Here is a 90,283-nt window from a genome sequence, read left to right on the forward strand (position 1 = left end):
CGGGCGTGCCGCGCACCAGCATGCCGGAGTAGGCGCCGCCGACCATGAGCACGCCGTAGGCGACGACCATGCGCTCGAAGCCGAGGCCGTCCTCGGTGAGGAAGCGTTCGGCGACGGGCAGCACCCGTTCCTGGACGACGAACGGTCCGCCGACCGCGCCCCTGATGTGTTTCTCCCACTCCTCCTGGGCGACGGACCAGCCCGGTATGACGCCGACCCCGCCGTACAGCAGGGTGGGCTTGAGCGCGAGGGAGTCCTTGTGCGCGAGGACGTACGGAAGCAGGTCGACGGTGTCGCCGGCATGGTGCACGGGCTCGTCACGCAGGAAGCGCGTCCAGGGCAGGATCCGTTCCACCAGGGCGAGTTCGTCGGCGGTGAAGGCGTCGCGGTTGCGCTCGTCGCTGAGCATGGCGAGGCTGCCCTTGTTGCCGTACAGCTCGCAGTCGAGGCCGGCGAACAGGAAGGTGTCCCCGGCGTGGACCGCGTCGAGCAGGGGGTCGACCAGGTCGCGGCTGCGCTGCTCGTCGGCCATCTCGCCGGGCAGGAAGATCCGGTACACCACGTCCACCTTGCGTCCGTGGACGTGGGGGACGCCGTCGCGGTAGTCGAACTCGGCGAGGCTGCACACGACGGCGTCGAAGCCGTGGCGGAGCCAGTCGGGGACGACGAAGTCCAGCCACGGCTTGGTGTAGGTGTATCCGTCGGGCCATTCGGTGAGGGCGAGGACCGGGCGTACGGGCAGTTCGAACCCCGCGTCGGCGGCCTCCGCGCGCAGCACGTCGGCGATCCGCCCGATGGGGTCGGGGTGGGTCAGGCGCTCCTGGTGGGCGAAGTCCTGGAACGCCCTGTTGCGGTCCGCCGGGCGGGAGAACTCGCCCATCTGCCAACCGCCGAGCGAGCTGCCGGTGTTGAGCTCCATCAGCTTGAAGCCGCCGGGCTCGCGGTACATGTCCGCGCGGGACATGGCGGGCATCCGGCGGCCCGCGCCCCGCATCACCAGGTCGACCTGGGTGTCGGTCATGCCGACGGCGCGGGCGAAGGCACGGCGGTCGCCGTCGAAGAGCCGGTCGGGGATGGTGGTCAGCAGCTCGAACAGACCGTTGAGGTCGGCTTCGAGCCGGACGCGGTGCGAGGAGTCCAGGAACACCGGCCGGTTGAGGGCCTTTCCGCCGCCCGCGCCGTAGCTGTTCCAGTCGTTGCGCAGCTCCGGGACGACCATGTGCGCCGTCTCCCGCTCCGTCGCCAGATAGCGCCGGGTGACCGGGTTCTCCAGGAGCGCCCCGAGGCCGTCGAGGGGGGACCCGCCGAGGATGGGCAGGATCTCCGCCTCCGCCCGGTCGAGCGCGGTGGTGAGGGCCGTCTCGTCGTCACCGGTCGCGATGACGGCGGCGGTCCGGGGGGTGAGCGCCTGCGGCGGCAGCAGCAGTGCGTCTCCCGGCGCGGCCAGCGGCACCACGTCGGTCACACCGGGGACCTCGTCCGCCCGTCCGAGGTCCAGGCGCTCCAGGACGCCGTCGTGCGGCGGGTACAGGAACCGCACCTCGGCGTAGCGGTCGTGCCGGGGGGTCAGGTCCGGGGTGCGGCCCGAGGCCAGCGCCGCGCCGGCGAGCGTGAGGTCGATGCCGCGGGCCAGGGTGCCGACGTACGGGATGAGGTCGCCGCCGAGCCGGCCGTTGAGCTCGATGAGGCGGCAGCCGGAGGGGGTCAGGCGGATCTCGGTGTGGGTGAGGCCCCGGTCGACGCCGAGGGCCCGGTGAGCCGCCCTGACGAGGGCGTCGACCTCGTCGGCCCACGGCTCGTGGCGCCAGGGGCCGACCAGGTGGCCGACCTCCTCGAAGGCCGGGTCGTAGCCGAGACGCTTGCGGGCGACGAACACCGGTTCCGCCTCGCCGTCGACGACGCAGCTGTCCACGCTGATCTCCGGCCCGGTCAGGTACTCCTCGACCAGGACGCCCCGCTCCGTGCGGATGCCGGGGAAGGTGGTGCCCGCCACCCGGGCGTAGGCGTCGGCCAGTTCGGACGCGGCACGCACCAGCGTCACCCCCATGCTCCCGGCGAGGGAGCGGGGCTTGAGGACGACCGGGTAGCCGATCTCGGCCGCGGCGGCGGACGCCTCCTCGGCGGTGTCCACGAGACGGTGCCGTACGCCGGGCAGGCCGGCCCGGTCCAGCAGGGTCCTGGTGGTGAACTTGTCCCGGCATGCCTCGGCGGCGGCGGCGGAGAGGTGCGGCAGCCCGAGCTGCTCGGCGACCCGGGCCGTGGCGATCAGCGAGAGTTCGTCCCAGGTGAACAGACCGGCCTTCGGGGAGCCGGCCCCGTCGGTCTGCGCCGCCTCCGCGCGCAGTTCCTCGACCGCCTCGCGCAGGGTCTCCGCCCGGGTGGTGTCGGCGATGCGGAAGGACGCGACGTAGGGCTTCTCCCAGGTGAGTTCCTGGGAGGTCACCAGCGAGATCTCGTACTCACGGGCCAGGGAGGCCATCGCGTACTCGCGGTAGGCCTTCAGTCGGCTGCCCACGACGACGAGTCGGGGTCGGCGCTCTTGCATCCGGGTTTCACACTTTCTGTCGTGGGGGGGGGTCAGCAGGGCCGGGGTCGGCAGCTCATGGCGAAGGACTCCGCGGTCTTGCGGATCGCCGCCTCCACCGAGCGGCTGGACGCTCCGCGGAAGCGGAACCGCGCGGCGACGTGTTCGTAGCCGCCCACGGCGGGCAGCACCTGGCCCGGCTCGGGCACCACCCGCGCGTACGGGCCGTCCTCGCCGTCTCCCGCGGCCCAGCTGACGGCCGTGACCTCGCACGGGGGCGGGACGGGGAGCGGCAACAGCAGCCAGCCGGCGGTCGTGTACCGGTCCGCGCCCGTCGTGTCCGGTACGGACGCCGCTGACGGAACGGACGGAGCGGCCGGCTCCCGGTCGACCGCGGGTACGGTCGGCGGGCGCCCCAGCTGGATGTCCGCGGCCGCGGACATCAGGTCGAGACCGTGCACCTCACGCCACACGAACGGGATCTCCCCTCCCCCGACCCGGGCCCCCGCCTCCAGGAAGACCGGCCGGGGCGAGCCGTCGGAGTCCCTGCCGAGGAACACCTCCAGGTGGAACACCCAGGGGCGTCCGTCGCCGAGCGCCTCGGCCGCCGCGGCGGTGAAGTCGGCCAGCGGTCCGAGGACTTCCGGATCGTCGACCTCGACCGACCCCAGGAAACGGCCCTTGGTGAACTCCTCGCAGTTGTTCACGTAGCGCGAGACGCGCCAGGCGCCGAGCGTGCCGCCGGTCCAGAGTCCGTCGACGTGCAGGACGGGATCGGCCACGAAGGACTGCACGATGCGCGGCTCGTGCCGGTCCGGCAGGAAGATCCCGGCGTGGGCGTCGAGTTCGTCCCCGGCGTGCAGCAGGAGCACGCCCCTGCTGGCCGTGCCGCGCCGTGGCTTGACCACCACCGGCCAGCCGTGGCGACCGGCGAAGGCCCGTACGTCCTCGGCGGTGTCGGCGGCGGCGTACTCCGGGACCCGTACACCCGCGGCGTCGACCAGGCGGACCATGGTCAGCTTGTCGCGGAAGCGCTCCAGCTCCGCCGGGGTCTGCCCCGGCAACCCGAAGGCGACGCGCAGCTCGGCCGCGGTGTCGAGGTCTCCCTCGTTGAGTGCGACCAGGCGGGTCACCGGGCCGAACCGCTCGATCAGCTCGCCGACCGCCGCCCGCGTCTCGACGGGGTCGTCGGTGGCGCGCACGGTCCGCACCGCCGCCGCCTCCTCGGGGACCGAGGACCGGCCGAGGTCCGTCGTGACGTAGGTGACCCGGAGGGCCCGGTGGTCGAGGTAGGCGGCGTACCGGGCGTGCCGGTCCCGCCAGCGGTGCAGGACCACCACGTGCCGCGGTCCCGTCCCGTCGCGTCCGCTCGTCCGCTCGCGTCCGTTCATCCGCGCGGCTCCTCTTCGGGCGCCGTGAGCCGGGCGTGGGCCACCATGATCTGCCCCAGCGCGATGCCCCCGTCGTTGGTGGGCACCTGCTGCTGGCAGTACGCGCGGAATCCGGCGCGCCGCAGCTCCACCAGACAGTTCACGAGCAGGAACTCGTTGAGGAAGACGCCGCCGGAGAGCACCACCTGCTCGAAGGCGTCCGCGCCCTCGGTCTCGTGGACGGCCCGGCAGCGGTCGACGACCATGTCGACGACACCCGAGTGGAAGCGCCTGCTGATCTCCGCGCGGTCCACGCCGTCGGCGAGGTCGCGGGCCAGGGCCCGCACCACGGGCCGGGGGTCGATCTCGACGGTCTCCGTCGTGGTGTCGAGCGCGAAGCGGTAGCGCAGGTCCGGGGCCGTCATGGAGAGGTCCCGGGCGAGGAGGCCCTCCAGCTCGATCGGCCCCTGCGCCTCGTACTCGGCGTGGGTGGTGACGTCGAGCAACGCGGCGACGCCGTCGAACAGCCGGCCCATGCTGGAGGCGAGGGGCGCGTTGATCCCGCGCCGGGCCATGGTGGCGAAGACGTGCAGCTGCTGCTCGTCCCACTGCCCGAGGACCGGGAAGGCGCTCACGGCGGCCTCCGGTTCGCCCAGCGCGTCCAGGGCCAGGGCGAAACCGGTCCTGACGGGTTCCTTCACCGCGCGGTCGCCGCCCAGCAGGGGGACGGTGCGCAGGTGCGCGACCCGGCGGGCCTCCCGGTAGCTCCCGAGGAGGAACTCGCCGCCCCAGGTGGTGCCGTCCGGGCCGTAGCCGGCCCCGTCGAACACGACGCCGAGGGTGGGGCCGGTCAGCCGGTTCTCGGCCATGCAGGAGGCCATGTGCGCGTGGTGGTGCTGCACCTGGACGACCCGGTCGTAGCCCGCGCCCTCCTCCTTCAGAGCCAGCCGGGTCGCCCGGAACTGCGGGTGCAGGTCGACGGCCGCGTTCTGCGGCGTCAGCGCGTGCAGCGCGGCCAGATGGCGTGCCGTCTGCTGGTGGGACTCCCAGGTCTCGTCGTTCTTCAGGTCCCCGATGTGCTGGCTCAGATAGACCCGGGTGCCCCGGGAGAGCGCGACGGTGGTCTTGAGCTCGGCGCCGAAGGCGACCATCGGGGCGAGCTCGACGCCGACCTCGACGGGGTAGGGGGCGTAGCCGCGGGCCCGGCGCAGGAAACTGACCAGGGGACCGTCGAGCTCCGGGTGGGCGGAGCACCGTACGAGCGAGTCGTCGACCCTGGTCTCGATGGCGCGGTCGTTGTACAGGATCAGGTCCGCGATGGCGAAGAGGTGCTCCAGCGCGTCCTCGTCGCGGTACGCGATCGGGTACCCGGAGATGTTTCCGCTGGTCATGACCAGCGTGTCCAGCCCCTCCTCGGCCAGCAGCAGATGGTGCTGGGGCGCCGAGGGCAGCATCACGCCGATGTTCGGGTTGCGGGGTGCGATCGCCTCGGGCAGCCCACCCCGCTTCTTGCGGACGAGCACGATGGGCCGCGAGGACGAGGCGAGCAGCTCCGCCTCGGCCGGTCCGATCTCGGCGAAGCCCGCCGCGGTCTCCAGGTCGCGGGCCATGACGGCGAACGGCTTGGAGTCGCGGCGCTTGCCGGCCCTCAGGCCGCGTACGGCCGCCTCGTCGCGGGCGTCCACCGCCAGGTGGAAGCCGCCGACGCTCTTGACGGCGACGATCCTCCCCTCGCGCAGCGCCGCCACCGCGGCCGCCAGCGCCTCCTCGCCCTTCAGGGTGTGCCCCGCCGCGTCGGCCGACAGGAGCCGGGGGCCGCAGTCCCGGCAGGCGTTGGGCTGGGCGTGGTAGCGCCGGTCGAGCGGGTCGCCGTACTCGGCCGCGCAGGCGGCGCACATGGTGAAGTCCGCCATGGTGGTCTGCGCCCGGTCGTACGGCAGGGCCTGCACGATCGAGTAACGCGGTCCGCAGTTGGTGCAGTTGATGAAGGGGTAGCGGTACCTGCGGTCCGCCGGGTCCCGCAGTTCGGCGAGGCAGTCCGCGCACACGTGACCGTCGGCGGGGACGATGGTGTTCTTGCTGCCCGTGTGGACGCTGGTCCGGATGACGAACCCGGTCGGCGGGTCGGCCGGCACGGGCAGTTCCTCGACGTGGACTCCGGTGACCCGCGCCTGCGGCGGCGCGTGGTCGGTGAGTTCGGCGAGGAAGGCCTCCACGACGGCGAGGGGGCCGGTGACCTCGGTGAGCACGCCCTCGGGGTCGTTGAGGACCCATCCCGTCAGACCGTGCGCGAGTGCCGCCTTGTAGACGAAGGGGCGGTATCCGACGCCCTGGACCACTCCGGTGACGCGGGCGAGGCGGCGTACGGGCTTCGCGCCGGGGTCTCCGGCGGTCCCGCTCGCGGCGGTGGCGGAGTCACCCCGTGGAGGGCCTCCGCGCACCTCCTGTTCGGTGGCGGTCATGGGTCAGCAGAGCCGCGGGAGTTCGGCGCCGAGCAGTTCCTCGACCACGGAGTCGCGGCCTTCGGCGTCCCGCATCAGGACGAGTGCGCCGTCCTGCTCGGTGACCTCGCCGATGGCGACGGCGCCGGTTCCGTAGGTGTGGGCGCGCAGGGCGTCCAGGACCTTCTGCTCCGCGGAGGGGTCGACGAACAGGCAGACGCATCCCTCGTTCGCCGAGTGGATCGGGTCGATGCCCAGCATGTCCGTGGCCATGAGGGTCTCGAACTGGATCGGCAGCGCGTCCTTCTCGATGCGGATGGTGTGGTCGACCGCCTCCGCGTACTCGTGCAGGACCGCGGCGAGGCCTCCGCGGGTGACGTCGCGCACGGAGCGCACGTCGCCCTCGTCGACGGCGGTGAACAGCGCGTCGAGCATGCCGTTGATCGGGGCGCAGTCGCTCAGGACCCGCTGCTCGAATCCCAGTCCCTCACGGATGGAGAGCAGGTGCACGGTGTGGTTGCCGATCGGGCCGCTGAGGATCACCCGGTCGCCCGGCCTGACGTTGCGCATCCTCAGCGGGGTCCGCTCGAACACCCCCACCCCTGCGGTGTTGAGGTAGATCTGGTCCGCTTCGCCCTTGCGGACGACCTTGGTGTCGCCGCAGACGATCTGGACGCCGGCCTCGCGCGCGGTCTCCCGGATCGAGGTCAGGACCTGCACGAGGCGGGCGATCGGCAGGCCCGTCTCCAGGATCATGCCCAGGGTGAGGTAGAGCGGCCTGGAGCCCACCACCGCGAGGTCGTTGACGGTTCCGCAGACCGCGATCTTGCCGATGTCCCCGTTGCCGAAGAAGGGCGGGTCGACGACGAACGAGTCGGTGGTCATGGCTATCTGCCCGGTGGTGATGGGCAGCATCGCGCTGTCCTCCATCTCGCCGATGTAGACATCGCCGAGAGTCTCCACGATCAGTGCGAGCAGTTCGTGGCTGAGCTGGGTGCCACTGCCGTGGTCCAGGACGACTTCACCGAGTTCGGTGGCCGGGGTGGTCATCGGGTTTCCCTTCGGGGCGTAGGGGGTGGGGTGTGTCCGCGCGGTGGAAGGGAGGTGTTACGGGAGGATCTTGACGACCTTGCGGGGCAGTTCGCCCTCGCTGTCCAGCGTGGCGAGGATCTCCTCGGAGTCCGCGACGGTGGCGCAGTAGCCGCTGAGCCACTCGAGGGACCGGTCGCGGGCCTCGGGGTCGCCGGACACCACGCAGTCGGAGGGGACCCAGATGTTGTAGCCGCGGAAGAAGGCGTCGGCGGCGGTCGTCTGGACGCAGATCTGCGTCTGCAGGCCGGTGACGAGGACGGTGTCCACGCCGTCCTTCTGCAGCAGGTCGTGCAGCTCCGTCTCGTAGAAACCGCTGTCCTTGTTCTTCTCGACGACGGCGTCGGAGGGGTCGAGGAAGTCCCGGAGGATGGCCGCGCCCTCGCTGCCGCGCTGCAGCGGCAGGGTTCCGTCGAAGTCCCGCTCCACGTTGGGGTCGTCGGGCAGGTTCACCAGCTGGAGGTGGTAGATGCCGTGGCCCCGACGGCGCATCTCCTCCAGGAAGTTGACGAAGCGGGGCTGCGCCTCGGCCATGGCGGCGGTCCGCTCGGGCGTCTTGTGGACGACGTCGTGCTGCAGGTCGTTGGTGAGTACAGCGATCTTGCCCATGCGATTCCCTCGTGTGGTTCGGAGCACGACTGAGCGCTGCCGGCGCGCCCCCGGGTGACGGAGGGCAGGCTGGCGCAGTCGATGAGTGCTGCTGGAGAATGGGGGGTGACGCTCTTCCAAGAGCGTTCGGGACACTGCTGGTTGAGAGGGGCGGCCCTTCCCGGCGCAAAGTGTGGTCGGTCACGTGCGACCCGAGGCGGAGTGTCGGAGATCCTCAGGCGGGCCGAGATTTGCACACCCTCCATGAACCCGTCAACAACGCCACGCACTTGGGGATTCTGTGAAGCTTTCGCGAGCGCCCCGATGTCGGCGTCACGCCGACGGATGAGGGCCGGATTCCGGGCCGGGCACCCGCGCGCACGGAGGGTCGCGAGGGCATCGCCCGTCGCCACCAAGGGGCTTGACCTGCGGGCCTGTGCCGCGTGATGATCTCGATCGGTTCGGCGTGCGTCGTGTCCGACCCCCGTCCTCGCACCGCTCTTCCGCGCACTCGCCCAGGGGAAGCCCCCACCTACCACCGGAAAGCGTGTCCACGCTTGTCACCTGTTCCGAGCGAGTCGCCGCTCACGATCGCCTCAGCCCCTGACCCGGTGTCGGCGCTCCGTGGCTCCGCCAGGCTTCCGAGAACGATCGAGGGGCCGTTCCGGATCTCTCCGGAACGGCCCCTGATCCGCGACGTCGGCGGGTCTCAACCGGTGTTCGGGTGGAGGGTGGCCTCACCGGTCAGACGGATGCCGACCCTCCGGCCGAGGCCGACGCCGAGCGGGCCGGGGGCGCGGACGTCGACCGTCCGGTCCAGTCCGTCCACGGCGACGGTGACCATGGCGTCGTGACCGAAGAAACGCACGTCGGTGACGACACCTCCGGTCACGGCACCTCCGGTGCCGAGGCCTTCGGTGCCGGCGGTGTCCGGCTCGGCGAGCCGGAGCTGCTCGGGCCGCAGGAGCACGAGACCCTCGCGCAGGCCCTCCGGGGCGGCGGCGAGGCGGACACGTCCGAGCGCGGTGGTGGCCGTGCCCTTGTCGGCCGTTCCGGGTACGAGCACGGCGTCCCCGACGAACGAGGCCAGCCAGGGGTCGACGGGCCGGTGGTAGAGGTCCTCCGGGGTGGCGCACTGGGCGACGCGCCCCTCGCGGAGGACGGCGACGAGGTCGGCCGTGGAGAGCGCCTCCTGCTGGTCGTGGGTGACGAGCAGGCCGGTCGCGCCGCTCTCCCGCAGCACGGCACGGACCTCCGCCCGTACGGCTCCGCGTAGCCCGCTGTCGAGCGCGCTGAACGGCTCGTCGAGCAGCACGAGATGGGGCCGCGGGGCGAGCGCGCGGGCGAGGGCCACGCGCTGCTGCTGGCCGCCGGAGAGCTCGTGCGGCATGCGGTCGCCGTAGCCGGGCAGCCCCACCAGGTCCAGCATCTCCCCCCCCCGGGCGCGCCGGGTCGTCCGGTCGCGGTCCGTGATGCCGAAGGCGATGTTGCGGGCCACGCTCAGGTGCGGGAAGAGCGCGCCCTCCTGGGGCACGATCCCGATGCGCCGCCGCTCGGGCGGCAGGTGGACTCCGGGGCCGCCGAGGAGCCGGCCGGCCACGGTCACGGTGCCGGCGTCGGCCTTGAGGAAGCCGGCGATCACCCGCAGCAGGGTGGTCTTGCCGCAGCCGGAGGGGCCGAGGACGGCGGCGAGGGCGCCTCCGGGAACGGTGAGGTCGAGGCCGTCGAGGACGGGCCCCGCCCCGCCGCCGTACGCCTTGACGACCCCGCTGACCTGAAGGTCGTTCATGTCCTGGTCGCTCATGTGCGGTGCCTTCCGAGGAGGTACGAGGGGACGGCGGCCAGCAGGATCAGCGCGGCGGCGTAGGGCGCGGCCGCCGCGAACGATCCGGTGCCGGTCTCGGTCCACAGCCGGGTCGCGAGCGTGTCCATGCCGGTGGGGCGCAGGAGCAGCGTGGCGGGCAGTTCCTTCATGCAGACCACGAAGGTCAGGGCGGCGCCGGCGGCGACACCGGGTGCGGCCAGCGGCAGCGTCACCTCGCGCAGTACGCCGAGGGGGGTGCGGCCGAGGGAGCGGGCGATGTCGTCCAGGACGGGCGGCGCCTGGAGGACGGCGGCGCGGGTGGCGGCGACCGCGACGGGCAGGAACAGCACCGCGTAGGCGCAGATGAGGAGCGGGGTCTCCTGGTAGAGGGGGCGGGCGTAGCGGACGGCGAAGAAGACCAGGGCGAGTGCGACGGTGATGCCCGGCACGGCGTGGCCCGCGTAGGCGGCCTGTTCGAGGAGGTGGGCGAGCCGGCCGCGGTGGCGGGCGGCGATGACGCCCACCGGCAGCGCGAGCAGGGTGGTCAGGGCGGCGCCTCCGGCGGCGACGCCCAGCGTGGTGAGGGCGGTGGTCGTCAGTGTGGCGGGGTCCCAGGTCGCGGAGGTGCCGACGGCCAGCCAGTACCCGAGGGTGGCGAGGGGGAAGACGACGGCGAGGGCCACGACGGCGCCGCACCAGCTCAGGGCGAGGGTCCGGAGCCGTCCGAGGGCGACGGGGACGGCCCGTCGGGCGGTGCCGGTGCCGGTGCGGGCGTAGTCGGCGCGGCCGCGGGTGCGTGTCTCGGCGGCCACGAGCAGCACCGTCATCAGGACCAGGACGGCGCTCAGCGCGGCGGCCGGGGTGCGGTCGAAGCTGGCCCGGTAGGAGGTGTAGATGCCCCGGGTGAAGGTGTCGTACCGCATGAGGGAGACGGCACCGAAGTCGGAGAGCACGTACAGGGCGACGAGGAGTCCGCCGCCGGCCGCGGCGGGCCGCAGCTGGGGCAGGGTGACCCGCAGGAAGGTACGGAGGGGGCCGTGGCCGAGGGAGCGCGCCACCTCCTCGTGCCCCGGGTCGGTGCCGCGCAGCGCGGCGGCGACCGGCAGGTACACGTACGGGAAGCTCACCAGGGTGAGCGCGAGGGCGGAGCCGGTGAACCCGGCCAGCGAGGGCGCGGCGGACAGCCAGGCGAAGGCGGTGACGTAACTCGGCACGGCCAGCGGCAGGGTGACGAGCACGGACCAGGCGCGGGCGCCGGGGAGCGCGGTGCGGACCGTGAGCCAGGCGAGCGGGACCCCGATCAGCAGGCAGGCGGCGACGACCGTGGCGGTCAGGCCGAGGCTGCGCAGGAGGAGTTCGCCGGTGCGGCCGTCGGCGACGACGTCCCAGGCGTAGGCGGGGCCGCGTTCGAGGGCACGGACGGCGAGGTAGCCGAGCGGCAGGACGGCGAGGGCCGCGGCGAGGGCGGCGGGCACGATCAGTATCCAGGAGGGCCGGGAACCGGCACGCCTCCGCCCGGCGGGTGCGGGGGCACCTGCCGGGCGGAGGACGTCACCGGGCCGGACGGGGGTGTCCGGTGACGTCATGTCAGACGAGCCCGACGTCCTGGAGCATGGCCAGGGTCTGCTTGAGGGAGTCGAGCCTGCCGAGGTCGATCTTCGGCGGCTGCAGGGTCTCCAGCGGCGGCACGCCGTCGGCCGTCCTCACTCCGGCGGCCAGCGGGTACTCCTTGGTCTCCTGCGCGAAGTACTCCTGGGACTCGGCGGAGAGGAGGTAGTCGACGGCCTTCCGCGCGAACGCGGCCTGCTTCTCGTCCGCGCCCTTGAGGACGCCGACGCCGGCGACGTTGACCAGGCCGCCCGGGTCGCCCTTGGGCAGGTAGTGGATCCGGGCCTTGAGCTTGTCCTCGCCCTTCTCGGCCGCCTGCTCGTACCAGTAGTAGTGGTTGAGCAGGCCGAGGGAGACCTCGCCCCGGTCGACGGCCTCGAGCACCTTGAGGTTGTTCTCGTACGCCTTGGGCTCGTTGGCCTTGAGGCCCGTGAGCCAGGTGCGGGCGGCGGCGTCGCCCTCGAGGACGCGCATGCCGGTGACGAACGCCTGGAAGGAGGCGTTGGTCGGGACGAAGCCGATCCTGCCCTTCCACTCCGGCTTCACCAGCTCGTGGACGCTGTTCGGCGGGGTGGGGACCTGGGCCGGGTCGTAGCCGAGGACGCGCACGCGGCCGCTGACGCCGGTCCAGTCGCCGGCCGAACCGCGGTAGGCCCGTGCGACCTTGTCCAGGGTCGCCTGCGGGAGCGGCGCGAGGCGCTGCTCCTTGGAGAGCGCGCCGAGCGCGCCCGCGTCCTGGGAGAGGAAGAGTCCGGCCTCGGTCTTGTCGCCCTCCTCCAGGAGCTGCGCGGACAGCTCGGCGCTGTCGCCGTAGCGGACCTCGACGGTGGTGCCGAGGTGCTTCTCCAGCTTGTTGATGAGCGGCTTCACGAGGTTCTCGTTGCGCCCGGAGTAGATGACGAGCCCCGCGGGGTCGTCGCTTCCGCAGCCGGCGAGCGGCAGGAGCAGGGCGGCCGCGGCGAGCGCGGTCAGGGTGCGGGCCAAGGGGCGGCGCATACGGGTGAGGCCTTCCTGCCGTCAGCTGTCAAAGAAACCTGTGAATACGGCATTAATAAGGTAAAGCTTACCTAAGGGTCAAGTCAGGATTCGGTAACGGCGGGGACGCGAATCGACATCCGGAGCCCCCTCCCCCTCTTCCGATAAGGACAGGCTTACCTACGATTCGCCCGTGACGCTCCTCCCCGCCCCGCCCGTCGGCGGCCACGCCCTCCCGCTCGCCCGCGGCCTCGCGCACCACGGCGACCGCACCGCCCTGGTGACCGCCGAGGGCGAGGTCTCGTACCGCGAGCTGTCCGAGCGGGTCGAGGAGACGGCACGGCGCCTCGGCACCCGTCGCCGACTGGTCCTGCTGCCCGGCGCCAACACCGTCGGCGCGCTCGTCGTCCACCTGGCCGCGCTGTCGGCCGGCCACCCGGTGCTGCTCGTGCCCGGCGACCACCCGGAGGCGGTGGCCGCGCTCACCGCCGCGTACGACCCGGACGTCGTGGTCCACCAGGAGGACGGCGACGCGTGGCGGATCGAGGAGCGGCGCACCGTCTCCGCACACACCCTCCACCCGGACCTGGCGCTCCTGCTCAGCACCTCGGGCTCCACCGGCTCCCCCAAGCTCGTGCGGCTCTCGCACGAGAACCTCCAGGCCAACGCCGAGTCGATCGCCACGTACCTCGGCGTCCGCGACACCGACCGGGCCGCGACCACCCTGCCGATGCACTACTGCTACGGCCTGTCCGTGATCCACAGCCACCTGCTCCGGGGAGCCGGACTCGTCCTGACCGGCCTCTCCGTGGCCGACGCCTGCTTCTGGGACCTCTTCCGCACCGCCGGGGGCACGTCGCTGGCCGGGGTCCCGTACACCTTCGACCTCCTCGACCGCGTCGGCTTCGCCGAGATGGACCTCCCGGACCTGCGGTACCTGACCCAGGCGGGCGGGCGCCTCGCGCCCGAACGGGTCGCGTCGTACGCCGAGCTGGGCGCGCGACGCGGCTGGGACCTCTTCGTCATGTACGGCCAGACCGAGGCGACCGCACGCATGGCGTACCTGCCGCCCGCCCTGGCCACCGAGCACCCCCGCGCGATCGGGGTCCCCGTCCCCGGCGGCTCGTTCCACCTGGAGCCCGTGGAGGAAGCCCCCGGGGCCGGCGAGGTGGGGGAACTCGTCTACACGGGCCCGAACGTCATGCTCGGTTACGCCCACACCCCCGAGGACCTCGCCCTCGGCCGTACCGTCGACGTCCTGCGCACCGGCGACCTGGCCCGCCGCACCGAGCGCGGCCTGTACGAGATCGTCGGCCGGCGCAGCCGCTTCCTGAAGATCCTCGGCCTGCGCATCGACCCCCAGCAGATCGAGGCCATGCTCGAACGACACGGTCTGGACGCCCTGTGCGCGGGCGACGACGAGGGCCTCGCCCTCGCCGTCGCCCGCGCGACCGGGTGGGACGAACGCCGGATCCGTGGACGCGTGGTGGACGAGTGCGGTCTGCCCGCCCGCGCCGTCCGGGTCCACCTGCTGCCCGAACTCCCCCGCCTGGCCACGGGCAAGCCCGACTACCAGGCCGTACGCGCTCTGGACCGCCCGGCCGACGTGCCCCCGCCCGGCGGGGACGGAACCCCGGAGGACCTGTGCGCGCTCTACGCGCGGATCCTGGACCGCCCGGACGTGACGCCCGACAGCTCCTTCGTCTCCCTCGGCGGCGACTCCCTCTCGTACGTCGAGATGTCGCTCCACCTCGAACAGCGCCTGGGCCACCTGCCGCACGGCTGGCACACGACCCCGATCCGCGAGCTGGGCCGGGACGCCAGAGCCGACCGGGGCGGGCGCCCGTGGAGACGGACGGTCGAGACCACGGTCGTCCTGCGCGCGATCGCCATCCTGTGCGTCGTCGGCTCACACATCCGGCTCTTCGAGATCCGCGGCGGAGCCCATCTGCTGCTCGCCGTCGCCGGCTTCAACTTCGCCCGCTTCCTGCTCACCTCGGCAGGGCGCCGGGAGCGGGTGCGCCGCACGGCACGCAGCATCGCGCGCATCGCCGTCCCCACCATGGCGTGGACCGCGTTCGCGCTCCTCATCAGCGACGACTACGACCTGTCCAACCTCCTGCTCCTCCACAACGCGCTGTGGCCCGAGGACATGGGCCCCGGCCTCCACCTCTGGTTCGTCGAAGCACTCGTCTACATCCTGCTCGTCCTCCTGGGCCTCCTCGCCCTCCCTCCGGTCCACCGCCTGGAGCGCCGCTTCCCGTACGGGCTGCCGCTCGCCCTGGCCGCGCTGGGTCTCCTCACCCGCTACGAGCTGGTGGGCCTGCCCGCCCGCGCCCAGATAACCGACGCGGTCACGGTCTTCTGGCTCTTCGCCCTCGGCTGGGCGACCGCGCGGTCCCGCACCCTGCCGCAGCGTCTCCTGGTGACGACCGCCGCCCTTGCCACGATCCCCGGGTTCTTCCCCGGCGAGCCGCGCCGTGAGCTGTTCGTCATGGCGGGCTTCGTCCTCCTGATCTGGTTCCCCACCCTGCCGAGCAGCCGCCGGCTCAACCGGCTCGCCGGTCTGCTCGCCGGCAGCTCGCTCGCCATCTACCTGACGCACTGGCAGGTCTACCCGGTCTTCGACGACCTCTCGAAGCACCTGGCGTTCGTCGTCTCCCTGGCCTTCGGGGTCGGCTACGCGACGGCCGTCACCTGGCTCGTCCAGCGGCTGTCGGTGGTGCGCCCGGTGAAGGGGAGGGAACGCTTCGACGGGCAGGCCCGTCCCGACAGACACGAGGAACCTCGATGAGCGACGACCCCTGGAACACGATCCGCGCCCTCGCCGCGCACTTCGCCCGGCTCGACTCCACCCGCGGCCTGACGCCGGAGGAGCAGTGGACCCTGCAGGTCCTGAAGATCACCGAGGAGGTCGGTGAAGCCGCCCAGGCCGTCATCGGCGCCCGGGCGACGAACCCCCGGAAGGGACTCAGCCACACCTGGGACCACGTGCAGGAGGAAGTCGCCGACTGCGTCATCACCGGGATGGTCACCCTGGCCCGGATGCGCCCCGACGACGCCGCGGACTTCTTCGCCGCCGTCCTCGCGGAGAAGGCCGCGAAGTTCCTGCCGGCGTCCGACTGAGCGCGCGGGGGCGCCGGCCCGGACGCACCTGGCGGGCCGGAGGACCGGACGCCCCGCGGGGAACGCCGTTTCCCGTGGTTCCGTCAGAACGCGAAGACCGCGCCGTCCGCCGTGCGGGCCCGCAGTTCGCACGGGTTGCCGTAGGTCGCCGACCAGGTGACGCGCCGGCCCTGCCAGACGCCGTCACCGGTGATCGTGACCGGGTTCCACTCGCGCGTACAGGGGTTGCCGTCCCCTAAGCCCGTCAGGCTCGTGAAGTCACCGTCCGCAGCCTCCAGTTCCGCGCAGGCCTCTTCCGGCGCGGGGTGGCTGCCGGACGGGGTCGGGGCGCAGGTCAGGGTGACCGCGCGGGTGACGGAGGCGGTCGCCGGGTCTTCGCCCTCGCCGATGGTGAGGACGAGCGCCGACGGAGCGTAGAGGCTCGCGGGCGCCGCCTGGGCGGTGCCGGTGAAGGCGCTTCCGATGAGCGCGAGACCGGTCGCGGTGGCGAACGCGGTGGCACCGAGGGTGTGGAAGTAGCGCACGGGGGTGTCCCTTCGTGGGGTGACGGGGTGATGCGGGCCGATCGGCCGCACCCCGGAGTCTTGTCGAGGCGATGGGTGATCGCACACGCGGTCGCACCTTTCCGGCCGCGACGCCCGACGGGCCCCTACCGACTGGTCGTTCGGCCAGTTGGGAGGCGGTGCTCCGGTACTCCGCAACGCCCTCCGGGGCGGGGACGCGCCGGACCGTCCAAGCTCGAACGATCCGCTGACCTGCGTCGTCGTGGAAAAGGTTCCGGATTGGACCGTCTGCACCCACTCATGGTCGTCCGGAACCCAGGGCCCCGGTTCGGTCCGGCCCGGCCCCGGCCCCGGTTCGGTCGTGCGTGCCGCCCCTGACGCGGGCGCGGCCGCGAGGCCTCGGTTACCTGTGCGTAACGCATAGGCGGAAGGTGACAGCGGTGACTGTCGGGGTCCGTGGGGGTCATGACAACGTCGTCCTTGTCACCGACCGGAGGGAGTGCGTTGTGAACAAGGGGTACGCGGTCTTCTGCGACGCCGACCGGCACTTCTACGACGCCCCCCACCGTCTGGTCTTCGCCGACGGAGCGGGCGACTCCCTCTATCCGGCCGCCACGCTCCCCGTACCCGAGGGCTGGACCCGCAACCGGACCGGCGACTGGCTCGCCCTGCGTCCCCTGGGCAGCGTCCTCCCGGCGCAGGGCTGGAAGATCCACGTCTCGGCCGGTCTCGACAACGCGGAGACGGTCCTCGCCACGGTTCACGACTACTGCCTGGGTCATGACGTGGCGTTCAAGTTCGTGCCGAGCCGCTACCTGCTGCACCAGCGCAACGCCAAGTACGCGGACCGCGCGGGAAGCGGCAAGTTCATCACGGTGTACCCGGCCGACGACGAGCAGTGCGAGCGGGTGGCCACCGACCTGGCGGGCCTGCTCGACGGCGAACCCGGCCCGTACATCCTCAGCGACCTGCGGTGGGGCCGGGGGCCCGTGCACCTGCGGTACGGCAGCTTCGTCCGCCGCCACTGCTACGACGAGCACGGGGAGCTGCGGCCGGCCGTCGAGGACGGCTCGGGCGCCCTCGTACCCGACCGACGCGGTCCCGTCTTCAGCGTGCCCGAGTGGGTGACACCGCCCGCCTTCCTGCGCCCGCACCTCGACGCGAGGGCCGCGGTGACCGTCCAGGACATGCCGTACGAGATCGAGAAGGCCCTGCACTTCTCCAACGGCGGCGGGGTGTACGAGGCTCGGCACCGGCAGACCGGCAGACGGGTCGTGCTGAAGGAGGCGCGTCCGTACGCCGGGCTGGCCGCCGACGGAGCCGACGCGGTCACGCGCCTGCACCGCGAACGCAGCGCGCTGGAGCGGCTCGCGGGGCTGGCGTGCACTCCGGAGGTCCTCGACGGCTTCACCATCGGGGACCATCACTTCCTGGTCCTCGAATTCGTGGAGGGCAAGCCGCTCAACACCTTCTTCGCCCGCAGGCATCCGCTGATGGAGGCCGATCCGCCGGCGGAACGGCTCGCCGAGTACACGGAGTGGGCCCTGCGCGTGCACGGGCTCGTCGAACAGGCCGTGACCGCGGTGCACGCACGCGGGATCGTCTTCAACGACCTGCACCTCTTCAACATCATGCTGTCCGAGGACGAGTCCTCGGTGGTGCTGCTGGACTTCGAGGCCGCGCAGCCGGCCGCGGAGGGCGGCCGCCAGATCGTCGCCAACCCGGCCTTCGTCGCACCCGCCGACCGGCGCGGCGTGGACGTGGACCGCTACGCCCTCGCGTGCCTGCGGATCGCCCTGTTCGTCCCGCTCACCAGCCTGCTCGCCGTGGACCGGGCCAAGGCCGCCCACCTGGCGCAGGTGGCTGCGGCGCAGTTCCCGGTGCCGGCGGAATTCCTGGACGAGGCGGTACGGGAGATCACCCGCGATCCGTCCGGACCCCCGCCACCCGACGGCGCACCCGCGTCCGTCACACCAGTGTCCGGCGCACCCGCGTCCGGCAGGCCCCCGGGCCGCGCCCGGTTCCTGCCCGAGGAACCCGGGAACTGGCCGCACAGCCGCGATTCGATGGTCGCCGCGATCCTGGCGTCGGCGACGCCCGACCGGGAGGATCGTTTCTTCCCCGGCGACATCGCGCAGTTCGCCACCGCCGGCGGCGGCCGGTCCTTCGGCTACGGCACCGCGGGAATCCTCCACGCCCTCCAGGAGAGCGGCGCCGAGCGATGTCCGGCGGCGGAGGCCGGACTCCTCCGGCACGCCAAGGAGCCGGAGTCCGGCACCCCGCTCGGCTTCTACGACGGGCTGACCGGCATCGCCTGGACCCTCCAGCGGCTCGGCCACACGGCCTCCGCCCTCGAACTGGCCGAACTCGTCCTCGCCGAGGACCATGACGCCCTCGCCCCCGACCTGCACGGCGGAACGGCCGGCATCGGCCTGGCCCTGGACGCCCTGGCCACCGCCACCGGCGAGACGGGCCTGCACGACGCGGCCCTGCGGTGCGCGGAGTTGACGGCCCGCCCGCCGGCCGCGCCCTCCCGGGCCACGGGGGCGGCGCCGGGCCGGACACGGACCGGGCTGCTGCACGGCGGGGCCGGCCGCGCGCTGCTGTTCGTACGGCTCTACGAACGCACCCGGGACACCGCCCTTCTCGACCTCGCCGCCGAAGCGCTCCACGACGACCTCTCCCGCTGTGTGCGCGGAATCTCCGGCACCCTCCAGGTGGACGAGGGCTGGCGCACGATGCCGTACCTCGGCGCCGGCAGCGTGGGCATCGGCATGGTGATCGACGACTTCCTCCTCCACCGCCGCGACGATGCCCTCGACCGGGCCCGTCACGAGATCGTGCGGGCGGCGCAGGCCACCTTCTACGCCCAGCCGGGACTCTTCCGCGGCGCCGCCGGGATGGTGCTCCACCTCGCCCGCACGAACGCCGGCGGACCCGGCACGACGCCCGCCGACGTACGCCGCCAGATCGGCTGCCTGACCTGGCACGCGATGTCCTACCGCGGCCATCTCGCCTTCCCCGGCGAACAGATGATGCGGCTCTCCATGGACCTTTCCACCGGCACCGCGGGCGTCCTGCTGGCCCTCGCGGCGGCGCTGGGCGACCGCCCGGCCCACCTGCCGTTCCTCCCGCCGCTTCCGCGGCCCCAGAACCGGCCCCGTACCGGGGTCGTCCATGCACCACCGTCCCCACACGAAAGGAAACGATCATGAACCTGTTCGACCTGCAGTCCCTGGAGACCCCCAAGGACGAGGCCATCGGCGACGTCGAGACCGGCAGCCGCGCGAGCCTTCTGCTCTGCGGCGACAGCAGCCTCAGCGTGACGACCTGTAACTGACCCGGTCCGGCTCCGCGCACGGCCGCCGTTCAGGCCGGCGCGGAGCCCCGGTGCCCCTGGAGCGTGTCTCCCGGGGCACCGGCCGTCGGGGGCCGATCGCGGGCGACCCGGCGGCGAGGCCACACCCGCCAGGAGAAAGGGATCGGATGGCCCCGCCGACCGGTTCCGACCGACTGCTGCGCGGCGCCGTACGGCACACCGCGGGCACCACGGTCGCGCTGTTCGCCTGCTCGGTCGCCGGTGCGGCCTGCTCGCTCGCCGTCCCCGCCACGGCCGGCAGGACCCTCGACCTGCTGTTGCACCAACGCCCCGGCGCCGGAACCTGGTTGCTGTGCGTGGCCGTGCTGCTCACCGCCGAGGTCCTGCTGGAGACCGCTTCGGTCCTCCTGACCCAGCTCACCAACGCCCGCGCCACCGCCTGGATCCGCACCCGCGCGCTGACCGGGCTGCTCCGCACCGCCCCCCACCGCGCCTCGGCCCACTCGGGCGGCGACGTCGCCGCCCGGCTGTGTGTCAACGCCTCGGACAGCGGCACCGCACCGGCGGCCCTCGCGACCTTCGTGTCCTCCGTACTCGCCCCGGCGGGCGCCCTCGTGGCGCTCGCCCTCATCGACCTCCGGCTCGCCCTCGTGTTCGTCGCCGGCCTGCCCCTGCTCCTGCTGCTGCTGCGCGCGTTCGCGCACCAGTCGTCCGACACCGTCGGCCGCTACCAGCAGGCGCAGGGCGCCGTCGCCGCCCGGCTGGCCGAGGCGCTGCGAGGCGCGCGTACCATCGCCGCCGCCGACACGGTGCGCCGCGAGGAGGAGCGCGTCCTCGCACCCCTGGAGGACATGGCACGGCACGGCACGCGCATGTGGCTCGTCCACGGCCGTGCCGTGGCCCGTAGCGGGGTCCTGCTCCCGCTGCTCACCACGGCCGTCGTGGCGGTGGCGGGGACCGGGCTGGCCTCGGGGGAACTCAGCGTCGGCGCACTGCTGGCCGCCTCCCGGTACGCCGCCCTCGCCGCCGGCATCGGGGGCATCGCGGCACCGCTCGGCACACTGGTCCGGGCCCGCAGCGCCGGACGCCGTACCGCCGAACTGGCCGACCTCCCGGCGATGCCGCACGGCTCCGCCGTCCTGCCGGCCGACGGGACCGGCGGCCTGGAGCTGAGGGGAGTCGGGGTGGTGCGCGACGGCGTCCCGCTGCTCACGGACGTGACGCTCACGGTCGACGGCGGATCGACGGTCGCCGTCGTGGGCCGTTCGGGCGCCGGCAAGTCCACCCTGGCCGCCGTCGCCGGCCGGTTGACGGACCCCGACGCGGGACGCGTCCTCCTCGACGGTGTCGACCTGGCCGAACTGCCCCGCGCCGCACTGCGCGGAGCGACCGCCTACGCCTTCGCCCGGCCCGTCCTCGACGGCGGCCCCGCCGCCACGGTCGGCTCCGCCGTCGCCGCCGGGATCGGCCCCGGCCGGGGCCCCGCCACGGCCGCCGAGATCGTGCGGGCGGCGACGGCCGCCGGCGCCGACACCTTCATCCGTCTCCTGCCGCGCGGATACGACACTCCGCTGGACGAAGCGCCGTTCTCCGGCGGCGAGAGCCAACGCCTGGGCCTGGCACGGGCGTTCATCGGGGCGGGGCGCCTGATGATCCTCGACGACGCGATGTCGAGCCTCGACACGGCCACCGAGCGACAGGTGGAGCTCGCCCTCTCCACCTTGCCGCGTCCGTGCACCAAGCTGATCGTGGCCCACCGGGTGTCCACCGCGGCCCGCGCGGACCGGGTCGTCTGGCTGGAGGCGGGCCGGGTACGACGGTACGCACCGCACCACCGGCTGTGGGAGGACCCGGACTACCGCGCCGTGTTCCGGGCCGAGGCGCCGACGCCCGCCGATGGAGCGTTTCCGGGTGCCGCGACGGAGGCCACGGCGGCATCGGCCCCGCATCCGCCGTCGAAGCCCACGGCGGTACCGGCGCCCGCGGCCCGGCCGTCCCGTTCCGCCGGCCACCCCGCCCCCGAAGTCCTCGGCGCGGGCGAATGACGACGGAGGAGAAGACGGGCCCAGCGGCCCGGGACACCCGGACGGCCCTCCGCTCTTCAGGGCCGGCCGCGGGCGAACCCACCACCACCCGGCGTCTCCTGGCACAGGCGAAGGTGTTCCTCGGCCGCCGTAAGGGCGTCCTGCTCAGACTGGCCGCGTGGTCGGCCGCCGAGTCCACGCAGACGTTCCTCGGCGGCTACTGCGTGGCCCGGTCCCTGGACGACGGCTTCCTGCGCGGCGCCCCCGCGGCCGGGTTGCTCTGGCTGGCCGGCGCCGCCGTGGCCATCCTCCTCGGCGCTCCGGTCGTCCGCGGGGTCTTCGCCCAACTGGCGCACCTCACCGAACCCTTGCGCGACCACCTCGTACGGCGGTCGGTGGCGCACGCGCTGCGCCGCGCCACCGCCGAACGCGGCTCCGTGGACACGACCGCGGTGTCCCGGCTGACCAGCCAGACCGAGATCGCCCGGGACAGCTTCGCCGGACTGGTGCTCGCCGCCCGCTCGTTCGTCTTCGTCGCCGCGGGAGCCCTCGTCGGCCTGATGTCCCTCGCGCCGCAGTTCCTCCTCGTCGTCCTCCCGCCGCTCGTGCTGGGCCTCGCCCTGTTCACCGCCTCGCTGCGGCCCATGGCCAAGGCCCAGCACCGCTACCTCGACGCGGACGAGGCCGTCGGACGACGCGCCGAGATCACCTGCTCCGCCCTGCGCGACACCGTCGCCTGCGGCGCCCAGGAACCGACCGCCGCGCACAACCGCCACGCGATCGATGAGGCCGCCGCCGCCCAGCGGGCCATGGCCCGCTGGGCGGCGGTGCGCACGCTCTCCGTGGCGACGGCGGGCCAGTTGCCGGTGCTCCTGCTGCTCGCCGCGACCCCGTGGCTGCGTCGTCAGGGCGTCACGACGGGCGCCCTGGTGGGCGCGCTCACCTATGTCCTCCAGGCGCTGCTCCCCGCCCTGCAGACGCTGATGACGGTCCTGGGCGCCGCCGGAGCACGCCTCTTCGTCATCCTCGACCGGCTCACCCGGCCGCTGCCCGCGCCCGTCCCTCCCGCGGCCCCCCACGGCGCACGCTCCCGTACCGGCCGGGCGACGGCGGCCCTTGAGCTGAGCCGGGTCCGGGCCGCGTACGGGCCCGGCACCCGCGCCGTCCTCGACGATCTGGAACTGACCGTCGAGGACGGGGAGCACCTCGCCGTCGTCGGCCCGAGCGGCATCGGCAAGTCGACCCTGCTGCAGGTCGCGGCGGGACTGCTGGCGCCCGACCAGGGCGACGTACGCCTCTCCGGCCGCCCCGTCGGACAGTGCACCCCGCCGGAACTGGCGGCGCTGCGCGTGCTGATCCCGCAGGAGGCCTACGTCTTCACGGGCACCCTGCGCGACAACCTCCGGTACCTACGGCCCGACGCAGGCCGGTCCGACGTCGACGAGGCCGTCCGCGTCCTGGCCCTCGAACCGCTCGTCGCACGTCTCGGAGGTCTCGACCGGCCGCTCACCCCGGAGGCCCTGTCCCTCGGCGAGCGCCAGCTGATAGCCCTGGGGCGCACCCACCTCTCCCCCGCCCCGCTGCTGCTGCTCGACGAGGCGACCTGCCACCTGGATCCCGTCGCGGAGGCCACGGCCGAGCACGCCCTGCGCGCCCGGCCCGGGACCCTGGTCGTGGTGGCCCACCGGCTGTCGTCCGCCCTGCGCGCGGACCGCGTCCTCGTCCTCGACGGCACCCGGGCCCAGTACGGCACCCACGAGGCCCTCCTCGCGCGCTCGGCGCTCTACCGCGACCTGGTGGGGCACTGGAACGACGTCCCGCGGTGACCGGAGGGCGTCACGCGACGGCGGTCAGGTCCATCCGGCGCCCTGGGCGATCCGGATGGCGTCCACCCGGTTCCGCGCGCCCACCTTGCGGATGACGCTCGCCATGTAGTTGCGGACGGTGCCTCGGGACAGATACAGCGCCGCGGCGATCTCGGCGACCGGTGCCCCCTTGGCCGCCAGCGAGAGAACCGCCAGCTCACGCCGGGTCAGGGGCATCTCCGCGGCCTGGAGGAACCCGAGAGCGAGCGTGTCGTCGATGAAGCGCTCGCCCGCGGCGACACACCGCACCGCCTCCAGTAATCGGCTCTTCGAACCGTTCTTGTCGACGAATCCCGTCGCGCCCGCCGCGTAGGCCCGGCGCAGTACGCCAGGCCGCTGCGCGGGGATCAGCGCCAACAGCGGCGAACCACCCGGCGCGGCCGACGTCGCCGATGCCGACGCGGTCGGGGACGCGGCCTCGGTGGGCGGCAGACATTCGGCATCGGCGACGTACACGTCCGGCGCCGTCGTCTCCTGCGTCCGACCCAACGGCCAGTTCGGCAGCGAGGACACCACCGAGCACCCGCCCGATCGCAGCAGGTCCACGAGCGCAGCACGCAGGAGCTGTGCTTCGTAGACCACCGTCACTCTGAGCATTCCCACCCCTTCGGTCCTCCGTCATGCCATGGGGGCCTGACGTGAGCAGCCACCCCACCCCTCTGCCCCTGCCACGGGAGAGAGAACGCGGCAGCGGGCGCACAGGGGGCGCACGACGGCGCGCTCGGGCCGGATCCATTCCCTCGTTCCGACCGATCCGCAGGTTGCCGGGCTGCGCCACCGAACGGAGCACATAAGGAATGTCCAGATCACATGCTCGCCGTCGACCGCCCCACGCGCGTCGACCCCCGACCGGTGCCTGAGCTCCCGGGTCGGGTCGTCGACCGCGAAGACCGCTCCGGTCCGGCCCACCCGGACTGATTGTCGGGCAACTCACTCCTTCCGGTAGCTCAGACCGCCTCACCGTCACGCCTCTCTCCCCGCGCGGTTACGTACAAGCACTCATGGAGCCAGGCCCGGGATAGACGGGCCTCTGAAGACAGGTGACGGAAATGCGAACTGAGGCCGCCAAGCGGGTCGAGCTGGTCTTCTCCCTCTTCGACGCCAACGGCAACGGAGTCATCGACTCCGACGACTTCGACCTCATGACGGGCCGTGTTCTGGAGGCGGCCGTCGCATCGGACGACGACGCCAAGGCCGCGATCCGGGCCGCGTTCCGTCGCTACTGGACGACGCTGGCCACTGAACTGGACGCCAACGGCGACGGTGTGATCACGGTCGACGAGTTTCGTCCGTTCGTGCTCGACCCCGAGCGCTTCGGTCCCACGATCACCGAGTTCGCCCAGGCGCTCGCCGCACTGGGTGACCCCGACAAGGACGGCCTGATCGAGCGCCCGCTCTTCGCATCGCTGATGACGGCGATCGGCTTCGAGAAGGCGAACATCCACGCGCTCTTCGACGCCTTCGGCCCGGACGCCGAGGACCGCATCACCGTGGCCACGTGGGCCGCCGGCATCGAGGACTACTACGCGCCGGACCTGGCCGGGATCCCGGGCGACCAGCTGGTGGCTGCCCAGCCCGTCTGACACGGCCCGTCAGCGGCAGTCCGGGGAGGCGGGCCCTCGTTCGTCAAGGAGCCCCGCTCACCATTCCTCGGCTGCCGGGCGGTCGTTCCCGCCCCACGCGAAGCCCCCGGCCAGGTACGCGATCCCGGACCCCTGAGCGGGCGTCGTCGTGAGCGCGGCGGACGTCATGGCCGGGGCTTGTGCGCGAACACCCACCGGTTCCCCTCCAACGCGTCGTTCGGCTCGGGGAGGGGGCCGCGTCCGTGTCGACGGGTGAAGTCGAAGGGCGTGCGCGTCGAGGTGGTCCAGCCCTTGGCCGTCAGGTCGCCCGCGGAGTCGGGCCGTGGGCCGGTGTCGAAGAGGTGGAGCAGGTCGATGCCGATCTGTTCGCGCGTCGCCGTGTAGATCGTGCTGTCGCGGTACGCCAGCAGGTCCTTCTCCAGCTTGGCCTCGAAGGCCAGAGCACTGCCTCCGCCGGCCAGCCTGTCCACCGTGTCGATGAGGTTCGTCTCGGCGCTGCTCGGCAGGTAGAAGAGGAGACCCTCGGCCAGCCAGACGCTCGGCACGGCCGGATCGAAGCCGACGGTGGTCAGCGCGGTGGCCCAGTCCGCGCGCAGGTCGACCGGCACGGGTACGCGCTTCACCTTCGGGGCGGCCGACAGGTCCGTGAGCACCTGCTGCTTGAAGGCCAGCACGGCCGCTCTGTCGATCTCGAAGACCACCAGGTCGGACGGCCAGTCCAGCCGGAAGGCGCGGGTGTCCAACCCCGCGCCCAGCAGGACGACCTGACGGACGTCCGTGCGGACCGACCGGAGGAGGAAGTCGTCGAGGACCCTGGTCCGCAGACCGAAGTACCGGGCGAAGCGTCCCCACAACGGGTTGGCGTCCCCGTCCGGGACGTCCTCGATGCGTACCGGCCAGTCCGCGCACGCCGGGGCGGCGCGCACGAAGTGCTCCGCGTAGGCGTCCTGGGCCAGGCTGTCGTGGCGGTGGGTCTCGATCGCCCGTGCCGCGGCGACCAGGAGGGCGGTCAGGCCGACACCTCCGTCCACGCCTTCCACGTCTGTCTGCTGCGGCGCCGCGTCGGTCATGCTTCCTCCGTTGGCGGGAGTGGGGAGTACGGGGTGTCCGCTTGTCGGATGGGACGGTTCCGCGGTGCCGCGTGCCTCGTTCATCGGCTTGTCCTTTCCGGGAGCAGGACGGGTTTGACCACGCGGCCCGCGTCGCAGTCGCGTTCGGCCTCGTTGATGTCGGCCAGCGGGTAGGTGCGGATAAGCTGGTCGAAGGGGAAGCGGCCGGCCTGCCAGAGCCCGGTCAGCCGGGGTATCAGCAGTCCGGGTACGGCGTCCCCTTCGCAGATGTGGCGGATGCCGCGGCCTCGGTCGAGCGTGCCGGGTTCGAGCGGTAGCGCGGTGTGGAGGCGTGCCACCAGACCGAGGCTGCCGGTGGGGCGCAGTGCCTGGAGCGCGTGGTTGATGAGCGGGGCCGAGGCCGTGGTGTCCAGGGCGTACTGTGCGCCGCCGTCGGTGAGCCGTCGGATCCGTTCGGGCAGCCCGGTCGTTCCGGCCGGCAGCGGGATGGCGCCGAACCGTTCGGCCAGGGCGAGTCGTCGGGGATGCCGGTCGACGGCCACGGTCAGGACACCGGCGGCGGTGGCCGCCATCACCGCGGCCAGGCCCACGGCGCCGGCTCCGAGGACCGTCAGGGTGTCGCCGGGGCCCGCTCCGAAGGTGTTCAGCACGGCTCCGGCGCCGGTGAGGAAGCCGCATCCGAGGGGACCGAGCAGTTCGAGCGGCAGCGCGGGGTCGACCCGGACGGCGTTGCGGGCCGGGACGAGCGCGTACTCGGCGAACGAGGACTGGCCGAACCAGCGGGGGGCCAGTGCTTTCCCGGTCGCGTCCGTGAGTCGCGGCGGTTCCTCCTCGCGTCCTCCGAAGAGGTTGAGGGAGGCGAAGGAGTCGCAGTAGGCGGGGGCCGCGCCGCGGCAGTTCCGGCAGTGTCCGCAGGAGTCGAAGCTCAGCACCACGTGGTCACCCACGTCGATCGCGGCGTCGGGGCCGCTGCCCGTCCGCACCACGACCCCGGCACCCTCGTGGCCCAGGACGGCCGGTAGCGGGCTGCGGCCGGCGGAGTGCCGGACCGCGAGATCGGTCCGGCACATGCCGGCGCCCGCGATCTCGACGAGGATCTCGCCGGCGGCGGGTTCCGTCCGCAGGGTCACCTCCTCGACCGTGAACGGGTCCTCGTACGAGCGGAGCACGGCCGCCTGGAACCTCATCGTCACGCCTCCTGCGGGCGGTGGACGACGAACGGTTGGAGGTTGCCGTAGAGCCCCCACGGTCCGCCCGCGACGCCGACTCCGCTGTCCTTGACGCCGGCGAAGGGCTGACCGAGGGACAGTTCGGCATGGTGGTTGATCCAGGCCGTGCCGCATTCGAGCCGGTCGGCCACCGCCTCGGCCCGGTCGAGATCGGTGCCCCATACGGAGCCGCCGAGGCCGAAGCCGGTGCCGTTGGCCGCGTCGACGGCTTCGTCGAGGCTCCGGTACGGCAGGACCGGCAGAACCGGTCCGAACTGTTCCTCGGTCACCACCGGACTGCCGGGCGGGACGTCGGTGAGGATCGTGGGGGCGAAGAAGTAGCCCGGTCCGTCCAGCCGGTGGCCTCCGGTCGCCGCCCGGGCGCCGTCCGCCAGGGCATGCTCCGTGACCCGTTCGACCCGGGAGAGCTGCGGGAGGTTGTTGAGCGGTCCGAGTCGGGTCCCGGGGTCGAGGCCGGGCCCGACGGTGACGGACTTCGCGCGCTCGGCGAGGGCTTCGACGACCTCGGCGTGGAGTCCGGTGGGGACGTAGACGCGTTTGACCGCCATGCAGACCTGTCCGCAGTTGCGGAACGCGGCCCAGAACAGCCGGTCCGCGATCCGGTCCACGTCGACGTCGTCCAGCAGGACGGCGGCGTCGTTGCCGCCCAGCTCCAGGGTGACCCGGGCGAGCGAGGCCGCCGCGGCTCCGGCGACGGCCCGCCCGGTGGGCACCGAACCCGTGAAGGTGACGTGGCGGATGCCCGGGTGGGACGCGAGGCGGGCACCGAGGGGTTCACGGCCTGTGACGACGGTCAGTACGTCCCCGGGCAGGACGGTGGCGAGGACGGAGCCGAGCATCCGGGTGGCGAGCGGAGTGAACGGCGACGGTTTGAGGACCATGGTGTTGCCCGCCGCGAGCGCGGGCGCGAACTTCGCCGCCGCGAGCTGGAGGGGAAAGTTCCACGGCACGATCGCGGCGACGGGTCCGAGGGGGCGCCAGCGGACCTCGCTGTGTACGGGCCGGCCGTCGTCGATCCGGCGGGTCCGGGGGGCCAGGTCGGCGAAGTAGCGCAGCCGTGCCGCGGTACGGGCGACCTCCGCGTACGACTCGGCCAGGGGTTTGCCCTGTTCGCGGGTGAGCAACCGGGCCAGGTCGTCACCGGCCGTCTCCACGGCGTCGGCCGACGCCCGCAACGCGGCGGTACGGACGGCGGGGTCGGCGCGCCAGCCGTGCCAGGCTCGCTCGGCGCGTGCGAGTACGTCGTCCAACTCGCCCGGCTGCTGATCGGGGGCCTCGTCGAAGGCCTCCCCGGTGGCCGGGTCGACGACGGGGAAGCGTACGGCCCGGCCTCCGGGGTCGCGGCCGGCCTCGGGCGTCGGCATGCCGGCGGTCAGTTCGCGGTGGGGACGCCGACGGCGTGCTCCCGGGCCTGCCGGTCCATCTCCGCCCGGAAGGCGGCCACCAGATGCGGCTGGATCCGTCCGGCGTTGCGGTCGCCGCCCTCGCAGACCGCTCCCCGCACGCCCACGATGTCCGTGCCCATGCGGGTCAGCGGACCGAGGTCGGCCCCCGTGACACTGCCCGCCAGGGCCGCGAGCAGACCGGAGGCGTGGGCCAGCCGTACGAACTCGGCGCAGACCTCCGGAGGAACGTGGTCGAACAGCCGCGTCCCGTCCTTGATCGCGGTGTCGAGCATGGCCGCGTCGGCGCCGGAGCGGGCGGCGATGTCGGGCACGGCGAGCGGGTTGACGCAGCCGATGCGGTGGGCGTCGGCGTAGCCGGAGGCGACGACGAGCGCGTCGGGGCGGTGGTCCTTCACCGCTCGGACGACCGCGCGCATGACCTCGATGCCCTGGTCCGGCGTCGTGCATCCGTAGAGGCCGACCTTGATGTACGTGGCGCCGGAGACGACGGCGCCGAGTGCGGCCTGCGCCACCGTGCCGGGCTTGTACGGGACATCACCCACGGTGGCGGACACGGGCTTGTCCGCCGGTACCGCGTCGCGGATCTCCCTGATGACCCAGGGGAAGTTGGCGCCGAGCGAGCCCTCATCGGGCTTCTTGACGTCGACGATGTCGAGGTGCTCCGCCGCCTTGGCACAGTCGAGGGCTTCCTCGACGCTGTCCGGGGAGATGAGAAGCAACACCGTGAACTCCTTCTGTCGCATGTCCACCTGGCCGAGGGACAGGGGGTGCGGATCATCTGGTTCATGTGCGGTGCTCATCATTTCCACCACCTGCGGTCACCGGTAGGGCGCGCAGAGTATTCATGAGGGCGCTCACGCTCACGTGGGATGCGCCGTGCATACCGGGGAGAACCGGGACGCTGCGGGCGCGGCGACCCGGGGGGCCGGTTCCTGGCGCCCCAGGAAGGCCAGGGCTTCCACCGGCGCCGCTCTCTGGTTCCCAGCCGGCGACCACCAGCGTTCCGGGCATGGGAAAAGCCGTCCTCCCATGTGTGAGAGAACGGCTTCCGACCTGCGTAAACGCTGGTCGGGACGACAGGATTTGAACCTGCGACCCCTTGACCCCCAGTCAAGTGCGCTACCAAGCTGCGCCACGTCCCGGTGCGCGTCTCCGCCGGGTTTCCCCCGCGTCGGCGTGCAGGGAAAACACTACCTCACTCCGGAGGGCGGGATGACGCACGGGCTGTCACCGGGTCCGTGGCGGCGGGGTCGGCGCCGCAGGCGGCCGCCAGGGCCTTCGCCTCGGCGAGGGTGGTGGCGGAGCCCGTGGCGCGGGCGAGGTCCAGTCGGGCTCGGGCGTCCTCGTAGCGGGAGGGGGACGCCGCCAGGTGTTCGACGGCCCGGGTCAGGAGGCGGCGGGACTCCTCGGGCTCGGCGAACAGGGCCAGGCAGCGGAGGGCTTCGCCCAGGACGGTCGGGGTGCCGAGGCGTTCGGCGTGGGCGTGGGCCTCGGTGGCGATGCGGGCGGCGCGGTCCGGGTCCGTGGCGGCGAGGGCGCGGGCCAGGTCGAAGGGCCAGGGTGCCCAGAGGCCGTGGTGCCTGCCGCGGCCGGCCAGGGACTCCGCCGCCGCTTCGAGCGTGGCCACCGCCTCCTCGTGCCGGCCCTCGGCGAGCAGCAGCCGGCCGAGGACGCTGGGGCCGTCGGGCAGGACGATCGCGCCCGGCCAGGGCGGGCCGAAGGCGTAGCGGTCGGCGACGCTCCGTGCCTCGGCGGTACGGCCCCGGGCGACCAGGGTGTCGATGAGGAGGCAGGCGGTGTCCCAGTGGACGGGGAGTCCGGTGCCGACCCGGTCGGCGAGCCGGAGCCCTTCCTCCAGGTGGTGCTGCGCCCGGGGCAGGTCGCCGCGCCGTCGGTGGACCAGGCCGAGGAGGGTGTGGGCGAAGGCGAGGTGGGCGCCGCTCCAGCCGGAGATCTCGAAGGCGCGGACGGCTTCGCCGAACAGTGCCTCGGCCCGGTCGGGACGGTCGGAGAAGGCGTACGCGATGCCCGTGAGCGCCGGGATCTCGAAGCCCCAGGTGGTGTCGGTCCAGCCGAGTCCCCGGGCGGGTGCGCCGTCGACGAGGGTGCGGTCGCAGGGCCGTACGATCTCGTCGGCGGGTTCGCCCCGCATCATCCCGTCGAAGGCCCGTACGGCGACGAGGGCACGTTCGGAGTTGTCGGCGCAGGTGAAGTGCTCGGTGAGTTCGGCGAGACGGCGGGAGCGGCCCTGGCCGTCCTCCTCGGCGGCCTGGAAGCCCTCGAACATGAAGTGCGCGGCCTGGAGGCGTCGGCGGCCGGTGCCGGGCGAGGTCCGGGTCGCCGCCGCGCCGGCGGTCCTGGCCGCCTCCTGGAGCTGGTTGTCGTGGGCGAGGGCCTGGGCGAGCCGGTGGGTCGCGTCGATGCGCAGGGCGTCGTCGAGGCCGGGCAGTTCGAGCGCGGACCGCAGGTGGCGGACGGTGGCGCCGGGTGCGGTGAGCAGGGACGCGCAGCCGAGTTCGTAGAGGACCCTGGCGTACGTCTCCGGGCGCGGCGGCTCCGCGAGGGCCCGTCCCAGACAGCGGCGGGCGGCCTCGGGGGCTCCGACGGCGAGGTGCTCGACTGCGGCGGCCCGCAGTTGGCGGACGACGTCCTCGTCGTCGTCCGGGTGGACTTCGAGGAGGTGGCGCGAGACGGCGGCGGGGCCGAGGCCCGCCGCGGTGAGCGCCCAGGCGGCGCGCCCGTGCAGGGCGGTCCGGAAGGCGGGCGGCATGGATCCGTAGACGGCGGTCGCGATGAGCGGGTGCGCGAACTCCAGCCGGTCGGTGGAGGAGGGCGGCACCGCCTGCCTGGTCTGCACGATCCGGGCGTGGCGGAGCCGGTCGGTGTGTGCGGCGACCTCGGTCGGGGGCATGCCCGTGAGTTCCGCGAGGAGCTTCGGTGTGCTGTCGGAGTCGAGGACGGCGATGGCCCAGGCGAGGCGGGTGGGTCCGAGGCCGAGCGCTTCCAGGCGGGAGACGAGGCCTCCGCCGCGCGCGGCCGCGCCGAGGTCGCGGAGGAGCGCGGCCGATCCGGCGACGGGTTCCAGCATCCGGTCGCGGACCTTGGCGAGGAGTTCGACCGTCTCGTACGGGTTGCCGGAGGTCACGGTCCACAGTTCGTGGCAGAACGGTTCGTCCGCGTGCCCGCCGAGCACGTCACGGGCGAGTGCGGCGGTGGCGGCGGGCGTGAGGGCGTGCAGACCCAGGGTCAGGACGGCGCGGTCGCCGATGCCGGCGAGGGTGGCGGGCACCCCGGCGCCGTTCGGTTCCGTCGGCAGGTGGCGGTGGGCGAGGACGACGAGGGCGGGCAGCCGGCCTTCCCTCGGGATCCGTGTGAAGGTGTCGAGCCAGTCGAGGGATTCGGCGTCGGCCCACTGCGCGTCGTCCACGAGCAGCACCAGCGGCCGGTCCCGCAGCCGCTCCGCGAGCCGGTCCAGGAGCCTGGCGAGTCCGTCCCGTACGCCCTGGGGGTCGGCGGGCGCCGCCGAGGGCGGCGGCGCGAGACCGAGCGCGGGCGCGAGGAGGTCGAAGTGGCCCCCGAAGAGGTCGCGGACCTCCTCGGCGCCGAAGCCGTCGAGGGCGGGCTGGAGGAGCTGTCGGGCGAGGTGGAAGGGGACCGAGGTGAGGGTCTCGCCGCCTCGGGCGGTCAGGACGGTGCACCGGTCCTGGGCGGTGCGGCGTATCTCGGCCAGGAGCGCCGTCTTGCCGATTCCCGGCTCGCCGCGGTAGACGAGGATGCCGCCGCGCACGGGTCCGCCCGCCGTGGCCGCGGCGACGAGTTCGTCGACGGCGTGGACGGCGGCGGCGAGCTCGGGGCCGCGTTCGAGCAGCCCTTCGTTCCGTGCGGCGACGGACGCTGCCGCGCGGCCGGGACCTGCGGGGGTCTCGAAGGGCCTGACGGGCGGCGACTGTTCGGGTTCCGACGGCACCGGTGACTCACTCCCCACACGAGCAACTGCCTTGATGTGACCCGCGTGACCCACGCGGACCAGTGACCCACTGGATCGTTGAGCCTAGCGGTCCTGATCGTCGGAAGGGTGACAATGGACGGGTGAAGCGGACAGCGAGTGACCGTGGGAGAGACCGTGATGACGAGGGGCGGGCCCGCAGCGCGCGTCCCCGGGACGGTCTCGGCCGGCCCCTGCCGTACGGGGAGGAGGGTGTGCCCCGGCAGCCGGAGGGTGTGGTGCGCGGGCCGGCCGAGACCCTGCGGGAGGCGCAGCGGCTGTTGGACGCCGGAATGCCCTTCCACGCGCACGAGGTCTTCGAGGACGCCTGGAAGTCCGGCCCGGAGTCGGAGCGGGAGCTGTGGCAGGGCCTCGCGCAGCTCGCGGTGGGTCTGACGCATGCCGCCCGGGGCAACATCGCGGGCGGGGCGCGGCTGCTGCGCCGTGGCGCCGACCGCCTCGCGGGCGGGACGGTCGGGAGCGCGTCGGCCGGGAGCGGGTCGGCCGCCGGGGCGTACGGCATCGATGTCGGCGGGCTGGTGTCCTGGGCGCGGGAGTTGGCCGACCGTGCGGAGGCGGTGTCGGAGGGAACGGATGGTGCGGTGCTCGACGCCGTCGGCGAGGCGCCCCGGTTGTGCCGGGGGGCGTCCTGAGGGCGGTTACGTCCGGGCCGGGTCGAGGGCGCTCCGCAGCACCGCGGTGTGGGCGGCGGCCGGGTCCCTGGCGGCGGTCAGCAGGGTGACGGTCTGCCCGTTCGCGAGGTCCCGCAGCCGGTCGAGGGCGGCGGCGGCCTCGGGCGCGGCGAGTTCGGCCTCGTAACGGCGGCGGAACTCCTCGTACTCGCCGTCAGGCCCGTGGTACCAGTGGCGGAGTTCGGTCGACGGGGTGAGGGCTTTGGGCCACTCGTCGATGCGGGCGTCGGTCTTGCCGAGGCCGCGCGGCCAGAGCCGGTCGACGAGCACCCGCACGCCGTCGTCGGGCGACGGGGCCTCGTAGACCCGGCGGACACGGACGTCATGGCGGTGCGCGGGCATGGTCCCAGCGTGCCGGACGGGGCGGGCGGTGTCGTGGCGGTGGGGGCCGACCGGGGGGACATTGAGTGTCCCTGGTGTCAGGCTCCGGTGCGCAGGGCCGGGAGGAGGACGGCGTCGACGAAGCCGCGCATGGTCGACGCGTCGGTGAAGCGTTCTTCGAAGAGGCGCTCGACGCGGAGCATGCCCAGGAAGCAGGGCGCGACGAATCCGATCGCGGGGTTGTCGGCGTCGACCTCGCCCCGCTCGACCGCCCGCGCCACCACGGCGTCGATGGCCGCGACCTCCGGGGCGATGACGGTCTCGCGGAGCGCGGCGCGCAGGTCGGGGTGCTGGATGAAGGCCTGGGCGACGGCCTCCATGAGTTCGGCGTCGCGTTCGCGGTGGGACGCGGCGATACGGGCCGCCTCCCGCAGGTCCCCGGCCAGGGTGCCGGTGTCGATGCCGGCGAAGACGGTGCACCGGCGCTGGGCGAGCGCGGCGGTGACGAGCTGCGGTTTGGTGCCCCACTGACGGTAGAGCGTGGCCTTGCCGCACTTGGTGCGGGCCGCGACGCCCTCCATGGTGACGGAGTCGTAGCCGCCTTCGCGCAGGAGGCAGAGCACGGCGTCGTACAGCTCCGTCTCGCGCTCCGGCGTGATCTTGCTGCGGCGGGCTGCGGCGGTCGCGGCCTCTGTGGACATCGGTCCCTCCCGGACACCTGGTCGTGCACATACGAGAGTAGGGGGTGCACAATCGAGACGCAAACGTATCGAGACGCTTGCGTCTCGATGAAATCGGATCTAGGCTCACTCCGTTTGTTGCCGATGGGACGGATTTGAGGGCCGCGCGATGGCTGCCGGGATACGCGGGATACGAGGACCACGTCCTGCCGGAACGGGGCTGACGCCTACCCCGGGCCCCTCCGGGCACGGCGGCGGACGCGGCGACGGCAGCCCCGCACCGGCGGCGGAAGCGGGCGGAGAGCGCTCCGGCGAGTCCGCCAGACCGCCCCTGCTGCGCGAGCTCGCCCTCGTGACCGCGCTCTTCCTCGTCTACAAGTTCGGCCGCCTCTTCGCCAACGGCCACGAGACCCGCGCCTTCCGGAACGCCGACCGCGTCTGGGACGCCGAGCGCGCGCTCCACCTCCCCGGCGAGGGAACGATCCAGCAGTTGCTCCTGCACGGCGAACCACTGATCCGGGCGGCCAACACGTACTACGCGGCCGTCCACTTCCCCGCCACCCTCGCCTTCCTCGTCTGGCTCTACGTGCGCCGCCCCGCCCACTACGTGTGGTCGCGCCGCGTCCTCGCGCTCGTCACCGCCGCCGCCCTCGCGCTGCACCTGCTGATGCCGCTCGCCCCGCCCCGGATGCTCGCGGTCGGCGGACTCGTCGACACCGCCCGGATCTACGGACCCTCGGTGTACGGCGCGACGCCGGAGACGGACTCGATGGCGAACCAGTTCGCGGCCATGCCGTCGCTGCACTTCGGCTGGGCGCTCATGGTCGCGATCGGGCTCATCGCCGCCACCCGGTCCCGCCTCCGGTTCCTGTGGCTGCTCCACCCGCTGGTCACCCTGCTCGTCATCGTCGGCACCGCCAACCACTACTGGGCCGACGCGCTCGCCGCCGCCGCGCTCCTCGGCGCGGCGCTGCTGGTCGTACGCGCCCCCGGCCGCCGGACGGCGTCCCCGCCGGCACCCGTGCCGCACGCGCCCGGGGCGGCTTCTCTCCCGGCAGGAGCCTTCCGTTGAACGCCGCCGTCGGCACCGTCATCGCGGTTCTGCTCTCCCTCGTCTCCGCCGCCGGATACGCGCTCGCCGCCGTCGCCCAGTCCCGGCTCGCCGCCGCCTCCCCCGCCCAGGACGGGCCGGGGGCGCTGCGCTCGCTGCTCGCCCACGGACCGTGGTGGTCCGCGGTCGGCCTCAACGCCGCCGGAGCCCTCGCCCACGTCGCCGCCCTGCACTACGGGCCGCTGACCCTGGTCCAGCCGCTCGGGGCGCTGACGCTGGTGGCGGCGCTACCGCTGGGCGCGTACCACGCACGGCGCCGGGTGACCCGTACCGAATGGCGGGGAGCGCTGTGGACCCTGGCCGGGCTCGTCGGTCTGGTCGCCATGACCGGTCCTGCGGCTCCCGGCGAGGCACTCAGCCTGCGCGAGTCCCTGGCCGTCGCCGGGGCGACCGTGCTCCTGATCGCCGCGCTCGCCTCCGGCCGGTCGCACGGTCGCGAGGGCCGGTCGGATACCCGGGGCCGCAGCGGGCTCGGGCACGCCACCGCCTCCGGCATCGCCTCCGGGGTCGCGTCCGCGCTCACCCAGACCCTGACGGCCGCGTTCGCACACCGACTGCCGGGGGGCGCCCCCGCGTGGTGGCAGACCGCCCTCCTCGCGCTCCTCGTATCGGGCTTCGCCACGGGGGGACTCCTGCTCTCGCAGGCCGCCTACCGGGGTGGACTCGCCGCCCCGCTCGCCGTGGTCAACCTCTCCAATCCGGCGGCCGCCGCCGTGATCGGGGTGGCCCTGCTCGGCGAGACGTTCCGGGCGGGCGCCTGGGGCTGGCTCGTGGCGGCCGCCGCCTCCCTGGTCGCGGCCCGGGGCGTGGTCCTCCTGACGAAGGACGGCCCGGAGGGTGGACGGATCGCTGGACCGGAGCGAGGACAGGCGGACGACCCCACAGCCGAGCCCGCCCCGGAGCCCGGCGCCACGCGCGCGCGTGAGGGTCGGCGGACCCGAACGGTACCGCCGCGCTCCCTCGGGGGGCCCGACGCGGAAGCGGCCGTGGCCGCGGCCGTGGCCGTGGCCCGGGCGCATCCGGCGCTCTCCCCCGGTTCGGCCCGCGCCGAGCCGTCCCCCCGCCCGGCGCCGCCCCGGACCGAGCCGCTGCCCGTGACGGTCGGAGGCTGAGAGCGCTCGTTCCCGGCGGGGCGAGCACCCCCCCCAATTCGTCACCTTGACGACAAGCGAGATCACCCCCTATCGTCAGTTTGACGACAAGGGGGTTCCTCTCATGGCAGACATCACCCGCCGCGCCGGCTGGCGCCACCTGCGCTCCGCGCCCACCGCGCACATCCGCCACCAGCACCGCGGCCGGCTCGTGCACGACGGCGAGGGGCTGAGCTTCTGGTTCCGGCCGCTCACCGCCGCCCTCTCCGAGGTGCCGGTGAACGACCGCGAACTGGCGATGGCCTTCCACGCCCGTACCGCCGACTTCCAGGACGTGAGCGTCCAGTCCACCGTCACCTACCGGATCGGCGACCCGGCGGCCGCGGCCACCCGGCTCGACTTCTCCATCGACCCCGACACCGGCGCGTGGCGCGGCGCCCCGCTGGAGCAGATCGCCACCCTCCTCACCGAGACCGCCCAGCAGCACGCCCTCGACGTCCTGGCCCGTACCGCCCTCGCCGAGGCGCTCATGGACGGGGTGGCGGCGGTGCGGGACCGCGTGACGGCCGGACTGGCGGCCGAGCCCCGTCTCCCGTCCACCGGCATCGAGGTCGTCGCCGTCCGGGTGGTGGCCATCCGCCCCGAGCCCGAGGTCGAGCGCGCCCTGCGGACGCCCGCCCGGGAGCAGATCCAGCAGGAGGCCGACCGGGCCACGTACGAGCGACGAGCCGTCGCCGTGGAGCGCGAGCGCGCCATCGCGGAGAACGAGCTCGCCAGCAAGATCGAGCTGGCCCGGCAGGAGGAGCGGCTCGTCGAGCAGCGCGGCACCAACGCACGTCGCGAGGCCGAGGAGAACGCCGCCGCCGACGCGGTACGCGCCGAGGCCGAAGCCGTACGGAAGGTCCGTCTCGCCCGCGCCGAGGCCGAGGCGGCACGCGAGGTCGGGGTGGCGCGCGCCGGTGCGCAGTCCGCGTGGCTGCGGGCGCACACCGAGGTCGACGCCGCCACTCTGCACGCGCTCGCCGTGACGCACGCGGCCGAGAACCTGCCCCGGATCGAGCACCTGACGCTCTCGCCCGACGTCCTGACGGGACTGCTCGCCAAGCTGGGCGAGGGCGGGGCGCGGCCGTGAGCCTGGCGCCGCGCGCGGTGCTCGTGCACCGGACCACGGAGTACGAGGAGCTGCTCGCCCGGCACGGTACGCACGGCCAGGCCGCGTTCTTCCTCGCCGCGCGCGGCCGTTCGGTCGACCCGGTGCGCGAGCGGCACGAGCGCAGCCACCGGGCGCTCGCCGAGGTGGCGGGCGCGGTGCCGCTGACGTGGCGGCAGACCCGGGTGGAGCGGGCCGACCTGGACCGGTTCCTGTTCGGTCCGGAGGACGTGGTCGTGGTGGTCGGACAGGACGGCCTGGTGGCCAACGCGGCGAAGTACCTGGACGGGCAGCCGGTCATCGGGATCGACGCCGACCCCGGGCGCAACGCCGGCGTCCTGGTCCGCCACCGCGCGGACCGGGCGCGGCGGCTGCTGCCGTACGCGGTGGGTGCCGGGGCGACGGTCGACGAGCTGACGATGGTGGAGGCCGTCACCGACGACGCCCAGCGACTGCTCGCCCTGAACGAGATCTACGTCGGCCCCCGCGGCCACCAGACGGCGCGCTACACCCTCGACCTGGACGCGACGGCGGTGCCGCCCGAACCGCAGGCCTCGTCGGGGGTGCTGGTCGGTACCGGCACGGGGGCCACGGGGTGGCTGCGGTCGCTGTGGGAGCAGCGCTCCAGCGCGCTCGCGCTGCCGTCGCCGGTGGACGCCCGGCTCGCCTGGTTCGTCCGCGAGGCCTGGCCGTCGCCGACGACCGGGACGAGCCGGGTGGAGGGGCTCCTCGATCCGGGTCAGGGTCTGCGCCTCACGGTCGAGTCGGACCGCCTCGTCGCGTTCGGCGACGGGGTCGAGTCGGACGCCCTCGATCTGACGTGGGGCCAGACCGTCCGTCTCTCGGTGGCCGGTCCGCGGCTGCGTCTCGTCCACTGAGGAATGCCGGGAATGCCCCTTCCGGGCCCGAGGCCGGAATCGATCGCCCGTCAACCGGTCCGGCCCCGCGCGACGCTAAGCTCACCGCGCTTCCGCCCGGTGCTCCGGGTCGACCGTGCGCCGCGGCCGGTCCGCGTGATCACCGCGGCGGGACACCCGCCCCTGCCTGCCCCCGCCCGCCCCGGCCGTCGAAGGAATCCCCATGGTCTCCGTCTCCTCCGGCTCGCTGTCCGTCTCCCCGGCCTCGGCCCGGGACTGGGAGCTCGTGCGCTCCTGGGCAGCCGAGGAGGGGTGGAATCCCGGTCTCTCCGACGTGCGGGCGTTCTTCGCGCAGGACCCCGGGGGCTTCTTCCTCGGGCGGATCGACGGGGAGCCGGTATCCGCCATTTCCGTCGTCACCTACGACGACGCGTACGCGTTCCTCGGCTTCTATCTGGTCCGTCCCGGACTCCGTGGTCTCGGCCACGGTCTCGCCACCTGGCGGGCGGCCCTCGCCCACGCGGGCGACCGGTCCGTCGGGCTCGACGGGGTGCCGGCGCAGCAGGACAACTACCGCCGCTCGGGCTTCTCCACGGCGTACCGCACGGCGCGGTACGTGGGCGAGGTCCCCGCCCCCGACGGCCCCGTGCCCGGCGTGGTGGCCGCGTGGCGGGTCGATCCGGCCGTCCTCGGCGCGTACGACGGCGGCTGCCACCACGCCGACCGGCCGCGTTTCCTCGCGGCCTGGCTGACCACACCCGGCCACCGCGCGCTGGTGCGGGTCGTCGACGGGCGGGTGACGGGATACGGGGTGGTCCGGCCCGCGCAGGACGAGGCGCGCGTGGGGCCGCTGTTCGCCGACACGCCCGCCGACGCGGCCGCCCTGCTCGACGGGTTGGCCGCCGAGGCGCGGGACTTCGGCGCGGTCCGGATCGCGGTCGACATGCCGGAGTCCAACCCGGCGGCGGCGCGGCTCGCCGAGGAGCGGGGGCTGGAGCCGACGTTCGAGACGGCCAGGATGTACACGGGCCCGGTGCGGCCGGTGGCGCGCGAGCGTGTCTACGGTGTCACGACGCTCGAACTCGGCTAGGGCCCTTCGTTCGCATCAGACCCTGCTCCCTGATCCGGCCTGATCCGAACGAGCGGCATCAGGGACACGGCCCGGCCGACGGAGCCGACCCCACACCGCGAGGGTCGTCGGGGGCGGCCCGGCGTCGGAGAACCGGGGTGTCGGAGGAGAGGGACGCGCGCGGGGCGGTGCCCGTCGCCCCTCCCCCTCACCGACCCCCCGCAGGCCCCTGAGGGGTGACAAGGGTTTTCCCCGTATCGGGTTCACCCTCCCGTTCCCTACTGTCCTCCGCACCGGCAGATATCATCCTCCGAACGCACCCTGACAGGTGCATGAGGAGGGTGGCATCCGCCGGGGACGGCCTTGACCCGGGCCGTCGCGCCGGTGGCGGCGCACGGGCTCCCCAAGCCCAGGGACCGACGGACAGCGACCCCACTTCGCCCCGTGTGTCCCGCGCCGCCGCCACTGCTCCGCAGTTACGTCGTACTCGAAAGGGCCACACCTTGAACGGTTCCAGGCGGAGAGTCATATCCGTGGTCGCGAGCGCCGCCATCCTCGGCGCCGCTGCCACCACCTCCGGGGCGTTCGCCGCCGCCCCGGGCGCTGCCACCCCGAAGCCCGCGCCGGCTTCGCAGACGATGCGGGCGATCCCCAGCGCCCCGGTCGAGAAGGTCATCGTCACCTACAAGAGCCAGGCCGCCGAGGCCGGCTCCAACACCGCCGCGAAGAGCGACACGGCCGAGAAGGCCGCGAAGACGGGTGAGAAGCTCTCCTTCGAGCGTCGCCTCGCCGGCGGCGGCGCCCTGGTCGACCTGGGTGACAGCGCCACCAAGCAGGACCTGACGGAGGTCATGGACGCGTTCCGCGCCGACCCCGCCGTCGCCTCCGTGGAGCCCGACATCCGCGCCTACGCGATGGCGGCCACGCCGAACGACACCGACTACGCCAAGCAATGGGACCTCTTCGAGCCCACCGGCGGCATGAACGTTCCTGCAGCCTGGGACAAGACGACCGGCTCCGGCGTCACCGTCGCCGTCATCGACACCGGCTACGCCGCCCACTCGGACCTGGCGGCCAACGTCGTCTCCGGTTACGACTTCATCTCGGCCTCCGCCGACGCCCGCGACGGCAACGGCCGCGACGCGGACGCCAAGGACGAGGGCGACTGGAACGCCACCGACAACGAGTGCGGCACCGGCTCCAAGGCCTCCAACTCCTCCTGGCACGGCACCCACGTGGCCGGCACCATCGGCGCCGTCACCAACAACACCAAGGGCATCGCGGGCATCGCGTACAACGCGAAGATCCAGCCCGTGCGGGTGCTCGGCAAGTGCGGCGGCTCGTCCTCCGACATCGCCGACGCCATCACCTGGGCCTCCGGCGGCACCGTGCCCGGCGTCCCGGCCAACGCGAACCCGGCGAAGGTCATCAACCTGAGCCTGGGCGGCGCCAGCGCCACCTGCCCGAGCGTCTACCAGACCGCGATCAACGGCGCCGTCTCGCGCGGCACCACCGTCGTCGTCGCCGCGGGCAACAGCAACGCCAACACCTCCGGGTTCACGCCCGCGAACTGCTCGAACGTCATCACCGTGGCGTCGACCAGCCGTGAGGGCAACCGGTCGTTCTACTCCAACTACGGCACCCTCGTGGACGTGGCCGCTCCCGGCGGCGAGACCCGTCGCGCCACCGACACGCCCGGTACCGTCACCACCCCCGAGAACGGCATCCACTCCACGCTGAACTCGGGTTCGACGACCCAGTCGGGCGAGAACTACAAGCCCTACCAGGGCACCTCGATGGCGGCGCCGCACATCGCCGGCCTCGCCGCCCTTCTGAAGTCGGCCAAGAGCACCCTCACCCCGGCCCAGATCGAATCCGCGATCAAGACCAACGCCCGCCCGCTGCCCGGCACCTGCACCGGCGGCTGCGGCACCGGTATCGCCGACACGGCGAAGACCGTCGACGCCGTCACCGGCACCACCCCGCCGCCGGCCGGCAACGTCTTCACCAACGACGCCGACGTCACGATCGCCGACAACACCACCGTGTCGTCCTCGATCGCCGTCACCGGCCGCACCGGCAACGCCCCCGCCGCCCTCAAGGTCGGTGTGGACATCAAGCACACCTGGCGCGGGGACCTGGTCATCGACCTGGTCGCCCCCGACGGCACGGTGCGCAACCTCAAGGCCTCCTCTTCCTCGGACAGCGCCGACAACGTCCTGACCACGTACACGGTCGACGCGTCGAGCGAGGTCGCCAACGGCACCTGGAAGCTCCAGGTCCGCGATGTGGCCTCGGGTGACACCGGCTACATCAACTCGTGGAGCCTCACCTTCTAAGGCACCACCGCTCCCTCACAGACCCACCCCCCACAACAGCATCACTGCTGGTCAGCGGCGCGCTCGTGGTCTACACCACGGGCGCGTCCTGGCGTTCGGCCGCACCGCTCCGCCGGGGTGCCCTGTCCGTATGCCGGACAAGGGGCCTGGACTCCGCCCGATGGCTCCGTATTCTCTGCCCACGGGGCTCTTGGGCCGGGGGGCCCGGAGCGGCGGAGGTGGTGGACAGTGACGACAGCCCCGTATGCCGCCGTGCGCCCTGCGGGCGCGGGGGCACCCCTGGCGCCGGTGGGCCGCGAGGAACTCCTCTGCCGGCTGGAACGCGCCCTGCACACCCGGGGCCGCGCCCTGCTCACCGGACCCGTCGGCGTCGGCAAGACCGAACTGGCGCTCGCCGAGGCCGGCCGCGCCGAGGCGCGCGGCGAGACCGTGCTGTGGCTGGCGACCCTGCCGTCCGACCGCGAGATACCGGGCGCCTCCGCCGCCGCGCTCGTGGCCTCGGTGGCGGCCACGGTGGCCTGGCCGGACCTCGGCATCAGCCGGCCCGAGGCGGCCTGCTGGGTCTTCGACGAACTGCCCGGCCCCCAGCGCACCGCCGTCGCCATGCTCTGCCGCGAGGCACCGCTCGACGCGGGCGGCTGGGACCCGATCGCGCTCCGCCTCGGCATCGCCCAGATCCTGCGCACGCTCACCGGCCGCGGCCCCGTCCTCCTCGTCGTCGACGGCGTGCAGCACGTCGACGCGGACAGCGCGGACCTGCTGCGGTTCGCCTTCCACCTGGCACCGCCCGCGCTGCGCGTGGTAGCCGTCGAGACCCCGGAACCGTACGGCGAGGCCAAGGAGCCCCACCGCCCCGAGGACCCCCACGCCACCCACCTCTGGGTGCCGTCCGAGGCGGACGTGCTGCTCGTCCCCCCGCTCCAGGCCGACGAGATCGCCGAGCTCCTCATCCACCACCGGCTCCCCTCCCGGATGGCCGGCCGCATCCACCGCGCCAGCGGCGGCAACCCCCGGCTCGCCCTCGCCGTGGGCCGCTCGCTCGCCGACGCGCGGACCCCCGTGCACCACGCGGAGGCGCTGACGCTCTCCGGGCGGGCCCGCGACCTCGCCCGCCAGCTCCTGGGCGCCGCACCCCTCGCCGTACGCGAGACGCTGCTGCTCGCCGCCCTGGCGCTGCGCCCCTCGTCCACGCTGGTACGGCGGGCCGGGCGGCCCAACGCCGAGGCGGACCTCGCGGCGGCCGAACGGGCCGGACTCGTGTCGCTCGCCGAGGACGGCTCGGTCACCTTCACCGCCGGTCTGCTGCCCTCCACCCTGGTGCACGACGCCTGCTGGGCCGAGCGCAGCGCCGGGCACGCGGCGCTCGCCGAGGTCGTGGACGACACCGTCGAGGCGGTACGCCACCGGGCGCTCGCCACCGACAGTCCCGACGAGGACCTCGCCGCCGAGGTCGCGGCCGCCGCCGACCTGGCCCGGAGGCGCGGGAACAGCGCCCTCGCCGCCGAACTCGCCCTGCTCGCCGCCGAGTCGACGCCCGGCCGGCACGGCACACGGCGGATCGCGCGGCTCGTCGACGCCGCCGAGGAGGCCGCCCGCGCCGCCCGCGCCGACCTCGCGATGCGGGCCGCCACCGATCTGCTCGCCCGCGACGCGGCTCCCTCCGACCGGGTCAGGGCGCGGCTCGCCGTACTCGACACGGCGGGCCAGGGTCTGACCGGTCTCGACGAGATGTACGTCCACGCCATGGAGGACTCCGAGGGGGACACCGCGCTGCGGGCGGCCGTCCAGCTCAGGTTGGCCGTCAAGTACGTCCTGGCGGACGGCGATCCGCAGCGCTCCCGTGCGGCCGCCGTCGAATCGGCCGCGCTCGCCGCCTCCATGGGCGATCCGCGTACGGCCGCGCAGGCCCTGACCGTACAGGCCCGGATGGAACGGGCCCTGGGGTCCCCGGACGCGGAGGCGGTGCTCGCGCAGGCCCGTGGCCTGGAGCTGGCCGAGCGCCCGCTCGGGATCCGCAACGCGGCCCAGATCCTGACGATTCGTCACGCCCTCTTCGACGACCGGCTCACGGACGCCCGCGACGAGCTGAACGCGCTCCTCCCCCTGGTGCAGCGGCGCGGCTCGGTGGAGGACGCCATCGAGCTGTTCGCCACGCTCGCCGCGATCGAGTCCCGCAGGGGCGCGTGCCCCGCGGCCCTCGCGCACGCGGGGCAGGCCCTCGCGCTGACCCTGGAGGCGGGCCTCTCCCCCGGACCCGCCTGGTACACCCTCGCGCTCGCCGAGACGGCCGGCGGCAGCTTCGCCCGGGCGGCGAGCTACGCCCGGCGCAGCATCCAGGCCTCGGAGGAGGAGGGCGACCGGGTCTTCCTCTCCCGCAGCCGGTACGCGCTCGGCCGGGTCCAGCTGATCAACGGGGACGTCGCCGCCGCCCTGGAGACACTGCGGCGCGTCCAGGCCGACGAGCGCGCCCAGTCGACCGTGGACCCCTCCATGCTGCGCTGGCACGAGGAGCTCGCCGAGGCGCTGCTCGCCCAGGACTCCGGCGACGAGGCGCTCGCGGTGCTCGACGAGGTACGGCCGGTGGCCGCCCGGCTCGGACGCTCCACGGTCCTCCTGGGCTGCGACCGGGCGTACGCCCTGTGGCTCGCGGCCGAGGGCCGGACGGACGAGGCGGTCGAACTGCTCACCCGCACGGCCGAGGCCTTCGGGCGGGCCGGGCTGCCCCTGGAGCGGGGCCGGGCCCTGATCGCGCTCGCCCGGGTGGAGCGCCGAAGACGCCGGAGGTCGGCGGCGCAGAGCGCGCTGCACACGGCGGCGTCGGTGTTCGAACGGGCCGGGGCGGCTCCCTGGCTGGCCCTGGCGAGCGAGACCCCGGCGGGCACGGCGGGCGAGACCTCCGGCGGCGGCTCCGGGGGCGAAGAGGCGCCGGCGGCGCTCTCGACGCTGACGGAGGCGGAACTGCGCCTCGCCCGCCTGGTGAGCCAGGGAGCAAGCAACCAGGAGGCGGCCGCGAAGCTGTACCTGAGCGTGAAGACGGTCGAGGCGCGGCTCACCCGGATCTACCAGAAGCTCGACGTCCGCTCCCGAGCCCAACTGGCGACCGCGCTCCGACCGTGAACGACGCCCCGCACGGGGCGGGGGGCCGACGGGCGGAGGTCCGCCCCGCCGCCCCGTACGGGACCGGCTTCGGCGGACGTGCTGCCGCCGCTACGTACGGGACCGGCCCGGGCAAGAGCGCCCCCGCCGCCACGTACGGGACCGGGTACGCCGGGACCGGCCCCGCCCGTACCCCGCGGCCCGCCCCGTACGGACCCCTCGGCCGCGCTCAGCCCTTCGCCGCGCCGAACCACTCGGTCAGTCGGCCGCGCAATTCCTCCTGGTCCTCACCGACCCACGCCACATGACCGTCGGGCCGCAGCAGCACGGCCGGCACGTCCAGTTCCTCGCCCGTGTCGACGACGTGGTCGACCCGGTCCGCCCAGCCCTCGACGGAGAGCCGCCCGGTCCGGTCGAGGAGGAGCCCCCGGCCGCCGCGCATCAGCTCGTAGAGCCTCCCCTCCTTCAGTTCGACGTCCCGCATCCGCAGGCCGAGCAGTTCGTGCCCCTCGCCCAGGTCGTAGCGGACGTCGACGGCGGTGATCATCCCCGTCACGTAGCGGTTGACCTCCTCGAAGTCCATCAGCTTCGAGAACAGCTCCCGCAGCGCCGTGGCACCCGCGTCGGCGCCGAGCAGCATCATCTGCGCGCGGGTGTTCTCCACCACGCGGGCGCCCGCCGGGTGGCGTTCGGCCTCGTAGGTGTCGAGCAGCCCCTCGGGGGCCCAGCCGTCGACCGCGGCGGCCAGCTTCCAGCCGAGGTTGAACGCGTCCTGGATGCCGAGGTTCATGCCCTGCCCGCCGGTCGGCGGATGGATGTGCGCCGCGTCGCCGGCGAGGAACACCCGGCCCACCCGGTAGCGCTCGGCCTGGCGGGTGGCGTCGCCGAACCGGGAGAGCCAGCGCGGTGAGTGCACGCCGAAGTCGGTGCCGGCGAAGGCCCGCAGCTGCTGCCTGAACTCGTCGAGGGTCGGGGCGGCCCGGTCCTCCGACACCCCGTCGGCGGGCACGACGATGCGGAAGACGCCGTTCTCCCCGGGGACGACGCCGAACCGCATCTGGGTCTTGCGGACCTCCTCGACGACGGCGGTGATCGTCGCCTGGTCCGCGGTCACCTCCATGTCACCGAGGAGTGTCTCCACCGTGGCGGGCTCGCCGGGGAAGTCGACGCCGATCAGCTTGCGTACGGTGCTTCGGCCGCCGTCGCACCCGACGAGGTGGCGCGAGCGCAGCCGCGTGCCGTCCGCCAGCTCGACGCTCACCCCGTCCTCGTCCTGGCTCAGTCCGACGACTTCGCAGCCGCGCCGGATCTCGGTGCCGAGTTCCCGCGCGCGCTCGTCGAGCAGCCGCTCGGTGACCGGCTGCGGAGTGGCGAGGCCGTACGGGTGGGCCGTGTCCAGGCTCTCGGGCCACGGCTTCATGATGCCGCCGAAGAGGCCGCCGACCTGGAACTTCTCGCTGACCGCGAGGAACCGGTCGAGCATCCCGCGCTGGTCCATCATCTCCACGCTGCGCGCGTGCAGGCCCTGGCCCCGGGACTCGCCGCTCGGCTCGTCCCGCTTCTCCAGCACGACCACGTCCACGTCGTGCAGCCGCAGTTCGGCCGCCAGCATGAGACCGGTCGGTCCGCCGCCGACCACGATCACGTCATACATTCAAGAGCCCCGTTCGATGAACTGCCAGAGTCACTGGCTTCGAGCGGAGATTCTGCAACACGACGGGGGCCTTGCGGCAAGGCCCCCTGTGCGCTATACGTTGAGAGTGGCAAGGAGTGGTCGACCCTCCTTGCCTTTCTCTTTGCCCTCCGACGTCATGCCCTCGGACGCCGTGCCCTCAGGTGCCCGTGCCCCGGCGTGCCGGGCCCGGACGCCGTGCCTCAGATCGTGAAGGGGCGCTGGCTCAGGAAGTCCGGCGCCGGCGTGCCGGTCAGGTAGAGGTTCGGGCTCTGGGTCGGGGGCAGCCTGCGCTGGATCGCCCGGTGGAAGTCCCGGTAGCCGCCCCGGAAGGCGCCGTCGTCCCACACCTTGAGCAGAGCCGCGGTGAAGGCTCCGTTGGCGTCGCCGTCGAGGGCGACCTGGTTGTCCTGGCAGGCCGACACGAGGAGCGCGTCGGGTCCCGCTCCGTCGGCCGGCGCGTCCTTCGCCAGCGAACGCCGGAGCTCCTCGAAGAAGCCGCGGTCCCGGTCGTCGAGCTGCCTCCGCCGGAATTCGGGCAGATGGCGGGGCGTGCCCTCGGCCGCGGCGGCGCCAGGGATCTCGATGCTGCTGCCGCTGTGGCAGCAGTCGAAGAGGGCGACGATCCGAACGTCGTCGGCGAAGGCGCGGAAGGCCCGGTGGACCTCGTCGTCGAGGAACTGGCGGTCGTAGAGCACCAGGGTCTCGTCGAGCGCGTCCGGCTCGTCGTCGGAACCCGTCGCGCCCACCTGCCCGCCGTGCCCCGAGTAGGTGAAGAGCAGGATGTCTCCGGGGCCGAGCCGTGCGGCGGCGTCGCCGAGCGCGGCGGTCACGTTGTCGACGGTGCCGTCGGGGGTGAGCAGGACGGTGGTCTCGAATCCGGCGGTGCGGGCGAGTCGCTCCATGTCGTGGGCGTCGTTCTCGCAGGCGTTCAGGGTGCCGTCCCAGCCGTCGTAGCGGGCGGGGTCGACCTGGTTGAGTCCGATGTGCAGGGCGAGTCCGGTGGCCATGGGTTGCCTCCTGGCGGGAAGCGGAGGGGAGACCGCCCGGGGCGTCTGATCGAGTGGCGTGTGGTCCGGCGCCGAGCGCGACCCTCTCCACGCGGTACTTACATCGTATGAACCCTTCGGATCTCCCGCCCCCTCCGGGCGAGGGCGGCGTCCCCCGTGATCTGCTCACCGACCGCACCGGCTACGACGAGAGCTTCCTCGGCCCGGTCGTCCCGCTGCCGCTTCCGGCGCGCGAGGCGGTCGAGACGGTGATCCTGCCGTACACCCACTTCACCGTGGTCTTCCGGCCCGACCGCCGCCTGGCGGCGTCGACGGCGGTGTGCATCGAAGGGCGCGAACTCCAGGAGGACGTGCCCCGCGACGACGTCTGGCTCTTCGATCCCCGACTGCCCGAGGAGCACCAGGCGGGCAACGACGTCTACCGGAACAACAGCCTCGACCGCGGCCATCTGGTGCGCCGGCTCGACCCGGTCTGGGGGCCCATGGCCACGGCGCTCCGCGCCAACGCGGACACCTTCCACTACACCAACGCCGCGCCCCAGGCGGACGTCTTCAACCAGGGCAAACAACTCTGGCAGGGCCTGGAGAACCACCTCCTCGACCACGCCGCCGCGTTCGACCGGAAGCTGACGGTGCTCACGGGCCCGGTGCTTCAGGACTCCGACCCGCCGTACCGGGGCATCCAGGTGCCGATGCGCTTCTGGAAGGTGGCGGCGTTCCTCCAGGACGGGGCGCTCGCCGCCGCCGGGTACGTCCTCGACCAGAGCCCCGACCTGAGCCGGGACGCGGAACGGGCCCTCGCCGGAGCGAAGGCCGGGGCGCCGCCGCCGCTCGGCCCGTTCCGGACGTACCAGGTCCCCGTATCGGACATCGCGGAGATCACCGAGCTGGAGTTCGGGCCGCTGCCGGACGTGGACGTGATGCCTCCGACGCGGGCCCCCGAGGAACGCTGGCGGCGCCTCGAGTCGTACGAGGACATGGTCCTGCACCCCTGACCCGCGAGCTCCCTCCTCCGCGTCCGGCCGCGATTGCGACCCTTCCGGGCCGGTGGAACGATGGGAGGGATCGGTCGCCACGTCCGATCCGTCACGTCCCGGCGCCGGAACGACCGGCGCTGAGCGAAGCTCGCCGGACAGGTGCGTATGCCGCTCACCGAGACCGAGTGGGGGCTCGTCGCCAGCTGGGTGCGGGACCACCTCGTCGACACCCCGGAGCCACGCGACCGGTTGCTGCGCGCGGGCCTCCCCGCCGACTTCGTCGAGGATCTGCCCCTCACCCCGGACCCCGACCGCAACGCCGTGCTCGTGGTCGCCGCCGCCCGCCGGGACATCGCCCATCAGCGCCGGCTGCTCTCCGTCCTCGCCGGTCTCGACGCGCTGTCCGCCATCGACGAACCGCACGCCTTCGAGCAGGGCGCGGAGGCCGGGAACCTGCTGACCCGGCTGCGGGAGGACGAACACCTCGGGCGCTCCGGGCGGGACCCGCTGGACAGCCGTCTGTTGAAGCACGGCACCGCCGTGTTCCTCGACCGGTCCGAACTGCGCGAGAAGCTCCGGGGGTTCCTCGCCGATCCGGAGCAGACGGTGCTGATCGTCGACGGCCCCCCGGACAGCGGCCGTTCCTACACGTACGAGCTGATCCGCCACCTCGGGCAGCACCACGGCTTCCGTCCGGTACGGGTGACGCTGTCCCGCACCTCCACGGCGGCGCGGCTGATGGAGCGGCTCTCGGCCTTCCTCGTGGGGCCGGAGGCCGACGGGTTTCCGTTGAATCCCACACGGTTGAACGATCCACTGCCGTCCTTCGAGGACGCCGCCCACCGTATCGTCGCCCGCGCGACCGCCGCCGAGGAGCGCTTCTGGCTGGTACTCGACGACTGCGACCGGCTCGACCCGCACGCGGACGTGTGGGACGCCATCGGGGTCCTGGCGCGGGCGATCTACGAGCACACCCCGGTACGGGCCGAGACCGTGCCGCGGCTCGTCCTGCTCGGCTACGCCACGACGATGCGGCAACTCCCGTACGAGATACGCAAGAACGAGTGCCGGGACACCACCCGGCTCGCGGACGAGGGGGATGTCCGGGACTTCTTCCAGGGGTTCTTCACCGACACGGTCGCCCCCGGGCAGGAGGGGACGGTCCGCGAGCTGACGGAGACGGCCGTGACCGAGGTCCTCCGTGCCGTCGACTCACCCTCGGGCGGCGAGAGTTACATGCGGCGGTTGTGCACGGCCGTGGAGGATGTCGTACGGATCCACCGGACGCTCCCTCCCTCGCCTCCGCCGGGCGAGGCGGGCCGACTGCTGCGGGACGCCCTGCACGCGACCGGCTCCGCCGCCGCCGTCGCCCTGCCCGACCCGCGCCGCTCCTACCGCGAGGCGGCCTGCCTGCTCCAGGAGTTCGATCCGGCGCTGCTCCGCCTGCCCGGCGAGGAACGGTCCACCGGGCGGGCGGTCCTGGAGCTCGTCGACGACTGCACGGCCCTGCCCTCGTCCGGGGCGTCGGTCTGGACGCTCAAGCCCGAGATCCGCGACGCGGCGCTCGCGGGGCTCACGGGTCCCGCGGCCGCGTGGGACGCCCTGCGGGCCAACATCGGGCTGCGCCCCGAGGGACCCGGTCCGGAACGCGCCGCCCTGGCCCTGCTCGCCGGCACCGACGCCCTGCTCGCCGACGCACCGCCCACCCCCGTCGGCTCCCCGCCTCCCTCGTCGCCCTCGTCGCCCTCGGAGAGCCCGAAGCCCCCGGAGACCTCGCCGCCCCTGGCGGACGACGACGACGTCGAGGCGCTGTCCGACACCCTCCAGGCCGTGCTCTGGCTGAGCCGTGTGCCGGGCTTGACCGGGCTGCCCTCCGTCGACGAGGTCCAGCACCGCCTCGAGGAGGCCCGGCTGCTCCAGCCGATGCGCCGGCTGATCCGGGGGACCTTCCACGGCCGCACCGCCGAACTCGACTCCCTGCACGCCTACCTGGCACTGCCCGAGGAGCCCGCGGAGCCCCCGGTGCTCCTCCACGGCCTCGGCGGCATCGGCAAGAGCACCCTGCTGGCCAAGTTCCTGGTCGACGCCCTCGCCGCGTCCGTGACCGGCTTCCCCTTCGCCTACATCGACTTCGCGCGTCCCACCCTCTCCGTCCACGAACCCGCCACCGTGATCGCGGAGACGGCGCGGCAGATCGGCGTCCACCACCCAGGCCTCCGCGCCTCCTTCGAGGCGCTCGCGGACGAGTGCGAGCGGACGGCCGCGGGCCAGCGCGGTGAACGCAACGAACTCGACGAACTCCGCGGCCTGGCCGGTACCCGGGCCACGCTCGCCCGCGACTACTCGTCCGACTTCCACGCCCGGGCCAGCGCCCGCGAACAGGAACTCGCCCACCGGCTCGCGTCCCTCGTCGCCCAGGCGGTCCGCCCGGCGCCCGGTGACAACGCGCCGCCGTTCGTCATCGTGATCGACTCCTTCGAGGAGGCCATGTACCGCGGCTCCCCCGTCATCACCCGGATGTGGGCCATCTGGACCGCGCTCCGCGCGGCCTACTCACGCCTGCGCTTCATCGTCTCGGGCCGCGCGCCGATCGACCACCCGGCCCGGGTCCTCACCCCGCGCACCATGGAGCTGACCGAGCTCGACCACGAGGCGTCCGTGGACCTCCTGATGTCGTCCGGGGTCCTCGACGAGGCGCTCGCGGAGGACCTCGCGGACCGCATCGGCGGCCATCCGCTGAGCCTCAAGCTGGCGGCCCGGACGGCGGTCGCCCTGGGCACCGGCTCCCCCGCGCTCGGCGGTCTCCTGCGCCAACTCCCTTCCCGACGCCGCTACTTCGACCGTCAGGTCGACCAGATGCTGATCCAGGGCACGCTGTACGACCGCATCCTCAAGCACATCGCGGAGGACGACGTCCGGGCCCTCGTCCAGGCGGGCCTCGCGCTCCGCTTCATCACCCCCGACCTGGTCCGGGAGGTGCTGGCCGGTCCGGCGGGGCTCCGTGTCACGACCGCGGGAGAGGCCCGGCGGCTGTACGGGCTGCTCACCTCGCGGGTCGACCTCATGGAGTCGGCGGGACCCGACGCCATCAGGCACCGGGCCGATCTGCGCGCCATCATGCTGCGCCTCTCGGACAGCGCGCGGACCGATCTGATGCGGGCCGTGGACCGCAGCGCCGTCGCCTACTACGCGGTCCGCGAGGGGGCCGGGAACCGCGCCGAGGAGATCTACCACCGGCTCCGGCTCGGCGAGAACCCCCGTACGGTGGAGGAACGCTGGGAACCGGGAGTCGCCGGGTACCTCGGCGGGGAGACCCACCGGGAGATGGCACCCCTCTCGGCCGCGTTCCTGCTCGGCAGGATCGGCGGCCACGTACCCGACCAGATCATGGTCGAGGCCGCCCAGGAGGACTGGGAGCGGATCGCCGCGCGCGAGGTCGAGGACCTGCTCACCCAGGGGTACGTGGAGGCCGCGGCCCAGCGGCTCGCGGAGCGGCGCCCGTGGACGCCGTGCAGCCGGCTGCACGCGCTGCTGGCGGAGACCCTGGCCCGGTCCGGACGCACGGCGGAGGCGCTCGCGGGCGCCGAGCGGGCCGTGGACGGGGCGACGGAGGCGGGCTGCGCGGAGACCCAGCTCGAACTGCTCCAGCTGTCCGCGCGGCTGGCGCAGGACACGGGTGACTTCGCGGTCGCGGACCGGAACCTCCAGGAGGCGGAGGAGATCGCGGCGGGCCTCGGGCTGCGGTACGAGTCCCTGGGCGTACTGGTCGCCCGCTCCCGGCTCGCGGCCCTCGCGGACGTCGACGCGGCCCCGGCGCGGGAGCGGCTCGCCCGCACACTGCGCGGGATGCCGGACGCCGACCTGGCGAGGCAGCCTTCCCTGGCCCGTACGGCGGCGGCCGCTGCCTGCCGTTCGGATCCGCAACTCCTGGAACACACGCTGAGGTTGGTGGGTCTCCCGGCGGACGAGGAGACGGTGGTGACCGAACTCGCCCGCTGGATCGACACCACCCTCACCGACGAACCCGCACTCCGCGAGCCGCTGACCCGCATCCTGGAGTCGGCGGCGGGCGAGGCGTACCCCGCCCCGGCGGCGGGTGCCCGGCTGGACCTCGCACGGATCGAGCGGGACCTGCGGGCGGCGCGGCGGCGCGGCACCCTGGACGGTGTCGCCCGGCAGGTGCTGACGCTCCGGGACGACAGCGGGGACCTGCTGCTGGGGGTCGCCGCGGCGATGGACTCCGGTCCGCTGCCGCGCGGCGCGGCGCGGCGGGCCGTCGCCGCCTCCGGCGCGTCCTCCCGCGGTCTCGCGCCGTCCGGCGGGGAGCCGGGCCCCTGGGCGGCCTCCCGCCCCGGCCACGGCGGAGCGGGGCTGTGGACCCGGCCGCCCCCGAACGCCGCCGGAGCAGCGGTCCGCGCGGAACCGTTCCTGCCGCAGCGGGAACTCGTCCGCCTCCGCAACTCCGCCATGGAGGCGGGGCTCGGGGACCGGTCCCTGCGCGCCGCCCTGCTCAAGGGCGTCCCCCGCTACTTCACGGCCACGCTCGAACCGCTGGACGACCCGCGGGAGCAGGTCCACGCCGACCTGAACGCGATGAACCAGGTCGAGCGTCTGATCGACGGCCTCGTCCCCCTGGAGATCTGGCTGCACAACGCCATCGAGAACACCCGTGAGCCCGGCCCGCGCGCCGTCCTCCAGGGCGCCCTCGACACCGTGGCCCGCGCGATCACCGGCGAGGCGGAGCTCCCGGCGGAGATGATGCCCGGGGAGATGAAGGAGGAGATCGTCCTCCAGGACGACACCGTGCCGTACGAGTTCCTCCACGGCGGCATCCGGGCCGGCGCCTGTGTCGCCCTGCTGCGGATCCCCCCGTACGAGGCGGGCGCCCCGCTCCTCCCCTCGTATCCGCACGGCGGTACGGGCTGGATGATCGCTCCCGGTCTGCTGATCACCAACCACCATGTGGTGATGGCCCGTTCGCACGAGCCGGGGGTCCGGCCGTACGTGAGCGACGAGGATCTACGACTCCAGGCGCTCATGTCCCGCTCGCGCTTCGACTTCGTCGAGAACGCGGCGGCGGCACCGGAGGCGACGGCCGGTGAACTCGCCGCGTGGGACGCGACTCTCGACTACGCGATCGTGCGGCTCGCGCCCGACCAGGAGCAGCGCCCCATGCTCAGGGTGTCCACCCGGCCGCTGCTCGTCCGGGAGCGGCAGCGCGTCCCGGTCAACATCATCCAGCACCCGGGCGGCATGCCGAAGCGGGTCGCGCTGCGCAACAACCTGGTCTACCGGGCGGACGAGCACGACATCCTCTACTTCACCGACACCCGGGGCGGCTCCTCCGGCTCACCGGTCTGCCTCGACGACTGGACGGTGGTGGGGCTGCACCGAGGGACGCGGAAGGTCGACGACGTCGAGTTCCAGGGAGCGCGGACGCGGTTCGTGAACGTCGGGACCCAGATGAGCAGCATCCTCGCCCATCTCCGTCAGTTCCGGACGGAGTTGTACGAGGAGATCATGGCCGCCCAGTCGGGGCGGCCCGGCCGCGCGGACGCGACGAACGGAAGGCCGAGGTGAGGGACCATGCCGAACGGACCACGGAGGGTGTCGCCGGTCGCGACCGCCACCGAGCAGATCTTCGGTGATCTGCGGGAGGTCGCCGCGCGGGTGCGCGGGGACCTGGAGGCGGAGATCGCGGAGTCCACGTTCGAACTCCCCGCCGACGCGGCTCCGGCGGCCGAGTTCTCCCGCTTCGCCCGTGAGGAGCGGGCCCGTGTCCTCGAGGCCGGGGTCAGCGGCCTGGAGAAGCTGGCCGCGCACCGGGAGGACGAGCTCGACGGCGACGAGGCCTTCGGGGTGGAGGCGATCGTCCTCCTGGAGGGCCGTCCCGCGATCCTGGTCCAGCGCCAGGACTTCGCCCCGCAGCGCGACGAGTGGGCGGTCCTCGACGGTCAACGACCCTCCATCCGCGAGTCCCTGGCACGGGTCGGCCGGGTCGAGGTGACCGGGCACCCACGACTCGACTGGGTCGGCACGGCCTTCCTCGTCGGTCCCCGCACGGTGATGACGAACCGTCATGTGGCGGTGGAGTTCAGCCGGTCCCAGGACGACGGCGGCGCCCCGTGGGCCTTCGGGTACGGCATGTCGGCGCGGGTCGACCCGGCGGAGGAGCAGCCGGTCGACGGCGTGACGCCGGGGGCCTCCGCCCCGTACGAGATCACGGGGATCATCGGCATCCACGAGGACGTCGACATGGCGGTGTTGCGGGTCGAGCCCTCCGCCGACGGCGGGCTGCCCACCCCGCTCGCGGTCGCGGCGGACGCCCCGGCGAGCGTCCCCGGCCGCCCGGTGTACGTGGTCGGGTATCCGGCCTGGGACGGCCGGCGCAACGAACCGGAGTCGATGCGCCGGATCTTCATGGACGTCTACAACGTGAAGCGGCTGCAGCCGGGCATGGCGACCGAGTTCACCCCGGGCGGCCTGGTGATGAAGCACGACTGCTCGACGCTCGGCGGAAACAGCGGCTCCCCGGTCTTCGACCTCGGCGACCACCGCGTCCTCGGCCTCCACTTCGGCGGCCGCTACCGGACGGGAAACCTCGCCGTCCCGCTCTGGGAGCTGGTGGACGATCCGCTGCTCGCCGCGGCGGAGGTCAACTGGGTCTGAGTCACCCCGCCCGTACGGTCATCCCTGCCCGGCGCCGGTGAGGACGGCGGCGAACTCGCCCCGGACGGTGGTGCCGTCGGACAGCCGCCACTCGGCGGTGACCCGGCCGACGCCCTCCGTGGCGGAGTCCGCACCGGCGCGGAGGACCCGCCGTACCCGAAGGGTCAGCGGCGCGGACGCGCCGGGGACCCGTACCACCATGTCGGTGTGGTCCGTGCCTTCGGTGACCCGTACGAGTTCCACGCCGGCCGCGCCGCCCACCGCCGGGGCGGGCGAGACGGCGACGGTGGGGTCGGGGGCGTCGGTCTCGGACTGGGCCTGGGCCTGCGTCCGGCCGGTGAGGAGCGCGTACAACTGGGTGACGAACACCGGGTCGTGGGTGGCGTCGTGGACCCAGCGCTTTCCGAGGACGCCGTGCTCCATGGTCCCGATCAGGGCGTGCTCTGCGCCCGCGAGGGGTCCGGCGCGGTACGTCATGGGGACGAGGTACGTGACGGCCGTGTCGCCCTCGCCATCGGTCACCGCGACGATCTCGATGCCGACCTCGCCCGCCGGGTCGTCGAGCCGGAAGCCTCTGGCGTTCACCGGCCGCGCCTCCGCGCCGGTGTGCCACTCGCGGGCGGGCAGCCACTCCGTGAGCAGTTCCAGCTTGGTGGGGCGCAGGGTGGTGCGGTGGATGACGGCCATCGTGCGGGTCTCCCTCTCCTCCGTGGTCCGGGCCTGCGCAACGTAACAGACCGTGTCAGGGCCGACGAAGCCGACGCGGTCGGCGGGGGCGGCCGCCACCGTGGCAGAGTCTGAGGGTGGGGCCGAACCGTTGGAGGAGCGAATCATGGGACGAGTGACCGTGCGGCGGCGCGTACTGCGCATCCGGGACGGCGTGACCTCGCACCGCCCGGACACCCTGGCCGCCGAGGAACCGATGGAGATCCGCGTCGGCGGACGCCCGCTGACCGTGACGATGCGGACCCCCGGCGACGACTTCGACCTCGCCGCCGGATTCCTGGTGAGCGAGGGCGTCGTCCACGCCGCGGCGGACGTGACCGGGATCCGCTACTGCGCGGGCGCCACCGCCGACGGAGGCAACACGTACAACGTGGTCGATGTCGGCCTGGCTCCGGACGTCACCGCTCCCGACGCCTCTCTGGAACGCAACTTCTACACCACGTCCTCCTGCGGGCTGTGCGGCAAGGCCAGCCTCGACGCCGTCCGCACCACCGCCGCCTGGACCGTCGGCGAAGACCCGCTGCGCGTCGGGGCCGACGTGCTGGCGGCGCTCCCCGACACGCTGCGGGCGGCCCAACGCGTCTTCGACACCACCGGAGGCCTGCACGCCGCCGGGCTCTTCGCGCCCACCGGCGAACTGCTCTGCCTCCGCGAGGACGTCGGCCGGCACAACGCCGTCGACAAGGTCATCGGCCACGCCCTGCGCGAAGGGCGACTTCCGCTGCGGGGCACCGTGCTGATGGTCAGCGGCCGTGCCTCCTTCGAACTCGTGCAGAAGGCGGTCATGGCCGGCATCCCCCTGCTCGCGGCCGTCTCCGCCCCCTCCTCGCTCGCCGTCGACCTCGCGGCGGAGACCGGGCTCACCCTCGTCGGATTCCTCCGGGGCGCGTCCATGAACGTCTACACCCACGACGAGCGCGTCGACGCCCCCTGCTGACGACCATGGCCCCTCGGGGGGCTACCGCCAGTCGTCCCAGGGCGGCGGCTCCTCCATGCCGTCCATGTCGTAGGGCGGCTCCTCGTCGTACGGCGCCGAGGCCTCCGGAACGGCGGCGGACGCGGACTCGGGCCGGGCTGCCGACGCGGGGACGACGGCGGCGACGGCAGAGGCGGGTGGGGCGGCGGCGGGCCCGGTGGCGGTGGCGCCGCACTCCGCCAAGGCGGCGAGGACACCCTCGGCGTACTTGGTGAGCTTGGCCTCGCCGACGCCTCCGACGGTGCCGAGCTCCTCGACCGTGCCCGGGACCCGCGTCGCGATCTCCCGGAGCGTGGCGTCGTGGAAGACGACGTACGCCGGTACGCCCTGCTCCCGCGCCGTCGCGGCCCGCCAGGCGCGGAGCGCCTCGAAGACCGGCACGGCGGCGTCCGGCAGGTCGACCGGCACCCGGGCGCCCTTGCCCGAGCGGGCGCCGGACTCCTTGCGGGCGGGGGCGGCCGGCGCCTTCTCCTTCCGCACCGTGACGGTGCGACGCCCGCCGAGCACCTCGGCGCTTTCCTCGGTGAGCACGAGCGTGCCGTAGTCGCCCTCCACCGCCAGGAGCCGCAGTGCGAGGAGCTGGCGGACGACCCCGCGCCACTCCGCGGTGCCCAGCTCCGCGCCGACGCCGAACACCGAGAGCGCGTCGTGGTCGAACTGGATGACCTTGGCGGTCTTCTTGCCCTGGAGGATGTCGATGATCTGGCCGGCGCCGAACTTCTGGCGCCGCTCCTTGGCGAGGCGCCACACGGTGGACAGCAGTTTCTGCGCGGCGACCGTGCCGTCCCAGGACTCGGCCGGTGTCAGGCAGGTGTCGCAGTTGCCGCAGGGCTCGCCCGACTGTCCGAAGTACGCGAGCAGGCGCACACGGCGGCAGTCGACGGTCTCGCAGAGCGCGAGCATGGCGTCCAGGTGCATGGCGAGGGCGCGCCGGTGCTGCTCGTCGCCCTCGGAGCCGTCGATGAGCTTGCGCTGCTGGACCACGTCCTGGAGGCCGTACGCCAGCCATGCCGTGGCCGGCTCGCCGTCGCGCCCGGCGCGGCCGGTCTCCTGGTAGTAGCCCTCGACCGACTTCGGCAGGTCGAGGTGGGCCACGAAGCGCACGTCCGGCTTGTCGATGCCCATGCCGAAGGCGATCGTCGCCACGACGACGACCCCGTCCTCCCGCAGGAACCGGGACTGGTTGGCCGCGCGCGTACGGGCGTCCATGCCGGCGTGGTAGGGCACGGCGTCGATGCCGTGCTCCACCAGGAGGGCCGCGGTCTTCTCGACGGAGGCCCGCGAGAGGCAGTAGACGACCCCGGCGTCCCCCTCGTGCTCGGTCCGGATCAGGTCGAGCAGCTGCTTGTGCGGGCTGTTCTTGGGGACGATGCGGTACTGGATGTTCGGCCGGTCGAAGCCCGCGACGAAGTGCCGGGCGTCCTCCAGGGCGAGCCGGGCCGCGATCTCCTTGTGGGTGGCCTCGGTGGCCGTCGCGGTCAGCGCGATGCGCGGCACCTTGGGCCAGCGCTCGTGCAGCATGGACAGGGCGAGGTAGTCGGGGCGGAAGTCGTGGCCCCACTGGGCGACGCAGTGCGCCTCGTCGATCGCGAAGAGCGACACCGTGCCCCGGTCGAGGAGCCGCTGGGTGCCCTCGGTGCGCAGGCGCTCGGGGGCCAGGTAGAGCAGGTCGAGCTCGTCGGCGAGGAAGGCCTGCTCGACGGCCTGGCGCTCGTACGGATCCTGCGTGGAGTTGAGGAATCCGGCCCGCACTCCGAGGGCCCGCAGCGCGTCCACCTGGTCCTGCATCAGGGCGATGAGCGGCGAGATCACGACGCCCGTGCCCTCTCTGACGAGGGCCGGGATCTGGTAGCACAGGGACTTGCCGCCGCCGGTCGGCATGAGCACGAGGGCGTCGCCGCCGCCGACGACCTGCTCGATGATCTCCTGCTGCTCCCCTCGGAAGGAGCTGTAGCCGAAGACGCGGTGGAGGACGCCCGCTGCCTCGGAGATCACGGCGGAATCGTCGGTGAGGACCATTCACCCACCCTATCGGCCGGCACCGACACCCCTGCCGCCTCCGGGCGAACCTGTGGACAACCTCCCTGGCGGCGGGCCACCCTCTGAGGCAACGTGCGGGGCGAACCCCGCGTCCTTCCGCAGGGACGCGTCGGCCGACACGACACCCCCGGCCCCAGGGAACAGGACACCTCATGAGCGACAAGGCCCGCACTCTCTTCGACGCCCTCGACCTCGACCACGACGGGACGCTGACCCGCACCGAGGTGATCAGCGCCCTGCGCGCCAAGGGCCCGACCCTCGCCGCGCAGGGGGTGATCCCCTTCTGGGGCGTGGGCACCGCCGACGACGCATCGGCCCTGTTCGACGAGGCCGACCAGAATGGTGACCGCGTCCTGTCGTTCGAGGAGTTCGCCGCCCTGGTCGACCGCCGCTTCGGGTGGTGACCGTGGCGGGGCGGCGCGAAGGCCGTACGCGCGCCCGCCCGTCCGGCCCGACGGCCACGGCCGCTCACCTCTCCGGGGGTGTGGACGTCTTGACCGGAGCGGCACCCCGGGAGCTACAGTCATGAAAACTTGCGCTGCTAGTTTTGAGGGCCCTCCCCACACCTTGGAGCCGTGACCATGCGCCCCGTCTACTTCGCCACCGCCCGGCGCACGCCGATCGGCCGCCTCCGCGGCGCCCTCTCCGGCGTCAGGCCCGACGACCTCGCCGCGACCGCCGTCCGCGCCGTCCTGGACGCGGTGCCGTCGCTCGACCCGGCCCGGATCGACGACGTCTACTGGGGCGCGGCCAACCAGTCCGGCGAGGACAACCGCAACGTGGCCAGGATGGCGGTGCTCCTCGCCGGGCTCCCGGAGACCGTCCCCGGCGCCACCCTCAACCGGCTCTGCGCCTCCGGCCTGGAGGCGGTCACCACCGCCGCCCGCGCCATCGCCTCCGGCGAGGCCGACATCGTGCTCGCCGGCGGCTCGGAGTCGATGAGCCGCGCCCCCTTCGTCCTCCCCCGCGCGGAACAGGCGCTCCCCCACCACCAGCAGATCCACGACACCAAGCTGGGCTGGCGGATGACCAACCCGCGGATGAAGGAACTCCACGGGGTGCTCTCCATGGGAGAGACGGCCGAGGAGGTCGCCGCCCGGTACGGCGTCAGCCGTGAGGACCAGGACGCCTTCGCTCTGCGCAGCCACCGGCTCGCCGCCGCGGCCCGCAAGGACGGCCTGTTCGACGCCGAGACCGTCCCCGTCACCCTCCCGGACGGCACCGTCGTCGCGCACGACGAGTCGATCAGGCCCGACACCACGCCGGAGAAGCTGGCCGCCCTGAAGCCGGTCTTCCGGCCCGACGGCACCGTGACCGCGGGCAACGCCTCGCCGATGAACGACGGGGCGGCCGCGCTGCTGCTCGTGACCGAGGACGTGCTGCACGAGCTGGGTCTCGAACCGCTCGGCCGCTACGTGGCCGGCGGCAGCGCCGGCGTCCACCCGGACGTCATGGGCATCGGCCCGGTCCCCGCGGTGCGCCGGGTCCTCACCAGGACCGGCCGCGCCCTCACGGACATCGACACCGCCGAGTTCAACGAGGCCTTCGCCGCCCAGGCCCTGGCCTGCGTCCGCGAGCTCGGCATCGACCCCGAGCGGGTCAACCCCCAGGGCGGCGCGATCGCTCTCGGCCACCCCCTGGGCGGCTCGGGCGCCCGGATCCTCACCACCCTGCTCCACCGCATGCACCGCACGGGCGACCGCCACGGCCTCGCCACCATGTGCGTCGGCGTCGGCCAGGGCACCGCCGTCCTGGTCGACCGGGACTGATCCGACCGGGCGCCTCGCGAGACACCTCCGTGTCGTCGTCGGCCCCGTCCCACCTGAGCGGCCTCCGGTCAGGTGTGACGGGGCTCACGCGTTCTCCTCGGGATCCGTGTAGACCGTCGTGGCCCTCCCAGGCGTATGCCCGGTGAAGCAAGAGACCCGGGAGTTGCCGTTGACCGTCGAAGAGTTCGAAGCGTTCTACGTCCAGGCGGTCGGGCGGCTCACCGGGCAGCTCTACGTCATGCTCGGCGATCTGCAGGAGGCTGAAGACGTTGTCCAGGAAGCGTTCATCAAGGGCTGGAACCGGCGACGGCAGCTCGACCGCGACGCCGGACCGGAGGCGTGGGTCCGGAAGGTCGCCTGGCGTCTGGCCGTGAGCCGATGGCGCTTCCGGCGCCGTACGGCCGAGGCCTGGGGCCGGCGCGCGGCTCCGCCCGACATGCCGGGGCCTGGGCCGGAACACGTGGTGCTGGTCGAGGCGCTGCGTACCCTGCCCGCCCAGCAACGGCGCACCATCGCCCTCCACCATCTGTGCGACCTCACCGTCGAACAGATAGCGGACGAGACCGGGCTGTCCGCCAGCACGGTCAAGACCCACCTCGGCCGTGGGCGTGCCGCCCTGGCCGACCGGCTGCGGGACAGCGTGCAGGAGGCCCCCGGTGCGTGACGACATCGACGACCCGTCCTTGAAGATCCTGTTCCGGGCGGCCGCCGATCACGGCCGTCGGCACGCCACGCCGCTGCCCGTCGCCCAGGTCGTCGAGCGGGGCAGGCGCTACCGCCGGCGCCGTACGGCCCTCGTCCTGGTCGCGGCGAGCGCCGTCGCGGCCCTCGGCGTGGTCACGGCGGTCGGGCCCGGACCCGAGGCCCCCGGCCCCGTCATGCCCGCGACCAGTCCTTCCGCCCCGCTGCCGGGCCCGACCACCAGCCCTGCCGGGCCCCTGCCCACGCGGACGGGGGCGGGCAGCACGCCGCCGCCGACCGCCCCCGGCACGACGACCCTGCACGGCTGACGCTCCGCGTCCCGCCTCCGGGACGGCCCGCGCACCAGGGCCGGTCCCGCCCTTTCACGTACCCACGGAGAGACAACACCCATGCCTGTCACGGCACCCGCCTCCCCGAGGCATGCCCCCGAACGGTCGGACACCGCCGTGCCCCGGGCGTCCGCGAACGCCCCGCGGCCTGATCGTCCGGGCCGGGCGGACACCTGGCTCGGGCGCGCCAGGTCCCGTGTGCGACCGGTCGACCGCGAGGTCCTGTGGTTGTACCTGGTGACCCGGGTGGCCGTGTGGACGACCGCGTACTGCACCCGCCGGCTGTTCCCCGCGGACGGGGACAGCCGGGTGCCCGAACCGGTACTGGCGTCCTTCGAGCGCTGGGACTGGGGGCACTTCCTCCACATAGCCAGGGACGGCTACTTCCCCGAGGGCGGAGCCGGCCCCGCCGCGGGGGACAACAGGGAGGCGTTCTTCCCGGGCTTTCCCCTGCTTCTGCGGGCGGTGCACAGGGTGGTCCCCGACTGGACCGTCGCCGGGCTGCTCGTCTCGTTCGTCGCCGGCGCGGTCGCGGTGCTGGCGCTCGCGCGGATCGCCGAGCTCCACCTGCCGGACGCGCCCACGGGCAGACGCGCCGCCCTGTTCCTGCTGCTGTCCCCGTGCGCGGTCTTCCTCGCCGCCGGATACAGCGAGGCCCTCTTCCTGGCCTTCGCCCTGCCCGCGTGGCTGGCCGCCCAGCGGCACCACTGGCCTCTCGCCGCGCTCCTGGCCGCCGGTGCCACCACCGTCCGTGTCAACGGCCTCTTCCTCGCCGCCGCCCTCGCCGTCCACTTCCTCCTCACGGTGCGCGCGCGTAGGCGGCGCGCCGCACTCCTCGCGCTGCCCGCCCTGCCGGCTCTCCTCTACTTCTGGTACCTGTACGAGCGGACCGGCGACCTGATGGCGTGGAAGCACGCCCAGGAACGCGGCTGGTACCGGCATTTCCGCGCCCCCTGGGACGCCTGGTCCCAGACCTGGCACGAGGCCTTCGACCGGACCCAGGCCACCGGCTACGCCGCCCTGTTCCAGGCGGACCTGGTGGCGATGCTCCTCGGCCTCGGCCTGCTGGCCTTCCTCGTGCGCCGGCGGCGCTGGCCGGAAGCCGTGTACATCGCGCTGACCCTGTGGGCGCTCGGCACCTCGTACTGGTACATGTCCATCGCCCGCAGCACCCTGCTGTGGTGGCCCCTCTGGATCGGCCTCGCCGTCCGGAGTCTGCGCGGCAGGAGGGTGACGACGGCGTACGTCTGCGTCGTCGCCCCCCTGAGCACGATCCTCACCGTCACGTTCCTGACGGGCCGCTGGGCGGGCTGACCTCGGTCCCGGAACGATCGAGGGGCCGTTCCAGATCACTCTGGAACGGCCCCTCGATGAACGACTCTTTCGAGTCGGGACGACAGGATTTGAACCTGCGACCCCTTGACCCCCAGTCAAGTGCGCTACCAAGCTGCGCCACGTCCCGCTGCCCGTCTGACCTGGGGTTTCCCCCAGCTGGACGCGCAGGAGAACAATACCGCACTTTCTTCGGTGGTCACGAACCGTTTCCGGGCGCGCGGGGAGGGCCGAGCGCCGGGGTTGGCGCGTTCACTCTCTGTGACGCGCCTTCGCGCCGGGCAGTGCGCCCGCGCGCCTGCTCCGGGGGTTCGAAGGGGGCGTGCGGGAGGTCGGCAGGCCGTTCCACCTGGGCAGGAAGGGAGGGGGCGGGGTTGCCGGAATCCCGATCCCGTGGGGAGGAAGGTGCTCATGGGGTGCCCCGGGCGCTCTCATGACCATATGACGGCGAGTTCGTTGCCGTTGGCATGTGGCAGAAAGATGCCCACGGGGAATGGACTGCGGACCGGGCCGAGCAGGCCAAGACCCTACGAAACACAGTCGAAAACAATCGTCAACCGCTCGGGTTTCGGACAAATCTCGTGGCGATATTGCTCCGTCCCAGAAAGATCAACACCATGAAGTGGTCGGCCTGTTCGGGACGGGACCACTGCCGATGCACCACCTGCTCGGACAACCGATCAGGCGTTTCGCAGGGGAGGGACTCGAATGGACGGCTATTTCAGCAGTCGACTGCATCATCAGCTCAGGGAGACGGTCCGCGATTTCGCAGAGCGTGAGGTTCGGCCACGGATAGCCGAGATGGAGGCGTCCCGCACGGTCCACCACGAACTGTCACGACTGATCGCCGCGCAGGGCTGGCTGGGCGCGACAATCGGCCAGGAGTACGGCGGCATGGGCGCCGGCCATCTGGCCAAGACCATCATCATCGAGGAGCTGTCCCGGGTCAGCGGCGCCATGGGCGCCATGGTCCAGGCCTCGCAGCTGGGCACCGCCAAGATCGTCCACTTCGGGAGCGACGAGCAGCGGAAGACCTGGCTCCCGGTGATCGCCGCCGGCGAGTGCCTGCCCACCATCGCGGTCACCGAGCCCGAGTCCGGGGGCCATGTCCTCGGCATGAGCGCCGACGCGGTGCGCGACGGCGACGACTACATCCTGAACGGGAGCAAGGTCTTCGTCGGCAACAGCCACGTCGGCGACCTGCACGGCGTCGTGGTCAGGACCGGTCCCGGTTCGAAAGGGCTCACGGCCTTCCTGGTCGAATCCGATCGCCCGGGGTTCAGGACCGGTCCCCAGCAGACGGCCATGGGACTCCACGGTTTCAGCTTCGGCGAACTGATCTTCGAGAACTGCCGGGTCCCGGCCGCCAACCGGCTCGGCGACGAGGGCGACGGCCTCTCCGTCGCCTACTCCTCCAGCGTCCTCTACGGCCGGGCCAACCTGACCGCGGTCTCGCTCGGCATCCACCGGGCGATCCTGGAGGAGACCACCCGGTTCGCCTCCGAGCGCATCCGGTACGGCAAGCCGCTCCACGACCTCCCCACGGTCAAGCTGAAGCTCGGCCAGATGCAGTCCCGGCTGATGACCTCCCGGCTTGCGGCGTACCACGCCGTGCACATGCTCGACCAGGGTCTGTCCTGCGACGCCGAGCTGATGAACGCCAAGCTCGTCAACGTCGAGTCGGCGATCGACTCCGGTCGCAACGCCATGGAGATCCACGCCGCCGCCGGCCTCTTCACGGACCGGGCCATCGAGCGCTACCTCCGGGACGCGCACCACATCTTCGCCCCGGCCGGCACGTCCGACATCCAGCTGCTGCGGCTGGCCGAGGTCGCCCTCGGCCAGGACAAGGGCAGCTGGTCGGAGCGGCTGTCCGAGCTGGTCCGCACACCGGAACCGGAACCGGTGCACGCCTGACCCCCGGAACGCCGGGAACCCCGGCACGGCGGCGGCCGCACCGGGGCTCCCGGCGTTCCGGGTGGACCGGTCAGAACATGCCGTCCTCGCGGCGGTGGATCTGCTCCATCAGTTCGGCCGCCATCGCCTTGATCGTCTCCAGCCCGGCGCGCCCCCACGGCCGGACGTCGGTGTCGACGACGCAGATGGTCCCGAGGGCCGCTCCGGTGCGGTCGATCAGCGGCGCCCCCATGTAGGAGCGGATGCCGATCTCGTCCACGACCGGGTTCCCCGCGAAGCGCGGGTAGTCGCAGACGTCCTCGAGGACGAGCGCCTTGCGTCGCACCACGACGTGCGGGCAGTAGCCGTGGTCACGGGCCATGAAGCGGCCGACGCCGCCGGCGCCCGCGGCGGCCGCGCCGAGGTCGCTGCCCGAGTGGGTGCCCTCGGGAGTGTGCAGACCGGCGAAGAACTGCCGGTTCTCGTCGATGAAGTTCACCATCGAGAACGGGGCACCGGTCACGTCCGCGAGGCGGTGGGCGAACTCGTCGAACGCCGGCTCCGGCCGCTCCCCCAGTCCGAGTTCACGCAGCCGCTGCACCCGGGCGGGCGCGTCCTTGTCGACGGGGGTCAGCAGGAGATGACCGGTCGGGTCGTACGTCATGGCGTGGCTCCGTAGCTCGGCACGGTGGCCGGGATGGTGGTGAGCAGATGCTGGACGAGGGTCAGCAGGGTGCGGATGCCGGAGCTGGAGATCCGGGCGTCGCAGAGGACCACCGGCACCTCCGGCTTGAGGTCGAGCGCGGCCCGTACCTCGTCCGGGTCGTAGCGGTAGGAGCCGTCGAACTCGTTGACCGCCACGACGAACTGGATCCCCCGCCGTTCGAAGAAGTCCACGGCGGAGAAGCACTCCTGGAGCCTGCGGGTGTCGGCGAGGACGACCGCCCCGAGCGCGCCCTCGGAGAGCTCGTCCCACATGAACCAGAAGCGTTCCTGGCCCGGGGTGCCGAAGAGGTAGAGCACATGGCGGTCGTCGAGCGTGATGCGGCCGAAGTCCATGGCGACGGTGGTCGTGGTCTTGGACTCCACGCCCTCCAGGCTGTCGGTGGCCGCGCTGACCGAGGTCAGCAGCTCTTCGGTGCTCAGCGGTTCGATCTCGCTGACCGCGCCCACGAGGGTCGTCTTGCCCACGCCGAATCCCCCCGCCACCAGGATCTTGAGCGCGGTGGGGAACGGGTCGGTGGCGAGACTCTCGTGGCGCTCAGAGCCGTTGTCGTAGGCCATCGAGCACTGCCTCCAGCAAGGAACGGTCGGTTGGGTTGGCGTGGAGCCGCGGAGCGCGGGCGGTGAGCGCCCCGCAGTCCATGAGGTCGGAGAGCAGGACCTTGGTGACCACGGCCGGGAGCCGTAAGTGCGCCGCGATCTCCGCCACCGTGGTGGGCCCGTCGCACAGCCGGAGAGCCACGCTGTGTTCGGGGCCCATGTGCGTCTGGGGTGACGATCCGGTCGCCATGACCATGGACAGCAGGTCCAGCGCGGTGGTCGGCTTGGTGCGGCCGCCACTGACGGTGTACGGGCGGATCAGCCGGCCGGCCGCGTCGTCGAGCCAGGGGCCTTCCTGAGGGGACGTCGCGTTCACTGCCCGATGCCACCCACCACTCCGGCTGCCTGCCGGGCGGGAGTGACCAGGTACGGCCGGACGCTCTTGACGAGCATCGCCATCTCGTACCCGAGGACCGCGGCGTCCGCCTCGCGCCCGGCGAGGACCGCCAGGCAGGTGCCGGATCCCGCGGTGGAGACGAAGAGGAGGGTGGAGTCGAGCTCCACGACCACCTGCCGCACCTCGCCGCCGTCGCCGAACCGGGCGCCCGCGCTGCGGCCGAGCGAGTAGAGCCCGGAGGCGAGGGCCGCCATGTGGTCGGCGGCGTCGGGGTCGAGACCGTGGACGGACTTGACGAGGCCGTCGGAGGAGAGCAGAACCGCGTTGCGGGTGTACGGGACCCGCTGGACCAGTCCGCTCAGCAGCCAGTCGAGGTCCGAGGAATGGCCGGTCGGCACATTGCTCGCCATGGTGCATCTACTCCTTGCGCGCGTCGCCGGGACGCAGCGGTTCATGGGGGGCGGGCTGGGATTCGGCGAGACCGATGCCGCGCTGGAACGCGGCCATCAGGCCGGGGTCGTGCAGGGCGTGCTCCTCGGGCTTGCGGGCCGCGGGCTCGTCGCGCAGCTGCGGGACGAGGTGCTCCTGGGCTCGCCGCTTGGGGAGCACGGGCCGGCCGTTGCCTTCGGGCGCCGGGGGGAGCGGCGACAGGAAGGAGGCCGGCGGGCCCATGGGCGCGCCGCCGGCCGCCGGGGCCGGTGCCGCGGGGGTGCGGTCGGAGTCCGCGTAGCGGTTCGACCGCTCGTTCGTACGGGCGTAGGTGAGCGGGTCGGCGGCGGGGCTCTCCTGGTGGCGGGGGGTGACCTGCTCCGGGAAGGGCGCGGAACGCGGTGCGGGTGCGGCGGGGGTCGCGTTCATGGCCACGGGCACGGGCGCCCGGGGGTGGGCCGGTGCCGGGGGCGCCGTGGGAGCCGTCGGGGGGGCCGGGGCCGCCGGGGGGGCGGTGACCGCGGGCCGGGACGGCGGGGGCGCGGGCGACTGGACCGCCGGCTGGGACTGCATCTGCACCTGGTTCGGCGGGACCGCGGTGGAACCGGCCGCCGCGGCGGCCTGGCGCTCGTGCTGGGCGAGCCCTTCGGGGTCGGCGCCGAGGAGGCCCTGGGGCAGTACGAGGACGGCCTGGACCCCGCCGTAGATGTTGGACTGGAGGCGTACGGCGATGCCGTGCCGCCTGGCCAGCGCCGAGACGACGAAGAGGCCGATCCGGCCGTCCTGGAGCAGGTGCGCGACGTTGACCTGGTCGGGGTCGGCGAGCAGGGCGTTCATCTTGTTCTGCTCGGTGACGGCCATGCCGAGACCGCGGTCCTCGACCTCGATGGCGAGGCCTGCCGTGACGTACTGCGCGCGGAGCAGCACGGTGGTGTGCGGCGCGGAGAACAGTGTCGCGTTCTCCACGAGTTCGGCGAGGAGGTGGATGACGTCGGCCACGGCATGGCCCCGGAGCGTACCGTCGATCGGCGGGACGAGCTTCACCCGCGGGTACTGCTCGACCTCGGCGATGGAGGAGCGCAGGACCTCCGTCATGGTGACCGGGTTCGACCACTGGCGACGGGAGATGGCGCCGCCGAGCACGGCGAGGTTCTCCGCGTGCCGGCGGATGCGGGTGGCCAGGTGGTCGACGTGGAACAGGCCCTTGAGCAGCTCCGGGTCCTCGACCTCGTTCTCCAGCTCGTCGAGGAGCTGGATCTCGCGGTGGACGAGGGACTGCAGGCGCCGGGCGAGGTTGACGAAGACCTCGACCTTCTGTTCGTTTCCGACGCTGCTGGAGAGCCGGGACGCCTGCACGACGGCGGCGATCGCGGCTTCGTGAGAGCGCGTCAGCTCATGGGAGAGCAGGTCGAACTCGTCGCCGGAGGCGGTGCCGGTCGGCGGTGCGGGTCGGGGCGGCAGCCCCTCCCCCCTGCGCAGCTGTTCGACGACCGTCCGCAGTTCGCTCTGGCCGCGGGCGCTGGAGCGGCGCAGGGCGTTGCAGCGGTCGAGCACCGACTTGGCGGCCCTGTCCGCGCCGAGTGCGGCGGCCGTCACGGAGGCGACGGTGAGGGCGGCCGCGCCGGTGAGGGCGGCCCAGAGCCCGGGGGTGGGGCTGGCGCCGGTGGAACGGATGGTGAAGAGGACGGCCGCGGCCCCGCCCAGTGCCACCGCGATGGCGGGGAGCACCGAGGTGCGCAGGAGTTGGGGGCGTATCCGCGCTTCCGTCGAGTGCTGCGGCGGGGGCGGCTGCGAGGGGGGGTTGCCGGGGGTACCGGGGGCGGGGCGGGCGCCTGACCGGCCGTGCCGCCCGCCCTCGCGTCGATCTGACCGCGAGGCGGGTGCGCGAAGTTGAGACATGAGTGTCCTTGGTACGTGCCCAGGAATCGGCGTACTGCGGGGGTGGTTCAGGGGGACGTCATGCAGGTCGTTCCGGGGAGCCGTTCCTGGGGCGTTCTGCGGGTGGACGACAAGGGAGCGTCGGGCTTATCGATGATCACCAACCACACACTGTAGTCGTCAACCGTTCATCGGGGGTGCGCAGTTGGCAAACTTACCCGCAGACGGGGCCGGTCTGGTATCGCCCGTCGCACGACAGGCCGAGAACGATCGGCCGAGAGTCGATCGCATGGCGTGAAAACGCCGTCGATGACCGGGAACGGAAGAGGGCGGAGGCGCTCGTACGCCTCCGCCCTCTGCGGAAATCGATCCCTACCGGAATTCCCCCGAGGGGTACGGACCGCATCCGTCCGCCCGCGGCATCAGGGAGCCGCCGCCGCCTCCGGCGCACCAAGACCGCCGTCCGCGCCCGGCCCGCCGGACACCTGCCCGGCGTCCGCACCGGTGTCCAGTCCCACGGCCGCACCGGCGGCGCCGGTCGACGGCGAGTGACCGTCGGCGAGATCCGGGTCTCCCCACCCGCCGGCCGGGACACGGGCGACCGGGCGCCACCAGGGAGCCTCGGGCAGACGCTCGGCCCCGGGTTCGAAGGGTTCGCCGGGAAGGGGCAGGGCGACCCGCTGGGAAGCGCCGGCGGCGGCTTCGACGGTGCCCTCCCCCGGCTCGGCCCACGGGTGCGGGGCGAGGTTGAAGGTGCCCCAGTGGATCGGCAGCATCACCCCGCCCGGCCCGCCGCCCTGGAGGTCCAGGTGGGCCCGCATGCCCTCCGCCGGGGTCATGTGGATGTCGGTCCAGAACTCCGAGTAGGCGCCGATCTGGATCATCGTGGCGTCGAAGGGGCCGTGGGCCGCGCCGATGTCCTTGAAGCCGGAGAAGTAGCCGGTGTCGCCGCTGTGGAAGATCCGGTGGGCGGGTCCCGTCACCACCCACGAGGCCCAGAGGGTCATCTGCCGGTTGCGCAGCCCGCGGCCGCAGAAGTGCCGGGCCGGGGTGGCCGTGAGACGCAGCTCGCCGACCTCGGTGGACTCGTTCCAGTCCAGCTCGCGCAGCCGGGAGGCGGGTACGCCCCAGCGCTCCAGGTGCGCGCCGACGCCGAGGGGCACCGCGAAGAGCGTGTCCGTGGTGGCGAGCGCCTTGATCGTCGGCAGGTCGAGGTGGTCGTAGTGGTCGTGCGAGATCACCACGACGTCGACCGGACCGAGCGCGGCGAGCGGCAGGGGCACCGGGTGGAGACGCTTGGGCCCGGCGAAGGGGAAGGGGGAGCAGCGCTCGCCCCAGACGGGGTCGAAGAGGACCCGGTGGCCGTCGATCTCGGCGAGGACGCCGGAGTGCCCCATCCAGGTCAGGCGCAGGCCCGTGGCCGGGGGCCTGGCCAGGTCGGCGACGGTGGTGGGGTAAACGGGGATCGATCCGGTGGGGGCGCGGCGCGACCGTCCGTCCTTGTCGAAGTAGATCTTGGCGAACTCGAGGCCGGAGCCGGAGGGGCCACGTCGGGCGGGTTCGGGGTTCTGGAAGATCCCGTCCGCGAAGTTCGGCGAGCGGCGGATGCGGGCGAGGCGCTCGCCCGCGGGGTCCGCGCCGAAGGACTCGGGGCGCAGCGCGCGCAGCCGGGCCCGCGGCGAACGGTCGGAGCCGGTACCGGTCACAGGACCTCCTGATCCATGGGGGTCGTTCCATTATGGGCAACCCGAGCCCCGAACGATCGGGACGGTGGTCCATACTGAACGGCTGTTCAGTACGGAGCCCGGCCCCCACGCCCTTTCCGAGGAGACGCCCGATGAGTTCCGCCCCCCTGCTTTCCGTCGGCTGGACCGACCACGTGACCGGCCGCCGGGGCCATCTGGTGGTCGACCGGCTGGTGCGCGGGGTGGCCAGTGGAGGCCTGCGCATGCGGGAGGGGTGCACGGCCGACGAGGTCGCCGGACTCGCACGGGGCATGACCGTGAAGGAGGCCCTGCACTACGACCCGAGCGCCCGGTACGTGCCGCTGGGCGGCGCCAAGGGCGGCATCGACTGCGACCCGCGCTCCCCCGAGGCGTACGGCGTCCTGGTGCGCTATCTGCGGGCGATGCGGCCTTACGTCGAGCGGTTCTGGACCACCGGCGAGGACCTGGGGCTCACCCAGGACCTGGTGGACCGCGCCGTGGCCGAGGTCGGCCTCGTCTCCTCCGTGCAGGCCGTGTACCCGCTCCTGGACGACGAGGCGACGGCCCGGAAGCGTCTCGCCGACGCCTTCGCGATCGAGGTCGACGGCCTCGGACTGGACGAGCTGGTCGGCGGCCTCGGGGTCGCGGAGTCCGTCCTGGTCGCTCTCGACCGGGCCGGTCGGGAGTACGCCGGGACCCGGGTGTCGATGCAGGGCTTCGGCACGATGGGCGCGGCCACCGCCCGCTTCCTCGCGCGGGCCGGACTGCGGGTGGTGGCCGTTGCCGATGTCCGGGGCACGATCGTGAACCCCGGCGGCCTCGACGTCGAGGCGCTGCTCGCGGCCCGCGACGCCCACGGGACCGTCGACCGCTCCGCGCTCCGGCCCGGTGACCGGCAGGCACCGGGGGACGCCTGGCTCGCGGCCGAGGCGGAGGTCCTGGTCCCGGCGGCCGTCTCGTACGCCGTCGACGCCGGGAACCAGGGACGGATCACGGCCCGCTGGATCGCGGAGGCCGCCAACATGCCGGTCCTGCCGGAGGCCGAGGAGGCGCTGTCGGCGCGCGGGGTGACCGTACTGCCCGACGTGGTCGTGAACTCGTGCACCAACGCGTGGTGGTGGTGGACGCTGTTCGGCGACATCGAGGCCGACGCCGACCAGGCCTTCGACCGGGTACGGCGGGCCATGCGGGGGCTCGTCGGCGGGATGCTCGACCGGGCGGCGGCGGACGGCACGAGCCCGCGCGCCGCGGCGCACGCGCTGGCGGAGGAACGGCTGCCGCTCATCGCCGAGCGTTACGGCTGGTACTGACCCCACCACGACGGGCGACCGTTGGCGATCATGCTCGCGTCATGTGCTGTGTAGGCTGCACGGCGTGGCGAGAGTGCGGTTGAGCGTGGCCGAGCGGCGGGAGGAACTGCTGCGGGCCGCCGTCGAGCAGATCGAGGCGCGCGGTGTCGCGGCCGTCCGGATCTCCGACGTGGCCTCCGCGCTCGGGGTGAGCAACGCCCTCGTGCTCTACCACTTCTCGTCCAAGGAACAACTGGTCGCGGCGGCCTTCGCGCACGCCGCCGAGGCCGATCTCGTCCAGCTGCGACGGATCCTCGGGCGGCGCTCCACAGCGGTGCGACGGCTTCGGGCGGCGGTGCGCTGGTACGCGCCGACCGGTCAGGCCAAGGGCTGGCGGCTCTGGATCGAGGGCTGGGCCGCCTCCCTGCGGGACGCGGAGCTGCGCCGGGTCGCCGCCTCCCTCGACCAGGAGTGGAAGGCCGCGCTGACCCGGGTGATCGAGGAGGGAGCAGCGGCGGGCGAGTTCCGCTGCGCGGATCCGGCCGCGGCGGCCTGGCGGCTCACCGCCTTCCTCGACGGCCTCGCCGTCCAGACGACGGCGTACGCCGGTCCCCTCTCCCGCACCGCGATGCTGCGCTGGGCGGACGCCGCCCTCGCCCGGGAGCTGAACCTGCCGGACGAGGACGGGGACGGGGAGTCGGGCGGGGACGGCGACCCTGGCGAGGACGGGAAGCCGGGCGACAGCGGCGGGCCGGGCGTGGGCGGCGAGGACGGGAAGCCGGGCGACACCGGCGGGCCGGGTGAGAGTGGCCGACCGGGCGCGGGTGGGGGCGGCAGACCGGGCGTGGGCGGCAGCGGCGGGCCGGATCGCACCAGCAGGCCGGGCGAAGGGGACGGCGGCGCGCCGGATGGCGCCGGCGGGCCGCGCCCGGGCGGACCGCCGGGGGACGTCTGAGCCCCCCTCGGTCAGCGCAGTTCGAAGACCGCCGAAACCGTGATGTGCTCCTCGATCTCGCCCGGGGCCAGCGGCACGCTCTGCTCGTCCGCGATGACGCCCGGGGCGGCGCCGAGACCGGGGCGCACGGACTCGCCCTCGCTGAGCGAGACGAGGCGGCCGAGACGGTGGCCGCTGAGCCGCGCGTGCTGCGCCGCCTTGTCGTACGCGTCCTGGTAGGCGGCCTCGCGCGCCTTCGCCCGCAGTGACGAGGGGTCGGCGACGTCGAACACGACGCCGTTGATCCGGCCCGCGTCCTTCGTGGCGTCGTTGACGGCACCGATGACCTGCCCGGTCCTGTCGAGGTCCCGGACCTTCACCGAGAAGGACTGCCCGGCCTGGTACCCCGTCACCTTGCTCTCCCCGGCCGCGTTCTGCGTGTGCACCGGGGACAGCGTGAGGCTGTCGGTGCGGATGTCCCGCTCCGCGATGCCCTCCTCGTGCAGTACCCGGAGGAGGGTCTCGGAGGCGGTCTTCTGCGCGGCCATCGCCTCCTTCGCGGTCCCGCGCGCGGCCTCGACCCCGACGGACAGGATCGCCAGATCGGGCGCGGCGGCGGCCCGGCCGCTGCCGGTGACCGTGACCGTCGCGGGCGTCTCCGCACGGGTGGCGAGGCGCGGGGCCGTCCGCTCGGGCGCGGTGGCCAGGGCGGGGGTCGCGGTGGCGACGAGGAGGCCGCCGAGGACGGCGGTGGCGGCGAGCAGTCGGGCGGTGCGGGCGGCGCTGGGTCGGCGGATCGTCACGGGCGGTCCCTTCGATGGCGGGTGCCGGAGCTCCGGCGGGCCCCCTCCATCCCAGCATCCGGCGCCGCCGCCTCCCGTACGCCACTCCTGACCGGCGTCGCCCTTCACCTCTCCGTACCAGCCGGACCGCTCGCGGGCGCGCTCAGGTCTGGACGAGCGGTTCGTACGCGTCGGGACGCAGCCCGAAGGTCCAGGCGACGCCCTCCCGCGCGGTCCTGGTCGTGGGCGGCACCCGGAGCCAGTACGTGCGGTGGGTGCCGTCCGGCTCGGGCGTGGAGTTGACGACCTCGACCATCGCGACGTCCTCGTCGTCGGCCAGCTCGATCCGCCAGAGGACCCCCGTCTCGTCGCGGTGCTCGTGCCGGGCTCCGGAGGCGGCGAGGTAGCGCTCGTAGCCGTAGTGCTCCAGCATCACGCGCCGCAGTTCGGCGTTCTCCTCCTTCCGTATCCGCTCGGGGGTGAGTCCGGCGAGACCGGCGAGGAACGTGGCGGGCACGGGCATGCCCCGCCAGGCGTGCAGGGCGAACCCGTCGGCGAACGCGAGCGCCGGGCCGTCGCCCCGGTCGAGCCGCCCCGCCTCGTCCCGGTGGAGTTCGACCGGGCGCTCGCAGACCACGGCGACGTTCTCGTAGGGCCACCACCAGCCCGCGTGTCGAGCCACGGCGGCGAGGCCCGCGAGGCGCTCGCCCTGCCCTTCGAAGGCGGCGAGCCAGGCGGCGTCGTGCTGACCGAGCACGGCGTCGAGCAGCACGAGCCGCACGGCGGTCGCCTCCCGCTCGGCACCCGCCGAGCCGAGGAGGCCGTCGTCCACCGGGGCCACGAGACCGTCGCCCGCCGTGCCGACGAGACCGTCGTCCACCGAGCCCACGAGCCCGTCGTCCGCCTTGCCGCCCGCGTCTCCGGCCCCGGCCGCCGCAGCCGTGGCCGCGTCCGTCACCCCGGTCCGTATCCGCTCCGCGAGGTTCCGGGTGAGGTCCCACAGGGGGGCGCCGGTCGCCCGCCAGTGGGCCGCCCAGCCGGCGGGGCCGAGCTCGTCGTGAAGGCGGCGGCGCTCCTGGGCCCATGGCCGGGTGCGCACCGCGTCCCGTACCGAACGGCCCTGTTCCGTCAGGCTCCGTACGAGGGTGACGGCCGCGAGAGGCGAGTCGGCCCAGAGCACGCGCGCGGGTTCGGCGAGACCCGCCGTGCGGTAGGCGAGGCGGACGCCGTCCTCCGCGGCGGCGCGGTCGGCGGGCCCGGTGGCGGCGGCGACGGATCGCCATGTGTCCAGTGCGGTGGTGCGGTCCATGACGGCGTAATTCACGTGGGCGTGGTTCATTGCTGTCCCCAGGTCTCTCTCGGTCAGTCCGCGACGATCCGGTACGCGCCGGGCACGTACTCCCGCTGGCGCACCACCCGGTACCAGCCCTTGGGAAGGGGTATCGGGGCGTGTTCCTCGTGCACCACCCGGCCGCCTTCGGGGAGTTCGAGCAGGAACGGGCCGAAGGGCCCGGGCTCCCGCACGAGCCGGCCGGGCCCGGGGATCGCGTGGGCGTGCCCGGTGACCTCGCCGAGGGCGAGGACCAGGCGCCCTCGGGCGTCCCGCGGCTCCCCCGGCGCCGTCCTCGCCCGCTGCGGAACGGCCGTCTCGTCGACGGGTGCGATCAGTACGTCTCCCTGCCGGTACATGGCTCTGCCCTCCCCGTCCGGCGCGGTCGGCCGAACACGGGAACGACGCTAGAGGTCGGGTCTGACAATCGGGCCCCGGACGGGGGGCGGCGCGGCCGGCGACCCCTTCGCGGTGTCCGGGGCCGACCCGGCGAACGGTGTTGTCGGTGCCGCTTGGTAGAACTCAGACATCAGCCGATCCACGCCAGTTCGCCGTACGGGAGCGCAGTCATGACCGTTCACCACCACATGCGGGAATTCCACGACCTGCCCGTGTTCGACTTCCCGGCGGCGGACGCGCCGGTCGAGCTGCCCGACGCCGCCGCCGTCGCCTGGCGGATCTCCTCGCCGACCTACTGCGACCCCGGGGACGAGCAGTGGGGCCCGCTCTTCGAGCGGTTCCTGAAGACGGTCGACACGGGACGGGTGCGCGCGCTGGTCGTCGGAGGTTGGGACGAGGCGTACGAGAACTCGTCGGCCGACATCGTGACGGCGCTGATCGGGGCCGCTGACCGGCTGACCGCCCTGGAGGCCGTGTTCCTCGGAGACATGCTCTCCGAGGACTGCGAGATCTCGTGGATCGTCCAGTCCGATGTGACGCCGCTGCTCGCCGCCTACCCGGGGCTGCGGGAGTTCGGCGTCCGCGGCGGCACCGGCCTGGTGTTCCCGTCCGTCCGGCACGAGAACCTGGAGACCCTCGTCGTGGAGACGGGCGGTCTGGGCGCCGAGGTCGTGCGCGGGATCGCCGGGAGCGACCTGCCCGCCCTGGCGAACCTGGAACTCTGGCTCGGCACCGACGAGTACGGCGGCGACAGCACCCCGGAGGACCTGGGTCCGCTGCTCTCCGGCTCGGCGTTCCCGGCCCTGCGCAGTCTCGGCCTGTGCAACAGCGTGATCCAGGACGCCGTCGCCGCCGCCGTGGCGAGCGCCCCCGTGGTCGCCCGGATCGAGCGCCTCGACCTGTCCATGGGCGTGCTCACCGACGAGGGCGCGGCGGCGCTGCTCGACGGACAGCCGCTGACCCATCTCGCCCACCTCGACCTCTCCCACCACTACCTGTCGGACGCCGTGCGCGAGCGGGTGCTCGCCGCGCTCGTCCCGCACGGCGTGACCGTCGTCCTCGACGACGCCGAAGAGCCCGACGAGTACAACGGCGAGGTCTACCGGTACGTCGCGGTCGCCGAATGACCGCCGCCCCGCGTCTCGTGGTCGTCGGCGGTCCGGCGGGCCGCCGCGTCGCGTTCTTCCAGGACGCGCTGCGGACCGCCGGGCTGCCCGAGGCGCGGGTGGTGTCCTGGCCCGAGGTGCTCCGCGGCGGTGCGCGGTTCGCGGCGGGCGAGACCGTACGCCTGGACTCGCCCGGTGAGGACCCCGAGGCCGACCGGGTGCTGCGCGACGTGGACGATCCCTCCCGGGTCGAGGGCTCCGGCCGCTGGTACGAGCGGTTCGTCGACGCCGTGGCGGGTCTCGCCGGGTCCGTCACCGGGGCGTGCGCCACGCTCGTCGACGACCCCGCCGAACTCGCGGTCCTGTTCGACAAGCGGCTGAGCCACGGCCTGCTGCACGCGGCAGGAGTGCCGGTGCCCGCCTCTCCGACCTCCGGGCCGTCCGCCCCCGTGGTGCGCGGCTGGGAGCACATCCGTTCGCTGACCGCCGAGGCCGGGATGCGGCGGTTCTTCGTGAAGCTCGCGCACGGGTCGTCCGCGTCGGGGGTGTTCGCCGTCCAGACCGGCGGCGCGGGCCGGGTCCAGGCCATCACCTCGGTGGAGCGTGGCCCCGGCGGGCGCCTCCACAACTCCCTGCGGGTACGGCGGTACACGAACGAACGCGAGGTCGCCGCCCTCGTGGACACCCTCGCGCCCGACGGTCTGCACGTCGAGCGCTGGCTGCCCAAGGCCTCCCAGGACGGCCGGGCCGCCGATCTGCGGGTGGTGGTCGTCGACGGCAGGGCCACCCACGCCGTGCTCCGCACCAGCCGCTCCCCGATGACCAATCTGCATCTGGGCGGGACCCGAGGCGACCTGGCCGCGGCCCGCGCCGCGATCGCCTCGGCCGGCGGGCGGTGGTCGGACGCGCTCGCCGTGTGCGAGCGGGCCGCCGCCGTGTTTCCCGGCACCCGGTGCGTCGGCGTCGATCTGCTGCCGGCCACGGGCTGGCGCCGCTTCGCCGTGGCCGAGGTCAACGCCTTCGGTGATCTGCTGCCGGGTCTCACGGGCCTGCCCGGCAGCGGCGCCGAGGGCCTCGACACGTACGCGGCGCAGGTCGCCGCGCAGTTCCCGGAGGCCGCTGAGGCCCTGAAGTCCCCCGAGGCCTCGACACCGTCGCAGCAGGCCCTGCGAACCCCGCAGGTCCGTCCCGCCCCCCGCACCACAGGAACGAGCAGTCCGTGAACCAGCAGCCCGCGAACCAGCGGCCCGACATGAACGCGATCGTCGGCAGCCACGATCTGCTCCTCGTCACCCTCGACACCCTGCGGTACGACGTGGCGGTGGAGCTCGCGGCCGCGGGCCGCATCCCGAACCTGGCCCGTCATCTGCCCGGCGGCGCCTGGGAGCGGCGGCACGCCCCCGGCAGCTTCACCTACGCCTCCCACCAGGCGATCTTCGCGGGTTTCCTGCCGACCCCGGCCGCCCCCGGGCCGCACCCGCGTCTGTTCGCGGCGAGGTTCGCGGGCAGTGAGTCGACCGCCGACGGCACCTTCGTCCACGAGACCCCCGACCTGGTGTCCGCCCTCGCCGGCGAGGGCTACCGCACGGTCTGCGTCGGCGGCGTCGGCTTCTTCAACAAACAGCCGCCGCTCGGCGCCGTGTTGCCCGGCCTGTTCCAGGAGAGCCACTGGGAGCCCGACTTCGGCGTCGCCTCCCCCACCTCCTTCGAGTCCCAGGTGGCACGCGCGGAGGAGGTCGTGGCCGCGCTCCCCCACGGGCGTCGGCTCTTCCTCTTCGTCAACGTGTCCGCGCTGCACCAGCCCAACTGGTTCCATCTGCCGGGGGCGACCCCCGAGGCGGGTGACTCCCGGGCCACCCACGCGGCGGCCCTGGAGTACGTGGACCGGCACATCGGACGGCTCTTCGCCGCGATGAGCAGCCGGCGCCCCTGCTTCGCGATCGTCTGCTCCGACCACGGCACCGCGTACGGGGAGGACGGCCACACCGGGCACCGGCTCGGTCACGAGGTCGTGTGGACCGTCCCGTACGCGCAGTTCGTCCTCGCGGGCCCGGAGCGGGAGGACGTGGCATGAGCGACGCCATCCGCCCGTACCGCAGCTACGTCTACGCGTACCCGCACAAGACGGCGTACCGCGCGCTTCCCGAGCGCCCGGAGCTGACCGCGCTCTGGGCCGGGGAGCCGAAGGACGCGCTCTCCCTCTACGCGCACATACCGTTCTGCGAGGTCCGCTGCGGCTTCTGCAACCTCTTCACCCGGATCGGCGCCCCCGACGAGCTGACCGGCCGCTATCTCGACGCCCTCGACCGCCAGGCCACCGCCGTGCGGGAGGCTCTCGGGGACGGGGCGCCGGTGCGGTTCGCGACGGCCGCGTTCGGCGGGGGCACGCCCACCTTCCTCACCGCCGCCGAACTGGAGCGGCTCTGCGACATCGCGGAGAAGCGGATGGGGGTCGACCTCCGGGCGGTCCCGCTCTCCGTGGAGACCTCGCCCGCGACGGCGACCGCCGACCGGCTCGCGGTCCTCGCCGAGCGGGGCGCGACCCGGCTGAGCATCGGGGTGCAGAGTTTCGTGGACGCCGAGGCGCGGGCGGCCGTCCGGCCACAGCGGCGCGCGGACGTCGAGGCCGCGCTCGGCCGCATCCGGGACACGGGCGTGCCCGTGCTCAACATCGACCTGATCTACGGGATCGACGGCCAGACCGAGGAGTCCTGGCGGTCCTCGCTCGACGCGGCCCTGGTCTGGCGCCCCGAGGAGCTGTACCTCTACCCCCTGTACGTCCGGCCCCTCACCGGCCTCGGCCGGATCTCCCCCGCCGACCGGTTGCGGGCCGACCGGGAGTGGGACGAGCGGCGGTTGCGTCTGTACCGGTACGGCCGGGACCATCTCCTCGCGCACGGCTACGAGCAGGTGTCCATGCGGATGTTCCGGCGGGCGGACGCCGCACCGCTCGGCCCCGACGACCACCCCTGTCAGACGGACGGGATGATCGGCCTGGGCTGCGGGGCCCGGTCGTACACGTCGGCCCTCCACTACTCCTTCGACTACGCCGTCGACATGCGGGAGATCCGCTCGATCATCGACGCCTACACGGAGACCCCGGACTTCTCCCGCGTCGAGGTGGGCCGCTGGGTCGACGCCGGGGAGGCCCGCCGCCGCCACCTTCTCCAGTCACTGCTCCAGGCCGAGGGCATGCCGGTCGCGGGGTACGAGGAGCGGTTCGGGTCCTCGCCGTTCGCCGACTTCGCCGAGGAGCTGGGCCGGTTCGAGCGGCTCGGTTGGCTGGACGGGGACGCCCCGGCGGGACTCCTCCGCCTGTCACCGGACGGGCTCGCGTACTCGGACGGGCTCGGCCCGGAGCTGTTCTCCCCCGACGTGCGGGCCGCGATGGCCGCGTACGAGCCGAAGTAGGGGGCCGGCATGGACCTCACCCTCGGCTCGGGCCGGGATCAGGCCCCTGACCCGGGCATGGACCTGACGTTGCTCTACCGCGGGCCGCTCTCGTCCTGCGACTTCGACTGCCCGTACTGCCCCTTCGCCAAGCGGCGGGACAGCCGTGAGCAGTTGCGGGCGGACCGGGCCGCGCTCGAACGGTTCACCGGGTGGGCAGCCGGGCAGACCGGCGACCGGCTGCGGATCCTCTTCACGCCGTGGGGCGAGGGTCTGGTGCGCTCCTGGTACCGGCGGGCGCTGGTCGACCTGTCGCGGCTGCCGCAGGTCGAGCGGGTGGCGATCCAGACCAATCTGAGCTGCCGGACGGACTGGCTGGCGGAGGCCGATCCGGAGCGCGTGGCGCTCTGGTGCACGTACCACCCCGGGCAGACGCCGTTCGAGCGGTTCCTCGCCAGGTGCGGAGAACTGGCGGAGCGGGGCGTCCGGTTCAGTGTCGGCGTGGTCGGCCTGCCGGAGCACGCGGAGCACGCGAGCCGGCTGCGTGCCGCGCTGCCGCCGCACGTCTACCTCTGGGTGAACGCGGCGGAGGGGCACACGTACACCGACGCGGAGGCGGGGGCGTGGACGGCGATCGATCCGCTGTTCCCGTACAGCCGGCATCCCCACCGCTCGGCGGGGCTGCCGTGCCGGACCGGGGAGTCGGTGATCTCGGTGGACGGCGAGGGGACGGTGCGGCGCTGCCACTTCGTCAAGGCCGAGCTGGGGAACCTGTACGACGGTTCGTACCGTGCCGCGCTGCGTCCCCGGGCCTGCCCCCTCGCCGTCTGCGACTGTCACATCGGCTATGTGCACCTGGAGACACTGCCGCTGTACGACGTGTTCGCCGGCGGGGTCCTGGAGCGGATCCCGGCCGGCGGTCCGTCGCCGCTCAGAGGGGCATGAGGTCCGGTCGCTTGGCCGCGACGTGGTCGCCTGAGCTCTCGCCGCGCAGCCGGCGCCCGATCCACGGCACGAGGTACTCCTTGGCCCAGTAGATGTCGTCGCGGCGCACCTCCAGCGTGCCGCGCGGGGGTACGGGCGGCCAGACCTGGTCGGGGTCCGCGGGCACCGGCAGGCCGAGGACCTGGGCGGCGCGGAGGGCGACCCGGGTGTGCCCCTCGGCCGAGAGGTGCAGCCGGTCGCTGTCCCAGGCGCGCCGGTCCTGCACGGACCGGAGGGACCACAGGTCGAGGACCGGGCAGTCGTAGCGGTCCGCGATGGCCCGGACGTGGGCGGTGTAGGTGGCGATCTTGCCCCGCAGGTGCCTGAGCACGGGCACGTCACGGGTGTCGAAGCCGGTGGTCACCATGACGGTGCCGACGGCGGAGGTCAGTTCGGCGACAGCGCGCTCGAAGCGCTCGGCCACGTCGTCGGGGTCCGTGCCGGGGCGGATGATGTCGTTGCCGCCGGCACAGAAGGTCACCAGGTCGGGGGCGAGTTCCTTCGCCCGCGGGACCTGTTCCGCCACGATCTGGTCGAGGAGGCGCCCGCGTACGGCCAGGTTGGCGTAGCGGAAGGCGTCGCCCTCCGGCAGCCGGTCGGCGAGCAGGACCGCGAGGCGGTCCGCCCAGCCGACGTACGTCCCGTCCGGGCCGGGGTCTCCGACGCCCTCGGTGAAGCTGTCACCGATCGCCGCGTACGACCCGAATACGTTCTTGTCTCTTGATCTCGAATCGTCTGCCACGGGAGCACATCCTTCCCTCTGGGATGTGACCTACGCGACCGTAAGGAGGGGTTGACGCCGGGTGACATATGCCACCGATAAAGAGTTTGCCAAGCCGGAATAGACGGGGAACGCGCCGGTGGCCCGGCACGGGAGTGCCGGGCCACGCGGGTGCCGGTGCGTCAGATGGAGACGCCGTGCTGGCGCAGGTAGCCCAGCGGGTCGATGTCGGAGCCGTAGCTCGGCGAGGTGCGGATCTCGAAGTGCAGGTGCGGGCCGGTGGAGTTGCCGGTGGAGCCGGAGAGGCCGATCTGCTGGCCGCCGCTGACGGACTGGCCGGACGAGACGGAGAGGGAGGAGAGGTGGGCGTACTGGGAGTAGCTGCCGTCGGCGTGCTGGATGACGACCTCGTTGCCGTAGGCGCCGCTCCAGCCGGCCGAGACGACCGTGCCGGCGCCGACGGCGCGAACGGTGGTGCCGGAGGAGGCGATGAAGTCGACACCGGTGTGGTAGCCGGAGGACCACATGGAGCCGGAGGCGCGGTACGGGGTGGAGATGCCGCCGCTGACCGGGGAGACCCAGCCGGACCCGGAGGTCGAGGCGCCGGAGCCCGTGGACCGCTCGGAGGACGAGGAGGAGCCGGAGTCCGAGGAACGGGTGACGGAGGCCGGGGCCTCGGCGCGGTCGTCGCCGCGGGAGGCGCGCGGGGTGTCGCCGTTCTTCGAGGAGGACGTGGCGGCCGGCTCCGTGGACCGCGCGGGGGCGGCCTTGGGCGCGGTGCTCTTCGGGGCGGCGGCCTTGGCGGTGCTCTTGGCCCCGAGCGTGAGCTTCATGCCGGGCAGGATGAGCGAGGGGTCCTCGCCGACGACCTGGCGGTTGTCCGCGTACAGCTTCTGCCAGCCGCCCACGAGGCGGTGGTCGGCGGCGATCTTCGACAGGTAGTCGCCCCGCACGACGGAGTACGTCTTCGGTGCGGCCTTGGCGGCGGGTGCGGCCTTGGCGGAGGCGGGGGCCTTCGCCTGGGCGGCAGCGGTGACGGCCTGGCCGGCGGCGGCCGGGGCGGACTGCTCGGCGGCGTGGGCCCCGGTGGCGCCGAGGAGCGGGAGCGCGACGACGGCGCCTCCCGTACCGGCGGCGGCGATTCCGCGGGTCAGGCGGTTGGTCTTGATGCGGCGGTGCTTACCCTTCGCGGGCATGGCGAATTCCTCTCCGGCGCCTACGAGGTGAGCTGTCGGGTTCGGACTGGAGATGCCCGGCCGCGCTCTCACGCGGCTTCACCCCAAGCCGTCCTGCGTCGCGGGACCGGCGTACTTCCTGGGTCCCCCGCTCCTGCCACACATGGGTGAGTGGGAATTCCGGACGGTGGCAGGATTCGGCGGTCCGACCGGATTGACGGTGACGCTAGACGAGCGGGGTCGGCGCGAACAAGCCACCGTTTTCCACCGGCTTTCCCCGCCCTGTCCCTGCCCCGGAATTCCGGTCACCCTCCGTGGATGACGGTCCTTCGATCCCCCTTTCACGCAGGGCAATTGGTTCCGGCCGTCGGCCACGATCCGTCACCTTTATGACCCTGCTCACGCACCGAAGCTCATCTCCCCCGTAAACGGGGCGCGTTATACGCAAGGCCTCAATTCGGACAGATCACTCATTCCCGTGCAGGGGGGTGACCCGGCACCGTCCCGCCTGGATGATTGCCCCTGGAACCGATCTCGCTTCGGGCACCCGACCGCCGACCACCAGGAGCATCCGTGACGCAGCAGCTGCCGCAGGTCCCGCCCCTCGACATGACCGAACCCGCGCTGACCGAGGTCCGCAACTTCCGGGACGTGGGCGGCCTGCCGACGACCGACGGGCGAGCCGTCCGCCCCGGGCGCCTCTTCCGCAGCGGCCACCTCGCCCACGCGACCGCGGCGGACGCCGCCTTCCTCGACTCGCTGGGCCTGCACACCGTCTTCGACTTCCGGAACCTGGCCGACCGGAAGGTGGAGGGCCCGGACGTCGAACTGCCCGGCGTGCGGAACGTGAACATACCCCTCAACGATCCGGCGGACGGCAAGGAGTTCTGGAAGCTGGTCCGCGGCGGCGACATCCCGCAGCTGCGGGAGATCCTCGGCGACGGCAAGGCGGCCGCCACCATGTCCGACTCGTACCGGAGGATGGTGGTCGAGCGGACCGCCGAGCACAGCCGGATCCTGCACGCCCTGGCGGAGGACAGCCTCCCCGCCCTGATGCACTGCGCGGCCGGCAAGGACCGCGCCGGGCTCTCCATCGCGATCACGCTGCTCGCCGTCGGGGTCGAGCGGGCGGCGATCGAGGCCGACTACGTGAAGTCGAACGAACCGCACCGCCGCTACAAGGTGCGCCGCAGCTCCACCGCCCCGGACGCCATGTCGCCCGAGGTGATGGAGCTGCTGAGCCCGCTCTTCGACGCGCGGGTGGAGTATCTGCGCGGAGCCTTCGAGACGATCGAGACGACCTGGGGCTCCGTGGACGCCTATCTCGCCGAGGGCCTGAAGCTGGCCCCGGAGACCCGCGAGCTGCTGCGGGAGCGCCTGCTCACCGAGGCGTGACCCCCCCCCCCCCCGCCTACTGGTTCTGGCCACCCAGCACGAAGAGCAGGTAGAGGAAACCGGCGAAGAGGTGGCCGGCGATCAGATAGGCGAAGAGCCGGAGGACCAGCCCCTTGGGGAACTTGCCCTCCCCGCGCTCTTCACCGGTGACCGGTCGTGACTTCTCGGACATGTCAGCCCTTTCGGAAGTATCAGCGTCGGTGCGGCGTCCCGTCGCCGAGACACAGCTCGGCCACGGGACTCCGCAGCAGGGTGTGGACGAACAGCAGCTCCGCCCCGCCGGGAGTGGCGGCGCCGATCCGGTGCGGGGTGAGCGAGTCGAAGTGCGCACCGTCCCCGGGGTCGAGGACGTGCACGACGTCACCGAGCGCGAGCCGCACCCGGCCCTCCAGGACGTGGATCCACTCCTCCCCCGGGTGGACGCGCACGATGTCGGCCCGGGTGGCGTGCGGCACGTGGACCCGCAGGCACTGCAGGGCGCGCCCGGCGCCGCCCGCCTGGCGGTAGACCCAGCCGTCGGCCTCGACGGGTTCGGAGCGGGCCGCCCGGACGACGGGGTCGCGCTCGGGCGGCGTCTCGCCGAGGAGCTCGGAGACCGTCGTACCGTAGATCCGGGCGAGGGCGAGCAGCATCGGCAGCGAGGGCTGCCGGTTCCCCGTCTCCAGGCGCGAGAGGTGGGCCGGGGAGAGGCCGGCCCGCTGGGCGGCGGCCTCCAGGGTGAGTCCCCGGCGGCGGCGCAGGGCACGCAGCTGCGGGGCGACGTCCGGCAGGGAGCCGGGTGTGGCGGGGTCCGGGGAGGGGTCCCCGGGGACGTGGTCCATGCGTCCATTCCGCCAGCATCGTGCCTCTGAGGCAAGTTTCTTGCCTCAGAGACAAAGACCCGGCCCGGGGTCAGCGTTGTGCGACGGCCTGCTTCACCAGGGTCCTCCCGAAGTCCCACATCAGCCCGCCGCCGCCGTGGGCGTCGTCCATGACCGCCGTGAAGGCGGTGACGAACCGGTCCACGTCCGCCTCGTCGATGATCAGCGGCGGGATCAGCTTGATCACCTCCAGATGGTCCCCGGAGACCTGGGTGAGGATCCTGTGCCGCTGGAGGAGCGGGACGACGACCATCTGCGCGAAGAGGCCCTTGCGGGCCGCCTGCAGCATCGTCCAGCGGCCGCGCAGCCCCAGCGAGGACGGCCTGCCGAACTCGATCCCGATCATCAGCCCGCGCCCGCGGACCTCGTGCAGCAGTTCGTACCGGGGTACGAGCTCCCGCAGGCGGCCGGACAGCAGGTCGCCGATGCGGCGGGCGTGGGCGACCGTCCCCTCGTCCTCCATGACCGACAGGACCGCGAGCCCGGCCGCCATGGCCTGCGCGTTCGATCCGAAGCTCGCCGAGTGGACGAGGACCCGGTCCATCGACGAGTAGACCCTCTTGAAGATCCAGTCCTTGCCGAGGGTCGCGCCGACCGGCACGTAGCCGCCGGAGAGCGCCTTGGCGACGCAGACCAGGTCGGGCTCGACCCCCTCCTCGTGCTGGTACGCGTAGAAGTCGCCGGTCCTGCCGAGGCCGGTCTGCACCTCGTCCGCGATCAGCAGGGCACCGTGCTCGTGCAGCAGGTCCTGGGCGGCGCGCAGGAAGCCGGGCGGGGCCTCGTGGACGCCCTTGCCCTGGATCGGCTCCACGACGAAGGCGGCCACGTCGCCGCCGCGCAGCTCCCGTTCCAGGGCTTCGAGGTCGCCGAGTTCGATCGCCGTGTCGGGCAGCAGCGGGGCGAAGCCGTCCCGGAAGCCCTTCTCCCCGTTGACGGAGAGGGAGCCGGTGGTCAGGCCGTGGAAGGCGTGGGAACAGTAGAGGACCCTGGGGCGCCCGGTGGCGTACCGGGCGAACTTGAGGGCGGTCTCCACGGCCTCCGTGCCGCTGCTGCCGAAGAACACCCGGTCGAGGTGCGGGCTGTGGCCGAGCAGCCGTTCGGCCAGGAGTCCGGGCAGCGGCGGGCAGTCGAAGCGGGTGAGGTCGGCGAGCTGGGCGTCCAGGACGTCGTGGAGGGCCTTGCGGACGACGGGGTGGTGCCGTCCGAGGCCCATCACGCCGAAGCCGGCGAGCATGTCGAGGTGGTCGACGCCGTCGGCGTCCCAGAAGTGGGCACCCTCGGCCCGCTCGTACACCTTGTCGAAGCCGATGGTGTGGAGCATCCGCGGCAGTTGGGGGTTCAGGTGGCGGGCGTGCAGCTCGTACCGCTCGCCACCGCGTTCGGCGAGCAGCGCCCGCAGGTCGAACTCACCCGTCATCAGGCACTCACCCGTTGTTCCCGGAGACGGTCTCCCTGACCGCGCGCAGGGACTCCTTGAGGGAGCCCATGGTGGCGAGGACGGCGGTGGGCTCGTAGCCGCAGTGCGCCATGCAGTTGGCGCAGCGCGGGTCCTTGCCGCGGCCGTACTTGTCCCAGTCGGTGTCCTCGACGAGTTCGCGGTACGTGGGGACGTAGCCGTCGCTCATCAGGTAGCAGGGGCGCTGCCAGCCGAAGAGGGAGTAGTTCGGGATGGCCCAGGCGGTGCAGGGGAAGTCCGCCTTCCCTTCCAGGAAGTCCAGGAAGAGCGGCGAGTGGTTGAGCCGCCAGCGGCGCCGGTTCCCGCCGGCGAAGGCCTTCTTGAAGAGTTCTCGGGTCTGCTCGACGCCGAGGAAGTGCTCCTGGTCGGGGGCCTTCTCGTACGCGTAGGCGGGCGAGATCATCATCTCGTCGACCTGGAGGTCGTCGTTGAGGAAATTGAGGACCTCGATGATGGTCTGCGGGGTGTCGGTGTTGAAGAAGGTCGAATTGGTGGTGACGCGGAATCCGCGTCGCTTGGCCTCCTTGATGGCCGCCACCGCCTCGTCGAACACGCCTTCCTTGGCGACGGACTCGTCGTGCCGCTCGCGCAGGCCGTCGATGTGCACGGCGAAGGCGAAGTACGGGGAGGGCGTGAAGTCCTCCAGCTTCTTCCGGAGCAGCATGGCGTTGGTGCAGAGGAAGACGTACTTCCTCCTGGCCACCAACTGACGGACGATCTCGTGGATCTGAGGGTGCATCAGGGGCTCGCCGCCCGCGATGGACACCATGGGGGCGCCGGACTCCAGGACCGCGCCGACCGCCTGGGCGACCGGCATGCGCTGCTTGAGGACGCCCGCCGGGTGCTGGATCTTTCCGCAGCCCTCGCACTTGAGGTTGCACGCGAAGAGCGGTTCGAGTTCAACGATCAGCGGGAACTTCTCACGCTTGCGGAGCTTCTGTTCGAAGAGATAGGTCCCGACCCTGATGGACTGGCGCAGTGGCATGGCCATGACTCGCTCACCTCCTGGGGAGCAGCAAAGAACGGTGCCATTCGAAGAATGCGGGAAGGACGGCACGAAGAACACGGAAGGCCGATATTCCCCCGCGCACCGTCCCGATCCGGACCAGTTCATGTTCTGGAGCGTCCACGACCACCCGGACGGCCGCAACCGGGCGGGCGCCGGGCCCTCCCCCGGCGTTTCCGGCGGCCCGTGCGGTACGCAGCGTCGCGGCGGACTCCATGTCGACGGCGATCGCGCCGGTGGCGCGCAGCGCGGCCCGCTCGGGGCCGCGCACCACGTGGTCGGAGCCGGTCAACGGCCCGGTGTGCACGGCCCGGCCCGGCACCGCTTTGGCGAGGGCCTCCACCAGGAGCTCGGTCCCGGTGCAGGAGGTGGTGCCGCCGGGGCCGCGGGTCTCGTCGGCGACGATCAGGTCTCCCGGGTGCATGCCGGGGGCGAGCCCCGCGCAGAAACCGGAGGCGATGACGGCCGCGTCCCGCCACCGCTCCCCGCCGAGTGTCCGGGACACCGCGCGGTGGGCCCGGTCGGGTCCCATGCCCGTACGGAGCACGGTCACGGCCCCGGGAGCGCCGCCGCGGTCCCCGCTGCGCAGGGCGAGCTGCTCGATGCCGAGCGCGCAGGCGACGAGGAGTCGCGGCGGGGCGCCGGGGCCCGGCCCGCACTCCATCAGCGGACCCTGCCGGGCGCCGGCTCCCCGTACACGTAGCGTCCGAGCGCCGTGAGGGGGAACACCTGCCGGTAGAGGTGGTAGTTGATGGAGAAGTCCCAGGGGAAGCCGGTGCCGGTGAAGTACGGCTCGTCCCAGGAGCCGTCCTCGCGCTGGGTCGCGGTGAGCCAGGCGACGCCGCGCCGGACGGGCTCGGAGTCACGCTCCCCCGCCGCGAGGAGGGCCATCAGCGCCCACGCGGTCTGGGAGGCGGTGGAGGCGCCCCGGCCGATCCACTCCGGTTCCGTGTAGGAGCGCAGGTCCTCGCCCCAGCCGCCGTCCTCGTTCTGCGTGGAGCCGAGCCAGGCGACGGCCCGGCGGATCGCGGGATGGGAGACGGGCAGCCCGGCCGCGGTGAGCGCCGGGAGCACCGAGCCGGTGCCGTACACGTGGTTGACGCCCCAGCGCCCGAACCAGCCTCCGTGCGGCTCCTGTGCGGCGAGGAGCCACTCGACGCCCCTGCGGGTACGGGGGTCCTCGGCGAGCCCCTCGTACGCCAGCATCTCCACCACGTGGGCGGTGACGTCGGCGGAGGGCGGGTCGATCACCTCGCCGAAGTCGCAGAAGGGCAGCTTGTTGGGCAGGGCGCTGGTGTTGTCGGCGTCGAACGCGCCCCAGGCACCGTCGCGCGACTGCATGCCGAACGTCCAGCGCGCGCCCCGGGCGACGGCCGCCTCGACCCGGGCCGGCTCGGGGTGGCGGACCCGGCGCAGGGCGAGCACCACCTCCGCGGTGTCGTCGATGTCGGGGTAGTTGTCGTTGTGGAACTCGAACGCCCAGCCGCCCGGGGGCAGTCCCGGCCGCCGTACCGCCCAGTCCCCGGTCCGGGTGACCTCCTCGTCGAGCATCCAGTCGACGGCCTTCAGCAGGGCGGGGTGGTCCGGCGGGAGCCCCGCGTCCGCGAGGGCGATGGTGGCGAGGCAGGTGTCCCAGACGGGCGACTGGCAGGCCTCGACCATCCGCGAACCGTCCTCGCGCCACACGGCGAACCGGTCGAGCGACTCCAGGCCGGCGCGCATGACGGGGTGCTGGAGGTCGTAGCCGAGGAGGTGGAGGGCGATCACCGAGTAGACGGCGGGCGGCTGGATGCCGCCCCAGCAGCCGTCGTTCTCCTGGCGCTCGACGATCCAGCGCGCGGCCAGGTTCATGGCGGTCCTGCGCAGGGCGCGCGGCGCCACCCGGTGGTAGACGTGCAGCGCCTTGTCGAGCCGCTGGAAGATCCCGTCCCAGCCGGTCGCGGGGGCGAGGGGGCGGGGCGGGTTCGGCCGGGCCGGGTCGGTGTGCAGCTCGTCGAGGGGGAAGGGCGCGGGGCGGACCGGGCGCTTCGCGGAGACGACGGTGAGGGGCACGATCGTCTGCCGGGCCCAGCAGCCGAAGTCGTAGATGTTGAGCGGGAACCACTTCGGCAGGAAGAGCAGTTCCGGGGGGAGTTCGGGCAGGTCCTCCCAGCGCCACCAGCCGAAGAGGGCGAGCCAGATCCGGGTGAAGACCCGGGCGGCGGCGATGCCGCCGCCGGCGCGGACCCAGGCGGCGGCGCGGGCCATGTGCGGGGCCTCGGGCGGGTCTCCGGCGAGCCTGAGGGCCACATAGGCCTCGACGGTGGCGGAGACCTCGCCGGGTCCGCCGTAGAAGGTTGCCCAGGCGCCGTCCTCGCGCTGTTCGCGGCGGATGTGGAGGGCCGCGGCGCGGAGGGTGTCGGCGTCGAGGATGCCCAGGAACTGGCGCAGGAGGAGGTCTTCGGCGTCCATGGTGACGTTGGTCTCCAGGTCGCCCTTCCACCAGCCCTCGGGGTCCTGCAGGGCGAGCAGGTGCTCGACGGCCCGTGCCGTGGCTCTGGCGGCGGCCTCGTCGAGGCCGGCCGGCGCGGAGGCGTCGGTGTGGTGGGTGGTGCTGGCCGCGGCCGTCCGGGGGCCCACGGCCCCGGCGTTTCCGTCGGTCGTCGCTGTCATGGCTTCCCCTTTACGCAGTCGGTTTCATCTGCTCTACGGGTCTGCCGTCGGGGCGGGGCGCAGGGCCCCCGCCGGGGCCCGCGCACCCATAAAACGGGGTTTGTGGTGAAAAATAACG

70 protein-coding genes, 2 tRNA genes, 1 pseudogene and 1 riboswitch (1 of these 74 only partly in view) are annotated in these 90,283 nt (G+C 73.3%); of the genes and pseudogenes, 33 read left to right on the top strand and 40 right to left on the bottom strand.

Features of this window, described 5'->3' with window-relative positions; genetic code table 11:
- The 8 genes from ACFWV2_RS07360 to ACFWV2_RS07395 all read right to left on the bottom strand — a co-directional run.
- On the bottom strand, nt 1-2,545 hold the 5' portion of the coding sequence (locus ACFWV2_RS07360) for an ATP-grasp domain-containing protein (RefSeq protein WP_384403025.1). 89 nt of this gene lie to the left of the window's left edge; only the first 2,545 of its 2,634 coding nucleotides appear in the window; the start codon lies at nt 2,543-2,545; its stop codon lies beyond the left edge, outside the window.
- Nucleotides 2,546-2,577: 32 nt separating this feature from the next.
- Complete coding sequence (locus ACFWV2_RS07365) at nt 2,578-3,915, bottom strand: acetyl-CoA carboxylase biotin carboxylase subunit family protein (protein ID WP_384403028.1); 1,338 nt, start codon at nt 3,913-3,915, stop codon at nt 2,578-2,580.
- Nucleotides 3,912-6,356, bottom strand: coding sequence for a carbamoyltransferase HypF (hypF, locus tag ACFWV2_RS07370; protein WP_384403031.1), 2,445 nt, complete (start codon nt 6,354-6,356; stop codon nt 3,912-3,914). Before hypF ends, ACFWV2_RS07365 begins: the two co-directional genes overlap by 4 nt.
- Nucleotides 6,357-6,359: 3 nt before the next feature.
- Entirely contained in the window at nt 6,360-7,385 is a 1,026-nt protein-coding gene (gene hypE, locus ACFWV2_RS07375) for a hydrogenase expression/formation protein HypE (protein ID WP_384403034.1), read from the bottom strand.
- 57 nt (nt 7,386-7,442) lie between these two features.
- The gene (locus ACFWV2_RS07380) at nt 7,443-8,033 is read right to left on the bottom strand and encodes a cysteine hydrolase (protein ID WP_384403037.1); all 591 of its coding nucleotides are present in this window, start codon (nt 8,031-8,033) and stop codon (nt 7,443-7,445) included.
- A 688-nt stretch (nt 8,034-8,721) separates the two neighbouring features.
- Nucleotides 8,722-9,801 (bottom strand): ABC transporter ATP-binding protein, encoded by a 1,080-nt coding sequence (locus ACFWV2_RS07385; RefSeq protein ID WP_384403283.1) that lies wholly within the window; start codon nt 9,799-9,801, stop codon nt 8,722-8,724.
- 11 nt (nt 9,802-9,812) lie between these two features.
- Nucleotides 9,813-11,402: an ABC transporter permease gene (locus tag ACFWV2_RS07390; protein WP_384403040.1), complete on the bottom strand. Its 1,590-nt coding sequence runs from the start codon at nt 11,400-11,402 to the stop codon at nt 9,813-9,815.
- 1 nt (nt 11,403) lies between these two features.
- Nucleotides 11,404-12,420, bottom strand: coding sequence for an iron ABC transporter substrate-binding protein (locus ACFWV2_RS07395; RefSeq protein WP_384403043.1), 1,017 nt, complete (start codon nt 12,418-12,420; stop codon nt 11,404-11,406).
- Nucleotides 12,421-12,592: 172 nt separating this feature from the next.
- Between ACFWV2_RS07395 and ACFWV2_RS07400 the strand changes: the two genes are divergently transcribed.
- Together ACFWV2_RS07400 and ACFWV2_RS07405 are read left to right on the top strand one after the other, a co-directional pair.
- On the top strand, nt 12,593-15,193 hold the full coding sequence (locus tag ACFWV2_RS07400) for an AMP-binding protein (RefSeq protein WP_384403046.1): 2,601 nt from the start codon (nt 12,593-12,595) through the stop codon (nt 15,191-15,193).
- On the top strand, nt 15,190-15,525 hold the full coding sequence (locus tag ACFWV2_RS07405; protein WP_384403049.1) for a MazG-like family protein: 336 nt from the start codon (nt 15,190-15,192) through the stop codon (nt 15,523-15,525). Before ACFWV2_RS07400 ends, ACFWV2_RS07405 begins: the two co-directional genes overlap by 4 nt.
- Nucleotides 15,526-15,608: 83 nt before the next feature.
- Here the strand turns inward: ACFWV2_RS07405 and ACFWV2_RS07410 are convergent, their stop codons facing one another.
- Nucleotides 15,609-16,049, bottom strand: coding sequence for an SSI family serine proteinase inhibitor (locus ACFWV2_RS07410; RefSeq protein ID WP_384403052.1), 441 nt, complete (start codon nt 16,047-16,049; stop codon nt 15,609-15,611).
- Between the two features lie 485 nt (nt 16,050-16,534).
- Here ACFWV2_RS07410 and lanKC point away from each other — a divergent pair, with 485 nt between their 5' ends.
- The 4 genes from lanKC (at nt 16,535) to ACFWV2_RS07430 (ending at nt 23,197) form a co-directional block, all read left to right on the top strand.
- Nucleotides 16,535-19,243, top strand: a complete 2,709-nt coding sequence (lanKC, locus tag ACFWV2_RS07415) for a class III lanthionine synthetase LanKC (protein ID WP_384403055.1) — start codon at nt 16,535-16,537, stop codon at nt 19,241-19,243.
- Complete coding sequence (locus ACFWV2_RS07420) at nt 19,240-19,368, top strand: SapB/AmfS family lanthipeptide (protein WP_015037662.1); 129 nt, start codon at nt 19,240-19,242, stop codon at nt 19,366-19,368. The genes lanKC and ACFWV2_RS07420 overlap by 4 nt, the downstream gene beginning before the upstream one ends.
- Nucleotides 19,369-19,514: 146 nt before the next feature.
- On the top strand, nt 19,515-21,392 hold the full coding sequence (locus ACFWV2_RS07425; RefSeq protein ID WP_384403058.1) for an ABC transporter ATP-binding protein: 1,878 nt from the start codon (nt 19,515-19,517) through the stop codon (nt 21,390-21,392).
- On the top strand, nt 21,389-23,197 hold the full coding sequence (locus tag ACFWV2_RS07430) for an ATP-binding cassette domain-containing protein (RefSeq protein WP_384403061.1): 1,809 nt from the start codon (nt 21,389-21,391) through the stop codon (nt 23,195-23,197). Before ACFWV2_RS07425 ends, ACFWV2_RS07430 begins: the two co-directional genes overlap by 4 nt.
- 24 nt (nt 23,198-23,221) lie before the next feature.
- On the opposite strand, the gene ACFWV2_RS07435 is transcribed toward ACFWV2_RS07430, so the two are convergent.
- A complete protein-coding gene (locus ACFWV2_RS07435) occupies nt 23,222-23,833 on the bottom strand; it encodes a DNA-binding response regulator (RefSeq protein WP_384403064.1) in 612 nt (203 codons plus the stop codon).
- A gap of 452 nt (nt 23,834-24,285) precedes the next feature.
- On the opposite strand from ACFWV2_RS07435, the gene ACFWV2_RS07440 reads away from it, so the two are divergent.
- Nucleotides 24,286-24,819 carry an EF-hand domain-containing protein gene (locus ACFWV2_RS07440; protein WP_384403068.1) on the top strand — a complete coding sequence of 178 codons (534 nt, stop codon included), beginning with the start codon at nt 24,286-24,288 and terminating at the stop codon, nt 24,817-24,819.
- A 164-nt stretch (nt 24,820-24,983) separates the two neighbouring features.
- Here ACFWV2_RS07440 and ACFWV2_RS07445 read toward each other — a convergent pair whose 3' ends face one another.
- From ACFWV2_RS07445 to ACFWV2_RS07470, 6 genes are all read right to left on the bottom strand, one after another.
- Nucleotides 24,984-25,889: a class I SAM-dependent methyltransferase gene (locus ACFWV2_RS07445; protein WP_384403071.1), complete on the bottom strand. Its 906-nt coding sequence runs from the start codon at nt 25,887-25,889 to the stop codon at nt 24,984-24,986.
- Nucleotides 25,890-25,969: 80 nt separating this feature from the next.
- Complete coding sequence (locus tag ACFWV2_RS07450; RefSeq protein WP_384403074.1) at nt 25,970-27,076, bottom strand: NAD(P)-dependent alcohol dehydrogenase; 1,107 nt, start codon at nt 27,074-27,076, stop codon at nt 25,970-25,972.
- Between the two features lie 2 nt (nt 27,077-27,078).
- The gene (locus ACFWV2_RS07455; protein WP_384403077.1) at nt 27,079-28,482 is read right to left on the bottom strand and encodes an aldehyde dehydrogenase family protein; all 1,404 of its coding nucleotides are present in this window, start codon (nt 28,480-28,482) and stop codon (nt 27,079-27,081) included.
- An 8-nt stretch (nt 28,483-28,490) separates the two neighbouring features.
- The gene (locus ACFWV2_RS07460; RefSeq protein WP_384403286.1) at nt 28,491-29,246 is read right to left on the bottom strand and encodes a (5-formylfuran-3-yl)methyl phosphate synthase; all 756 of its coding nucleotides are present in this window, start codon (nt 29,244-29,246) and stop codon (nt 28,491-28,493) included.
- Between the two features lie 343 nt (nt 29,247-29,589).
- Nucleotides 29,590-29,666, bottom strand: a tRNA-Pro gene (locus ACFWV2_RS07465).
- Between the two features lie 53 nt (nt 29,667-29,719).
- A complete protein-coding gene (locus ACFWV2_RS07470) occupies nt 29,720-32,392 on the bottom strand; it encodes an AAA family ATPase (protein ID WP_384403289.1) in 2,673 nt (890 codons plus the stop codon).
- A gap of 221 nt (nt 32,393-32,613) precedes the next feature.
- Between ACFWV2_RS07470 and ACFWV2_RS07475 the strand changes: the two genes are divergently transcribed.
- On the top strand, nt 32,614-33,162 hold the full coding sequence (locus ACFWV2_RS07475) for a DUF309 domain-containing protein (protein ID WP_384403080.1): 549 nt from the start codon (nt 32,614-32,616) through the stop codon (nt 33,160-33,162).
- 6 nt (nt 33,163-33,168) lie between these two features.
- Here ACFWV2_RS07475 and ACFWV2_RS07480 read toward each other — a convergent pair whose 3' ends face one another.
- A complete protein-coding gene (locus ACFWV2_RS07480) occupies nt 33,169-33,543 on the bottom strand; it encodes a DUF488 domain-containing protein (protein WP_384403083.1) in 375 nt (124 codons plus the stop codon).
- A gap of 77 nt (nt 33,544-33,620) precedes the next feature.
- Entirely contained in the window at nt 33,621-34,223 is a 603-nt protein-coding gene (locus ACFWV2_RS07485; protein ID WP_384403086.1) for a TetR/AcrR family transcriptional regulator, read from the bottom strand.
- 199 nt (nt 34,224-34,422) lie between these two features.
- On the opposite strand from ACFWV2_RS07485, the gene ACFWV2_RS07490 reads away from it, so the two are divergent.
- From ACFWV2_RS07490 to ACFWV2_RS07520, 7 genes are all read left to right on the top strand, one after another.
- Complete coding sequence (locus ACFWV2_RS07490) at nt 34,423-35,274, top strand: phosphatase PAP2 family protein (protein ID WP_384403292.1); 852 nt, start codon at nt 34,423-34,425, stop codon at nt 35,272-35,274.
- Nucleotides 35,271-36,425 (top strand): DMT family transporter, encoded by a 1,155-nt coding sequence (locus tag ACFWV2_RS07495; RefSeq protein ID WP_384403088.1) that lies wholly within the window; start codon nt 35,271-35,273, stop codon nt 36,423-36,425. Before ACFWV2_RS07490 ends, ACFWV2_RS07495 begins: the two co-directional genes overlap by 4 nt.
- A 103-nt stretch (nt 36,426-36,528) precedes the next feature.
- On the top strand, nt 36,529-37,536 hold the full coding sequence (locus tag ACFWV2_RS07500) for an SPFH domain-containing protein (protein WP_384403091.1): 1,008 nt from the start codon (nt 36,529-36,531) through the stop codon (nt 37,534-37,536).
- Nucleotides 37,533-38,432 carry a hypothetical protein gene (locus ACFWV2_RS07505; RefSeq protein ID WP_384403094.1) on the top strand — a complete coding sequence of 300 codons (900 nt, stop codon included), beginning with the start codon at nt 37,533-37,535 and terminating at the stop codon, nt 38,430-38,432. The genes ACFWV2_RS07500 and ACFWV2_RS07505 overlap by 4 nt, the downstream gene beginning before the upstream one ends.
- Before the next feature lie 202 nt (nt 38,433-38,634).
- Complete coding sequence (locus ACFWV2_RS07510; RefSeq protein ID WP_384403097.1) at nt 38,635-39,501, top strand: GNAT family N-acetyltransferase; 867 nt, start codon at nt 38,635-38,637, stop codon at nt 39,499-39,501.
- A 512-nt stretch (nt 39,502-40,013) separates the two neighbouring features.
- Complete coding sequence (locus ACFWV2_RS07515; protein WP_384403100.1) at nt 40,014-41,819, top strand: S8 family serine peptidase; 1,806 nt, start codon at nt 40,014-40,016, stop codon at nt 41,817-41,819.
- A 228-nt stretch (nt 41,820-42,047) separates the two neighbouring features.
- Complete coding sequence (locus ACFWV2_RS07520) at nt 42,048-44,936, top strand: LuxR C-terminal-related transcriptional regulator (RefSeq protein ID WP_384403102.1); 2,889 nt, start codon at nt 42,048-42,050, stop codon at nt 44,934-44,936.
- Nucleotides 44,937-45,144: 208 nt separating this feature from the next.
- Here ACFWV2_RS07520 and rox read toward each other — a convergent pair whose 3' ends face one another.
- Nucleotides 45,145-46,569, bottom strand: a complete 1,425-nt coding sequence (rox, locus tag ACFWV2_RS07525) for a rifampin monooxygenase (protein ID WP_384403105.1) — start codon at nt 46,567-46,569, stop codon at nt 45,145-45,147.
- Between the two features lie 221 nt (nt 46,570-46,790).
- Nucleotides 46,791-47,597 carry a caspase domain-containing protein gene (locus ACFWV2_RS07530; protein ID WP_384403108.1) on the bottom strand — a complete coding sequence of 269 codons (807 nt, stop codon included), beginning with the start codon at nt 47,595-47,597 and terminating at the stop codon, nt 46,791-46,793.
- Between the two features lie 107 nt (nt 47,598-47,704).
- Between ACFWV2_RS07530 and ACFWV2_RS07535 the strand changes: the two genes are divergently transcribed.
- The 3 genes from ACFWV2_RS07535 (at nt 47,705) to ACFWV2_RS07545 (ending at nt 55,243) form a co-directional block, all read left to right on the top strand.
- Nucleotides 47,705-48,592 (top strand): DNA/RNA non-specific endonuclease, encoded by an 888-nt coding sequence (locus ACFWV2_RS07535; RefSeq protein WP_384403111.1) that lies wholly within the window; start codon nt 47,705-47,707, stop codon nt 48,590-48,592.
- Nucleotides 48,593-48,739: 147 nt separating this feature from the next.
- On the top strand, nt 48,740-54,154 hold the full coding sequence (locus ACFWV2_RS07540; protein WP_384403114.1) for a trypsin-like peptidase domain-containing protein: 5,415 nt from the start codon (nt 48,740-48,742) through the stop codon (nt 54,152-54,154).
- 6 nt (nt 54,155-54,160) lie between these two features.
- Nucleotides 54,161-55,243 carry a trypsin-like serine peptidase gene (locus ACFWV2_RS07545; protein WP_384403118.1) on the top strand — a complete coding sequence of 361 codons (1,083 nt, stop codon included), beginning with the start codon at nt 54,161-54,163 and terminating at the stop codon, nt 55,241-55,243.
- Nucleotides 55,244-55,261: 18 nt separating this feature from the next.
- On the opposite strand, the gene ACFWV2_RS07550 is transcribed toward ACFWV2_RS07545, so the two are convergent.
- Nucleotides 55,262-55,930: a 1,4-alpha-glucan branching protein gene (locus ACFWV2_RS07550; RefSeq protein WP_384403295.1), complete on the bottom strand. Its 669-nt coding sequence runs from the start codon at nt 55,928-55,930 to the stop codon at nt 55,262-55,264.
- 145 nt (nt 55,931-56,075) lie between these two features.
- Between ACFWV2_RS07550 and fdhD the strand changes: the two genes are divergently transcribed.
- On the top strand, nt 56,076-56,906 hold the full coding sequence (fdhD, locus tag ACFWV2_RS07555; RefSeq protein WP_384403121.1) for a formate dehydrogenase accessory sulfurtransferase FdhD: 831 nt from the start codon (nt 56,076-56,078) through the stop codon (nt 56,904-56,906).
- A 21-nt stretch (nt 56,907-56,927) separates the two neighbouring features.
- Here fdhD and recQ read toward each other — a convergent pair whose 3' ends face one another.
- Nucleotides 56,928-58,964 (bottom strand): DNA helicase RecQ, encoded by a 2,037-nt coding sequence (recQ, locus tag ACFWV2_RS07560; protein WP_384403124.1) that lies wholly within the window; start codon nt 58,962-58,964, stop codon nt 56,928-56,930.
- A gap of 173 nt (nt 58,965-59,137) precedes the next feature.
- Between recQ and ACFWV2_RS07565 the strand changes: the two genes are divergently transcribed.
- From ACFWV2_RS07565 to ACFWV2_RS07585, 5 genes are all read left to right on the top strand, one after another.
- Nucleotides 59,138-59,389 carry an EF-hand domain-containing protein gene (locus tag ACFWV2_RS07565; protein ID WP_384403127.1) on the top strand — a complete coding sequence of 84 codons (252 nt, stop codon included), beginning with the start codon at nt 59,138-59,140 and terminating at the stop codon, nt 59,387-59,389.
- A 177-nt stretch (nt 59,390-59,566) separates the two neighbouring features.
- On the top strand, nt 59,567-60,754 hold the full coding sequence (locus tag ACFWV2_RS07570; protein ID WP_384403298.1) for a thiolase family protein: 1,188 nt from the start codon (nt 59,567-59,569) through the stop codon (nt 60,752-60,754).
- A gap of 142 nt (nt 60,755-60,896) precedes the next feature.
- The gene (locus ACFWV2_RS07575) at nt 60,897-61,418 is read left to right on the top strand and encodes a SigE family RNA polymerase sigma factor (protein ID WP_384403130.1); all 522 of its coding nucleotides are present in this window, start codon (nt 60,897-60,899) and stop codon (nt 61,416-61,418) included.
- Complete coding sequence (locus tag ACFWV2_RS07580; protein ID WP_384403133.1) at nt 61,411-61,764, top strand: hypothetical protein; 354 nt, start codon at nt 61,411-61,413, stop codon at nt 61,762-61,764. The genes ACFWV2_RS07575 and ACFWV2_RS07580 overlap by 8 nt, the downstream gene beginning before the upstream one ends.
- 81 nt (nt 61,765-61,845) lie before the next feature.
- A complete protein-coding gene (locus ACFWV2_RS07585) occupies nt 61,846-63,099 on the top strand; it encodes a mannosyltransferase family protein (RefSeq protein WP_384403136.1) in 1,254 nt (417 codons plus the stop codon).
- 74 nt (nt 63,100-63,173) lie between these two features.
- Here ACFWV2_RS07585 and ACFWV2_RS07590 read toward each other — a convergent pair.
- A tRNA-Pro gene (locus ACFWV2_RS07590) sits at nt 63,174-63,247 on the bottom strand.
- A 578-nt stretch (nt 63,248-63,825) separates the two neighbouring features.
- Between ACFWV2_RS07590 and ACFWV2_RS07595 the strand changes: the two genes are divergently transcribed.
- A complete protein-coding gene (locus ACFWV2_RS07595) occupies nt 63,826-65,034 on the top strand; it encodes an acyl-CoA dehydrogenase family protein (protein WP_384403139.1) in 1,209 nt (402 codons plus the stop codon).
- Between the two features lie 70 nt (nt 65,035-65,104).
- Here the strand turns inward: ACFWV2_RS07595 and ACFWV2_RS07600 are convergent, their stop codons facing one another.
- The 6 genes from ACFWV2_RS07600 to ACFWV2_RS07625 all read right to left on the bottom strand — a co-directional run bounded on the left by ACFWV2_RS07600 (nt 65,105) and on the right by ACFWV2_RS07625 (nt 70,686).
- Nucleotides 65,105-65,677: a GAF domain-containing protein gene (locus ACFWV2_RS07600; RefSeq protein ID WP_384403142.1), complete on the bottom strand. Its 573-nt coding sequence runs from the start codon at nt 65,675-65,677 to the stop codon at nt 65,105-65,107.
- Entirely contained in the window at nt 65,674-66,297 is a 624-nt protein-coding gene (locus ACFWV2_RS07605; protein ID WP_360787189.1) for an ATP/GTP-binding protein, read from the bottom strand. Before ACFWV2_RS07605 ends, ACFWV2_RS07600 begins: the two co-directional genes overlap by 4 nt.
- Nucleotides 66,275-66,652, bottom strand: coding sequence for a DUF742 domain-containing protein (locus ACFWV2_RS07610; protein ID WP_384403146.1), 378 nt, complete (start codon nt 66,650-66,652; stop codon nt 66,275-66,277). The genes ACFWV2_RS07605 and ACFWV2_RS07610 overlap by 23 nt, the downstream gene beginning before the upstream one ends.
- A complete protein-coding gene (locus ACFWV2_RS07615; RefSeq protein WP_351906169.1) occupies nt 66,649-67,083 on the bottom strand; it encodes a roadblock/LC7 domain-containing protein in 435 nt (144 codons plus the stop codon). The genes ACFWV2_RS07610 and ACFWV2_RS07615 overlap by 4 nt, the downstream gene beginning before the upstream one ends.
- A 7-nt stretch (nt 67,084-67,090) precedes the next feature.
- Nucleotides 67,091-69,001, bottom strand: a complete 1,911-nt coding sequence (locus tag ACFWV2_RS07620) for a sensor histidine kinase (protein ID WP_384403149.1) — start codon at nt 68,999-69,001, stop codon at nt 67,091-67,093.
- 401 nt (nt 69,002-69,402) lie between these two features.
- The gene (locus ACFWV2_RS07625; RefSeq protein WP_384403152.1) at nt 69,403-70,686 is read right to left on the bottom strand and encodes an MBL fold metallo-hydrolase; all 1,284 of its coding nucleotides are present in this window, start codon (nt 70,684-70,686) and stop codon (nt 69,403-69,405) included.
- Between the two features lie 131 nt (nt 70,687-70,817).
- On the opposite strand from ACFWV2_RS07625, the gene ACFWV2_RS07630 reads away from it, so the two are divergent.
- Complete coding sequence (locus ACFWV2_RS07630; RefSeq protein WP_384403155.1) at nt 70,818-71,996, top strand: Glu/Leu/Phe/Val dehydrogenase dimerization domain-containing protein; 1,179 nt, start codon at nt 70,818-70,820, stop codon at nt 71,994-71,996.
- A gap of 64 nt (nt 71,997-72,060) precedes the next feature.
- A pseudogene (locus tag ACFWV2_RS07635) lies at nt 72,061-72,648 on the top strand (TetR/AcrR family transcriptional regulator); the annotation flags it as partial.
- A gap of 293 nt (nt 72,649-72,941) precedes the next feature.
- Here the strand turns inward: ACFWV2_RS07635 and ACFWV2_RS07640 are convergent.
- From ACFWV2_RS07640 to ACFWV2_RS07650, 3 genes are all read right to left on the bottom strand, one after another.
- Nucleotides 72,942-73,712 (bottom strand): SIMPL domain-containing protein, encoded by a 771-nt coding sequence (locus ACFWV2_RS07640; protein ID WP_384403158.1) that lies wholly within the window; start codon nt 73,710-73,712, stop codon nt 72,942-72,944.
- 142 nt (nt 73,713-73,854) lie between these two features.
- Nucleotides 73,855-75,000: a DUF6745 domain-containing protein gene (locus tag ACFWV2_RS07645; protein ID WP_384403161.1), complete on the bottom strand. Its 1,146-nt coding sequence runs from the start codon at nt 74,998-75,000 to the stop codon at nt 73,855-73,857.
- A gap of 53 nt (nt 75,001-75,053) precedes the next feature.
- On the bottom strand, nt 75,054-75,380 hold the full coding sequence (locus ACFWV2_RS07650) for a hypothetical protein (protein ID WP_384403164.1): 327 nt from the start codon (nt 75,378-75,380) through the stop codon (nt 75,054-75,056).
- A gap of 210 nt (nt 75,381-75,590) precedes the next feature.
- Here ACFWV2_RS07650 and ACFWV2_RS07655 point away from each other — a divergent pair, with 210 nt between their 5' ends.
- The 5 genes from ACFWV2_RS07655 to ACFWV2_RS07675 are packed head-to-tail and all read left to right on the top strand — an operon-like array spanning nt 75,591 to nt 80,861.
- Complete coding sequence (locus tag ACFWV2_RS07655) at nt 75,591-76,547, top strand: STM4015 family protein (protein WP_384403167.1); 957 nt, start codon at nt 75,591-75,593, stop codon at nt 76,545-76,547.
- Nucleotides 76,544-77,749 (top strand): STM4014 family protein, encoded by a 1,206-nt coding sequence (locus tag ACFWV2_RS07660; protein ID WP_384403170.1) that lies wholly within the window; start codon nt 76,544-76,546, stop codon nt 77,747-77,749. Before ACFWV2_RS07655 ends, ACFWV2_RS07660 begins: the two co-directional genes overlap by 4 nt.
- A gap of 29 nt (nt 77,750-77,778) precedes the next feature.
- Nucleotides 77,779-78,600 carry an STM4013/SEN3800 family hydrolase gene (locus tag ACFWV2_RS07665; protein ID WP_384403301.1) on the top strand — a complete coding sequence of 274 codons (822 nt, stop codon included), beginning with the start codon at nt 77,779-77,781 and terminating at the stop codon, nt 78,598-78,600.
- Nucleotides 78,597-79,937: an STM4012 family radical SAM protein gene (locus ACFWV2_RS07670; RefSeq protein ID WP_384403173.1), complete on the top strand. Its 1,341-nt coding sequence runs from the start codon at nt 78,597-78,599 to the stop codon at nt 79,935-79,937. The genes ACFWV2_RS07665 and ACFWV2_RS07670 overlap by 4 nt, the downstream gene beginning before the upstream one ends.
- 57 nt (nt 79,938-79,994) lie before the next feature.
- Entirely contained in the window at nt 79,995-80,861 is an 867-nt protein-coding gene (locus ACFWV2_RS07675) for an STM4011 family radical SAM protein (protein WP_384403304.1), read from the top strand.
- Here the strand turns inward: ACFWV2_RS07675 and ACFWV2_RS07680 are convergent.
- Together ACFWV2_RS07680 and ACFWV2_RS07685 are read right to left on the bottom strand one after the other, a co-directional pair.
- Complete coding sequence (locus ACFWV2_RS07680; RefSeq protein ID WP_384403177.1) at nt 80,848-81,642, bottom strand: SGNH/GDSL hydrolase family protein; 795 nt, start codon at nt 81,640-81,642, stop codon at nt 80,848-80,850. The genes ACFWV2_RS07675 and ACFWV2_RS07680 overlap by 14 nt on opposite strands.
- A gap of 161 nt (nt 81,643-81,803) precedes the next feature.
- Nucleotides 81,804-82,817, bottom strand: coding sequence for a LysM peptidoglycan-binding domain-containing M23 family metallopeptidase (locus tag ACFWV2_RS07685; protein ID WP_384403180.1), 1,014 nt, complete (start codon nt 82,815-82,817; stop codon nt 81,804-81,806).
- Nucleotides 82,818-82,821: 4 nt separating this feature from the next.
- Nucleotides 82,822-83,009: riboswitch (cyclic di-AMP (ydaO/yuaA leader) on the bottom strand.
- A gap of 360 nt (nt 83,010-83,369) precedes the next feature.
- On the opposite strand from ACFWV2_RS07685, the gene ACFWV2_RS07690 reads away from it, so the two are divergent.
- A complete protein-coding gene (locus tag ACFWV2_RS07690; protein WP_384403183.1) occupies nt 83,370-84,191 on the top strand; it encodes a tyrosine-protein phosphatase in 822 nt (273 codons plus the stop codon).
- Nucleotides 84,192-84,207: 16 nt separating this feature from the next.
- Here ACFWV2_RS07690 and ACFWV2_RS07695 read toward each other — a convergent pair whose 3' ends face one another.
- The 6 genes from ACFWV2_RS07695 to shc form a co-directional block, all read right to left on the bottom strand.
- Nucleotides 84,208-84,363 carry a DUF6126 family protein gene (locus ACFWV2_RS07695; protein WP_360787149.1) on the bottom strand — a complete coding sequence of 52 codons (156 nt, stop codon included), beginning with the start codon at nt 84,361-84,363 and terminating at the stop codon, nt 84,208-84,210.
- A gap of 19 nt (nt 84,364-84,382) precedes the next feature.
- Complete coding sequence (locus ACFWV2_RS07700) at nt 84,383-85,012, bottom strand: helix-turn-helix domain-containing protein (protein WP_384403188.1); 630 nt, start codon at nt 85,010-85,012, stop codon at nt 84,383-84,385.
- A 70-nt stretch (nt 85,013-85,082) separates the two neighbouring features.
- Nucleotides 85,083-86,468: an aspartate aminotransferase family protein gene (locus ACFWV2_RS07705; protein WP_384403191.1), complete on the bottom strand. Its 1,386-nt coding sequence runs from the start codon at nt 86,466-86,468 to the stop codon at nt 85,083-85,085.
- Between the two features lie 7 nt (nt 86,469-86,475).
- Nucleotides 86,476-87,498 carry an adenosyl-hopene transferase HpnH gene (hpnH, locus tag ACFWV2_RS07710; protein WP_384403194.1) on the bottom strand — a complete coding sequence of 341 codons (1,023 nt, stop codon included), beginning with the start codon at nt 87,496-87,498 and terminating at the stop codon, nt 86,476-86,478.
- A gap of 7 nt (nt 87,499-87,505) precedes the next feature.
- Entirely contained in the window at nt 87,506-88,177 is a 672-nt protein-coding gene (locus tag ACFWV2_RS07715) for a 1-hydroxy-2-methyl-2-butenyl 4-diphosphate reductase (protein WP_384403197.1), read from the bottom strand.
- Nucleotides 88,177-90,165: a squalene--hopene cyclase gene (gene shc, locus ACFWV2_RS07720; RefSeq protein ID WP_384403200.1), complete on the bottom strand. Its 1,989-nt coding sequence runs from the start codon at nt 90,163-90,165 to the stop codon at nt 88,177-88,179. The genes ACFWV2_RS07715 and shc overlap by 1 nt, the downstream gene beginning before the upstream one ends.
- Nucleotides 90,166-90,283: the final 118 nt, after the last annotated feature.

The organism is Streptomyces sp. NPDC058671, from assembly GCF_042716475.1.
Taxonomy (GTDB): domain Bacteria; phylum Actinomycetota; class Actinomycetes; order Streptomycetales; family Streptomycetaceae; genus Streptomyces.

Excerpts from the sequence above, each read along its gene's own strand:
- ACFWV2_RS07365 (WP_384403028.1), bottom strand. The coding sequence starts at position 3,915 with ATGAACGGACGCGAGCGGACGAGCGGACGCGACGGGACGGGACCGCGG.
- hypF (WP_384403031.1), bottom strand. The coding sequence starts at position 6,356 with ATGACCGCCACCGAACAGGAGGTGCGCGGAGGCCCTCCACGGGGTGAC.
- hypE (WP_384403034.1), bottom strand. The coding sequence starts at position 7,385 with ATGACCACCCCGGCCACCGAACTCGGTGAAGTCGTCCTGGACCACGGC.
- ACFWV2_RS07380 (WP_384403037.1), bottom strand. The coding sequence starts at position 8,033 with ATGGGCAAGATCGCTGTACTCACCAACGACCTGCAGCACGACGTCGTC.
- ACFWV2_RS07385 (WP_384403283.1), bottom strand. The coding sequence starts at position 9,801 with ATGAACGACCTTCAGGTCAGCGGGGTCGTCAAGGCGTACGGCGGCGGG.
- ACFWV2_RS07390 (WP_384403040.1), bottom strand. The coding sequence starts at position 11,402 with ATGACGTCACCGGACACCCCCGTCCGGCCCGGTGACGTCCTCCGCCCG.
- ACFWV2_RS07395 (WP_384403043.1), bottom strand. The coding sequence starts at position 12,420 with ATGCGCCGCCCCTTGGCCCGCACCCTGACCGCGCTCGCCGCGGCCGCC.
- ACFWV2_RS07405 (WP_384403049.1), top strand. The coding sequence starts at position 15,190 with ATGAGCGACGACCCCTGGAACACGATCCGCGCCCTCGCCGCGCACTTC.
- ACFWV2_RS07420 (WP_015037662.1), top strand. The coding sequence starts at position 19,240 with ATGAACCTGTTCGACCTGCAGTCCCTGGAGACCCCCAAGGACGAGGCC.
- ACFWV2_RS07425 (WP_384403058.1), top strand. The coding sequence starts at position 19,515 with ATGGCCCCGCCGACCGGTTCCGACCGACTGCTGCGCGGCGCCGTACGG.
- ACFWV2_RS07430 (WP_384403061.1), top strand. The coding sequence starts at position 21,389 with ATGACGACGGAGGAGAAGACGGGCCCAGCGGCCCGGGACACCCGGACG.
- ACFWV2_RS07435 (WP_384403064.1), bottom strand. The coding sequence starts at position 23,833 with ATGCTCAGAGTGACGGTGGTCTACGAAGCACAGCTCCTGCGTGCTGCG.
- ACFWV2_RS07440 (WP_384403068.1), top strand. The coding sequence starts at position 24,286 with ATGCGAACTGAGGCCGCCAAGCGGGTCGAGCTGGTCTTCTCCCTCTTC.
- ACFWV2_RS07445 (WP_384403071.1), bottom strand. The coding sequence starts at position 25,889 with ATGACCGACGCGGCGCCGCAGCAGACAGACGTGGAAGGCGTGGACGGA.
- ACFWV2_RS07450 (WP_384403074.1), bottom strand. The coding sequence starts at position 27,076 with ATGAGGTTCCAGGCGGCCGTGCTCCGCTCGTACGAGGACCCGTTCACG.
- ACFWV2_RS07455 (WP_384403077.1), bottom strand. The coding sequence starts at position 28,482 with ATGCCGACGCCCGAGGCCGGCCGCGACCCCGGAGGCCGGGCCGTACGC.
- ACFWV2_RS07480 (WP_384403083.1), bottom strand. The coding sequence starts at position 33,543 with ATGCCCGCGCACCGCCATGACGTCCGTGTCCGCCGGGTCTACGAGGCC.
- ACFWV2_RS07485 (WP_384403086.1), bottom strand. The coding sequence starts at position 34,223 with ATGTCCACAGAGGCCGCGACCGCCGCAGCCCGCCGCAGCAAGATCACG.
- ACFWV2_RS07500 (WP_384403091.1), top strand. The coding sequence starts at position 36,529 with ATGGCAGACATCACCCGCCGCGCCGGCTGGCGCCACCTGCGCTCCGCG.
- ACFWV2_RS07510 (WP_384403097.1), top strand. The coding sequence starts at position 38,635 with ATGGTCTCCGTCTCCTCCGGCTCGCTGTCCGTCTCCCCGGCCTCGGCC.
- rox (WP_384403105.1), bottom strand. The coding sequence starts at position 46,569 with ATGTATGACGTGATCGTGGTCGGCGGCGGACCGACCGGTCTCATGCTG.
- ACFWV2_RS07530 (WP_384403108.1), bottom strand. The coding sequence starts at position 47,597 with ATGGCCACCGGACTCGCCCTGCACATCGGACTCAACCAGGTCGACCCC.
- ACFWV2_RS07535 (WP_384403111.1), top strand. The coding sequence starts at position 47,705 with ATGAACCCTTCGGATCTCCCGCCCCCTCCGGGCGAGGGCGGCGTCCCC.
- ACFWV2_RS07540 (WP_384403114.1), top strand. The coding sequence starts at position 48,740 with ATGCCGCTCACCGAGACCGAGTGGGGGCTCGTCGCCAGCTGGGTGCGG.
- ACFWV2_RS07545 (WP_384403118.1), top strand. The coding sequence starts at position 54,161 with ATGCCGAACGGACCACGGAGGGTGTCGCCGGTCGCGACCGCCACCGAG.
- ACFWV2_RS07550 (WP_384403295.1), bottom strand. The coding sequence starts at position 55,930 with ATGGCCGTCATCCACCGCACCACCCTGCGCCCCACCAAGCTGGAACTG.
- fdhD (WP_384403121.1), top strand. The coding sequence starts at position 56,076 with ATGGGACGAGTGACCGTGCGGCGGCGCGTACTGCGCATCCGGGACGGC.
- recQ (WP_384403124.1), bottom strand. The coding sequence starts at position 58,964 with ATGGTCCTCACCGACGATTCCGCCGTGATCTCCGAGGCAGCGGGCGTC.
- ACFWV2_RS07565 (WP_384403127.1), top strand. The coding sequence starts at position 59,138 with ATGAGCGACAAGGCCCGCACTCTCTTCGACGCCCTCGACCTCGACCAC.
- ACFWV2_RS07570 (WP_384403298.1), top strand. The coding sequence starts at position 59,567 with ATGCGCCCCGTCTACTTCGCCACCGCCCGGCGCACGCCGATCGGCCGC.
- ACFWV2_RS07585 (WP_384403136.1), top strand. The coding sequence starts at position 61,846 with ATGCCTGTCACGGCACCCGCCTCCCCGAGGCATGCCCCCGAACGGTCG.
- ACFWV2_RS07595 (WP_384403139.1), top strand. The coding sequence starts at position 63,826 with ATGGACGGCTATTTCAGCAGTCGACTGCATCATCAGCTCAGGGAGACG.
- ACFWV2_RS07600 (WP_384403142.1), bottom strand. The coding sequence starts at position 65,677 with ATGACGTACGACCCGACCGGTCATCTCCTGCTGACCCCCGTCGACAAG.
- ACFWV2_RS07605 (WP_360787189.1), bottom strand. The coding sequence starts at position 66,297 with ATGGCCTACGACAACGGCTCTGAGCGCCACGAGAGTCTCGCCACCGAC.
- ACFWV2_RS07615 (WP_351906169.1), bottom strand. The coding sequence starts at position 67,083 with ATGGCGAGCAATGTGCCGACCGGCCATTCCTCGGACCTCGACTGGCTG.
- ACFWV2_RS07620 (WP_384403149.1), bottom strand. The coding sequence starts at position 69,001 with ATGTCTCAACTTCGCGCACCCGCCTCGCGGTCAGATCGACGCGAGGGC.
- ACFWV2_RS07630 (WP_384403155.1), top strand. The coding sequence starts at position 70,818 with ATGAGTTCCGCCCCCCTGCTTTCCGTCGGCTGGACCGACCACGTGACC.
- ACFWV2_RS07645 (WP_384403161.1), bottom strand. The coding sequence starts at position 75,000 with ATGGACCGCACCACCGCACTGGACACATGGCGATCCGTCGCCGCCGCC.
- ACFWV2_RS07650 (WP_384403164.1), bottom strand. The coding sequence starts at position 75,380 with ATGTACCGGCAGGGAGACGTACTGATCGCACCCGTCGACGAGACGGCC.
- ACFWV2_RS07655 (WP_384403167.1), top strand. The coding sequence starts at position 75,591 with ATGACCGTTCACCACCACATGCGGGAATTCCACGACCTGCCCGTGTTC.
- ACFWV2_RS07660 (WP_384403170.1), top strand. The coding sequence starts at position 76,544 with ATGACCGCCGCCCCGCGTCTCGTGGTCGTCGGCGGTCCGGCGGGCCGC.
- ACFWV2_RS07665 (WP_384403301.1), top strand. The coding sequence starts at position 77,779 with ATGAACGCGATCGTCGGCAGCCACGATCTGCTCCTCGTCACCCTCGAC.
- ACFWV2_RS07670 (WP_384403173.1), top strand. The coding sequence starts at position 78,597 with ATGAGCGACGCCATCCGCCCGTACCGCAGCTACGTCTACGCGTACCCG.
- ACFWV2_RS07675 (WP_384403304.1), top strand. The coding sequence starts at position 79,995 with ATGGACCTGACGTTGCTCTACCGCGGGCCGCTCTCGTCCTGCGACTTC.
- ACFWV2_RS07685 (WP_384403180.1), bottom strand. The coding sequence starts at position 82,817 with ATGCCCGCGAAGGGTAAGCACCGCCGCATCAAGACCAACCGCCTGACC.
- ACFWV2_RS07695 (WP_360787149.1), bottom strand. The coding sequence starts at position 84,363 with ATGTCCGAGAAGTCACGACCGGTCACCGGTGAAGAGCGCGGGGAGGGC.
- ACFWV2_RS07700 (WP_384403188.1), bottom strand. The coding sequence starts at position 85,012 with ATGGACCACGTCCCCGGGGACCCCTCCCCGGACCCCGCCACACCCGGC.
- ACFWV2_RS07705 (WP_384403191.1), bottom strand. The coding sequence starts at position 86,468 with ATGACGGGTGAGTTCGACCTGCGGGCGCTGCTCGCCGAACGCGGTGGC.
- hpnH (WP_384403194.1), bottom strand. The coding sequence starts at position 87,498 with ATGGCCATGCCACTGCGCCAGTCCATCAGGGTCGGGACCTATCTCTTC.
- ACFWV2_RS07715 (WP_384403197.1), bottom strand. The coding sequence starts at position 88,177 with ATGGAGTGCGGGCCGGGCCCCGGCGCCCCGCCGCGACTCCTCGTCGCC.
- shc (WP_384403200.1), bottom strand. The coding sequence starts at position 90,165 with ATGACAGCGACGACCGACGGAAACGCCGGGGCCGTGGGCCCCCGGACG.